Annotated in this window: 99 protein-coding genes and 1 pseudogene (1 of these 100 cut by a window edge); 46 read left to right on the forward strand and 54 right to left on the reverse strand. The window is 60.1% G+C overall.

Going from position 1 to position 115,343, the window contains the following annotated elements; all coding sequences use genetic code 11:
* The 3 genes from SGN16_RS23545 to SGN16_RS23555 form a co-directional block, all read right to left on the reverse strand.
* On the reverse strand, window positions 1–56 hold the 5' portion of the coding sequence (locus SGN16_RS23545) for an FAD-dependent oxidoreductase (protein WP_210640538.1). It extends 1,069 nt beyond the left edge of the window; only the first 56 of its 1,125 coding nucleotides appear in the window; the start codon lies at window positions 54–56; its stop codon lies off the left edge, out of view.
* 178 nt (window positions 57–234) lie between these two features.
* Window positions 235–597: a Rieske 2Fe-2S domain-containing protein gene (locus tag SGN16_RS23550; RefSeq protein ID WP_210640544.1), complete on the reverse strand. Its 363-nt coding sequence runs from the start codon at window positions 595–597 to the stop codon at window positions 235–237.
* Between the two features lie 15 nt (window positions 598–612).
* Window positions 613–1,551 carry a VOC family protein gene (locus SGN16_RS23555; RefSeq protein WP_210640546.1) on the reverse strand — a complete coding sequence of 313 codons (939 nt, stop codon included), beginning with the start codon at window positions 1,549–1,551 and terminating at the stop codon, window positions 613–615.
* A gap of 327 nt (window positions 1,552–1,878) precedes the next feature.
* On the opposite strand from SGN16_RS23555, the gene SGN16_RS23560 reads away from it, so the two are divergent.
* Entirely contained in the window at window positions 1,879–2,790 is a 912-nt protein-coding gene (locus SGN16_RS23560) for a LysR family transcriptional regulator (protein WP_335945121.1), read from the forward strand.
* A 294-nt stretch (window positions 2,791–3,084) separates the two neighbouring features.
* The gene (locus SGN16_RS23565; RefSeq protein ID WP_335945122.1) at window positions 3,085–4,164 is read left to right on the forward strand and encodes an aromatic ring-hydroxylating dioxygenase subunit alpha; all 1,080 of its coding nucleotides are present in this window, start codon (window positions 3,085–3,087) and stop codon (window positions 4,162–4,164) included.
* 160 nt (window positions 4,165–4,324) lie between these two features.
* Here SGN16_RS23565 and SGN16_RS23570 read toward each other — a convergent pair whose 3' ends face one another.
* Window positions 4,325–4,711: a nuclear transport factor 2 family protein gene (locus tag SGN16_RS23570; RefSeq protein ID WP_335945123.1), complete on the reverse strand. Its 387-nt coding sequence runs from the start codon at window positions 4,709–4,711 to the stop codon at window positions 4,325–4,327.
* Window positions 4,712–4,969: 258 nt separating this feature from the next.
* On the opposite strand from SGN16_RS23570, the gene SGN16_RS23575 reads away from it, so the two are divergent.
* Together SGN16_RS23575 and SGN16_RS23580 are read left to right on the forward strand one after the other, a co-directional pair.
* Window positions 4,970–6,319 carry an amidohydrolase family protein gene (locus SGN16_RS23575; RefSeq protein ID WP_335945124.1) on the forward strand — a complete coding sequence of 450 codons (1,350 nt, stop codon included), beginning with the start codon at window positions 4,970–4,972 and terminating at the stop codon, window positions 6,317–6,319.
* Between the two features lie 2 nt (window positions 6,320–6,321).
* Window positions 6,322–6,768 carry a heme-binding protein gene (locus tag SGN16_RS23580; protein ID WP_335945125.1) on the forward strand — a complete coding sequence of 149 codons (447 nt, stop codon included), beginning with the start codon at window positions 6,322–6,324 and terminating at the stop codon, window positions 6,766–6,768.
* Here the strand turns inward: SGN16_RS23580 and SGN16_RS23585 are convergent.
* Window positions 6,756–7,688 carry a LysR family transcriptional regulator gene (locus SGN16_RS23585; protein WP_335945126.1) on the reverse strand — a complete coding sequence of 311 codons (933 nt, stop codon included), beginning with the start codon at window positions 7,686–7,688 and terminating at the stop codon, window positions 6,756–6,758. The genes SGN16_RS23580 and SGN16_RS23585 overlap by 13 nt on opposite strands.
* 31 nt (window positions 7,689–7,719) lie before the next feature.
* Window positions 7,720–9,651 (reverse strand): methyl-accepting chemotaxis protein, encoded by a 1,932-nt coding sequence (locus SGN16_RS23590; protein ID WP_335945127.1) that lies wholly within the window; start codon window positions 9,649–9,651, stop codon window positions 7,720–7,722.
* Between the two features lie 430 nt (window positions 9,652–10,081).
* Between SGN16_RS23590 and SGN16_RS23595 the strand changes: the two genes are divergently transcribed.
* Window positions 10,082–11,239 (forward strand): prolyl oligopeptidase family serine peptidase, encoded by a 1,158-nt coding sequence (locus SGN16_RS23595; protein ID WP_335945128.1) that lies wholly within the window; start codon window positions 10,082–10,084, stop codon window positions 11,237–11,239.
* Between the two features lie 131 nt (window positions 11,240–11,370).
* Here SGN16_RS23595 and metE read toward each other — a convergent pair whose 3' ends face one another.
* Window positions 11,371–13,683 (reverse strand): 5-methyltetrahydropteroyltriglutamate--homocysteine S-methyltransferase, encoded by a 2,313-nt coding sequence (gene metE / locus SGN16_RS23600; RefSeq protein ID WP_335945129.1) that lies wholly within the window; start codon window positions 13,681–13,683, stop codon window positions 11,371–11,373.
* 107 nt (window positions 13,684–13,790) lie between these two features.
* Between metE and metR the strand changes: the two genes are divergently transcribed.
* Entirely contained in the window at window positions 13,791–14,708 is a 918-nt protein-coding gene (gene metR / locus SGN16_RS23605; protein ID WP_335945130.1) for a transcriptional regulator MetR, read from the forward strand.
* 122 nt (window positions 14,709–14,830) lie between these two features.
* Here metR and SGN16_RS23610 read toward each other — a convergent pair whose 3' ends face one another.
* The 4 genes from SGN16_RS23610 to SGN16_RS23625 form a co-directional block, all read right to left on the reverse strand.
* Window positions 14,831–15,328: a GNAT family N-acetyltransferase gene (locus tag SGN16_RS23610; RefSeq protein ID WP_335945131.1), complete on the reverse strand. Its 498-nt coding sequence runs from the start codon at window positions 15,326–15,328 to the stop codon at window positions 14,831–14,833.
* Entirely contained in the window at window positions 15,325–15,963 is a 639-nt protein-coding gene (locus SGN16_RS23615; RefSeq protein WP_210640557.1) for a LysE family translocator, read from the reverse strand. Before SGN16_RS23615 ends, SGN16_RS23610 begins: the two co-directional genes overlap by 4 nt.
* Before the next feature lie 17 nt (window positions 15,964–15,980).
* On the reverse strand, window positions 15,981–16,397 hold the full coding sequence (locus tag SGN16_RS23620) for an NUDIX domain-containing protein (RefSeq protein ID WP_210640559.1): 417 nt from the start codon (window positions 16,395–16,397) through the stop codon (window positions 15,981–15,983).
* A 202-nt stretch (window positions 16,398–16,599) separates the two neighbouring features.
* Window positions 16,600–17,964, reverse strand: coding sequence for an HD domain-containing phosphohydrolase (locus tag SGN16_RS23625; RefSeq protein WP_210640561.1), 1,365 nt, complete (start codon window positions 17,962–17,964; stop codon window positions 16,600–16,602).
* 228 nt (window positions 17,965–18,192) lie between these two features.
* Here SGN16_RS23625 and SGN16_RS23630 point away from each other — a divergent pair, with 228 nt between their 5' ends.
* From SGN16_RS23630 to SGN16_RS23655, 6 genes are all read left to right on the forward strand, one after another.
* A complete protein-coding gene (locus tag SGN16_RS23630) occupies window positions 18,193–20,484 on the forward strand; it encodes an EAL domain-containing protein (protein ID WP_210640563.1) in 2,292 nt (763 codons plus the stop codon).
* The gene (locus SGN16_RS23635) at window positions 20,481–22,355 is read left to right on the forward strand and encodes an EAL domain-containing protein (protein WP_335945132.1); all 1,875 of its coding nucleotides are present in this window, start codon (window positions 20,481–20,483) and stop codon (window positions 22,353–22,355) included. The genes SGN16_RS23630 and SGN16_RS23635 overlap by 4 nt, the downstream gene beginning before the upstream one ends.
* Before the next feature lie 43 nt (window positions 22,356–22,398).
* Window positions 22,399–23,358 carry a cytochrome c peroxidase gene (locus SGN16_RS23640; protein WP_335945133.1) on the forward strand — a complete coding sequence of 320 codons (960 nt, stop codon included), beginning with the start codon at window positions 22,399–22,401 and terminating at the stop codon, window positions 23,356–23,358.
* A complete protein-coding gene (locus tag SGN16_RS23645) occupies window positions 23,355–25,157 on the forward strand; it encodes a DAHL domain-containing protein (protein WP_335945134.1) in 1,803 nt (600 codons plus the stop codon). The genes SGN16_RS23640 and SGN16_RS23645 overlap by 4 nt, the downstream gene beginning before the upstream one ends.
* Window positions 25,154–26,560, forward strand: coding sequence for an ATP-binding protein (locus tag SGN16_RS23650; protein WP_210640572.1), 1,407 nt, complete (start codon window positions 25,154–25,156; stop codon window positions 26,558–26,560). The genes SGN16_RS23645 and SGN16_RS23650 overlap by 4 nt, the downstream gene beginning before the upstream one ends.
* Window positions 26,561–26,705: 145 nt before the next feature.
* Window positions 26,706–28,325 (forward strand): FMN-binding glutamate synthase family protein, encoded by a 1,620-nt coding sequence (locus SGN16_RS23655; RefSeq protein ID WP_210640574.1) that lies wholly within the window; start codon window positions 26,706–26,708, stop codon window positions 28,323–28,325.
* Here SGN16_RS23655 and SGN16_RS23660 read toward each other — a convergent pair.
* The 4 genes from SGN16_RS23660 to SGN16_RS23675 all read right to left on the reverse strand — a co-directional run bounded on the left by SGN16_RS23660 (window position 28,246) and on the right by SGN16_RS23675 (window position 32,847).
* Window positions 28,246–29,886 (reverse strand): glycosyltransferase family 39 protein, encoded by a 1,641-nt coding sequence (locus SGN16_RS23660; protein WP_335945135.1) that lies wholly within the window; start codon window positions 29,884–29,886, stop codon window positions 28,246–28,248. The two genes, SGN16_RS23655 and SGN16_RS23660, sit on opposite strands and share 80 nt — an antisense overlap.
* A 53-nt stretch (window positions 29,887–29,939) precedes the next feature.
* Window positions 29,940–30,887 carry a glycosyltransferase family 2 protein gene (locus SGN16_RS23665; protein ID WP_335945136.1) on the reverse strand — a complete coding sequence of 316 codons (948 nt, stop codon included), beginning with the start codon at window positions 30,885–30,887 and terminating at the stop codon, window positions 29,940–29,942.
* Complete coding sequence (locus SGN16_RS23670) at window positions 30,884–31,258, reverse strand: GtrA family protein (protein ID WP_210640578.1); 375 nt, start codon at window positions 31,256–31,258, stop codon at window positions 30,884–30,886. Before SGN16_RS23670 ends, SGN16_RS23665 begins: the two co-directional genes overlap by 4 nt.
* A 167-nt stretch (window positions 31,259–31,425) precedes the next feature.
* Window positions 31,426–32,847, reverse strand: coding sequence for an amino acid permease (locus tag SGN16_RS23675; RefSeq protein ID WP_335945137.1), 1,422 nt, complete (start codon window positions 32,845–32,847; stop codon window positions 31,426–31,428).
* A 502-nt stretch (window positions 32,848–33,349) separates the two neighbouring features.
* On the opposite strand from SGN16_RS23675, the gene SGN16_RS23680 reads away from it, so the two are divergent.
* A complete protein-coding gene (locus SGN16_RS23680; RefSeq protein WP_210640582.1) occupies window positions 33,350–36,457 on the forward strand; it encodes a transglycosylase domain-containing protein in 3,108 nt (1,035 codons plus the stop codon).
* Window positions 36,458–36,478: 21 nt separating this feature from the next.
* Here SGN16_RS23680 and SGN16_RS23685 read toward each other — a convergent pair whose 3' ends face one another.
* The 9 genes and pseudogenes from SGN16_RS23685 to SGN16_RS23725 all read right to left on the reverse strand — a co-directional run bounded on the left by SGN16_RS23685 (window position 36,479) and on the right by SGN16_RS23725 (window position 46,363).
* Window positions 36,479–36,979 carry a CS1 type fimbrial major subunit gene (locus tag SGN16_RS23685; RefSeq protein ID WP_210640584.1) on the reverse strand — a complete coding sequence of 167 codons (501 nt, stop codon included), beginning with the start codon at window positions 36,977–36,979 and terminating at the stop codon, window positions 36,479–36,481.
* A 115-nt stretch (window positions 36,980–37,094) separates the two neighbouring features.
* The gene (locus tag SGN16_RS23690) at window positions 37,095–37,592 is read right to left on the reverse strand and encodes a CS1 type fimbrial major subunit (RefSeq protein WP_210640586.1); all 498 of its coding nucleotides are present in this window, start codon (window positions 37,590–37,592) and stop codon (window positions 37,095–37,097) included.
* Between the two features lie 212 nt (window positions 37,593–37,804).
* A complete protein-coding gene (locus SGN16_RS23695; protein WP_335945138.1) occupies window positions 37,805–38,287 on the reverse strand; it encodes a CS1 type fimbrial major subunit in 483 nt (160 codons plus the stop codon).
* Between the two features lie 44 nt (window positions 38,288–38,331).
* Window positions 38,332–39,075 carry a molecular chaperone gene (locus tag SGN16_RS23700; protein ID WP_167659351.1) on the reverse strand — a complete coding sequence of 248 codons (744 nt, stop codon included), beginning with the start codon at window positions 39,073–39,075 and terminating at the stop codon, window positions 38,332–38,334.
* A 60-nt stretch (window positions 39,076–39,135) separates the two neighbouring features.
* Complete coding sequence (locus SGN16_RS23705; protein WP_335945157.1) at window positions 39,136–40,326, reverse strand: hypothetical protein; 1,191 nt, start codon at window positions 40,324–40,326, stop codon at window positions 39,136–39,138.
* Window positions 40,327–40,422: 96 nt separating this feature from the next.
* A pseudogene (locus SGN16_RS23710) lies at window positions 40,423–41,609 on the reverse strand (hypothetical protein).
* A gap of 216 nt (window positions 41,610–41,825) precedes the next feature.
* Window positions 41,826–43,067 (reverse strand): hypothetical protein, encoded by a 1,242-nt coding sequence (locus SGN16_RS23715; protein ID WP_335945139.1) that lies wholly within the window; start codon window positions 43,065–43,067, stop codon window positions 41,826–41,828.
* A gap of 149 nt (window positions 43,068–43,216) precedes the next feature.
* Window positions 43,217–45,751: a CS1-pili formation C-terminal domain-containing protein gene (locus SGN16_RS23720; RefSeq protein WP_335945140.1), complete on the reverse strand. Its 2,535-nt coding sequence runs from the start codon at window positions 45,749–45,751 to the stop codon at window positions 43,217–43,219.
* A gap of 126 nt (window positions 45,752–45,877) precedes the next feature.
* Window positions 45,878–46,363: a CS1 type fimbrial major subunit gene (locus SGN16_RS23725; RefSeq protein ID WP_210640593.1), complete on the reverse strand. Its 486-nt coding sequence runs from the start codon at window positions 46,361–46,363 to the stop codon at window positions 45,878–45,880.
* Between the two features lie 427 nt (window positions 46,364–46,790).
* Here SGN16_RS23725 and SGN16_RS23730 point away from each other — a divergent pair, with 427 nt between their 5' ends.
* The 4 genes from SGN16_RS23730 (at window position 46,791) to purT (ending at window position 50,143) form a co-directional block, all read left to right on the forward strand.
* Window positions 46,791–47,357, forward strand: coding sequence for a PadR family transcriptional regulator (locus SGN16_RS23730; RefSeq protein WP_210640595.1), 567 nt, complete (start codon window positions 46,791–46,793; stop codon window positions 47,355–47,357).
* Complete coding sequence (locus tag SGN16_RS23735; protein ID WP_335945141.1) at window positions 47,350–48,135, forward strand: siderophore-interacting protein; 786 nt, start codon at window positions 47,350–47,352, stop codon at window positions 48,133–48,135. The genes SGN16_RS23730 and SGN16_RS23735 overlap by 8 nt, the downstream gene beginning before the upstream one ends.
* Before the next feature lie 256 nt (window positions 48,136–48,391).
* A complete protein-coding gene (locus tag SGN16_RS23740; protein ID WP_210640598.1) occupies window positions 48,392–48,859 on the forward strand; it encodes a VUT family protein in 468 nt (155 codons plus the stop codon).
* A gap of 102 nt (window positions 48,860–48,961) precedes the next feature.
* The gene (gene purT / locus SGN16_RS23745) at window positions 48,962–50,143 is read left to right on the forward strand and encodes a formate-dependent phosphoribosylglycinamide formyltransferase (RefSeq protein ID WP_210640600.1); all 1,182 of its coding nucleotides are present in this window, start codon (window positions 48,962–48,964) and stop codon (window positions 50,141–50,143) included.
* A gap of 121 nt (window positions 50,144–50,264) precedes the next feature.
* Here purT and SGN16_RS23750 read toward each other — a convergent pair whose 3' ends face one another.
* Entirely contained in the window at window positions 50,265–52,679 is a 2,415-nt protein-coding gene (locus SGN16_RS23750; RefSeq protein WP_210640602.1) for a glucose/quinate/shikimate family membrane-bound PQQ-dependent dehydrogenase, read from the reverse strand.
* A 521-nt stretch (window positions 52,680–53,200) separates the two neighbouring features.
* Between SGN16_RS23750 and SGN16_RS23755 the strand changes: the two genes are divergently transcribed.
* Together SGN16_RS23755 and SGN16_RS23760 are read left to right on the forward strand one after the other, a co-directional pair.
* On the forward strand, window positions 53,201–53,431 hold the full coding sequence (locus SGN16_RS23755) for a VF530 family protein (protein WP_135847012.1): 231 nt from the start codon (window positions 53,201–53,203) through the stop codon (window positions 53,429–53,431).
* A 9-nt stretch (window positions 53,432–53,440) separates the two neighbouring features.
* Entirely contained in the window at window positions 53,441–54,085 is a 645-nt protein-coding gene (locus SGN16_RS23760) for a Pr6Pr family membrane protein (RefSeq protein WP_210640603.1), read from the forward strand.
* A 62-nt stretch (window positions 54,086–54,147) separates the two neighbouring features.
* On the opposite strand, the gene SGN16_RS23765 is transcribed toward SGN16_RS23760, so the two are convergent.
* From SGN16_RS23765 to SGN16_RS23775, 3 genes are read right to left on the reverse strand one after another with little or no spacing between them, the layout of a single operon-like run.
* Entirely contained in the window at window positions 54,148–54,357 is a 210-nt protein-coding gene (locus SGN16_RS23765; RefSeq protein ID WP_210640605.1) for a DUF1289 domain-containing protein, read from the reverse strand.
* Window positions 54,354–54,878 carry a gamma carbonic anhydrase family protein gene (locus tag SGN16_RS23770; protein ID WP_210640607.1) on the reverse strand — a complete coding sequence of 175 codons (525 nt, stop codon included), beginning with the start codon at window positions 54,876–54,878 and terminating at the stop codon, window positions 54,354–54,356. Before SGN16_RS23770 ends, SGN16_RS23765 begins: the two co-directional genes overlap by 4 nt.
* Window positions 54,879–54,894: 16 nt before the next feature.
* The gene (locus SGN16_RS23775; RefSeq protein ID WP_135847016.1) at window positions 54,895–55,494 is read right to left on the reverse strand and encodes a CoA pyrophosphatase; all 600 of its coding nucleotides are present in this window, start codon (window positions 55,492–55,494) and stop codon (window positions 54,895–54,897) included.
* Window positions 55,495–55,639: 145 nt separating this feature from the next.
* On the opposite strand from SGN16_RS23775, the gene SGN16_RS23780 reads away from it, so the two are divergent.
* From SGN16_RS23780 to SGN16_RS23790, 3 genes are all read left to right on the forward strand, one after another.
* Window positions 55,640–56,191, forward strand: coding sequence for an NUDIX hydrolase (locus tag SGN16_RS23780; protein WP_210640609.1), 552 nt, complete (start codon window positions 55,640–55,642; stop codon window positions 56,189–56,191).
* A gap of 41 nt (window positions 56,192–56,232) precedes the next feature.
* Window positions 56,233–56,739, forward strand: a complete 507-nt coding sequence (locus tag SGN16_RS23785) for a L,D-transpeptidase family protein (RefSeq protein WP_135847018.1) — start codon at window positions 56,233–56,235, stop codon at window positions 56,737–56,739.
* A gap of 482 nt (window positions 56,740–57,221) precedes the next feature.
* Window positions 57,222–58,295, forward strand: a complete 1,074-nt coding sequence (locus SGN16_RS23790) for a hypothetical protein (protein ID WP_335945142.1) — start codon at window positions 57,222–57,224, stop codon at window positions 58,293–58,295.
* 86 nt (window positions 58,296–58,381) lie between these two features.
* Here SGN16_RS23790 and SGN16_RS23795 read toward each other — a convergent pair whose 3' ends face one another.
* Together SGN16_RS23795 and purL are read right to left on the reverse strand one after the other, a co-directional pair.
* Complete coding sequence (locus SGN16_RS23795; RefSeq protein ID WP_210640620.1) at window positions 58,382–58,693, reverse strand: YqfO family protein; 312 nt, start codon at window positions 58,691–58,693, stop codon at window positions 58,382–58,384.
* A gap of 4 nt (window positions 58,694–58,697) precedes the next feature.
* The gene (gene purL / locus SGN16_RS23800) at window positions 58,698–62,594 is read right to left on the reverse strand and encodes a phosphoribosylformylglycinamidine synthase (protein ID WP_335945143.1); all 3,897 of its coding nucleotides are present in this window, start codon (window positions 62,592–62,594) and stop codon (window positions 58,698–58,700) included.
* A gap of 288 nt (window positions 62,595–62,882) precedes the next feature.
* On the opposite strand from purL, the gene mltF reads away from it, so the two are divergent.
* Complete coding sequence (mltF, locus tag SGN16_RS23805) at window positions 62,883–64,343, forward strand: membrane-bound lytic murein transglycosylase MltF (protein ID WP_210640625.1); 1,461 nt, start codon at window positions 62,883–62,885, stop codon at window positions 64,341–64,343.
* Between the two features lie 120 nt (window positions 64,344–64,463).
* Here mltF and pdxJ read toward each other — a convergent pair whose 3' ends face one another.
* The 8 genes from pdxJ to lptF all read right to left on the reverse strand — a co-directional run bounded on the left by pdxJ (window position 64,464) and on the right by lptF (window position 72,980).
* Entirely contained in the window at window positions 64,464–65,207 is a 744-nt protein-coding gene (gene pdxJ, locus SGN16_RS23810) for a pyridoxine 5'-phosphate synthase (protein ID WP_210640627.1), read from the reverse strand.
* Between the two features lie 49 nt (window positions 65,208–65,256).
* Window positions 65,257–65,946, reverse strand: coding sequence for a DNA repair protein RecO (gene recO, locus SGN16_RS23815; protein WP_335945144.1), 690 nt, complete (start codon window positions 65,944–65,946; stop codon window positions 65,257–65,259).
* Window positions 65,947–66,118: 172 nt separating this feature from the next.
* Window positions 66,119–67,021 carry a GTPase Era gene (era, locus tag SGN16_RS23820; RefSeq protein ID WP_063324534.1) on the reverse strand — a complete coding sequence of 301 codons (903 nt, stop codon included), beginning with the start codon at window positions 67,019–67,021 and terminating at the stop codon, window positions 66,119–66,121.
* The gene (gene rnc / locus SGN16_RS23825) at window positions 67,014–67,703 is read right to left on the reverse strand and encodes a ribonuclease III (protein ID WP_210640630.1); all 690 of its coding nucleotides are present in this window, start codon (window positions 67,701–67,703) and stop codon (window positions 67,014–67,016) included. Before rnc ends, era begins: the two co-directional genes overlap by 8 nt.
* A gap of 184 nt (window positions 67,704–67,887) precedes the next feature.
* The gene (lepB, locus tag SGN16_RS23830) at window positions 67,888–68,742 is read right to left on the reverse strand and encodes a signal peptidase I (RefSeq protein ID WP_210640632.1); all 855 of its coding nucleotides are present in this window, start codon (window positions 68,740–68,742) and stop codon (window positions 67,888–67,890) included.
* Between the two features lie 5 nt (window positions 68,743–68,747).
* Window positions 68,748–70,547 (reverse strand): translation elongation factor 4, encoded by a 1,800-nt coding sequence (lepA, locus tag SGN16_RS23835; protein ID WP_210640640.1) that lies wholly within the window; start codon window positions 70,545–70,547, stop codon window positions 68,748–68,750.
* Between the two features lie 257 nt (window positions 70,548–70,804).
* Window positions 70,805–71,866, reverse strand: a complete 1,062-nt coding sequence (gene lptG / locus SGN16_RS23840; protein WP_210640642.1) for an LPS export ABC transporter permease LptG — start codon at window positions 71,864–71,866, stop codon at window positions 70,805–70,807.
* Window positions 71,859–72,980, reverse strand: a complete 1,122-nt coding sequence (lptF, locus tag SGN16_RS23845) for an LPS export ABC transporter permease LptF (protein WP_335945145.1) — start codon at window positions 72,978–72,980, stop codon at window positions 71,859–71,861. Before lptF ends, lptG begins: the two co-directional genes overlap by 8 nt.
* Before the next feature lie 315 nt (window positions 72,981–73,295).
* Between lptF and SGN16_RS23850 the strand changes: the two genes are divergently transcribed.
* The 5 genes from SGN16_RS23850 (at window position 73,296) to rlmF (ending at window position 80,022) form a co-directional block, all read left to right on the forward strand.
* Entirely contained in the window at window positions 73,296–74,786 is a 1,491-nt protein-coding gene (locus SGN16_RS23850) for a leucyl aminopeptidase (RefSeq protein ID WP_210640646.1), read from the forward strand.
* A gap of 60 nt (window positions 74,787–74,846) precedes the next feature.
* On the forward strand, window positions 74,847–75,275 hold the full coding sequence (locus tag SGN16_RS23855; RefSeq protein WP_210640648.1) for a DNA polymerase III subunit chi: 429 nt from the start codon (window positions 74,847–74,849) through the stop codon (window positions 75,273–75,275).
* A gap of 7 nt (window positions 75,276–75,282) precedes the next feature.
* On the forward strand, window positions 75,283–75,648 hold the full coding sequence (locus SGN16_RS23860) for a DNA polymerase III subunit chi (protein WP_210640651.1): 366 nt from the start codon (window positions 75,283–75,285) through the stop codon (window positions 75,646–75,648).
* A gap of 237 nt (window positions 75,649–75,885) precedes the next feature.
* Complete coding sequence (locus SGN16_RS23865) at window positions 75,886–78,732, forward strand: valine--tRNA ligase (RefSeq protein WP_335945146.1); 2,847 nt, start codon at window positions 75,886–75,888, stop codon at window positions 78,730–78,732.
* Between the two features lie 264 nt (window positions 78,733–78,996).
* Window positions 78,997–80,022 carry a 23S rRNA (adenine(1618)-N(6))-methyltransferase RlmF gene (rlmF, locus tag SGN16_RS23870; protein WP_210640660.1) on the forward strand — a complete coding sequence of 342 codons (1,026 nt, stop codon included), beginning with the start codon at window positions 78,997–78,999 and terminating at the stop codon, window positions 80,020–80,022.
* Between the two features lie 86 nt (window positions 80,023–80,108).
* Here the strand turns inward: rlmF and SGN16_RS23875 are convergent, their stop codons facing one another.
* Window positions 80,109–80,390, reverse strand: a complete 282-nt coding sequence (locus SGN16_RS23875; protein WP_007905514.1) for an HU family DNA-binding protein — start codon at window positions 80,388–80,390, stop codon at window positions 80,109–80,111.
* Window positions 80,391–80,786: 396 nt separating this feature from the next.
* Between SGN16_RS23875 and yejK the strand changes: the two genes are divergently transcribed.
* The 3 genes from yejK (at window position 80,787) to SGN16_RS23890 (ending at window position 82,404) form a co-directional block, all read left to right on the forward strand.
* The gene (yejK, locus tag SGN16_RS23880) at window positions 80,787–81,791 is read left to right on the forward strand and encodes a nucleoid-associated protein YejK (RefSeq protein ID WP_014340016.1); all 1,005 of its coding nucleotides are present in this window, start codon (window positions 80,787–80,789) and stop codon (window positions 81,789–81,791) included.
* Window positions 81,791–82,147 carry a glutaredoxin family protein gene (locus SGN16_RS23885; RefSeq protein WP_335945147.1) on the forward strand — a complete coding sequence of 119 codons (357 nt, stop codon included), beginning with the start codon at window positions 81,791–81,793 and terminating at the stop codon, window positions 82,145–82,147. The genes yejK and SGN16_RS23885 overlap by 1 nt, the downstream gene beginning before the upstream one ends.
* Before the next feature lie 107 nt (window positions 82,148–82,254).
* On the forward strand, window positions 82,255–82,404 hold the full coding sequence (locus tag SGN16_RS23890; RefSeq protein ID WP_158296377.1) for a hypothetical protein: 150 nt from the start codon (window positions 82,255–82,257) through the stop codon (window positions 82,402–82,404).
* 507 nt (window positions 82,405–82,911) lie between these two features.
* Here the strand turns inward: SGN16_RS23890 and SGN16_RS23895 are convergent.
* The 5 genes from SGN16_RS23895 to SGN16_RS23915 all read right to left on the reverse strand — a co-directional run bounded on the left by SGN16_RS23895 (window position 82,912) and on the right by SGN16_RS23915 (window position 86,853).
* Window positions 82,912–83,850, reverse strand: a complete 939-nt coding sequence (locus SGN16_RS23895; protein ID WP_335945148.1) for a glutathione S-transferase family protein — start codon at window positions 83,848–83,850, stop codon at window positions 82,912–82,914.
* A gap of 79 nt (window positions 83,851–83,929) precedes the next feature.
* Entirely contained in the window at window positions 83,930–84,253 is a 324-nt protein-coding gene (locus SGN16_RS23900) for a GIY-YIG nuclease family protein (protein WP_335945149.1), read from the reverse strand.
* Window positions 84,254–84,294: 41 nt separating this feature from the next.
* Complete coding sequence (locus SGN16_RS23905) at window positions 84,295–84,765, reverse strand: nuclear transport factor 2 family protein (protein ID WP_003178340.1); 471 nt, start codon at window positions 84,763–84,765, stop codon at window positions 84,295–84,297.
* 87 nt (window positions 84,766–84,852) lie between these two features.
* A complete protein-coding gene (locus SGN16_RS23910) occupies window positions 84,853–86,157 on the reverse strand; it encodes a CynX/NimT family MFS transporter (RefSeq protein WP_335945150.1) in 1,305 nt (434 codons plus the stop codon).
* A 36-nt stretch (window positions 86,158–86,193) separates the two neighbouring features.
* Window positions 86,194–86,853 (reverse strand): FadR/GntR family transcriptional regulator, encoded by a 660-nt coding sequence (locus SGN16_RS23915; RefSeq protein ID WP_335945151.1) that lies wholly within the window; start codon window positions 86,851–86,853, stop codon window positions 86,194–86,196.
* Between the two features lie 165 nt (window positions 86,854–87,018).
* Between SGN16_RS23915 and SGN16_RS23920 the strand changes: the two genes are divergently transcribed.
* Together SGN16_RS23920 and SGN16_RS23925 are read left to right on the forward strand one after the other, a co-directional pair.
* Entirely contained in the window at window positions 87,019–87,330 is a 312-nt protein-coding gene (locus SGN16_RS23920) for a type II toxin-antitoxin system MqsR family toxin (RefSeq protein ID WP_335945152.1), read from the forward strand.
* Window positions 87,327–87,809, forward strand: coding sequence for a type II toxin-antitoxin system MqsA family antitoxin (locus SGN16_RS23925; protein ID WP_335945153.1), 483 nt, complete (start codon window positions 87,327–87,329; stop codon window positions 87,807–87,809). Before SGN16_RS23920 ends, SGN16_RS23925 begins: the two co-directional genes overlap by 4 nt.
* A gap of 64 nt (window positions 87,810–87,873) precedes the next feature.
* On the opposite strand, the gene SGN16_RS23930 is transcribed toward SGN16_RS23925, so the two are convergent.
* The 4 genes from SGN16_RS23930 to SGN16_RS23945 form a co-directional block, all read right to left on the reverse strand.
* Window positions 87,874–88,638, reverse strand: coding sequence for an amino acid ABC transporter ATP-binding protein (locus SGN16_RS23930; protein WP_003205299.1), 765 nt, complete (start codon window positions 88,636–88,638; stop codon window positions 87,874–87,876).
* Window positions 88,639–88,648: 10 nt separating this feature from the next.
* Window positions 88,649–89,746, reverse strand: a complete 1,098-nt coding sequence (locus SGN16_RS23935; protein ID WP_210640673.1) for an amino acid ABC transporter permease — start codon at window positions 89,744–89,746, stop codon at window positions 88,649–88,651.
* Between the two features lie 10 nt (window positions 89,747–89,756).
* Window positions 89,757–90,938: an amino acid ABC transporter permease gene (locus SGN16_RS23940; protein WP_339101843.1), complete on the reverse strand. Its 1,182-nt coding sequence runs from the start codon at window positions 90,936–90,938 to the stop codon at window positions 89,757–89,759.
* 65 nt (window positions 90,939–91,003) lie between these two features.
* Entirely contained in the window at window positions 91,004–92,035 is a 1,032-nt protein-coding gene (locus SGN16_RS23945; protein WP_335945558.1) for an amino acid ABC transporter substrate-binding protein, read from the reverse strand.
* Between the two features lie 472 nt (window positions 92,036–92,507).
* Here SGN16_RS23945 and SGN16_RS23950 point away from each other — a divergent pair, with 472 nt between their 5' ends.
* The 5 genes from SGN16_RS23950 to SGN16_RS23970 all read left to right on the forward strand — a co-directional run bounded on the left by SGN16_RS23950 (window position 92,508) and on the right by SGN16_RS23970 (window position 97,800).
* Entirely contained in the window at window positions 92,508–93,164 is a 657-nt protein-coding gene (locus SGN16_RS23950) for an alpha/beta fold hydrolase (protein ID WP_335945559.1), read from the forward strand.
* A gap of 98 nt (window positions 93,165–93,262) precedes the next feature.
* Complete coding sequence (gene rhlB / locus SGN16_RS23955) at window positions 93,263–94,726, forward strand: ATP-dependent RNA helicase RhlB (protein WP_210645397.1); 1,464 nt, start codon at window positions 93,263–93,265, stop codon at window positions 94,724–94,726.
* Window positions 94,727–94,853: 127 nt separating this feature from the next.
* Window positions 94,854–95,810, forward strand: a complete 957-nt coding sequence (locus SGN16_RS23960) for an ornithine cyclodeaminase family protein (RefSeq protein ID WP_335945560.1) — start codon at window positions 94,854–94,856, stop codon at window positions 95,808–95,810.
* Between the two features lie 147 nt (window positions 95,811–95,957).
* Complete coding sequence (locus SGN16_RS23965; protein WP_335945561.1) at window positions 95,958–97,085, forward strand: FAD-binding oxidoreductase; 1,128 nt, start codon at window positions 95,958–95,960, stop codon at window positions 97,083–97,085.
* A gap of 88 nt (window positions 97,086–97,173) precedes the next feature.
* Window positions 97,174–97,800 carry a PAS domain-containing protein gene (locus SGN16_RS23970; RefSeq protein WP_210640681.1) on the forward strand — a complete coding sequence of 209 codons (627 nt, stop codon included), beginning with the start codon at window positions 97,174–97,176 and terminating at the stop codon, window positions 97,798–97,800.
* Between the two features lie 127 nt (window positions 97,801–97,927).
* Here SGN16_RS23970 and SGN16_RS23975 read toward each other — a convergent pair whose 3' ends face one another.
* The 6 genes from SGN16_RS23975 to SGN16_RS24000 all read right to left on the reverse strand — a co-directional run bounded on the left by SGN16_RS23975 (window position 97,928) and on the right by SGN16_RS24000 (window position 103,253).
* Window positions 97,928–98,704 (reverse strand): ABC transporter substrate-binding protein, encoded by a 777-nt coding sequence (locus SGN16_RS23975; RefSeq protein ID WP_210640682.1) that lies wholly within the window; start codon window positions 98,702–98,704, stop codon window positions 97,928–97,930.
* Between the two features lie 268 nt (window positions 98,705–98,972).
* Window positions 98,973–99,425 (reverse strand): molybdopterin synthase catalytic subunit MoaE, encoded by a 453-nt coding sequence (moaE, locus tag SGN16_RS23980; protein ID WP_335945562.1) that lies wholly within the window; start codon window positions 99,423–99,425, stop codon window positions 98,973–98,975.
* 3 nt (window positions 99,426–99,428) lie between these two features.
* Window positions 99,429–99,671: a MoaD/ThiS family protein gene (locus SGN16_RS23985; protein WP_210640687.1), complete on the reverse strand. Its 243-nt coding sequence runs from the start codon at window positions 99,669–99,671 to the stop codon at window positions 99,429–99,431.
* Window positions 99,668–100,141 (reverse strand): cyclic pyranopterin monophosphate synthase MoaC, encoded by a 474-nt coding sequence (gene moaC / locus SGN16_RS23990; RefSeq protein WP_335945563.1) that lies wholly within the window; start codon window positions 100,139–100,141, stop codon window positions 99,668–99,670. The genes SGN16_RS23985 and moaC overlap by 4 nt, the downstream gene beginning before the upstream one ends.
* Window positions 100,142–100,401: 260 nt before the next feature.
* Window positions 100,402–101,796, reverse strand: a complete 1,395-nt coding sequence (locus SGN16_RS23995) for a PhoH family protein (RefSeq protein ID WP_210640691.1) — start codon at window positions 101,794–101,796, stop codon at window positions 100,402–100,404.
* Between the two features lie 335 nt (window positions 101,797–102,131).
* Complete coding sequence (locus SGN16_RS24000; protein ID WP_210640692.1) at window positions 102,132–103,253, reverse strand: polysaccharide deacetylase family protein; 1,122 nt, start codon at window positions 103,251–103,253, stop codon at window positions 102,132–102,134.
* A gap of 352 nt (window positions 103,254–103,605) precedes the next feature.
* Between SGN16_RS24000 and yaaA the strand changes: the two genes are divergently transcribed.
* The 8 genes from yaaA to SGN16_RS24040 all read left to right on the forward strand — a co-directional run bounded on the left by yaaA (window position 103,606) and on the right by SGN16_RS24040 (window position 115,335).
* Complete coding sequence (gene yaaA / locus SGN16_RS24005; protein ID WP_210640694.1) at window positions 103,606–104,385, forward strand: peroxide stress protein YaaA; 780 nt, start codon at window positions 103,606–103,608, stop codon at window positions 104,383–104,385.
* 812 nt (window positions 104,386–105,197) lie between these two features.
* The gene (locus SGN16_RS24010) at window positions 105,198–106,514 is read left to right on the forward strand and encodes a nucleotide sugar dehydrogenase (protein ID WP_210640696.1); all 1,317 of its coding nucleotides are present in this window, start codon (window positions 105,198–105,200) and stop codon (window positions 106,512–106,514) included.
* Between the two features lie 98 nt (window positions 106,515–106,612).
* Window positions 106,613–108,097, forward strand: a complete 1,485-nt coding sequence (gene alg8 / locus SGN16_RS24015) for a mannuronan synthase (protein WP_210645399.1) — start codon at window positions 106,613–106,615, stop codon at window positions 108,095–108,097.
* 35 nt (window positions 108,098–108,132) lie between these two features.
* A complete protein-coding gene (locus SGN16_RS24020) occupies window positions 108,133–109,302 on the forward strand; it encodes an alginate biosynthesis protein Alg44 (protein ID WP_210640698.1) in 1,170 nt (389 codons plus the stop codon).
* A 9-nt stretch (window positions 109,303–109,311) separates the two neighbouring features.
* The gene (gene algK, locus SGN16_RS24025) at window positions 109,312–110,769 is read left to right on the forward strand and encodes an alginate biosynthesis TPR repeat lipoprotein AlgK (protein WP_210640703.1); all 1,458 of its coding nucleotides are present in this window, start codon (window positions 109,312–109,314) and stop codon (window positions 110,767–110,769) included.
* 5 nt (window positions 110,770–110,774) lie between these two features.
* Window positions 110,775–112,259 carry an alginate export family protein gene (locus tag SGN16_RS24030; protein WP_281728985.1) on the forward strand — a complete coding sequence of 495 codons (1,485 nt, stop codon included), beginning with the start codon at window positions 110,775–110,777 and terminating at the stop codon, window positions 112,257–112,259.
* Window positions 112,260–112,285: 26 nt separating this feature from the next.
* Window positions 112,286–113,875 (forward strand): mannuronan 5-epimerase AlgG, encoded by a 1,590-nt coding sequence (algG, locus tag SGN16_RS24035; protein WP_210640707.1) that lies wholly within the window; start codon window positions 112,286–112,288, stop codon window positions 113,873–113,875.
* 11 nt (window positions 113,876–113,886) lie between these two features.
* Window positions 113,887–115,335: an alginate O-acetyltransferase gene (locus SGN16_RS24040; protein ID WP_210640709.1), complete on the forward strand. Its 1,449-nt coding sequence runs from the start codon at window positions 113,887–113,889 to the stop codon at window positions 115,333–115,335.
* Window positions 115,336–115,343 lie beyond the last annotated feature (8 nt).

The following is a 115,343-nucleotide window of genomic DNA, read 5'->3' on the forward strand; positions in this document are numbered from 1 at the left end:
GCGCATAGACCACCGATACCACCACCGACAATAAGCACTTTTTTCACTGAGTTCATGCTTGTCTCACTCTTATTCTTGTTATTCACGCAAGCGTTCTGCCGGAGCGATCCCAGGCTGCACCCACGGCTGTTTCTGCACGCATTCGCTACCGCGTTGTGTTCACTTTCTCGGCAAAGCAGGCGTTTGACTAATCGCATGTAGGGATACGATGTATCAGCAACCGCGATACGTTAACTAAGGTGCACACGCCTCCAATTGACCCGCCTCGAGCACCAGCCAGTCGGCCTGCGCCTGCCATTTCAAAGCACTCAGGCGTTCGCCCAGACACGGCCCGTAGACGCACAGGCCACTGTCCGGAAGGAACCGGGCACCGTGGGCGTAACAGACGATCTGGCTGCCATCGACACTGAGAAAACGATCCTTGCGGTACTCCAGGCGCACCTGCAGATGCGGGCAACTGTTGCGATAGACCCGCACCTCGCCGCCATGGCGCAGGGCAAACACGCTGTCCTGCCCTGTGTCCAGAGGATCGAATCCGCGGGCCTGCCCTTCGAGCAATTCATCCAGGCGACATAGCGCAAGGGCGTCGTGACTCATGGACGAACTCCGCACTCAGGCCTGCTTGGGCGGCGGACCGCTCGGGAACCATTTTTCCCTGGACGTGAACAGGAACAATTGCGAGTTGTCCGCCGACAACGGCGCCTGGCGCGCTTGCCAGGCGTCATCGTGCTTGTCCATGTCGGCGTCGTATTCGATGTGGCAGCCCAGCGGGCTGTTGAAGTACCAGAACCAGTTGGAGCCGAAGAGGTGACGGCCCGGGCCCCAGAAGCTGGTCCAGCCTTGCTGTTCGAAACGGCGCCCGGCCAGCAGCACTTCCGTGCCGCTGCCCATGTGAAAGGTGAAATGCTCGCAACCCTTCATGTGCGGTGGCGTCTGGATCATGAACAGGCAATGGTGGTCATCGGAACCGGCCGGACGCATGAACGGGCCAGCGCCAACGAAGGTGTCGGTGGTCATGAAGCCCAGGCGCTTGTAAAAGGCTTCGGCCTTCAGCGCATCCGGCACGAAATACACCACATGGGAAAGGGTGCGTGGCAGGGCCTGCATGTCGGGGGTGATGCCCGGTTGGTTGACCGGGCGCTGAGGGGCATGGCCCGGTGCATTGGTCAAGTCGGCTGGCGCGCTGTACGGGCGCCGCACACTGATCTGAAAACCAATGGCGAACCCCATGTCGTCAACACTGTGCACGGAGCCATCGGCACCGCGGGTCACCAGGCGATCGCGCCCCAGCTCATCGGCGATGGCCTCGAGATCCGCCCCGCTGGCCACGCCATAAATGGTTTCACGAATCGAGGGTGCAGGCCCGATGGCCGCCGGCAGACTGGCATCGTCAGCCCGGCGGATAATCACGGCAGTGCCGTCGAGGGCTTCAAAACGACCGCCCTCGCTGTCGACATCGACAGGTTGCAGGCCGTAGTCACGCAGGCAATGGGTACAGGCTTGAATGTCGTCGACGCCAAAAATCAAGGCATCAAGGCCAATGATGTTCATTGAGTTACCACTCCATTGTAATTATTCAGCGCAGGCCAGCACCCCGCTTACGAGAGCCGTGCCAGGCGAAGCGCTGCCGAGGCGGGTCTTGGAGTCGATCAAGCGTCACGGCCAACCGACTGTGGGCCGATACTGAAGGGGCGAAAACTCACTGACTAATCGCTTGTCAGGATGTGACCTATCGGCAAACGCAATACCTGGCTGCGCAGCGCCAAACGACGCGAAAAAACACAAAGACGTCGATCGACACATCTCGTCAGGGGGCTTGACTGCGCGATAGGAAGGTCGGAAGGTATTTACAAAATAAATACAAGAATCGAGACCGCCATGCGTTTTAACCACCTGGATCTCAATCTCCTGGTGGCGCTTGATGTGTTACTGGAAGAGCAGAACATCACCCGCGCCGCCGAACGCCTGCACATGACCCAATCCGCCACCAGCGGCGTACTGGGCAGGTTGCGCCTCTACTTCGAAGACGAACTGCTGGCGCAGGTCGGGCGCAAGATGCAGCCCACGCCCTATGCCCGTGAACTGGCGGCGCCAGTGCGCCAGATACTGCTGACGATCCAGTCCTCGATCACCGCCAAACCGGTGTTCGACCCCGCCACCAGCAAGCGCCATTTCCGCCTGATCACCTCGGACTACCTGATCAGCGTCCTGTTTGCCCGGGTCATCCAGAAGATCTACCTGGAGGCCCCGCACATCACCTTCGAACTGCTGGGCCCCGGCGACACCTCCACCGAGCTGCTGATGCGCGGCGAGGCCGACATGATGATCGTGCCTGAGCACTACCTCATCGAAGGCCACCCATCGCTCTTACTGTTCGAAGAAGAGCACGTTTGCGTGGTGTGGGACGGCAACACCCAAGTGGGCGACAGCATCACCCTCGATCAGTACATCGAGATGGGTCATGTCTCCGTGATTTTTGGCCGCAACCGGCAACTGAGCATCGAAGAGTGGCTGATGAGCCAGTACGGCTTCAATCGTCGCATGGAAGTGGTTACCCACGATTTCAACACCTTGCCGCAGCTGATCGTCGGCACTCAACGCATCGCCACCATGCTCCGGCGCATGGCCAGGCTGTACGCCAACTACCTGCCGCTGCGCATCCTGCAACCACCGGTGAAAATCCCGGTAATGCGAGAGTTCATGCTCTGGCACCGCACCATGGATGGGGATCCGATGCATCGTTGGCTGCGGGCGAAAATCAGTCAGATCATTAACGAACTGGAACAGTAGTCGCCTCGACGCGCGCCGAACATCCCATTTTGTTTCAAGATACCTTGCATCCCAACTTGCGATTGGCCAGCTATTTGGCTTCCCCTTTAGAGTGCACTCGGTCTCACCTGCAGGCGTACCTTTTCGCCTGCGAAACCGCCTAGAGACCCAAAAAATAATATTAAAGCCGAGCTCTTTTATCTCCCGGCCCGTACGCCCAGGATCTGCCGCAGTCATCAAGTTTTGGTTGATCACTGAGCAAGTTCTTCTTCGGTGGGCCAGCCGACAACCTATAAAAAACGATGGAGAGGCTGTATGACCACTTCGCTTGTCAATAACCCAACAGCTGACAATCAGACCATTATCAAACCCAACTACCCACGCAATTGTTGGTGGGTAGCAACCACCTCAGAAAAAGTCGGGCGCGAACCTCTGGCATTGAAAATGCTGGACATGTCGGTCGTGCTCTACCGCAAGGAGGATGGTTCGGTCGCCGCTCTTGATGATCGCTGCCCACATCGCTGGGCCCCTCTCTCATCGGGCAAGCTCGTGGGTGACGATATTCAATGCGGATACCATGGTTTTACCTTCAACCCCGAGGGGGAATGTGTACGTATTCCCTCGCAGCCCCAGATCCCGAGTCGCTGTCGCGTTCGATCCTATCCCGTGGTGGATCAGCCTCCCTTTGTCTGGGTGTGGATGGGCGATCCGGAAAAAATCGTCGAGGGCCCTCCTGTTGAAGCGCAGTGGCCGGCCGACCCGAACTATTCGTCCTGGAGCGGCGAAACCCTGGCCGAAGGCAACTACATGTTGCTGAAGGAAAACGTGCTTGACCTGACCCACTTCGGCTATGTGCATGCCACCTCCTTCAAGATCCTCGACTGGGTGGGTGCCCCCACCGTGATGGTTACAGAGGACAGGGTAAGCTTTCGCCAAGAGTTTATCGGTTGCAATCTGCCGCCAATGTTCGCCGAAGTCACAGCAATAGGCACAGAGAAAAAAGTTAATCGTTACAACTATGGCAGTTATGTTTCGCCGGCTTTAAATGTCGCCGCACTAGATATAGAAGACCACGAGGCAGAAGCAGGAAAGCGTAAAAACTTCCAGTTCAGGGTCATTCATGTAACAACCCCGGAAACCCCAACACGCTTCCGCTACATGTGGTTCGGTGGATTCGATATCCCGGACATGGACCCAGAGACTCTGCAAATGTGCAAAACCTTGACAGAAATCGGCTTTGCCGAAGACAAGGCGATCATCGAGGCCCTTCATCGCAACATCATGGAAGATCCAAGGCACTTGGATTACCCGGAAATCATCGTGCAAACGGATCAAGCCGCTATCCAGGCGCGCCGAAAACTCATGGCGCAAATTGAGAAGGAAAAAAACGGCTGACACGCTCTGAACCCTCCGCACCACCTGGTTTGGTGCGGATAATCATCTGAGCATCAAGCCTTGTATCTCCCCTCCTTCAGAACGAAAACAGCCTCCATCAAAATGCGCCGAGCATCCATCGGGGATGCTCGGCGCTTCATGGTTCATGAGGTACAGCGCTTTAGCTAGGTGAACGAGTAGCCTGGAACGAGCTGATCTGCCAGCCATGCGCACCCAGCACCCACACCTGAGTGGCAAACCCTTCACCACGAATCGGCTGATCGCCGCCTCGCTTTTGCAGCGTGTTGCACTGCGGACCGGTCATCACCGCCAAGGCATCACCGTAGAAACGCACCTGCAGCTCACCTCGCTCAATAGACAGGTACTGCACGGCGTTCTGTGCATAATCAAGGTAGTCGGCCTTGCCCTGTACCATGCCGGTGGTATGTACATACACCAGATCATCAGCAAACAGTTCGGCTACACGGGCGTGATCTTCCTCGACCAGCGCACGGCTACGCTCCTTCTCCAGCGCCAGAAGTTGATTTATTACTGGGGTATCAGTCATTTTTTTGGTTCTCGGGGATTTGACGAACACACACCTTAAACACCTGACCCACCGGCAAAAAATCGCCGATCAAGATGACAGCCATCGGCACTTGCGATACTCCCACGCGACAGTTTTTTTTGGCCCCGCGGCCCCGCCACCGTTGCTTTGCAGTCGTTATCGACAACATCAATACCCGGCTATTGATGCAATCTGCTGGTGACACCCAAGCGTGCACCCTAGCCTCGTGATTGATAACAATCACACGGCGAAAAAACCATGAGTATCCTGCATTTGCGCTGTAAGACCCTGTTCGACAGCACCAGCCTCGACACCCGCCAGCAGCAAACACTCATCATCGAAAACGGCGTGTTCGGCTATGTCGGCCCAACGTCCCTGGCTCCCGCGCCGAAACCTGGTGACTGTGTGGTGGATGCCGGCGACAACTTCGTCATGCCTGGCCTGATCGATGTGCACACACACCTGGCCTTCGGCAACGCACAGAGCGAAGAAGACATCGATATCTGGACCACCGATGAGTTCCGCGCCTTACGAGGCATGTTTTTCTCCCAGCACGTGCTCGCGGCTGGCGTCACCAGCATGATCTGCCCAGGCGACAGCGGACAGTTGAGCATCGCCGTGCGTAACGCCATTGCCGCCGGCATGTTCGAGGGCCCGCGGATCGCCGCCAGCAGCCGGGTGATTACCAACCGGCAGAGCCTCAACGACTGGTTCCCCAGCCGCGTCGGCACGCCGGAATATTTCACCGCGCGCCTGGTCACCAGCCGTAGCGAAGCACTGGCGGAAATCCGCAAGCAGGCCAAGGACGGTGTTGACCTGATCAAGATCGCCATGGACGGCACCTTCCGCCGCCCCGATGGCGGAATCATCGCGGCCTTCACCGCTGAAGAAACCTACGAGATGGTCCAAGAAGCTCATCGCCTTGGCTGCAAGGTGGCAACTCACGCCTATGGCCGCGAGGCGGTGATGTATGCGGCCAAGGCCGGAGTCGATCTAGTGTTCCACGCCTTCTATATGGACGATGCCTGCATCGAAGCACTGCTTGAGGCCGGCAGTATCCTTGCGCCGACCATGACCTTCCCGCAGAACACTGTGGACTTCTGTCAGCCCCACGACCCGGCGATTACCACCGGCTACGCCGGCTACTGTGCCCGTACCCTGGAACTAGGCTCGGCGGTGCTCAAACGCGCCAAAGCCGCAGGTATCCCGTTCGCCTGTGGCAGCGACAGCGGTTTTGCTGTCACCCCGTACGGCGAATGGCATGCTCGCGAACTGGAGCTTCTGGTCACCCGTATTGGCTTCAGCCCGGCCGAAGCGTTGCACGCCGCCACTGCTGTCGGCGCGCGCTGCATGCCTCGTGGCGAAACCCTCGGCACCCTGGAAGTGGGTAAACAGGCCGACTTCCTGCTACTGGACGGCTCGCCACTGGACGACATTCGCATCCTCCAGGATCGCTCACGCCTCAAAGCCGTGTACAAGGCTGGCCAGCCAATGCGCATGGATCGCAGCCGGTACGACCCCAAGCAAGTGTCCGACTTCAACTCGCTGAAATGGACCGACCTCTATACCCGCAACCGTGTCACCCAACTCGGTAAATGGAGCCTGTGAGTATGCAACGACTTGACCTTACCACCGCTACTCGGATCGGCAGCGCTGCCATCGCTGCCTCCACCAAACTGGGTCTTAAACCCATGGCCGTCGCCGTGCTGGACGCCGCTGGCCATCCACTTGTGGTACTGCGCGATGAACAGGCGAGTTTCCTGCGCCCACAAATCGCTACCGGCAAGGCCCGCGGTTGCCTCGGCATGGGCTTTGGTGGCCGCGAACTGGCGCGCCGCGCTCAAGCCATGCCGGCGTTCTTTAATGCGATCAATAGCCTCACCGCAGGCGAAGTGATTCCAGTGGCCGGTGGCGTACTGATCCGCAATACCGAGGGCACCTTGCTGGGCGCCATCGGTATCAGCGGCGACACTTCGGACAACGACGAACGCTGCGCCCTGCTGGCAATCAGTGCCGTCGGGCTAAGTGCCGACAACGGTGACCCTCAGCCGGACTGATCGAGCTGCGCGGCCTGTTCCTGCAACAGGCCGCGAAACCAGGCCAAAGCCGGATCCCGGGTTTGATAGGGGTGCCATTGCAATATCTGCACCGCTGCGGGAAAGACCAGCGGCGTCGGGTAAATACGCAACGCATGCCGCTTGGCGAAAATCTCGGCCTGACGACTGAACACCGTGGCAACTCGCGCGCTGCCGACAATAAATTCCGGTATCAGGGCAAAGCTTTCCAGGGCCACGCCGACCCGCCGCTCGATTCCCAGCTCGCGCAGATGCACGGCATCCATCGCCAGGTTGCGGCCATCAGCGAACTCCCGCACCACATGTTCAGCCGCGCAGTAGTCGGCCAGACTCAGGCCCTCAGCGAACTGCGCCTGCTGCGCGCAGACAATACAGCACAGTTGATCGCTCAGCAGCGGTACCTGCGGATAAGCCGGATTGAGCCGACGCTGCGGCACGATCACCACGTCGCTGCGCCGGTAATCCAGCGCCTCGCTGACCACGTCGCCTTCGCGTGGCATGGGTAGGTCACGCAGGCGCAGGCGCACACCTGGCGCGACTCGCGCCAACTCGCGGCTCACCGCAGGTAATAGCACCGTCATTAAGTAATCCGAGGCCACCAGGGTGAACAGCCGGGTGCAACTGGCCGGCTCAAAATGCACTGGCGCATCGATGATCTCGCGGGTCAGTGCCAGCGCCTCGCGCACCTTGGGCAAAAGCTCCGAGGCCAGCGCCGTGGGCTCCAAACGTCGCCCCATTTGCACCAACAACGGGTCGTTGAAATGCTCGCGCAATCGCCCAAGCGCCGAACTGGTGGCCGATTGGCCAAGATGCAGGCGCTCAGCCGCGCGACTGACGCTGCACTCGCTGAGCAATGCTTCGAAGGCCACCAGCAGGTTAAGATCGAGACGGCGGTAACGCATAAGAGGCGTGCTCCTGCTACTCACGTGAGGATCAAGTGCGGAAATGCCCGACGGCCGCCTTGAGCTCACCGCTAACCTGCTGCAAGTCGGCCGTGGAGACTTGCAGTTGCTGGCTTTCCCTGGCGCTGCCCTCGGCCACTTCACGCACCCGCGTCATACTCTGGCTGACTTGCTCGGCCACCACGCTCTGCTGTTCGGCAGCCGCGGCAATCTGCTGGTTCATCTGCTCGATGCTGGACACCGCCCGGGTGATCCGCGCCAGCGCCTGGGAAGCTTGCGCGGCAAGCACCACCGTTTCATCGCTCAACACATGGCTGCCTTGCAAACGCTCGGCGGCTTGTTGGGCGACACTGCTCAGACGAACGATCAACCCTTCGATTTCCGTGGTCGAACGCTGGGTGCGCCGTGCCAGGCCGCGCACCTCATCGGCAACCACGGCGAAACCACGACCATGTTCGCCAGCACGCGCCGCTTCGATGGCGGCGTTGAGGGCCAGCAGGTTGGTCTGCTCGGCCACCGCCTTGATGACATCGAGCACACCACCGATCGCTGCGCTCTCCACCAGCAACGAGCGCATGGCTTGCGCGCAGCCACTCATTTCCACGGCCAGATGGTCGATCTTGTCACCCGCCTGGCGCACCAGCTCATCGCCCTCACGCGCCTGCTCGTCGGCATGCGCCACCGCTGCGCTGGCCTCACCCGCATTGCGGGCCACCTCCTGCGCCGTGGCGGCCATCTGTTGCATGGCGGTGGCGGCCAGTTCGGTTTCCTGGCGTTGGTGCTCGACACCTCGGCTGTTGCTCTGGGTCACCTCGGCCAGGCTGCCGGCCATGCCGTTGAGCGAGCCAACACCACGGTCGATGCGCCCGACCAAGGCACGCAAACTGCCTAGCATGCTGCCCACTGTGCCCAACAGCTGCCCCAGTTCATCACGACGAACGCTGTCTGGTGGCGGATCACTCAGATCCCCCGCTGCCACGCGCTGGACCAACTGCACGGCCTGGCGCAGCGGCTGCACAATCAAATGGCGGATCAGCAGGCTGGCCCCGATCCCCAAGGCCAGCGCCAGAAAAGTGATCAAGCCCAATTGGCGATCGGCATTGCGATTATCGTCCAGTACCGCCTGCCTTTGCTGTTCATCAGCCAGGGCCAACAGCTTGCTCACCTGCTCGGTTTGCGCGTTCATCGCTGCACTGCTCTGCGTGCTTTGCCCACGGCTGCCGACGAACTCGACGAAGGCCTTGCGGTAGTCGCCCAGGGCCGTGCTTGCCTCCTGCAGCGACTCGCCTTGCAGCTCGCCAAGATCAAGCGCTTGCATGGCGGCCAGCAGGTCACTCATGCTCATTTCCCAGTCACTGCGGTAACGTTCCTCGCCATCGAGCGAATAATACAGTTCACTGTCACGCAGCTTGGCGAGCTTGTCGCGCAATGCAGCGGTCTGCTCGAGCAGCACCATCTGATTGCTGGTCGGGGGTGTGCCCTGCCCCAACCGGGTGTTAAGCGCATCCAGTTGATCGAGAAACAGCAGAGTGAAACTGTCACCCGCGGTCTGCGCCAGCGTCTGCATGCGCAGGCGGGCTTCGCGAGCCCGACGCAACGAATCGGCATAGCCGAGAAACTGCTCCAGATAAGTGCCGGCGGCCGTGCGCACGGTGGCGTGCGATGCGCTATTGGCCGGTTCTTCATCCAGATGCTGGCTCAGTTTCCCGATCGTCTCGCGCACCTGCTCAAGATGCTGCGGAGCAAGGTCCAGGGCGAAGGCTTTTTCGTCGATGCGGGCACGCAGGATCAATGCCTGGATCGATGACTCCTGGCGCGATTGCTCAGCACGCTGCTGCAACACACCCAAAGAACGAAAAGCAGTGGCCGCTACCCCCAGGGTAACCAGCAACACCAGGCCAAAACCCAGCGACAGCTTGGCGCCCACCGATAAATCGCCAAGCACACGGCTCAGTACAGGCATGTCCAACTCCTCCCACGGTAGTGCAAACACGTCCAGCCCTTGGCACCCAGGCTGATCGCCGGGCCGCAATTAGACTCACTCATTTGCCGATACCTTATTCTTGTTGTTATGCGCGCCCAGGGCTCCAGCCAATGGCGCGGTGTAGCGCCAACTCTAGTGAGTCGTCCCTCAACGACACCAATCGCATCCCGCGTTATGAGCAATCGCAAAGTACGATGATAGGTATCTGGATTTGCTGCTTGAGCTGTGAGTAGAAAACCCTTAGGCCAATGACACAGACGCTCTATCGCCGTTCGCAATACCACCCATCCCGACTTGCGATTGGCCAAACAATTGCCCTCCCCTTAGCCTGCTTCGAACCGCCAGGTCGGGCTGTCACCCGCTCCGGACCTGGCTGCCTGCCTTTGCTTGCACAAGGACAATAACAATCATGTTCCGCTACTTCCCGACCAACTACGTGTGGAATCTTTCCGTCGACCTCGCCATTGAAATGGGTGCCCGCATCGGCGAAATCGAAGAAATGTGCGCGCCGCTACAGGAGGCCGCCAAGCAGCCGGACGCCGCCGGCAGCAAGGCCTTCCGTGATACCTGGGCAAAAATGGCCGACAAGCTTTGCGGCTTGGCTGAAGAAGACGAAGCCAAAGGCCGAATGTTGTCAGCCGGCGAAAAATACAACCGCGCCGCGACCTATTACCTGAGCTGCGAACGCCTGCAGGCCCACGGTGCCCCTGGCCGGACGGAGCTGTACCAGCGCTTTCTTCACACCTTCCAGCGCGGTATCGAACTGGCGCAAGAAAACTGCGAGCGCGTTGAAATCCCTTACGAAGGCAAACACATTTCCGGGTTGCTGGTTCGCGCCGAAGGCGTCAGCGGCCCGGCGCCGATTCTGGTGCAGGTCAATGGACTGGACTCCACCAAAGAAATGAAATATCGCGTCGGCCTGCCCGCCTGGCTGGCCAAACGTGGCGTGTCGTCGCTGGTCATCGACCAGCCGGGCACCGGCGAAGCCCTGCGCCTGCATAACCTGACGGCGCGTTTTGACAGCGAACATTGGGCCAGTCGGGTAGTGGACTGGCTGGAAACCCGCAGCGATGTCGACGCCAAACGCATCGGCATGGAAGGCGTGTCGCTCGGCGGCTATTACTGCCCGCGCGCGGTAGCCTTCGAACCGCGCTTCGCCTGCGGGGTTGTCTGGGGGGCCAACCATGACTGGCGTGATGTACAGAAGCGGCGCATGGAAAAAGAAGGCAGCTTCCCGGTTCCGCATTACTGGTCCCATGTGGCCTGGGTATGGGGCGCCAAGGACACCGAGCAATTCATGGCCATCGCCGAGAATGTCCACCTGGACGGCATACTGGATCGCATCAAGGTGCCGTTCCTCGTCACCCATGGTGAGAAGGACTCGCAGATTCCATTGAAGTGGGCGCACCGTACCTACGAGCAGTTGGTCAACAGCCCTAAGCGCGAGCTGAAAATATTCACCGAACGCGAAGGCGGCGTCCAACATTCGAGCTTCGATAACAGTATCAATGCCGGTCATTACATCGCCGACTGGGTCGCTGAAGTGCTTGGGGGGCGGACCGCGTGATGGGTGTGTTCCAGCCCCCTAGGGTTGCGAGCCGTGGTTGAATGACGCAATGAAGCCAGGCACTCCTCTTGTGGCGAGGGGATTTATCCCCTCGCCACAGATTGGGAAATGCCTATAAGAGTATTAGGGCTTCAAGCCAGCTGGCTACGCAGTTGCCGCGCCGCCGCCACCATGTTCACCAACGCCGCTTCCGTCTCCGGCCACGCCCGGGTTTTCAGCCCGCAATCAGGGTTGATCCACAACCGCTCGGCGGGAATCCGCTTCACTGCCTTACTCATCAGCGCGACCATCTCCGCCGTGTCCGGCACCCGTGGCGAGTGGATGTCGTAGACGCCCGGGCCAATGTCGTTGGGGTAATCGAACGCCTCGAACGCCTCGAGCAGTTCCATGTCCGAACGCGAAGTTTCGATGGTGATGACGTCGGCATCCATGGCCGCGATGGCCTGGATCACGTCGTTGAATTCGCTGTAGCACATGTGGGTATGGATCTGGGTTTCGTCAGCCACTCCCGATGCACTCAAGCGGAAAGCCTCCACGGCCCAGTCCAGGTACTCCTGCCATTGCCCGCGACGCAGCGGCAAACCTTCGCGGAACGCCGCCTCGTCGATCTGCACGATCTTGATCCCGGCCTTTTCCAGGTCCAGCACTTCGTCACGCAAGGCCAGGGCCAGTTGGCGGGCCTGGATTTGACGCGAGACGTCCTCGCGCGGGAACGACCACATCAGCATGGTCACGGGACCGGTGAGCATGCCTTTCATGACCTTGTCGGTCAGGCTTTGCGCATAGCGGATCCAGTCGACGGTCATGGCGCTCGGCCGGCTGATGTCGCCGTAGATGATCGCCGGTTTCACGCAACGCGAGCCGTAGCTCTGCACCCAACCGAAACGGGTGAAGGCGTAGCCCTCCAGTTGCTCGGCGAAGTACTCCACCATGTCGTTGCGCTCGGCTTCACCGTGCACCAGTACGTCCAGGCCCAGGCGCTCCTGGATCTGCACGGCATGGCGGATCTCGGTGTGCATGGCGTCCTGATAATCATTGGCCGACAGCTTGCCCTGCTTATAGGCCTGACGCGCCAGGCGAATTGCCGGGGTCTGCGGGAAGGAGCCGATAGAGGTGGTGGGAAACGTAGGCAGTTGCAACCGGGCACGCTGCTGTTCGATGCGCTTGGCAAACGGCGAACGCCGCTGGCTGTCCTGTGGCCCGATAGCCGCCAGACGAGCCTGAACCTCGGCTTTGTGAATCCGCGGGGAGCCGGCACGACGGGTTTGCACGTCACGACTGATGGCCAGGGCCTGCTGTACGCCGGGGGCCTGCGGATCGTTGAGCGCATCGCGCAACACCGCCACTTCACCGCACTTTTGCACGGCGAAGGCCAGCCAGCTCTTGAGCTCGGGATCGAGCCGGTCTTCACGCTCCAGATCCACCGGGCTATGCAGCAATGAGCAAGACGTGCTGACCCAGAGGTTGTCGCCAAAACGTTCCTGGGCCGGTTGCAACTGCGCCAGCGCCTGTTCCAGTTCGCAGCGCCAGACGTTGCGACCATTGACCAGGCCCACCGACAGAATCTTGTAGGTCGGCAGGCGGTCCAGTACCTGGCCCAGTTGCTCCGGCGCACGCACGGCGTCAATGTGCAAACCGTCCACCGGCAGGCTCACCGCCAGGCCGAGGTTGTCTTCCAGGCCACTGAAATAAGTCGCCACCAGTTTTTTCAGCGGCGAGTACTGAAGAATGTGATAGGCCCGTTCGAACGCGCTTCTCCAGGCCAGGGGCAGGTCGAGGGTGAGGATCGGTTCGTCGATCTGCACCCACTCCACGCCTTGGGCCTTGAGGCGATTGAGGATTTCACCGTAGACCGGCAGCAGACGCTCCAGCAGCTCGAGCTTGTCGAACTCCACCCCCTTGGCCTTGCCCAGCCACAGGTAGGTCAGCGGGCCGATGATTACAGGCTTGACCTGATGTCCCAAGGCGAGGGCCTCGTCGACTTCGTCGAACAGTTGCTCCCAGCTCAGGGCGAAAGTCTGGTCGGCGGAAAACTCCGGGACCAGGTAGTGGTAGTTGGTGTCGAACCACTTGGTCAGCTCCTGGGCGTATTGCGCCTGACCGTGCTCGGCGCCGCAGCAGGCGGTCGTGGCACCACGGGCCATGGCGAACAAGGTGTCGAGGGTCGGTTTACCCTGGGTATCCAGGGTGCTGTGGAAACGCGGCGGAACGGCGCCCAGGGTCAAGGTGTGGCCGAGCACCTGGTCATACCAGGCAAAGTCGCCAACCGGCAGCAGATCGATACCAGCGTCTTTTTGCAGTTGCCAGTGCCGGGCCCGCAGCTCGCGGCCCACCGCTTGCAACGCGGCCGGCGCCAGATCGCCCTTCCAATAGGCTTCGAGGGCTTTTTTCAGTTCGCGGTCGGCGCCGATGCGGGGAAAACCGAGGGTATGGGCCAGGGCCATGGTGTGTGTCCTCCTGTAAAAGATGGCGCCATTGTCGACAGCCGAGCCTACATGAGACAAACTCAACCTTTTCGTGTTGATCACAAGTTTTCCTCATGGAGGCCGCCGTGCTTGAAATCCGCCACCTCAAGACCCTGCACGCATTGCGCGAGGCCGACAGCCTGGTGGAAGCCGCCGAACGCCTGCACCTTACCCAGTCCGCCCTCTCTCACCAGTTCAAGGAACTGGAGGAACGCCTGGGCATGCCGTTGTTCGTGCGCAAGACCAAACCCGTGCGCTTCACCAGCGCCGGCCTGCGCCTGCTGCAACTGGCCGACGCCACCCTGCCGCTGCTGCGCAGCGCCGAGCGAGACATCGGGCGGCTGGCCGGTGGCACCGCCGGGCGTTTGCACATGGCGATCGAATGCCACAGTTGCTTTCAGTGGCTGATGCCGACCATCGACCAGTTTCGCGACGCCTGGCCGGAAGTTGAACTGGACCTGGCTTCAGGCTTTGCCTTCGCCCCGCTGCCGGCCCTGGCCCGGGGTGACCTGGACCTGGTGGTCACCTCCGACCCGCTGGAACTGGCCGGCATCACCTACGTGCCGCTGTTCACCTACGAGGCGATGCTGGCCGTGGCCAACCAGCATCGCCTGGCGGGCAAGCCCTACGTCGTGCCGGAAGACCTGATCAGCGAAACCCTGATCACCTATCCGGTGGAACGGGACCGGCTGGACATCTTCACCCGCTTCCTGGAGCCGGCCGACATCGAACCGGCCCAGGTGCGCACCTCCGAACTGACGGTGATGATGATGCAACTGGTGGCCAGCGGCCGAGGTGTGTGCGGCATGCCGCACTGGGCGCTGCATGAATACAGCTCACGGGGTTATGTGAAGGCCAAGCGGCTGGGGGAGAAAGGCTTGTTTGCCACGCTGTATGCGGCGGTGCGTACCGACATGCTCGACGCGCCATACATGCGCGACTTTTTGCTGACGGCCAAGGACACGTCGTTTTCCACGTTGGACGGGGTCAGTGCCGTTCGGTGATACCGCGTTGCGCCTATCGCGAGCAAGCTCCCACAGGGGATTTGTGTTGTGAACACTATCGATGCCACCCAGCAAATCCCTATGGGAGCGAGCTTGCTCGCGATGGCGGTGTGTCGGTGGGGTTAGAGCTCGAGCCACATGTGGATCTTGTCGAGGTATTCATCGCCCACCCGTATCGCCATGGGTTCGAGGCCGTACAGTACGAAACCGCAGCGCTGGTAGAGCTTGACGGCCGGGTCGTTGCCGGCGGTGACGGTCAGTTGCACCAGGCGCAAAAAGCTGTGGCGACGGGCTTCGTCGAGGGCGGCCTGTACCAGTTGGAAGCCGAGCCCCCGATGGCAATGGGCAGCGGTGACGTACATGCCGAACAGCATCGCCTTGTGCCGGGCCTTTTCCCGAGACTCCAGGGCCAACCCGACAATGCCGACCAGCTCACTCTCGACAAACGCCCCCAACAACACGTCAAACCGGCTGGTCAGGCGCGACTCCCACCAATTGATGGGCAGCGCCGCCCGTTCGTTGAAATGGGAGGTGAAGGCCTGCGGGTGAAGCGCGTAAGCCTGGAGCATCAGCTCGCGATACGCCTGGGCATCGCCCGCCCGCAGCCGTCGAATGTTCACGCCGAACGCCGTTGCTCAAGCATCAGGCGCAACGCCAGTGCACCCAGCACAAACCCCATGAAGTAACGCTGGGCGGCCAGCCAGGTGGGGTTGTGGACAAACCACGAGGCAATGCCGGCGGCGAACAGGGCAATCAGCAGGTTGACGCTGAAACTGACGCTGATCTGGGTCAGCCCCAGAATGATGCTCTGGGTGAACAGCGAACCGTGTTCCGGGCTGATGAATTGCGGGAACACCGAGAGGTAAAACACCGCGATCTTTGGATTCAGGGCACTGGTAAGAAAACCCATGGTGATCAACTTGCGCGTCGAGTCCGCAGGCAGTTGCTGGGCCTCGAAAGGCGAACGCGCCCCGGGCTTCACGGCCTGCCAAGCCAACCAGAGCAGGTACAGCGCGCCGGCCCATTTCAACACTTCATAGGCCACCGGCACTGCCAGGAACACCGCCGTCAGCCCCACCGCCGCGGCGAACATGTGCACGAAAAATCCGGCCACCACCCCTAGCAAGGAAGTCACGCCGGCCTTGCGGCCCTGGCAGATCGAACGGGAAATCAGGTAGATCATGTTCGGGCCGGGCGTGAGCACCATCAACAACGCCGCGGCGGCAAAAACCAGCAGGTCCGGCAATGGAATCATGAGCATCAATCCTTGAGTCAGCAGGTCACGAGATGTGTGGCTCGATAAAACGGCAGGATTACCTCGCCTGTCAATGGCGCCAACACAAGATCGCTGTCGCCGGCCGGGTCGATCCAGCGCACTTCCTCGATTTCAGCAGCAGGAGACACCGGGACGTCGATACTCAGCAAAAACACTTCGGCCTGCACGGTAAAACCCGGCTCGTTGGCGGCTGGGGCGCTGAACAGGCCCAGGTAACGGGCTTGTGCCGGGTCGATCGTCAGGCCAAGTTCCTCTTCCAGCTCCCGCGCCAGGGCCTGGACCGGTTGTTCATGGGCCTCGATCTTGCCACCCGGCTGCATGAAGGCCCGAGTGCCGCGCTTGCGCACCAGCAGGGTATGACCGTCAGGCCCGATCAACAGGGCGGCGGCTATGCGGATAAGGGAAGTGGTCATGGGTGATCGAAGCCTTGGGCGGGAAAATGCCGGGGAGATTACAGGCCAGGGGGAGCGAGGGCAAAGCCTGGGGCCTATCTCAAAAGCAGCACATTCACCTGTGGGAGCGAGCTTGCTCGCGATAGCATCCTGTCAGTCAACAATGCACTAACTGGAAGACCGCCATCGCGAGCAAGCCCGCTCCCACAGGGGATTTGTGGTGTCAGCCCAAAATCGGCTTCGGCACCGCAGGGTCCGCCTCCTCGGGGATTTTGACGAACACGCTGTAGCGGGCCCCCTCCATCGCTTCGAAGGCGATGAGTTTTTCCACCAATGGACCGCTCAGGACCTTGCCGGCGTTCAGCAGCAGCATGCCGTTGTCGGCGTTGAGGTTGCGCGCCAGGACCATGCCGGCCACCAGCTCGCGGGTGTTCATGACCTGCACCGTCGGGTCGGACAAGGTCACGTCGTCCAGGTATTCGCCACAGGCCTTGATGAAGTCCTCGATCATATCCGGGTCGTACAGCTTGCCGGCGTACTTGCGGATATAGACCAAGGCCTCGTCGCTGTTCATCTGCCGTTCGAGGATCAAGCCGCGTTGCAGCTCGATGAAGTCCACCGCCAGTTTCAACAGCCGCGAACCGAACGGAATGGCCTCACCCTTGAGGTGTTCGGGGAAACCGCTACCGTCCCAGCGCTCCTGGTGATGGCGGATGATCCGCGCCGCGTCCTTCATCGGGTCCAGGGTCATCAGCAGTGACTCACTCTGCTTCGGATAGGCGCGGTACAGCTCGAGTTCAGTGTGGTGCAGCATGTCAGCGGGCGTGACCATCATGTTGTCGGTCCAGCTCAGCTTGCCAATGTTGTACAGCGCCGCGGCCATGGTCAGGTCGCGGTCGGTGGATTCATCCAAAAAATGCAGCCGGCTGTAGACCCTGATCAACTCGATGATCTGCCGGTTGGTCTGCTTGGCCTTGGGCAGGCGCAGGTTGGCGATCAAGGAAAACACTTCGGTGCTGGTCACATAACTGCGCTTGAGCTCGTCATAGGCCAGGTCGAGCATGTCGGCGGTCTGCTGCAACTCGGAGGTGCGCGAAGCCACGCGCTTTTCCAGGGTGGCGTTGAGGGTCTTGAGTTGCTGGTTCTGTTCGCGGTTCAGCGCTTCGAGACGCTGGCGCTCGCTTTCGGAATGCTGGTGGGCCAAGGCCTGCCGGAGGGCCTGGACCAGTTCCTCATCGTTCCAGGGCTTGCTGAGGTAGCGATAGAGCTGCCCCTCGTTGATGGCCTTGGTCATCATTTCCACATCGGCATAACCGGTGAGCAGGATGCGCAAGGTCGACGGATAGAGCTTGCGAATCTGCGCCAGCAACGTGGCGCCATCCATATTCGGCATGCGCGCATCGGTCATCACCAGGTCGACCGGCCGCTCCTTGAGGATTTCCAGGGCCTTGGCACCGCTGTCGGCCAGCAGGATTTCATACGGCTGGCTGCGCAGCAGCCGACGAAGGCTATTGAGAATCGATTCTTCGTCATCGACCAGCAGCACCGTGGGTTTATTGACCGGAACGTCCGGCGATTGATCTTCCATTTCTGCCCCCTCCTCTTAACCACAACCGTTCTACCGCACCCCTGAAGCACAGGCTAGTAGATAGCGTAAATTTAGACACAATTTGCCATTACTGGCCGAGCGCATCCCAATGAGACGACTATGCTGTACCCCATGAAGGGCCATGTACAGGCCAGAAGACTCATGCCACAGAAAGGGATATCAGATGTTCCCACGGTTCTATAGTCAGCATCTTCTCGGTGCACGGCCATGAGCCTGCCGATGGAGAAAGGCAATCGGCGGATCCTGATCGTCGACGACACCCCGACAATCCATGAGGATTTTCGAAAGATCCTCAGCCCCCAGGTGACCAGCGAAGACAGCCTGAGCAGCGCCGAAGAAGCCCTGTTCGGCGCGCCGGTGGCGGTTTCCGCCCAGAGTTTCGTGCTCGACTCGGCTTTCCAGGGCATGGAAGCCCTGAACAAGGTGGAGTCGGCGCTGGCCCAGGGGCAACCCTACGCCATGGCCTTCATCGACATGCGCATGCCGCCGGGCTGGGATGGCCTGGAAACCATCGAGCGGCTGTGGCGTGCCGATCCCAAGCTGCAAGTGGCCCTGTGCACCGCCTACTCGGACTATTCCTGGGAAGACATCTCCGAGCGCCTGGACCTGGGCGACCGCCTGCTGATCCTGAAAAAACCCTTCGACGCCATCGAGATCCGCCAGATGGCCAGCGCCTTGACCGTCAAATGGCAAATGACCGAAGACGCGGCGCTGAAAATGGACATGCTCGAACGGGCGGTGGAAGAACGCACCCGGGAACTGGCCGACGCCAACATCATCGTGCAGAACAGCCCGACCATTCTCTATCGCCTGCGCGGCGAGCCGCCGTTCCCATTGATGTACATCTCCCACAACATCACCAAGTTCGGCCATGTCGCATCGCAACTGATCAGCTCGCCGGACTGGGCGCAAATCCTGATCCACCCCGACGACCAGGGCAAAGTCCAGGAAGCCATGGTGCGCGTCCTGGACCGTGATACGGCGGGGGCTTCCATCGAGTTCCGCATGCGCACCGGCGATGACAACTTCCGCTGGGTGGAAAACCGTTACATACCGGTGCGCAACGAGCAGGGCCTGTTGTTGGAAGTGGAAGGCATCATTCTCGATATCACCGAGCGCAAGCTGGCCGAAGAAAAAATCGCCCTGCTGGCCCGCACCGACGGTCTGACCGGGCTGGCCAACCGCGCCACCATGGTCGAGCGCTTGCACCAGGCCTTCGCCGCCGCTCGCCGGGGGGCGGCGCGGTTTGCGATGTTTTACCTGGACCTGGACCACTTCAAACGCATCAACGATACCCTGGGCCACCCCATCGGCGACCTGTTGTTGCAGGAAGTCGCCATGCGCATCAAGGGCTGTACCCGGGAAAACGACGTGGTGGCGCGCCTGGGTGGCGACGAGTTCGCCATCCTGCAGCTGGATGTCCATGAAGCGACCCATTGCGCTGCGCTGGCGGCCAAGATCCGCGACACCCTGGTGGCGCCCTACTCCCTGGATGGTAACGACGTACGGATCTCCGTGAGCATCGGCATCGCCCTGTACACCCCACAGAGCCTGAGTGCCGATAGCCTGATGGCGCAGTCCGACATGGCCCTGTACCGCTCCAAGGAAAAGGGCCGCAACCAGTACCATTTCCACAATGAAGAAATCAATCAGGAGGTCACGGACCGCGTCGCCCTGGCCAACGACCTGCGCCAGGCCCTCGAAAATAACGAGCTGCAACTGCACTACCTGCCGGAAGTCGACCTGGGCACCGGAAAAATCCTCGGCATGGGTGTGCAGGTACGCTGGAACCACCCGCAGCGAGGTTGGTTGGAACCGGCGGCGTTCATGCCGGCGGCCGAGAAAACCGGGATCATCGTCGGTCTCGGTCATTGGGTACTGGACCAGGCCTGCCAACAGATGCGCCAGTGGCGCGACCAGGGCATGGCGCCTCCGGTGATCGCCATCGACCTGTCCCTGACCCAACTCAAGACCGGCCCGGAACTGATCTACGACGTGCTGCGCACCACCGCGCGTTGGGAACTGGCGCCGTGGGACCTGCGTTTCGACGTCACCGAAGCGACCCTCGCCCAGACCAAATGGACCCACAACGACGTGCTTCCACGCCTCTGCGAACTGGGCGTGCAGATCGCCATCGATGATTTCGGCACCGAGTATTCCTCGTTCGATTACCTCAAGACCTACCGGGTCAACCACCTCAAGCTCGCCCAGCGGTTTCTTGACAGCGCCAACGACGATCCCGAGAACGCCGTGACGTTGCGGGCGATCATCAATTTTGCCAAGGATGTGGGTATCGGCATCATCGCCGAAGGTGTCGAGACCCAGGAGCAACGCTCCACGTTGATGTCCAGCGGCGGGGCGATGCAGGCCCAGGGGCATTACTTCAGCACTGTGGTCGACAGCGGCCAGGCCGCCGAACTGCTCAAGGCCGGCACCATCGTCCCGGTAACGGACCACTGGACTCGGCCTGCGAGCCAGCTATCGGAGAGCAACCCATGAATCCCATGTCGGTACCCGCCAACCGGCGGATCCTGGTGGTGGACGATACGCCGGCGATTCACCAGGACTTTCGCAAGATCCTCAGCTCCCCTGTCAACAGCGATGATTCACTGGACGATACCGAGAGCCTGCTGTTCGGCACGCCCCAGATCAACCGGCTGCAATTTCAAATCGACTCGGCCTACCAGGGCGAAGAAGCGCTGGAACTGGTCAAGCGTGCCCAGGCCGAAGGCCAGCCTTATGCGCTGGTATTCGCCGACATGCGCATGCCCCCGGGCTGGGACGGCCTGCAAACCATCGAGCAACTGTGGAAAGCCGACCCGCGCCTGCAGATCGCCCTGTGTACGGCGTTCTCGGATTACTCCTGGGAAACCATGTCCGAGCGGATCGAGTTCGATGACCAGTTGCTGATCCTCAAGAAACCGTTCGACACCCTGGAAATACGCCAGATGGCCAGCGCCATGACCTGGAAATGGCAATTGGCCCAGGACGCGGCGAGAAAAATGCGCAGCCTGGAACGCACGATTGAAGAACGCGTCCAGGAACTGCTCAAGGTGTCCCACCTGCTGCAATACGACGTGCTCACCGAACTGCCCAACAGCATGTTGCTGGGTGATCGCCTGACCCAGGCCATGGCCCAGTGCCGCCGGCATGACCGGCAACTGGCGGTGATGTTCATCGGCCTGGACCGCTTCAAGCGGGTCAATAACGCGCTGGGGCATCCGGTGGGCGACGAAATGCTCAAGCGGGTGGCCCGGGCACTGTCAACCGTGGTGCGTGAGTCCGATTCGGTGTTTCGCTACGGTTCCGATGAATTCGTAGTGATCGTGGGGGACATCGTCGACGCGCAGCAAACCAAAGGCGTGGCCGAAAAACTCCTGGCGGCCATCAGCACGCCCCAGCCCATTGACGGCCATGACCTGAGCGTCACCGCAAGCTTGGGGATCAGCGTGTACCCGACCGACGGTTTCGATGCGGTGGCGCTGATCAAGAAAGCCGAGACAGCAATGCGTAACGTCAAGGAAAACGGCCCCAACGACTACCGTTTTTTCACCGAAGACATGAACCGCCGGGCCCGGCACCAGCAGACCATCGAATCCGGCTTGCGCCTGGCGCTGCAACGCAAGGAGTTCGTGTTGCACTACCAACCCAAGCTTGACCTGACCAGCGGCAAAGTGGTCGGCGTCGAAGCGCTGGTGCGCTGGAACCGACCCAACCACGGCCTGGTTTTCCCCTCGGATTTCATCCCGGTGGCCGAGGACAGCGGGCTGATCGTGCCGCTGAGCCAATGGGTGCTCCAGGAAGCCTGCCAGCAGGCCTGCCGTTGGCAAGCGCAGGGCATGCGAGCGCTCTACCTGTCGGTCAACATCTCGGCCATCGATTTTCGCCAGCGCGGCTTCGTCGAAGGCATCGCACGCACGCTCAAGGAAACCGGCTTCGACCCGACACAGTTAGAACTGGAGATCACCGAAAGCGTGCTGATGCAGAACATCGACACCACCGTCGCCACCCTCAAGGCCATCAAGCACCTGGGGATACGGCTGGCCATCGACGATTTCGGCACCGGCTACTCGAGCCTGAGCTACCTGCAAAAGTTTCCGGTGGACGTGCTGAAGATCGACCAATCCTTCGTTGGCGACCTGAGCATCGACAGCAACGACGCCAAACTGGTGAGCACCATCATCAGCCTGGGCAAGAGCCTGAACCTGCACATCATTGCCGAAGGCGTAGAAACCCGTGAGCAACTGGAGTTCCTGAAGATCCACCAGTGCGAGGAAGCCCAAGGGTATTACTTCAGCAAGGCAGTGGAACCGCAAGCCTTCCTTGAATGGGTGACTGAATGGGAAACACGCCAGAACCCGTTCTCATGAACATCCGAGTTTCATAAACCAAAGGTTTCAAGGAAAACATCCCATGGCATCACATGGACTGATTCTGGCTTTCGGCCTGTTCTTGGGATCAAGCGTGGCCGCCCATGCTGCGCCGCTGGACGAACCTCTCAAACCGCTGCCGCCTGTTCAATCATTGGACCCCAAGCGCGTCCAGTTGGGCCTGCGGCTGTTCAATGACCCGCGCCTGTCGGTCAACAACACCCTGTCCTGCGCCAGTTGTCATCGCCTGGACAGGGGCGGAGCCGACGACAAGCCGTTTTCCCTGGGTTTTGACGGTAAACCGGTGGAGGTCAATACGCCTACCGTGTTCAACGCCGCCCTGAATTTTCATCAGTTCTGGGATGGCCGCGTCGACACTCTGGAAGACCAGGTGCACGCCGTGGTCACCAGCCCCACGGAAATGGGCAATACCTGGGAAACGGTGGTCAAGCGCATCGCCGAGGATCCGGGTTATGCCAAGGATTTCAAGGATGCGTACCCCGACGGCGTAACCAAACTCAACATCCAGGCGTCCCTGGCCGATTACGAACGCACCCTGCTGACCCCCAACTCGCGCTTCGACCAATACCTGTTGGGCAATACCGACATCCTGACGCCCCGGGAAAAATTCGGTTACCAGCGCTTCAAGGAATACGGCTGCATCACTTGCCACCAGGGCGTGAACATCGGCGGCAATATGTTCCAGAAATTCGGCGTCATGGGCGATTACTTCAAGGACCGGGGCAACCCCACCCGGGCCGATGAGGGGCGCTTCAACATCACCGGCGATGAAGCCGATCGCCAGGTGTTCAAAGTGCCCAGCCTGCGCAACGTGGCCGTCACCGCCCCGTATTTCCATGATGCCTCCGCGCCGACCCTGGAGCACGCGGTGGAGGTCATGTTCAAGTACCAACTCGGGCGTGAACCGATGAAGAACGATACGGAGTTGATCGTCGAATTCCTCAAGACCCTGACCGGAGAGCGGGAGGGCAAGCCCCTATGACACTCCTTCGTCGCGCCGGCCTGGCATTCATCGGCCTGTTGCTGGCTTCCGTCCTGCTGTTCATGTACATCAATTCGGGTGCCCAGCAGGCGGCCTCTTACATCGAATCCCGGGACCTTATCCGCCTGCTCAAGCAACAGGATGCTATCTGGGACAACGAAGTGCTCAAGGCGCGGATTGCCCTGAGCCACAATTACGATCCCCTCGTCTCGCCGCTGCACGAGATGGCGCGCCTCTGGCAACGCCTGGACGCCATAGAGTCGGAGCCGGGTCGCCACGCGTCTTCGGCCTGGGAGACCCAGCGCGACGAATACCTCAAGGCGGTCAAGGAAAAAACCCGTCTGGTGGAACAGTTCAAGTCCCACAACGCGATATTGCGCAACTCCCTGCACTTCCTGCCCACCGCCGAGGACGACATCCAGGGCCAGTTCGCCCGGCTGCCCGACACCTACAGACTGGAGTTGCAGAACGTTGCCATCGACACCTACGACCTGTTGCTCAGCAGCATGGAGTTCGCCCAGCTCAGCACCAGCGACATAGCCGCCGAGGTCCTGCTGGGTTTGAACCAGCTGGATGTCAACAAGGAGCGCCTGCCTGAAGGGCTGCGCAACTCCGTTGAAATCCTGCGCAGGCACATCGGGGTGATCCTGCGCGAACAGCCACAGGTCAATGACTTGTTACTGGGCATCGAAGCGGTACCCCTGGCCGATAGCCTGGACACCATCACCAACCTGCTCGAAAAAGACCAGGAAAAAGCCGCCGCCAAGTACCAGCGCAACCACGTTTACCTGCTGGTGTTCGCCACGTTCCTGGTGCTGATCCTGATCTGGCTGGCGATCCGGCTGATACGCAGCTTCGCCGAGATCAAGCGGGTCAACAACGCCCTGCAAACCGCCAACGACGAACTGGAACAACGGGTCGAGGAACGCACCCGCCAGCTCAAGGACACCCAGAGCGAATTGATGGACACCGCCCGCCAGGCCGGCATGGCGGAAATCGCCACCAACGTGCTGCACAACGTGGGTAATGTGCTCAACAGTGTGAACATCTCCGCCGATCTGGTCAGCCGCAAACTGCGCACCAGCAAGTCCCTGGGGCTGGGCAAGGCAATGCAGTTGATCAACGAGCATCCCCATGACCTGGGGCACTTCCTCACCGAAGACGAGAAAGGCAAGCTGCTGCCCGGTTACCTCAACCAGTTGGTGGAGGCCATCGCGCTCGAGCAGCAAAGCCTTACCGACGAACTGGCCCAACTGAGCAAGAGCGTCGACCACATCAAGGACATCGTCTCCACCCAGCAATCCTATGCCGGCGCCAGCAGCCTGCTCGAGCCGCTGGTGGTCAGCGAATTGCTCGAAGACGCTTTGCGCATGAACTCCGGCGCCCTGACCCGCCATCATGTTACGGTGATCAAGGAATACGGTGACGTGCCGCGGATCATGGGCGACAAGCACCGCTTGCTGTTGATCCTGATCAACCTGATCAGCAACGCCAAATACGCCATGGCGGGGATTTCCAACCATGCACGGAACATGACCCTGAAGGCCGCTGTCATTGATGGCGAGACGCTGCAAATCAGCGTCAAGGACGAAGGCGAAGGCATCCCGGAGGAAAACATGACACGCATCTTCGCCCACGGTTTTACGACCCGTAAGGAAGGCCACGGTTTTGGCTTGCACAGCTGCGCATTGGCGGCCATTGAAATGAACGGCCAGCTCACGGCCCACAGTGAGGGGCCAGGCAAGGGGGCGACGTTCCAATTGCAAGTGCCCCTGAAACTCGCAGAAGGTGAACCATGAATAGCATGAGTAACCGCCGCATCCTGCTGATCGACGATACGCCCGCCATTCATGAAGATTTCCGCAAGATCCTCACGCCGGAGGATGAGGGCAACGCCGACCTGCAAGACATGGAAAGCGCACTGTTCGGCGATGCGCCGAAACCTGTCACCACAGTGTTCGAGCTCGACTCGGCCTACGGCGGCCAGGAAGGCTTGAACAAATTGCTGGAAGCGGCCGCCAAAGAGCGGCCCTATGCCCTGGCCTTTGTCGACATGCGCATGCCCGAAGGCTGGGATGGCGCCAAGACCATCGAAGAGCTCTGGAAGCGCGACCCGCTGTTGCAGGTGGTGGTCTGCACCGCGTATTCGGATTATTCCTGGGATGAACTGCTGGACCGCCTGAACGGCCATGATCGGTTGCTGATCCTGAAAAAGCCCTTCGACAACATCGAAGTCCAGCAGATGGCCAACACCCTGACCACCAAATGGGAAATGACCTCCCGCGCGCAGTTGAAAATGAACAAGCTCGAAGACCTGGTGGAACAACGGACCCTGGCGTTCAAACAGGCCAGCGAGCTGCTGCAAATGGAAATCGACGAACGCAAGATGCTGGAAAGCCAGTTGGTGCAGTCGGAAAAACTCGCCTCGCTGGGTCAACTGGCGGCCGGGGTAGCCCACGAAATCAACAATCCGATCGGCTTCATTTCTTCCAACCTGGGGGCCTTGGACGGTTACTTCAGCAAACTCCAGGAAATGCTCACGGCCTATGGCAGCGCCGAGGAGGCCATTGCGTCGCCGGAACTGGTCGTGCAATTGAGACGGCTGCGCGAACAGGTGGAGCTGGATTTCCTCGTCGAAGACATTCCCTTGCTGATCAAGGAATCCAAGGATGGCATTGGCCGGGTCGGGCAGATCGTCAAGGACCTGAAGGACTTCTCGCGCGTGGACTCCAACCAGGAATGGCAGATGGCCAATCTGCAGCAAGGCATCGATTCGACGTTGAACATCGTTGCCAACGAAATCAAATACAAGGCCGACGTGGTCAAGCAATACACGCCGCTGCCGGAAGTGGAATGCCTGCCGTCGCAGATCAACCAGGTGATCATGAACCTGATCGTCAACGCCGCCCAGGCCATCGGCCCGGAGCGCGGCACCATCACCCTGCGCAACGGTGTGGAAGGTGACACCGTGTGGATCGAAGTGGCCGACAATGGCTCGGGCATCCCGCCGGAAACCCTGCAAAAAATCTTCGACCCCTTCTTCACCACCAAACCCGTTGGCCAGGGCACGGGGCTTGGGCTGTCGTTGTCCTACGGCATCGTGAAAAAACACCATGGCGAGATAACGGTTAGCAGCGAAGTCGGCGTCGGCACCACGTTCCGCGTTGAGTTGCCGATGCGCCAAATGAAACAGGCCAGCTGAAAGGCACAAACCTGTGGCGAGGGGATTTATCCCCTCGCCACAGGTTGCCCGCCGTTTCGCCAGCAGCGCAGAATGCCACGACCCACACATCACCGTGGCGAGGGAGCCTGCTCCCCTATCCAACGCTCAAACCCAAGGAACCCGTATGAGCCTGTCTCTGTTGAGCCGTTACGCCTTCTTTGCTGGCTGTGTGATCTTCACCCTCGCCAGCCTGCCGTTTCTGCAACACGACTGGCTCTGGCCAATCACACTGGTGACCGGGCTGTTGAGTCTGCTGGGGCTGTTCGACCTGCTGCAAAGCCGTCACGCCGTGCGGCGCAACTACCCGATCCTGGGCAATATCCGCTACCTGGTCGAAGGCATCCGTCCGGAGATCCGCCAGTACCTGCTCGAATCCGACAGCGACGCCCTGCCCTTTTCCCGCGCCCAACGCTCGCTGGTGTATTCCCGGGCCAAGAACGAAAGCGCCGACAAACCGTTCGGGACCTTGATCGACGTCTACCAGACCGGCTTCGAATTCATCGGCCATTCCATGCGCCCAGCCCCTTTGAGCGACCCCAGCGGTTTCCGCGTGACGGTTGGCGGCCCGCAATGCACCCAGCCGTATTCAGCGTCGGTGTTCAACATTTCGGCGATGAGCTTCGGCTCCCTGAGCGCCAACGCGATCCGGGCGCTGAACCAGGGCGCGAAGCTGGGCAATTTCGCCCACGACACCGGTGAAGGCAGCATCAGCCCCTACCATCGCGAACATGGCGGCGACCTGACCTGGGAACTGGGCAGCGGCTATTTCGGCTGTCGTACCAGCGACGGGCGCTTCGACCCGGAACGCTTCGCCGCCCAGGCGCAGAATCCGCAGGTGCGAATGATTGAAATCAAGATGAGCCAAGGCGCCAAACCCGGCCATGGCGGGATTCTGCCCAAGCACAAAGTCACCCGGGAAATCGCCGAAACCCGCGGCATCCTCATGGGCGAGGATTGCGTTTCACCGTCACGCCACAGCGCCTTCTCCACGCCGATCGAACTGATGCAGTTCGTCCAGCAATTGCGTGAACTGTCCGGCGGCAAACCGGTGGGCTTCAAATTCTGCCTGGGCCACCCGTGGGAATTCATGGGCATCGCCAAGGCCATGCTGGAAACCGGGATCCTGCCCGACTTCATCGTGGTGGACGGCAAGGAAGGCGGCACGGGCGCGGCACCGGTGGAGTTCACCGACCACATCGGCGTGCCGCTGCGCGAAGGCCTGCTGTTCGTACACAACACCTTGGTGGGCCTGAACCTGCGAGACAAAATCAAGCTCGGCGCCAGCGGCAAGATCGTCAGCGCCTTCGACATCGCCAGCGTTCTGGCCATCGGTGCCGACTGGGCCAACGCCGCGCGCGGCTTCATGTTCGCCATCGGCTGCATCCAGTCCCAAAGCTGCCACACCAACAAATGCCCCACCGGCGTCGCCACCCAGGACACCCTGCGCCAGCGCGCCCTGGTCGTCCCGGACAAGGCCCAGCGGGTCTACAACTTTCACCGCAACACCCTCAAGGCCCTGGCCGAAATGCTCGCCGCCGCCGGCCTCGAGCATCCGTCGCAATTGCAGCCCAAGCATTTGGTGCGGCGTATGTCAGCCACTGAGATCAAGCTGTTTTCACAGTTGCATGTGTTTTTGCAGCCGGGGGAGTTACTGACCGGAGAGGTCAATGGGGCGTTTTATTCGCGGATGTGGCAGATGGCGCGGGCGGACAGTTTTGAGCCGCGGGAGGTGGTGGCTGCGTAATAGTCACTTGAGCACCAGCCTCATCTGAGGCTGGTGGCGTTTTTAGGGTGAATAGAGAAGCAGCCATTTCCCCGTCAACAAGGGTTAGAGTCTGTTCCCAATCTTGTGCTGAAAACGGCTTGGAATCAGTTTTGAAGGCGACCCACCAAACCCTGCGCCCGTGACACTTTAGTGTCTCCAGATTATTCAGATAGTCCCCCTTAAAACCTTCGTAAATTATGGCGTAGCCGTTTCGATCAGAGATCCCTTGAACGGTGTTAGAAGACAAAGGGATGTATAACTTCGGTCGTATACCCGTCTGGTTGTAATAACTGAATCCTACGTACAGGTTCAAAGACTCAAGCACGACTTGGTCATCTGGCCGAGCCGCTTGCTTGATCATAGCTGCCAGTACACCCAGCCCGGAATCCCTACGGAAACCAATTCCGCTCAACTCCTCCGTTTGTCGATACACGACCTGCAACCCCTGTATTTCCAATGCCACCGCAATTGCCATGGCTAAAGTCAGCACGCCAGGTCGTGGCGTCAATATATCCAGAACCGCAGCAATGACGAGTGGCAAGCCGACCGCTGCGAATACCAGGTAGCGAGGAACGAATATCGGAACAAATAACGCCACCAGAGCGAGAATGACAATCGGAACAAGAAAATAGCCAGTCAATAAACTGTTGAAACGATACTGGGTATTATCTTTCCAAACCAATATTACCGCGAATGAAATGACCATGAGTAAGGGCAGCGCACGCAGACCCAACGATTGCGCCCACGGTCCATTCAACATAACAAACTGCCAAAAAAGACCAAACACTGCCTGCGCTGTAACAGGCGGTATCCATTCAAGCCCCTGTCTGTCTGACAGTTGATCAATAAAGTGAGGCAGCCACGGCACGAACAACACCACTATCGCAGCGTTGGCCAGAATCCACCAACGCACAGGTAGCATGGTTTGAGAAACACCTGGACGCCCCCACCACCAATAAAACCAATGAACAAGCACACACAGCGCCGCGAAATAGTGGGTATAGAGAGCGGCCGTCATCAGCAGTACGTAAATGATCGCAAAATGCTTCCTCTCGCCCTCCTTAATCCAGCACACCAATGCCACGGTTGCCCCCATCAGCCAAAACCCGAGCAGGGTGTACATACGCGCTTCCTGGCTGTAACGAATCGAGATCGGCAACAATGCCAATAACAATGCAGCCATCCAGGTAGCCCTTCGCGTGGCAGCCAGGCTCATCAACTTTATGCTAAGCAAGACCGTGCCCACGTCTGCTATCGCACTGAGCGACCTTACGGCCAAGACCCCGTCGCCGAACCAAACCATCCAGTAGTGCAGCACGAGGTAATAGAGGGGTGGGTGAACATCTCGTGCCGTAAGCGACCAGATCTGCCAAGGCTCGTGCCGGGCAAGCAGCACGCTGAAAGCCTCGTCATACCAGATAGCGGGGACCGTGATTCCGTGAAATCGCACGACGAGTGCAAGGACGACCACTGCCGCCAAAGCCGAACGATCAGCAAACCGACCTGGAAGTTCTCCTAAGTGAACGCGAGGCACTTTCATGGATCATGGTTTCCTTGCAATAAGGGTTTGCGTTGATCACTTCGTCTTCAACTTCATGGTTTATTCCGTGTCAGCGCCCCTCCCCGGACCATTTCCTTGATGACGTACCGCGGCCGGTGCTTGGTTTCCAGATAGATCCGCCCGATGTATTCACCCAATACCCCGATGCCAATCAGTTGCACACCTCCCAGAAACAGAATCGCGGTCATCAGCGAAGGATAGCCAGGCAGATCGCTTCCGAAGAGCAACTTGTTCAGGATCAGGTAGGCGGCATACAGCAACGAAACCAACGAAATGCAACTCCCCACATAAGTCCACAACCGCAACGGCACGGTACTGAACGAAGTAATACCCTCAAGCGCCAGGTTCCACAGTTTCCAGCCATTGAATTTGCTCTTGCCGGCCGCGCGGCGGGGGCGGTCGTATTCGATGACGACGGTGTTGAAACCAGCCCACGACAACACGCCCTTCATGAACAGCTGGTATTCGGGAAGGGTCTTGATCACCTCCACCACCTTGCGGTCCATCAGGCGAAAATCCCCGACGTTCTGTTCAATGTGCGGATAGGCAATGTGATTGAGCACGCCATAGAACAACGCCGCGCCTCGGCGCTTGAGGTAACTGTCGGATGAGCGATCGCGACGCTTGGCCAATACCACTTCAGCGCCCTTCTCCCATTCGGTGATCAGCCGTGGAATGACGTCGATGGGGTCTTGCAGGTCCACATCCATGGGGATTACCACGTCGCCGCTGGCGTACTCGAGGCCGGCAAACAGGGCCGGCTCCTTGCCAAAGTTACGGGAGAAGCTGATCAACAGGACCCGGCTGTCCATCAGTGCGATATCCCGGGCGATGGATGCGGTCTGGTCGGCGCTGCCGTCGTTGATGAACACAATCTCGACGACATGGTCTTTCAATGCCGGATGCTGACGGACACCTTCGTAAAACAGGTTGATGGCCTGTTCTTCATTGAATACCGGAACGATCAACGAAACGTTCATTGGCGATGCCCGCGAAACACCACAAACCGGGACAACAGGAAACCGATCACCAGGCTCAACAGCGAGAAAGCCGCCACGGTCAGCAGGCCGTGGACATGCCAGCGATCCCCCAGAAAACCGACGATGAAACTGAGGGCGCCCATGACGCCTATGAAAAGAACATAGCCCAACGCTGAGACTTTGGCTTCGAAGGTGTAGAGCGCGTTGACATAAAAGGAGAACGAGGCAGCCACGCAAAAGGCAGCGAAATTACTCGTGGCCTGGCTAAGGCCGACAGCCACCCGCAGCACGAAAAATATCTGCCAATGGATCAGCGTATTGGCCAGTCCAACCAGTGCGTAGCTGAGAAAACCTTTCCATATCGCTTTCATACACGCTCCCGAACGGGTCGGCGCTTCAGGCGGTACTTAATCTAGGGTTCTGTCGGTACCCGGTCTACTGTAAGAACTAACAGGTGCCCCCCCTTGTGGGTTCATCGGCCGCCCCAACAAAAAGCCCCGATCATTCGACCGGGGCTCTGTTTTACATCGCGGTTAACTTACGACACGGAACGCACCGCTCCCTGCACGTGACCGGTCGGTTGCAGCTTGAAGGTATAAAACAACACCGTCAGCAGCACCAGGAACGCCGGGCCCACGTACAAGGCCACGCGAGTGTCCGGGAAGTAAGCCATCAGGCCCACCACCAGCACCAGGAACGCCAGCGCCAGGTACGAGCTGACCGGGTACAGCCACATGCGGTATTTCAGGGCCGCACGTTCCGAAGCGCTCAGGCTTTTGCGGAATTTGAGCTGGGCCAGCAGGATCATCACCCAGGTCCAGATCGCGCCGAAGGTGGCGATGGAGGTGACCCAGACGAAGACTTTTTCCGGCACCAGATAGTTGAGCAGCACGCCCAGCAGCAGCGCGGCGATGGACAGCAGCAACGCGCGGCGCGGCACGCCGTTGGCCGAGGTGGTGGCGAAACCGGCCGGGGCCTGGCCGTTCTGCGCCAGGCTGTAGAGCATCCGCCCGGTGCTGAAGATCCCGCCGTTGCAGGACGACAGCGCCGCGGTAATCACCACGAAGTTGATGATACCGGCGGCGGTCTTGATGCCCAGGCGTTCGAAGGTCATCACGAATGGACTGCCCTGGGTGCCGATCTCATTCCATGGGTAGATCGACAGGATCACGAACAACGCGCCGACGTAGAACAGCAGGATCCGCCAGAACACCGAGCCGATGGCGTTGGGGATGGTTTTCTGCGGGTTCTTCGCCTCACCGGCAGTCAGGCCGATCATCTCCACGCCCAGGTAAGCGAACATCACCATTTGCAGGGACATCAACACACCCTGCACGCCGTTGGGCATGAAGCCGCCGTGGGACCAGAGGTTGGAAATGCCCAGGGCCACGCCGTCATTGCCGAAGCCGAAGGCGATGATGCCGACGCCACCGATGACCATGGCGATGATGGTGACGATCTTGATCAGGGCGAACCAGAATTCGAATTCACCGAAGGCCTTGACCGCGATCAGGTTGATCGAGCCCATGCTGACCAGTGCGGCCAAGGCCCAGATCCAGCGGGGCACGTCGGGAAACCAGATGCCCATGTACACCGCCACCGCAGTGATCTCCGCCACGCAGGTCACCAGCCACAGGAACCAATAGTTCCAACCGGTCAGGAAGCCGGCCAGTGGGCCGAGGTAGTCCTGGGCATAACGGCTGAACGAACCGGCCACCGGGTTGTGCACGGCCATCTCACCGAGGGCGCGCATGATCACCAGGATCGCCAGGCCACCAATGATGTAGGACAGCATGATTGCCGGACCGGCCATTTCGATGGCCTTGGCCGAGCCGAGGAACAGCCCGACACCGATACAGGCGCCGAGCGCCATCAGGCGGATATGCCGCTCACCGAGTTCACGTTTGAGCGGACCACCCTGGGCGGTCTCGCCATGGGGCAGATGATTGCCTACAGGCATAGGGATAACCTCGTCTTGTTATTGGATTAGCCACCGAGTCTCCAAAGCCGCAGGTGGGTAAACCTGTCGCCTTGCCGAAACCGGTCTGCTTCGTGGACAGACCGCCCTGTAGAACAACGCCCTCAGGATCAGCGGGTCGTGCAGTATAAAAAGCCAGGGATAGAGAGTTTCACTGTAAAACCTGGTAAATCCAGGGAAAAGCTTCAACCAGGATCGATTTTTTGAGAGGTGTTGTCTGGGAACCAGGTCATTCAGAAAACGCCGCCAAGTATTGCACAGTGATGGTGCAGCGTCATGTTTCAGCATGGACCGATGGCTCTAGTGCAAGGCTTTCAGAGATCACTCCCCTGCCGCTCGCTCCCACAGCTTTGATCGTTTCCATGCTCTGCGTTCAAACAAATATCCGTGTATGGGCTTGTCCATAATTTCCCCTCCCCCCACGCCAACCACCGTCTAAGCTTCAAGCAAGTCCGATCAATCTGCGTGAATGGATCAGTCGACTATGGGCGCTTTGTGGCAAACCGATTCGAATACACCTGTGGTCCCGACTGAACGTATGGAAGAAGCGCCTTTACCCCCAAAAAAACGCCGCGCACGACATGGCTGGCGGGCGTTTTGGTTGTTGCTGTTGATTATCGTCGTGGTGGTCGGCCTGGCTGTGGCCAAGGAAATGCGCACGTCGCGATTTCAGGCCCGGGAGATCAGCAAGTACGCCGCGTCCTTGAGTTATTCGGTGCAGCCGGGGGCCAGCGATGCCATCGTCTATCCGGGTACGGGACCGTTCGACCGGCGGTTGGGCTACAGCTCGCTGGGGGAGTTCCTGCCGCGCCTGCTCAAGCGCGATTACGTGATCCAGGCCCAGGCGCGTTTTTCGCCGGCCTTGATGGATTACGTCGGAAGAGGCCTGTTCGTGCCCTATGCGGAGAAAATCCAGGCCGGGCTGACCATCACTGACTGCCGCGCCGCGCCGGTGTACCAGTTCAAGTACCCGCAGCAGCTGTATGCGAGTTTCGAAACGATCCCGCCGGTGGTGGTGCAAAGCCTGTTGTTTATCGAAAACCGCTTTCTGCTCGACCCCAAGCAACCGTTGGCCAACCCGGCGGTGGACTGGCCGCGTTTCGGCATGGCGGCGTGGTCGCAAGTGGCCAAGTTGTTGAGTTTGCCCGGTCAGTCCGCCGGCGGCAGCACACTGGCGACGCAGCTGGAAAAATACCGCCACTCCCCCGAAGGCCTCACCGTGTCGGGAGCGGAGAAAATCCGCCAGATGATTTCCGCCAGCGTGCGCGCCTATCAGGCCGGCCCGCAAACCCTCGAAGCGCGGCAGCGGGTCGTGCGTGACTACCTCAACAGCGTGCCGCTCTCCGCCGTGCCCGGGCATGGTGAGGTCCATGGCATGGCTGAGGGCCTGCGGGTCTGGTACGGCGCCGATTTCAACCGCGCCAATGAACGCTTGTTCAGCACCGCGACGGATCCCCAGAGCCTGGCGGAAAAAGGCCTGGCCCTGCGGGAAATGCTGTCGCTGATGATCGCCCAGCGCCGGCCCTCCCATTACCTGTCCAAGGGCCGCGAAGAACTGGCGCGCCTGACCGACAGCCACGTCCGGCTATTGGCGCAGAACGGCGTGATCGACGCCGCGCTGGCCGAGGCGGCCCTGGCGAGCAAGGTCAGTTATCGCGACTGGGTCCAGGACCCGACGGTGCAGCCCAACGAAACCAACAAAGGCATCAGCGCCGCCCGCAGTCGCCTCGCCACGCTGCTCAACCGCCCTTTATACGACCTCGATCGCCTGGACCTCTCGGCCACCAGCACCTTGCAAAGCGACTTGCAGGCCCAGGCCACCGAGTACCTCAAGCGCTTGGCCGACCCGGCGTTCGCCGCCGAGATCGGCCTGATGGGCGAACGTCTGTTGACCCCCACCAGCACCACCCAGGTGCGCTACAGCTTCACCCTGCTGGAGCTGACCCCGGATGGTTCGCGGGTTCGGGTGCAAACCGATAGCACCGACCAACCTTTCGATATCAACGAAGGCAGCAAACTGGAACTGGGCTCCACCGCCAAATTGCGGGTACTCACCACTTACCTGCAGATCATCGCCGAACTGCATGAACGCTATGCCCAGGAGACCCCGGCGGCGTTGAAAAAAATCGAGATCGCCGAGCCAGACCACCTCTCGCGCTGGGCTGTCGACTACCTGATTCAGAACAGCGACCGCAGCCTGCCGAAAATGCTTGAGGCCGCGCTGGATCGTACTTATTCCGCCAGCCCCGGCGAGGCGTTTTTCACCGGTGGCGGGCTGCACACCTTCCATAACTTCCGCAACGAGGACAACGGCCGGATTCCCACCCTGCGCGACGCCCTGCGCGAATCGATCAACCTGCCGTTCATCCGCCTGATGCGCGACCTGGTGCGCTACGCCACTTACGCCGGGCCCAGCAACAGCTCCGAACTGCTCAAGGACGACCAGGACCCCCGCCGCCAGGAATACCTGGCCCAGTTCGCTGACCGCGAAGGCACGTCGTTTCTGCTCAAGTTCTGGAAGAAGTACCAGAAGAAAGACACCGGCCAACGCCTTGAAACCTTTCTCGACGGCATGCGCCCCACCGCGATCCGCCTGGCCGCCGTGCACCGCTACTTCTTTCCCGGCGACAGCCAGGAAAGCTTCAACCTCTTCGTGCGCTCGCACCTCAAGTCGGTCAAGAGCACCGAAAAGATCACCGACGAACGCCTGGAACGGCTCTACCAAAGCTACGGCCCCGGTGCCTATGACCTGCCGGACCAGGGTTTTATCGCCAAGGTCCACCCGCTGGACCTGTGGTTGATGGGCTACCTGCTGAACAACCCCGACGCCAAGTTCAGCCAGATCGTCAAGGCCAGTGAGTTCGAGCGTCAGGAAGTCTACAGCTGGCTGTTCAAGAGCCGGCACAAGAGCGCTCGCGACAGTCGCATCCGCACCATGCTGGAAATCGAAGCCTTCCTGGACATCCACCAGCGCTGGCAAAAAGTCGGCTACCCGTTCGACCATCTGGTGCCGTCGCTGGCCACCGCCATCGGCAGCTCCGGCGACCGCCCTGCTGCACTGGCGGAACTGGTCGGCACCATCCTCAACGACGGCATCCGCCAACCCGCCCTGCGCGTTGACAGCCTGGACTTTGCCGTCGATACGCCCTACGAGACACGGCTGGTGAGCAACCCGGATAACGGCAAGCGAGTGATGCCGGTGGAAGTGGCCCAGGCCCTGCGCGGCGCGCTGTCCCAGGTGGTGGATGCCGGCACCGCGAAACGCGTTGCCGGCAGTTTCAAACTGGCCGACGGGACGCCGCTGGCCATGGGTGGCAAGACCGGCACCGGCGACAACCGTATCGAAGCCGTCGGTTCCGGTGGGCGGGTGATCAGCTCAAAATCGATCAACCGCACCGCCACCTTCGTGTTCTACATCGGCGACAGCCACTTCGGCACCCTCACCGCCTTTGTCCCGGGGGCTTCGGCGCAGAACTTCAAGTTCACCTCAGCCCTGCCGGTGCAAGTGCTCAAGGGCATGGCGCCGTTTCTATCGCCTTATCTGCAACCGGGGAGTCATACCCAGTGCAAGCCGTTGGTGGCACGGCAATGAGTCACGGTGTGGCGCAGTGAGTTACAGGGTTACCCGAGGGACCGCATCGAAGATCACGGTGAAATTCCCGGTGTACAAACCATTATGTCCGTCGGGATTAATCGGGTACCACGACAAGATGTGCAACTCTGCCGTCATACCTGGCGTGGACGTTGCGTCATCCACCACTTCCTGCGGCAAACTGGTCAGGAAAACGTTGTTGAACACGACTTGAAGGGGAATCGCAGTATGATGGGCAGAGTTGTACAGCGATCGTCGCCCTTCAACGTAGGCATGGACCGAACCGTCGGTGTTCTTCACATCAAAGATCTGACGCACCGAGGATAATGTGTTATTCACAGGGTTGTAGTGCATAACCTCGTTCTTACCGAACTCCGGATCCCGCGGCTGCACATGAAATTGTTTGTTCGGAATGTTCGCGGTGATATGGATGGCGGCGCGTGCATCATCAGCGGCCAATACTAATGAAGGACTCAGGGCTGCAACAGCCCAGGCCGTAACGAACACTATTTTTTTAAACATATTTGTTCTTCTAAGTAATAGACAAAAAATACCCGTGGCACTACGAGCTACAGGGCTCGATCATTCCCACGCAGAGAGAGGGAACGATCTATGAATCATGGCGTGGCAATGCGAGTTAAAGCGCTGACGACCGAGGAACTGCGTCGTAGATCACGGTGAATTGGCCGGTGTACAAGCCCGGGTAGCGATCGACCGACATTGCATTCGGACGGATGAGCATCTCGGCCTGGGTACCTGGCGTGGATGAAGCATCGTCCACAACTTCTTGAGGCGTGCCATCCAGATATACGCCGTTGAACGTAACACTCAGGGGAATGCGATCCAGGCCATTGTCCAAATAGACCCTGCCCTCTTGGATGTAGGCATGGACCGAGCCGTCGGTATTCTTCACATCAAAGGTCTGGCGTACGGAACTCAGGGAGTTATTCACCGGGTCGTAATGCATCACCTCATCCCTGCCAAAGTCCGGGTTGCGTGGCTGCACATGGAATTGCTTGTTCGGAATGTTCGCGGTGATATGGATGGCTGCGCGAGCATCATCAGCCGCCAATGCCCATGTAGGACTCAGGACTGCAACGCCCAAGGCCACAGCGGATATCATTTTTTTTAACATTTTTGACACCTCTTTTTAGTAATAAAACGAAAGACAGATTCCGTGGCGAGGGGATTTAGCGAAACGTCGCACCGCAGCAGCCCCAAAAACCCAGGCAGCGCGGTGCAACAGATAAACCTCATCGCCTGTGTTACGACTGCTTCGAAGCCGAGCGGGGATAAATCCCCTCGCCACAGGAGACTCGTTGCCCTGACGCCTTCGGGGAACCTGGCTCACGGCGCAACCGCATCGAACACCATGTGCACCGTGCCGTAGTAATCACCGGTCTTATAGCCGTCATCGGGCTTGATCGCGGCGATTTCCAGCGGCACCTGGCGGCCGGGTCTGGCGTCGAGGGCCGACACCACCTGGGTCGAGTCCAGGGTCAGTTCGACGTTGTTGAACTTCACCTTCAAATCGATACGCTCACGGCCATTGGATAAATAGGCCTCTTGCCCCAAGCGCGCACCGATGGCGCCGTTGGTGTTCTTCACCTCGTAGGTGGCCCGTAGCGGGCTGAGCTCGCTGGTGATGGTGCTGAAAGGCAAGCGTTGCTCACGCTGGACCAGCTGCGGATCGAGGGGCAGCACATAAAAATCGTTCGTCGGGATGGTCACGTGGAGTTCGAACGTTTCCCGCTCGACCGCGCCCCAGGCCGGGACCCAGGGCAACATCAGGGCGGTCAACGCAAGGGGGCATAGCAGTGTCTTGGACATATTGATTACCTGTGGCGTCTGCGACGGTTGGGCGACGGCAACCGTCAACCCTTGATCTCGACGGCTTTGCTCTTGCCGCCCTCGATCAGCGTGAAGCGATATTCACGCCCCGCCTCCTTGTCGAAGGAAAACGTGCGACCGGCCATGACATGGTGCTTGGTGGTCGGCCGGCAGTCGTTTTCTTGCTTCGCTACGCAATCCTTGAACTCATCGATCACCACGACGCTATTACCGTTGTTGCGCATCAGGTAACGATTGGCGCTGTCATCGATCACCGTCTCGAAACGGGTGTCCTTGGGCCGCACGAAAAACACCGTGCCGTAGCCCGCCAGGACCTTGACCCCGGCCGCCACGCGTTCCTTCTTGTACGCTTCGCGCTCCTCGGCACTGACGGCAAATTCATCCTCGGCTTCGGGCACCACCGGCACGAAACGCACCCGGAAGTAACGCTCCTTGTCGCGGTTGCCCATGAACAGCAACCGGGTGCCCTGCATACCGTTGGCCGGCACGATCAGCCGGGCCGGGCTGGCCATCAGGCCATCCTTGGCCGTGGCGCTGGCCTGGTCCTGCAGGGGCACTTCCTGATAGCTGCCATCCTCGTTGTAGATAATCTCGAGGATGTTGACCTTGACGAATGCCGTGGAGGTTCCCCCGTTGAACACCCGCTTCATGTAGGTACTTTTGTCACCATCGAGGTAGTCGTAGACCACCCCGACACCAATCTGCGGCCCGGCCTGGGCCACGCCGCAAAACAGATACAACCCAACCCATGCCAATAAATGTTTCATCACTTTTTCAACCTCATGCATTAAACACAACTCACCAAATATGGCTGCCGGCTGGCCCACTTAAACTTCCGAATCCCAGATCACCGTGACATTGCCGCTGTAGGATTTGCCGCCACTGCCCAGCATTTCCTCGACGCCACTGCGAGCCACCTCAAAGTGCAGGGTGCCCGCCTGACGATTGATGTAAAAACCCGGCTGAAACAACTCGGTACCACTGCCGTCACGCAGTAGCGGGCGACGGTTGACCGGTTGCCCGGCGGCATCGGTCAAGCCATCGGGCAAGCTGACGCTGATATCCACCGGTACGGCATGGCCGGAGCCAGCTTGCGACACAGCGCAGGTATTGCCGTTGGGGTACTGGCACTCAAGCTGCATCTTGAAACGCGAGGACGTGGAAAGATGGAAGCGCTGGTCCCGAAGCAACCGCGTCGGCTTGCGCCCGCTGTTCAACCACGCTTGCCAGCCCTCCTGAGGCACCAGTTCCACCCGGTTCCCGCCCGGAGGCACTTCCACCTTGAGGGCATGATCGACCAGAAGGTTGAAATTGAGCGTGAGCGCCGAATCATCCGGAACCATGACATCGCCCAGGTCTACATCCTGGCCCGGCCCGATGCTGTAGGTCAGCATCCCTGTGTAACGGCCGGCCGACATCTTCAGCGGGTTGGGGGTGCGCAGCTCGTAGGCAAAATCCATGTTGTAGTAACTCATCCTGGGGATCGGGTAATGGGCTGTTTTGGCACACACTCCTTCCGAAGGCGTCTTCCAGAAAAAGTCGTAGGTCACATCGGAGTAAAAGCCCAGGCCACTGTATCGACAGGGCGAGGGAGCCTCGTCCCAGGCAGCCCCGCCCCATAACATTCGATGAGCGACAGCGGCGTTAGGCTCGCCACCGACCAGGTTGCCCACGCCGTCAGGGAGTCGTTGTTGCGCACCGACACCCGACCAGCGCACTTCAACGATTTCGGTTTCGCCCGTTTCGGAGTGGGTGACCTGGATCGGGCGCCAATTGGCCGGCACCTTGAACATCGCACCTTGTCGGGGATCGCCATGATTGGCCTGGATAGGCTGGGTCGAATTGACGGCTATGGGCAACATGATGCTGAACATCCCCGAGGCCCTGCATTGCTCCGGATATCGCTGGCAATAACCAGTGGCCGGCGTGGTATTGAGAAATATATTCTCCCGGGGGTTCGAGGGGTTCGGCCTGAATACCGCGCTGATATCCCGAGTCAGGGCCTGGGCCACGGGCATGCAGGCAAACAACGTTGTTGAAACCACACAGATGCCAACTGTCGGTGTTCCTTTCATGGGTACAACCTCGTATTCAAATCCGTTGAATAGATCGTTTTAGACTTCCGAATCCCAGATCACCGTGACATTGCCGCTGTACGCCTTGGCGCCACTGTCGAGCATGTCTTCGACGTGGTTGCGAGCAACTTCAAAGTGCAGGGTTCCGGATCGGCGATCGACATAAAAACCCGGCTGGAACAGTTCGGTACCACTGCCGTCGCGCAGTAACCGGCGACGGTTGACCGGTTGCCCGGCGGCGTCGGTCAAGCCATCGGGCAGGCTGACGCCGACATCCACCGGCACGGCATGACCGGTGGCGGTTTCGGAAATCGCGCAGGTATTGCCGCTGACGTATTGGCATTCGAGCGCCATCTTGAAACGCGAGGACGCCGAGATATGGAAGCGTTGGTCACGGAACAGCCGAGTCGGTTTGCGCCCGCTGTTGAGCCAGGATTGCCAGCCTTCCTGGGGCTCCAGGTCGACCCGATTGCCGCCAGGGGGGACTTCGACTTTGAGGGTGTGTTGGACTTCGAGATTGAAATTGAGGGTGATCGTCGAATCGTTCGGGAGCATGACATCGCCCATGTCGAAGTCTTGTCCTGGCCCGACGGTATAACTCAACGACCCTGTGTAGTGACCGACGGACATCTTCAAGGGGTTGGGTGTGCGCAATTCGTAGGCAAAGTCCAGATAGTTGTACCTAAGTTCCGGTATCAGGAATTTGGCTTGTTTATTACAAGCGCCTGCTTGTGGCGTCGTCCAAAAAAATGTGTACCAATACGTACTGTAGTACCCAACATTAGTTGAACGGCATGGAGCAGGGGCATACACCCAACTGCCACCCCAGAGCCTGAAATGCGCCGTGACAAGGTCCACGCCCCCCCCACTAGATCAATGGGACTTTCGCTGAGGCGATATTGCGAACCTACACCAGATATTCGTATTTCAACCTCTTCACTTTCACCAGTGCTTGAGTTGATTACCGTTGCAGGACGCCAATTGGTGGGCATCCTGAACATGGCGCCCTGCCGATTTTCCGTATGATTAGCCTCGATAGGCCTGGACGAACTAAACGTAATGGGCATTCGAATACTGAACATATTCGCACTGGCGCATGGCGCCGGATACTGGGCGCAATAACCACTCACTGGAGTGGTATTGGTGAACTTGTTCTCCGAAGGCTTGGCAGGATCGGGCCGAAAAATCGCACTGATATCCTGCGTCAGTGCATTGGCCGTCGGCATGCCCGCAAACAACAAGGCAAATACCGTGGCTACTCGATATAGAGAAACACCTCGCTTGAGGATGTTTGAACGACTCATGTTCACTCCAATAAAACTGCGACAGGTAAGCCACCCAACTGTGGGAGCGAGCCCGCTCGCGATGACGGCGGCACATTCAAAATCGATACAAGCTGACCCACCGCTATCGCGAGCAGGCTCGCTCCCACAGGGGATGGCCTATACCTCGGAATCCCAGATCACCGTGACATTGCCGCTATAAGCCTTGACGCCACTGTCGAGCATCTCTTCGACCTGGCTGCGCCCTACTTCGAAGTGCAGGGTCCCTGATCGACGATCGACATAAAAACTTGGCTGGAACAGTTCGGTGCCGCTGCCATCACGCAGTAGCCGACGCTGGTTGACCGGTTGCCCAGCGGCGTCGGTCAAGCCCTCGGGCAGGCTGACGCTGACATCCACCGGCACGGCGTGGCCGGTGGCGGTTTCGGCGATCGCGCAGGTATTGCCACTGACGTATTGGCATTCGAGCGCCATCTTGAAACGCGAAGAAGCGGAGATATGGAAGCGTTGGTCACGGAACAGCCGGGTCGGTTTGCGACCGCTGTTGAGCCAGGACTGCCAACCTTCCTGGGGGACAAGTTCCACGCGGTTACCGCCGGGAGGAACATCCACCTTGAGTGTATGCTCGACGTCGAGCTTGAAATTGAATGTAATAACCGAATCACTGGGAAGCATGACATCGCCCATGTCGAAGTCCTGTCTCGGACCAACCCTATAGGTCAGCGCGCCTGTGTACTGGCCGGACGACATGTTCAAAGGATTGGGGGTACGCAGCTCATAGGTGTAATCCAAGTGGCGGTACATCATGCTGGGAATATGGTAGCGAGCCCTTTTGGCGCATATACCTTCAACCGGGGTTTTCCAGAAAAAACCGTACTTAACGGAGGTCATGGGTGAGTTTCCCCCGAATTGACATGGCGATGGAGGAGTGACCCATGTTGAGCCCCACAACATGCCATGGGCTTGTCTGTCGCTGACCCCTCCGCCTACCAACTCGACCGCGGAGCGAGGAAGCTCATACATCGAACCTATGGCGGTCACGCGCATTTGGACAACTTCGGTCTCGCCGGTACTTGCATGGGTTACTTCTGTGGTGCGCCAGTCGGTGGGCACCTTGAACATCGCACCTTGCCGGACGTCTCCATGGTTCGCCTCGATCGGGCCGGCTGAACTGAAGGTGATGGGCAATCGAATACTGAACATCGTCTGCCCGCACTGCCCCGGGTAGGTTGAACAGTAGCCACTGACCGGCGTGGTATTCAGGAATTTATTTTCCTGGGGTTTCGAGGGATCCGGTCTGAAGACCGCAGTGATATCCCGAGTCAAGGCATTGGCCACCGGTACGCAGGCAAACAACAACACCGAGGCCATACTGCGCACCGCAACCGAAAAGGGTTTCATTTATACAACCTCATACATCAAGACAAATCACGGCAAATAGGCGGTGAGAGACTCACCTGTTGGAGCAAGGCTTGCCCGCGATGCAGGCGCCCCGGTCTTCAACTGAATCGCTTTATCGTTCATCGCGAGCAAGCTTTGCTCCCACAGCTTCATGAGCGCTGTTTCGCACTGTCGGCGCCGGCCACCGTCGTATCGGCCAGGGTGTCCGGGGTGCAGCGCAAGTCGCCGATCATCAACACATCGCCTTCGCGCTCGGCGTTGTCCGGGTCAAGGCGGAACCGGCAAAACAATTCGCTGCCGTAGCGCACTTCCAGGGTGGGCGAGCTGGCATTCATTTCCATGGAGAAGAATCCGTCCGCCTCGCTGACTCCGCGACTGGCGTGGTTGATCACGTGATGGCCCCGCAGCGGCTCGCCCTGTTCGTCCACCAGGCGCCCGAGCACGGTCACGGTTTTCATCACCTGGATCTTGCGGTAGTCCACACCACCTTTATTCAGGTGATAACGGGTACGTGAGGGCTCGATATTCGCCGCCGGCGGATGCACGCCGTCGAAGTCGAAAGTCACCATGCTGTTCTTGTAAGCGGTGATGGGGATGAAGTTGCGGCCCGGGCGCAATGCCGTGCTGCCACCGGTCAAGTCGTCGGCACGCAGGGCGACATCGTCCAGGTCGGTTTCCACGTCGACGATCATCCCCGCGCCGCGCCCTTGGGGCACGCCGGTGAAGGCAGTTTTCTGACCGCCCACGGCCACGGTGCTGCTCAGGTTCAAGCCGCCGGTAAGGTTGTCGTTATAGGACGAGCGCTGGACGAAACCGTCGCCGTACAGCGAATCGGTCATGAAACTGGCGATGCCGGACAAGCCCACGCCATAGGTGTCGGCCAGCGCCGTGGCAGAGACACTTTGCAATACGTGGTCCTGCAGGTCCCGGCGATAGGTCACCGAGGCATTGTGGTCCCGATCCCCGTCCCGTGATGTGCGAGTGCCGATGCTGCCCGACCAGTACTCGCCCGGCCCGCCCAACGCAACACTGATGCTCAGGTCGACACCGCGATTGCGCCGCTCGGCGGTACTCGACGTACCGGGGCGGTCAAACACCGACACCCGCCAGTTGGCATCGCTGCCACGCAACTTGCCGCGCTGGGTCCAGCCCAGATCCAGGCCGGTGCCCTGGACGTTGCCTTCGCTGTAGGCCAACCGTCCATTGATGGAGGTCTTGTTGCTCAAGCGATGGTTGACCGACAGCGAGGAGTTGCTGGTCTGGCCGACGAACACGTTGCGTTGGCGGATGCGGGTGCCGTCCGCCAGGGTTTCATAGGTGTTGCGGGTGTCCAGCCAGCTGCGGTTGTGGCTCGCCACGATGCTGCCCTGGCCGTAGCTGTACAGGCCTTGCACGTCCATGCCGGTGCCGTACTGCTGGGTCTGATAGACGTTGGCATACAGGCTGGCGTTGCTGCCTAGCGTCCAGTCCACCGAGGTGCCCACTTGCAGTTTGTCCTGCACCTGGCGCGTGGAGGCGCCGAGGATCACCCGGGGATGCAGCAGGTAATTGAGGCCCACGCCTGCCGTGGTGAAACCCGAGGGCTGGTCTTCCCAGTTGCTCCAGAGCCTGGTTTCGCGCCCGGCGAACAGGTTGTAGCGCCAGCGATCCTCGGAATTACTCCAATTATTGGGCTTGTAGACCAGCTCCTGGCTGGTGGCGGTTGTTTGCCCGTCCTCGACCAGGCGCACTTCCACTTCATAGATACCGCCGGGCAAGGGCCGGGTGTCCAGGCTCTGCAAGCCGGCGCTGACCGCCTGGGTATTGATCAACAGACCGTTGCGATAGATCTCCACCGAAGCCTGACGGCTGGCGGTGACATAAATGGGGTAGACGCTGGGCTTGGGGTTTTCGACCACCAGGCTGTCGGAGCTGCCGTACATCACGCCGAGTGCGGTGTCCGGGTTGGCACCGAACGAACGGATCTGACGGTTCAAGCCATCGGAACTGGGAGTGAAATAACCCAGGCGGAAAAAACTCCCTTCCATCTCCCGTTGAGTGTAAAGCTCATGGACGGCGTGGTACAGCTTGTCGTCCGGGCCGCCAAGGCGCGAAAGCTGAAGGTCCAGTGACTGGCTCCAGTTGCCCAGGCTGGAACTGGCGTTGAGGCCATAACGCCCGCCCGTGTCCTGCTCCTGGCCGCCATTGATATTCAGTTGGTTGTTGAAGATCAGGCCGAGGCTGCCGCCTTCCGGCTGATCGTGGTAACGCTTGATTTCGTTGGCTCGTTCCACGTCCCTGGTCAGGATCGACACCAATGAGTTTTCCAGGCTGTAGTGCACAGCCAACAGCCCGGCCGGGCATTTGCCTTCACAGGCGCCCAGCTTTTGTCCTTGCTTGAGATGCTGTTCCCATTGCTCGCGCTCGACAGCTTTTATCGGGCTGTCCTGGGTGTCGTTGAATTCGAGCAGGGTAATACGATCATCCCGGGTCAAGACCACCATGGCTTCACCGAGATACTGTTGATTGAGTTCGACACGAACCGCCAGAGGCACATCGAAAAAGTGCGATTCAAACTCGGCCGGCAGCCCCTTGGCCTGGGCTAGCAGACTTCTGGGAGTGGTACCGGGGGCAGTCGGCGCAGCCAATGCACTCGCGCACAAAAATAGCGCGAGGGCACCCGCGATGGGTGTCATCGGAAACATCAACGGATTCTCATAATCAGCGAACGATCAGGGCGTTTCAGGTGCGGGCCGCCCGGCAGGGGAGCGCCGGACGGCCTGCGGCAATGCCCGTGGAATGAGGTGAAACTCACCGGGCATCGAACAGCATCACGGACGAGGCACGGCGTCGAAGATCACGGTCATGTCGGCGGTGTACAGGCCGTTCTGGGTATCCAGAGGCTTGGCGGCGACGATGGTCATGTCAGCCTGGGTACCTGGAGTGGACGTTGCGTCATCCACCACTTCTTGAGAGGTGGCGGTCAGGGTGACACCGTTGAACTTGGTGGTCAGGGCGATGGCATCACTGCCGTTGTACAGCGATGCCGGGCCACCTTCGATGTAGGCATGGACCGAACCGTTGGTGTTCTTCACGTCGAAGGTCTGGCGCAGCGAAGTCAAGGTGCCGCTGACAGTGTTGTAGCTCATGACCTCGTCTTTACCGAAGTTCGGGTCACGTGGCTGCACGTGGAACTGCAGGGTCGGGATGTTCGCGGTGATGTGGATGGAGGAACGTGCATCATCGAGCGCGAAGACCAACGAGGAACTCAAGGCAGCGGCGGTCAGGGAAGCAGCGGTTACGAATTGTTTGAGCATGTTGTTAACACCTGTTCTTGGCATAAAGAGAGGGTTGAAGTTGCAGCCCAACAACCGCTTGGCCTGCCCCTTCAACGCCGGGGCATGATCGGCTCTCTTTAATAAAAAATAAGCAGGCACTTTCCCACAAGCATGTAGTACATCCGGCATATAAAACAGAGAAAAAGACACTAAGTTTGATAAAAAAGAAGTTTGGATGTCAGAAACAACCCACATAACCAGGCCACACGGGACTTAATCATTACAAATCTATGCAACCCCTATTCCTGGCGACCCCGGACATAGAGCATTCGTGTAAGGTTTTTTTGCAAACCTGAAGTAAGCCCCGGTAAATAAAAATACATCTTAGTTCCAGAATATATCGAAGATACATCTTTGGATAAAGATATATCTCACTTCTATCTTATGCAGAATGGAGAACAGGCATATGACAGTTACTTATTCCCTTCCCAAACACGATGGCTTCGAAGGTCGCCCGGCAGTCCGTGAGCGTGGCAGCCGTGGACCGAGGATCTTCGCCTCCGGTGACCTGAAATTGCTGTCGCTGGCGCTGATTGCCGAACAGCCTTGCCATGGTTATGACCTGATCCGCCGGATCGAGCAGATGTTCGACGGCGCCTACAGCCCCAGCCCCGGCGTGATCTATCCGGCCCTGACCTTCCTGGAAATGAGCTCAATGGTCACCTGCGGGGTCGACGACGGAAAAAAATGCTACAGCGTGACCGACGCCGGACGTCTATCCCTTGAAGACCAGGCCGAGGCGCTGGAGGAGGTGCGGATGCGCATTGAAACCAGCAAGCGCACGTTGCGCGGGCAGGATCGCCCCCCGGAAATCCACGAAGCGGTGTATAACTTGCGACATGCGCTGCAAAAGCACCACGGCCGCTGGAGCCCGGAAGAAACCCAGCGGGTGCGCGACCTGCTCAACGACACCGCCAAAGCCATCATCGACGGCCCCGACCGTCCACCTGTTTCGGAGTCAAGCAATGACTGAAGTCGATCCAAACACCATTCACCGCGTCAACCACGAGATCAAACGCCGCCGCCTGGAAGTCTTGCGCGTGCAAGACCTGACCCCACGCATGCGCCGCATCACCGTCGGCGGGCCGGAACTGGCCGGGTTCGTCAGCCTGGGCACGGATGATCACGTGAAGCTGTTTTTCCCGCAGAACGCCGAGGAACGCGCCGCCCTGGACACCATCGACCCAAGCGCCGGCAAGGCCCAGGGCCCGATGCCGGAAATGCGCGACTACACTCCGCGCCGTTATGACCTGGACACCCTGGAGCTGGACATCGATTTCGTGCTCCACGGCGACGGCCCTGCCGCGACCTGGGCGACCCAGGCGACGCCCGGGCAATACCTCAACATCGGCGGGCCACGAGGTTCGATGATCGTGCCGGACATCTTCGACAGCTACCTGCTGATCGGCGACGAAACCGCCCTCCCCGCCATTGCCCGCCGCCTCGAAGGCCTGGCGCCCAACCGCCGGGCGCTGGTGGTGGTGGAAGTGGAAAACGGTGCCGAGCAGCAGATTCTCCAGAGCCCGGCACACGTGCAGGTGATCTGGGTGCTGCGCGAAGGTCGTCAGGACAACCTGCTGACCACCGTTCAACAACTGGAAATGCCCAGTGGCAAGCTGTACGCCTGGGTCGCCACCGAGAGCAAGGTATCGCGGCAGATTCGCAAGGTGTTGCTCGAGGAGAAGGGGTTGGATCAGGAGTTCTTGAAGGCGGTGGGGTATTGGAAGGCCGATGACAGTGAGGAAGATTGAGGGACTGGCGGTGGCTGAAGAACCCTTCATCCACTGAGCGCCCCCCCTGTGGCGAGGGAATTTATCCCCGCTGGGCTGCGAAGCAGCCCCCCCAACAGTTACCTCACTCTATCTGATCTACCGAGTTGTCTGGTTTTAGGGCTGCTTCGCAGCCCAGCAGGGATAAATTCCCTCGCCAGAGTTGAATCTCCTCACCACAGGGCAATCGCTGTCCTTTAATGTCTTGATCAAACATCTCACCAGGTACCCCACCCCCATGCTTTTCCTGCTCGCCTACATCGCCAGCGTCGTGCTGATCAACTTCGCGTTCTCCGCCGCGCCACACCTGGACATCATCTGGTCGGCCTGGGGTGGCCTGGTGTTTATCCTGCGGGACATGGTGCAGACCCGCTTCGGCCATGGCGCCATCGTGGCGATGTTGGCGGCGCTGGTGTTGTCCTACCTCACCTCGGATCCGACCATCGCCCTGGCCAGCGCCACGGCGTTCGCAGTGTCCGAGTGCATCGACTGGCTGGTGTTCACCATCACCAAGCGTCCGCTGCACGATCGGCTGTGGATAAGTTCAGCCCTGAGCATTCCCCTGGACACCTTTATCTTCTTCGGTCTGATCGACGCCCTGACGCCGCCCGTGGTGGTCACTGCCCTGGCCTCGAAGTTCGCCGGGGTCACGGTGGTCTGGCTGATCATGGCCTGGCGTTTACGCAAGCAAACCGTCGCCGGCTGAAGCCAAACCCCGTGGTTCATGTAAAATGCCGCGCTTTCTCCCTATGGGAAGCACGCCCGGCGCGCAACCCGCGATGATCCGCTCCTGTTTGAGGACCTTCAGATGACCCGTATCGGAACTCCATTGTCGCCCACCGCGACCCGCGTTTTGTTGTGTGGCAGCGGTGAGCTGGGCAAGGAAGTGGTAATCGAGCTGCAGCGCCTGGGCGTTGAAGTGATTGCCGTGGATCGCTATGCCAACGCGCCGGCCATGCAAGTGGCCCACCGCAGCCATGTGATCAATATGCTCGACGGTGCCGCCCTGCGTGCGGTGATCGAGGCCGAGAAGCCGCATTTCATCGTGCCGGAAATCGAAGCCATCGCCACCGCTACCCTGGTGGAACTGGAAGCCGAAGGCTTCACCGTGATCCCTACCGCCCGTGCCGCGCAGTTGACCATGAACCGCGAAGGCATTCGGCGCCTGGCCGCCGAAGAGCTGGGCTTGCCGACTTCGCCGTACTTCTTCGCCGACACCGTCGAAGACTACCGCAAAGCCGTCGAAACCCTGGGTTTCCCCTGCGTGGTCAAGCCTGTGATGAGTTCGTCGGGCAAAGGCCAGAGCCTGCTGCGCAGTGCCGATGACGTGCAGAAAGCCTGGGACTACGCCCAGGAAGGCGGCCGTGCCGGCAAGGGCCGGGTGATCATCGAAGGCTTCATCGATTTCGACTATGAGATCACCCTGCTCACCGTGCGCCATGTCGGCGGCACCACCTTCTGCGCGCCGGTCGGCCACCGTCAGGAAAAAGGCGACTATCAGGAGTCCTGGCAGCCACAGGCGATGAGCCCGGCGGCCCTGGCCGAATCCGAGCGCGTGGCCAAGGCGGTGACCGAGGCCCTGGGTGGTCGCGGCCTGTTTGGCGTCGAGCTGTTCATCAAGGGTGATCAGGTGTGGTTCAGCGAAGTTTCGCCGCGCCCCCACGACACCGGGCTGGTGACGTTGATTTCCCAGGACCTGTCGCAGTTCGCCCTGCACGCCCGCGCCATCCTCGGCCTGCCGATCCCGCTGATCCGCCAGTTCGGCCCATCGGCCTCGGCGGTGATCCTGGTGGAAGGCCAGTCGACCCAGACCGCCTTCGCCAACCTCGGCGCCGCCCTGAGCGAACCGGACACCGCCCTGCGCCTGTTCGGCAAACCGGAAGTCAACGGCCAGCGCCGCCTGGGCGTGGCCCTGGCCCGTGACGAATCCATCGACGCCGCCCGCGCCAAGGCGACCCGGGCGTCCCAGGCCGTCAAGATCGAGTTGTAAAACCTGGGGCGAATAAGTCCCCTCGCCACAAAGCCGGGTGCAACCTCAACCTGAGTGAAATTGGCGCAAAAAAAGGCGACACCCTCAAAGGTGTCGCCTTTTTCATGAGCGCCGGTTTTGCTTAATCCGGCAGCTTGTACGCAATCACATAATCACCCTGCTTGGTGCCCAGGGAACCATGACCACCGGCGACGACCAGCACGTATTGCTTGCCGTCCTTGCCGGTGTAGGTCATCGGCGTGGTCTGAGCGCCGGCAGGCAGGCGGCCTTCCCACAGTTGCTTGCCGTTTTTCACGTCATAGGCACGCAGGTACTGGTCGAGGGTGCCGCTGAGGAACGCCAGGCCGCTGGCGGTGGTGAAGGTGCCGCCCAGGCTCGGTACGCCCATGCTCAGCGGGATTGGTACCGGCGAGCTGTCACGCACGGTGCCGTTCTTGTGCTTCCACAGGATTTTGTTGTTGGTCAGGTCGACTGCGGCGACATAACCCCAGGCCGGAGCCTGGCAAGGCAGGCCCATGGGCGAGAGTAACGCTTCGAGGATCACGCCATACGGTGCGCCCTTGTTCGGCTGCACGCCTTCGGTTTCGCTCTTGCGCCCCGGCCCACCGGCCACTTCTGCCGCCGGTACGAGCCTGGACTTGAACGCCATGTAGCTCGGGTTGACGAAGGCGATCTGGCGCAGCGGGTCGACCGAAATGCCGCCCCAGTCGAACACGCCGAAGTTGCCCGGGTAAACGATCGAACCCTGCAACGACGGTGGGGTGAACATGCCCTCATAGCGCAGCGACTTGAAGTCGATCCGGCACAGCATCTGGTCGAACGGGGTCACGCCCCACATGTCCCGCTCCTTGAGGACCGGCGGCACCAGGTTCAGGTCAGACATCGGTTGGGTCGGCGAGGTGTGATCGCCTTCCACCGCGCCTTGTGGCACCGGGATTTCCTTGATCGGGATGATCGGCTGGCCGTTACTACGGTCAAGCACGTAGATGCTGCCTTGCTTGGTGGAAGCCAACACAGCCGGCTTCACACCGTCGGCAGTCTTCATGTCCATCAGGGTCGGTTGACCGCCGACGTCCATGTCCCACAGATCGTGGTGAGTGAACTGGAAGTACCAGCGCACCTTGCCGGTAGCGATGTCCAGGGCGGTCAGGCCGGCGGAGTATTTCTCCGATTCCGGCGTGCGATTACCACCGAACTGGTCGGGGGTCTGGTTGCCCATCGGCAGGTAGAGCATGCCGAGTTTTTCATCGACGCTGAACATGGACCACATGTTCGGCGAGTTGCGGGTGTAGGTCTGGCCTTCGGCAATCGGCGTGGTGTCGTCCGGTTTGCCGCTGTCCCAGTTCCACACCAGCTTGCCGGTGTGCACGTCGTAGGCGCGGATCACACCGCTTGGCTCATCGGTGGAAACGTTATCGGTGACGTGACCGCCGATCACTACCAGGTTTTGGGTGACTGCCGGTGGCGACGTCGAGTAGTAACCACCCGCCGTGAAACCACCGATATTGGCGGTCAGGTCGACCTGGCCTTTGTCGCCGAAGTCTTCGCACATCTTGCCGGTGTCGGCGTTGAGGGCGATCAGGCGGGTGTCGGCGGTTGGCAGGAAAATCCGCCGTGGGCACACACTGCTGGCCGGTGTGGCGCTGGCGGTGCCGGTAGGGCTCTGTTCGGCCGAGGCGTAGACGGCGTCATCGTGATAGGTCACGCCACGGCAGGTCATGTGGGCCCAACCTTTGAAGTTTTCCGCTTTTTGCGTGGAAAGCTTCGGATCGAAACGCCAGATTTCCTTGCCGGTTTCCGGCTCCAGGGCAATCACCTGGCTGTGGGGCGTGCACACGTAGAGCATGCCGTTGACCTTCAGCGGGGTGTTTTCCGCAGTGGTCTCACCCGGGTCGTTCGGCCCTGGCAGGTCGCCGGTGCGATAGGTCCAGGCCGGCACCAGTTTGCTGACGTTCTCGGGGGTGATCTGCGCCAGCGGCGAATAACGGTCGCCATGGGCGCTGCGGCCGTAGGAATTCCAGTCGCCATCGGGCATCGTCGGCGCGGTGTTGGCCATGCCCGGCACGCTGTCGCGGTCCAGTTGGCCCTTGATCTCGCCCGGGTTGGTGAACTGGCTGGCCAGTGCGGCAATACCGGCGATGACCACGGCGGCGCCCAATGCGCGGGTTCCCATGGCCGGGGCATCGGCGGTCAACAACGGGCGGCGGAACCATGGCAGCAGCATGACGATGCCCAAGGCAAACAGCAGCGCCAGGCGCGGCACCAGTTGCCACCAGTCCAGGCCCACTTCCCACAACGCCCACACGGTGCTGGCGAACAGCACCAGCGCGTACAGGCCCAGGGCTGCGCGACGGGCCATGATCAGCAGCACACCGGTCAGCGCCAGGCCGATACCGGCCAGCAGGTAATACCACGAGCCGCCAAGCGTGCTCAGCTTGACTCCCCCGGCCAACAGGGCCAGGCCCATCAATAGAAGCAGAATGCCGAGCAGGCTCGGTAGCAGACGGCTTCGACTCAAAGCACCCTCAGTGCTCATAGTGTGATTCTCCGTGACGTTTTAAGGAGTCCCGCGCAAGTAGTCACTGTAGATGACGATCTTGCGGGGGCATGGTTCAGTTGCAATAGGCAATTCGTTGCCACGATCCCTTGTGGGAGCGAACTTGCTCGCGATGGCTGTGTATCAGTTGGCTTCAATGCTGGATGTGCAATCGCTATCGCGAGCAAGCTCGCTCCCACAGAAAACCAGTTCGTCATACACTCGAAGACAGCGCTGTCTTTCAGAATCCGAACATCGGGCTTTCGTTGATATTTGACTGGGAATGAGCCGAGCGCAGAAGCTTCACCACAACAGCAGAAGCGTTTCAGCAGGCCGCGCAAGGATAATGGCCTGTTATCAATAGAGAAAGCGCTTTTGCTGACATGGATCATTTCGGTTTTGGTAACAGTGTGCCAGGCACGATCCTGGCCTTGAGACGAGCCTATGAAGGCTATGCTTCCACCACGAGGGCACCTCGGCTAAGGTGCGCGGTTTTATCCCTATTCGCGCAAAGGCCTGCCATGAACGAACCGAACAACAACCCGCTGCACGGCGTGACGCTGGAGCAGATCCTCAACGCCCTGGTGCAACACTACGAATGGTCGGGCCTGGCCGAGCGCATCGATATCCGTTGCTTCAAGAGCGACCCGAGCATCAAGTCGAGCCTGACCTTCCTGCGCAAGACGCCGTGGGCGCGGGAAAAAGTCGAGCGCCTGTACATCAAGTTGATGCGCACCAAGCGGCCAGTCTGAGCGGTGGGCATGGATCTGCGTCTTCCTCCCGCACGGCTCGTGGCGGTGGCGGCGCTGCTCGGCTGGACGGGTTTGAGCGTCCAGCTGTACCTGATTCTGTTGGGCCGATGGGAACTGGGGGCGAGCCTGCTGGGCGGGCTGGTGAACTTCTTCAGCTTCTTCACGGTATTGACCAACATCTTGGTAGCGGTGGTGTTGACCTGGGAACTGACCCCTCGCGAATCTGCGGCGCGGCGCTGGTTCCTGCAGCCTGGCGTGCGCAGCGGCATCGCCGTGAGCATCGCCCTGGTCAGTCTGGCCTATAACCTGCTGTTGCGGCACCTGTGGCAACCCGAGGGCTGGCAGTTCGTGGCCGACGAGTTGCTGCACGATGTGATGCCGCTGCTGTACCTCGCCTATTGGTGGCTGTACGTGCCCAAAGGCACCTTGCGCCTGGGCCACATCGGGCTATGGGTGATCTACCCCTTGGTGTATTTCGCCTATCTGCTGCTACGCGGGGACTTATTGGCGGCCTACCCCTACCCTTTCATCGACGTAGCGACCCTGGGTTATCCACAGGTGTTCATCAATGCCGGGGGGATATTGGTGGGGTTTATCGGGATTGCGTTGGCGGTGATGGGGGTTGATCGGTGGTTGGGCCGACGCCTCAGTTAAGCCAAATCGCTGATCCACTGTGGGAGCTCGCTCCCACAGGAGGTTGTGTTCACAAATGGACATCAGCGTCTGGCCGGCAACATCCACACCAACCCACTGCTCTTGGCCCGCTCATGACACAACGCCAAGACGCTGCGCCGCTCCTCGTTGTCCATCCGGCTCCAACGGGTGATTTCCGCCACGGTGCGCTGGCAGCCGGTACAGATGTCGTCATCGTCCAGCGCGCAGATGTTCACGCAGGGCGAAGGCACCGGGCGTTCGGGGGCATTCATTGTTCTTGCTCAGCGAGGTCGCGGGCATAGCGCTGCGCGTTGTGGACGTAGTGGGCCGCGCTGGCCTCGAGCATTTTTTTCTGGGCCTCGGTCAATTCCCGCACCACCTTGCCAGGCGAGCCCATCACCAGGGAACCGTCGGGGATCTCCTTGTTTTCGCCGATCAGCGCGTTGGCGCCGATGATGCAGTTCTTGCCGATCTTCGCCCCGTTGAGAATCACCGCGTTGATGCCAATGAGGCTGTAGTCGCCCACCGTGCAGCCGTGGAGCATGGCGTTGTGGCCGATGGTCACGCCAGTGCCGATGGTCAGCGGATAGCCCATGTCGGTGTGCATCACCGTGCCGTCCTGCACGTTGCTGTGCTTGCCGATCAGGATCAGTTCATTGTCGCCACGCAGTACGGCGTTGAACCAGACACTGGCGCCCTCTTCGAGGCGGACCTTGCCCACCAGCGTGGCGTTGGGCGCGACCCAGCTTTGTGGGTGGGTTTCGACACGGGCATCGCCCAGGCGGTATTTCATGGGAATCCTCGGGGCTTCAGGTATTGATGAAACTCTTGGGCGGTGTGTGCAGATCGATGCCAGCGTCGTACAACAGGTTCACCAGCTCGACCACCATGATCGCCGTCAGGCCCCAGATCTTGTATTCGCCAAAGCGATAGCTGGGCACGTACCAGCTGCAACCCTGGTAATCGATGCGGTGCGTGTGCTCACGGGGATCCTTGCGGAAAAACTCCAGCGGCACGCTGAACACCGCGGCGATCTCGGCATCGTTGGCCTGGTACTCGACGTAATCGGGAATCACCCCGACATAAGGCGTGACCTTGATGCCGTGCAGTGAGATCAGCGGGCTGAGGGGACCGATCACTTCCACCAGGCCGGGGGGCAGGCCGATTTCTTCCTCGGCTTCGCGCAGGGCGGTGAAAATCAGGTCCGGATCTTCCGGGTCGCGGCGCCCGCCGGGGAACGCCACTTCGCCGCCATGGGTCGAGAGACCGCTGGCGCGCAGGGTCAGGACCAGTTCCGGTTCGTCACTGCGGGTAATCGGCACCAGCACCGCCGCTTCAGGGAAACGTCGGTCGGTCTCCAGGGTTCGCGGGGTATGGTTGCTTACTCGATGCAGTAGCTCGTCCAGCATGAGACTTCTCGATTTATTCGCTACCTTGCATCATGCACCAATCGAGCAAGGCGCCCAACCCCCGCACCGCGTCGTGTCGCGAAACGACAACTTGCCGACCCCGCCCTCGCACGCCAAGATAGGCGCAGCATTCAGGAATCCAAGCATGAAATTCTGCAGCCAGTGCGGTAACCCGGTGACCCAGCGCATACCCGAAGGCGACTCGCGCCTGCGCTTTGTCTGCGACACCTGCCACACCATCCATTACCAGAACCCCAACATCGTCGCCGGTTGCGTGCCGACCTGGGGCAGCAAAGTCTTGTTGTGCCGACGTGCCATCGAGCCACGGCGCGGTTACTGGACCCTGCCGGCGGGCTTCATGGAGAACGGCGAAACGGTCGAACAGGCTGCCGTGCGCGAAACCGCCGAAGAAGCCTGCGCCCGCGTGCGAAATTTGAGCATTTATACGCTGATCGACGTACCGCACATCAGCCAAGTGCATGTATTCTTCCGCGCCGAGCTGGTAGACGAGGATTTCGCCGCCGGGCCCGAGAGCCTGGAAGTGAAACTGTTCGAAGAAGCGGAGATTCCCTGGGATGAACTGGCGTTCCGCACGGTGGGCCGCACCTTGGAATATTTCTACGCGGACCGACGAGCCGAGGATTACCCGGTGCGATCCGAATCGATCCCGCCGCTGGCTCAGCCTGCCAATACATAAAAAATCAATATAGCCGCGACACCTCTAGGGATATCGTTTCAATGCGCTGGTTGCTTGTCCTGTTCTGCTTGTCGTTCACCGCTGTGTCCCAGGCCTCTGCGTTGGGAACCTACAACGGCAAAACCATCGAAAAAGTGCTGGTGCTCAAGTCCGCCCATCAATTGCAATTGATCAACGACGGCAAGCCGCTCAAGACCTATCGCATCTCCCTGGGCAAGGGCGCCAAGAAAGGCCCCAAGCTGATCGAAGGCGACAAGCGCACTCCCGAGGGTTTCTACTGGATCGACTGGCGCAAGACCAGCGACCGTTTCTACCTGTCGATGCACATCTCCTACCCCAACATCAGCGACTCCGCCCGCGCCCGCCGTGAAGGCGTGGAACCGGGGGGCATGATCATGATCCACGGCACCCCGGATTCGGAAGAAAACCCCGAGCAGCTGTTCCACACGCTGGATTGGACCGATGGCTGCATTGCCATGCGCAATGTGGACATGCGCGAGGTTTGGAACCTGGTGCCGGATGGGACGATGATCGAGATCCGCCCGTAGCCTCACGCTTCTGTGGCGAGGGGGATTGATCGTTCCCACGCTCTGCGTGGGAATGCATCCCGTGACGCTCTGCGTCACCTTCCAGAAGCGGAACGCGGAGCGTCCCTGGCGACATTCCCACGCAGGAGCGTGGGAACGATCGATGTGTTTTTTCAGCCTTAAAAATCACATGATTGTGATTTGTTCCATGAGAGCTTGCTCCCGCTGGGCTGCGCAGCAGCCCCAAAGCAGTCATGCCTGACATACCGAGTTGTCAGGACTTGGGGCTATGTCCCTCCCACTTCTTGTTACAAGTCCCCGAAAGCGCAACGCAACCGTCCCCCCCACCTTGATCTACCCTCAGAACTGATGCGGTGGGTCGAGGCTCTGCCCAGTAGGTCGCCCCCGCAGAATTCAAAGTGAGACGTGTCACGTCGAAGCATAGGTAGTCATGACGTATGTGATTCGACAGGGCTTCACCGTTCCAGATGAGACATCAAATCATGACAACTCATAACGGTTTTACCCGGGCGACAGCTGTCGTCGCGGTAGCGTGCGCGTGTGTGTGGCAGTCGGGCTCCAACGCGTGGGGGGCCGATGAAAAACAGGAGCAGTGGTATACCGCCTGGCTTCAGGTCACGGCGGATCCAAGCGTGGATATCCACAAAACCACGCCCTCGTTGCGCTGGCGTACCGACATGGACACGCTCTACCGGGGGGATACGACGGGTCAGGGCCTCAGTGCCTTCACGAAGGGGCTGTTGCCCAAAGCCGTGGACTTCCCCGAGATCGAATGGAGGTACGACTGGTACAGCCACGGAGGCGGGATCGCTAAGTCTGTGTTTAGCAGCACAACGCGCAAAAAGAGCGTCGCCGAGCACTACGCCAGCGAGTGGTTGTACGAGTTCAAAGCCCCCCATGGAATCGACCAGGTGCAATCGGGGGGGCACTTTCCCGGCGAGGAGGAAATCAGCTTCCCGGGCGGGGTCAAGGGGCACTTCATCAAGCAGGCCTGCAAGCCAATCGATTTTGTCGATTGCGTGCAGAACCCAAACTACCGTGAACCCACCGGCCGCGAGACGATGCAGGACGTCGCCGCGATGTCCATCGACTGGCGCCGGCTGACGCCTCCAGTGGGACTGGCATGGGTAACGACCAAACAATCCCTCTGGGCAGTCGGCTCTACGACGGTCAACCCCGTGCAGGGCGCGGATGCGCTTACCCATGGGTTACGGGGCTGGAATTCTTTGCCACCGAACTTGAGATACGCGTTGGATCAGGAGAGCCACCTGGCTCATTCGATCGTTATGGCATTTCGAGACTATAGCGAAGCCAAGTTCTGGGCAACCGAGAGAGCCTCAAACGGCGGTTGGGTCTATGAAGTCAGGTCCAACGTCGTAGCGGTGGATTTGTCGGTACCTAATGCTGGTCCGCGTGAAGGCGGCTTCGCGTTCATCGGCGGTATCAAGGGAGGCCTGCTGTTGAACGCCCGTCGTTTCGCGAAAGGCGTGAGTGAACCGGTCGAGTGCATCGGCATAGAAAAGGAAGCTTGCAGGCTCGAGAACATCCATCAATAGAGTAGGTCGGGTTTTCAGCATTAATCGCGCCCAATAAAAAACCCGCTGAATCAATCAGCGGGTTTTTCATTCAAGCGCCAGAAGGATCAAAAATCCTCCAACCGCCACACCTCATACGCCGGTGTCTCGTAGGGATGGCTCTGCTTCAACGCCGCCACCACCGAACGGATCAACTCATCGGCAACGACAAGCTCCACCTTCCATTCCTCGACCTGCTCGACCTGCCCCGCCTCGCCAATGAACGGCTGGCTGCCGTCCAACGGGCGGAACTGGCCCAGGCCCAGCACTTGCCAGGCACAGTGGTCATAGTCGCCGATCCGCCCGCCACCGGCGGCGAATACGGCGCTTTTGACCACGTCCAGGTGGCTGGCCGGGACGAAGAAGCAGAGCTTGTACACCGCCTCAGTTCACCCAGACGCGGGCGTTGCGGAACATGCGCATCCATGGCGCGTCTTCGTTCCAGTCGTCCGAACGCCACGAGTTCTGCACCGCGCGGAATACCCGCTCGGGGTGCGGCATCATGATCGTGACGCGGCCGTCGCGGCTGGTCAGGCCGGTGATCCCGCGCGGCGAGCCGTTCGGGTTGGCCGGGTAGGTTTCGGTGACCTTGCCGTGGTTGTCGACGAAACGCAGCGACACGCAACCGGACAAGTCGGCTTCGAGCAGGGCTTCTTCGCTTTCGAATTCGGCATGGCCTTCGCCGTGGGCGATGGCGATCGGCATGCGCGAACCGGCCATGCCCTGCAGGAAGATCGAGTTCGACTCCTGGACCTGGACCATCGCCACGCGGGCTTCGAACTGCTCGGAACGGTTACGCACGAAGTGCGGCCAGAACTCGCTGCCCGGGATCAGCTCGTGCAGGTTGGACATCATCTGGCAACCGTTGCACACGCCGAGGGTGAAGCTGTCGGTCCGTTCGAAGAAACCCTGGAACGCATCACGGGCGCGGCTGTTGAACAGCGCCGACTTGGCCCAGCCTTCACCGGCGCCCAGCACGTCGCCGTAGGAGAAACCGCCACAGGCGACCATGCCCTTGAAGTCGTTCAGGTCGACACGGCCAGCCAGGATGTCGCTCATGTGCACGTCGATCGCGCTGAAACCGGCGCGGTCGAATGCCGCCGCCATTTCCACCTGGCCGTTGACGCCCTGCTCGCGCAGTACCGCTACTTGTGGGCGAATGCCTTTCTTGATGTAAGGCGCGGCCACATCGTGGTTGACGTCGTAGCTGAGCTTGGCGCTCAGGCCTGGGTTGTCCTCTTCCAGCAGCGCGTCGAATTCCTGCTCGGCGCAGTCGGCATTGTCGCGCAGGCGCTGGATCTGGTAGCTGGTTTCCGCCCACTGGCGCTGCAACAGGCTACGCTGGCCTTCGAAGACGGTGTCGCCGTTGAAGGTGATGTTGATGTGGGCGTTGTTGATCGGCTGACCGATCACCGAGACGCAGTCGGCCAGGCCAGCGGCGCTGAACTGAGCGAGGATGTCCGGGGTGGCGTCCTGGCGAACCTGGATCACCGCACCCAGTTCTTCGTTGAACAGGATGGCCGGGATTTCAGCGGTGGACTCTGCAACGCTGTCGAGGGTCAAGCTCAGGCCGCAATGGCCGGCGAAAGCCATTTCCACCACGGTGGTCAGCAAACCACCATCGGAACGGTCATGGTAGGCCAGCAAGTGACCGTCGGCGTTGAGGCCCTGGATGACGGCGAAGAACGCCTTCAGGTCTTCGGCATCATCGACGTCCGGCGCTTGCGAGCCGAGCTTGCCGTGCACCTGGGCCAGGATCGAGGCACCCATGCGGTTCTGGCCACGGCCCAGGTCGATCAGGATCAGGTCGGTGGTGCCCTTGTCCATGCGCAGTTGCGGGGTCAGGGTCTGGCGGATGTCTGTGACCGGGGCGAAACCGGTGACGATCAGCGACAGTGGCGAGGTCACGCTCTTGTCCACGCCTTCATCGTTCCAGCGCGTGGCCATGGACATGGAGTCCTTGCCTACCGGAATGGTGATGCCCAGCTCCGGGCACAGCTCCATGCCGACGGCCTTGACGGTGTCGTACAGACGGGCGTCTTCACCCGGGTGGCCAGCGGCGGACATCCAGTTGGCCGACAGCTTGATGTCGGAGATCTTGCCGATGCGCGAGGCCGCGATGTTGGTCAGGGTCTCGCCAATCGCCATGCGGCCCGACGCCGGAGCGTCCAGCAGTGCCAGCGGCGTGCGCTCGCCCATGGCCATCGCTTCACCGGTGTAGACGTCGAAGCTGGTGGCGGTCACGGCAACGTCGGCCACCGGCACTTGCCACGGGCCGACCATCTGGTCACGGGCCACGAGGCCGGTGATGGTGCGGTCGCCAATGGTGATCAGGAAACTTTTGCTCGCCACGGCCGGGTGGTGCAGTACGCGTTCGATGGAATCAGCAACGTCGAGCGTCGACGGGTCGAAATCATCGCCCAGCTCGGCTTCACGGACGGCCGAACGGTGCATGCGCGGGGCCTTGCCCAGCAGCACTTCCAGTGGCATGTCCACCGGGCTGTTGCCGAAGTGGCTGTCGGTGACGGTCAGTTGCGGCTCGGCGGTGGCTTCACCGACCACGGCGAACGGGCAGCGCTCGCGTTCGCAAATGGCCTGGAAGCGTTCGAAGTCAGCCGGGCCGACCGCCAGGACGTAACGTTCCTGGGATTCGTTGCTCCAGATTTCGTGCGGGGCCATGCCCGGCTCGTCGTTCGGAATGTTGCGCAGTTCGAAGCGGCCACCACGGCCACCGTCGTTGACCAGTTCCGGGAAGGCGTTGGACAGGCCGCCCGCGCCGACGTCGTGGATGAAGCTGATGGGGTTGTGTTCGCCCAACTGCCAGCAACGGTCGATGACTTCCTGGCAACGGCGTTCCATTTCCGGGTTTTCCCGCTGGACCGAGGCGAAGTCCAGGTCTGCCGAGCTGGTGCCGGTGGCCATGGAGGAAGCCGCGCCGCCGCCCAGGCCGATCAGCATGGCCGGGCCACCGAGGACGATCAGCTTGGAGCCAACCAGGATTTCGCCTTTCTGCACGTGGTCGGCGCGGATGTTGCCCATGCCGCCGGCAAGCATGATCGGCTTGTGGTAACCACGAACTTCTTCACCGCGCGGGGTGCTGATGGACTGTTCGAAGGTACGGAAGTAACCGGTCAGGGCCGGACGGCCGAATTCGTTGTTGAACGCCGCGCCCCCAAGAGGGCCTTCGATCATGATGTCCAGGGCGTTGACGATACGCTCAGGCTTGCCGTACGGTTTTTCCCACGGCTGTTCGAAGCCCGGGATCTGCAGGTTCGACACGGTGAAGCCGGTCAGGCCAGCCTTGGGCTTGGCGCCGCGACCGGTGGCGCCTTCGTCGCGGATCTCGCCACCGGAACCGGTGGACGCGCCCGGGAACGGCGCGATGGCGGTCGGGTGGTTGTGGGTCTCGACTTTCATCAGGATGTGCACCGGCTCCTGGACCGCACCGTACTGGCGGGTCTCAGGGTTCGGGTAGAAGCGACCGGCGACGTTGCCGACGATCACCGCCGCGTTGTCCTTGTAGGCCGACAGCACACCTTCGTTGTGCATCTGGTAGGTGTTCTTGATCATGCCGAACAGGCTTTTTTCCTGGCTCTGGCCGTCAATGTCCCAACTGGCGTTGAAGATCTTGTGGCGGCAGTGCTCGGAGTTGGCCTGGGCGAACATCATCAGTTCGATGTCGTGGGGGTTGCGCTTCAAGCCCTGGAAGGCGTTGACCAGATAATCGATCTCGTCTTCGGCCAGGGCCAGGCCCAGCTCGGCGTTGGCTTTTTCCAGCGCGGCGCGGCCGCCGCCCAACACGTCGATGGCGGTCAGTGGCTTGGGTTCGGCGTGGCTGAACAGGCCGGCAGCCTGCTCCAGGTTACCCAGTACGACCTGGGTCATGCGGTCATGCAAGCCGTCGGCGATCAGTTGGGCCTCAGCCTCGCTGAACTCACCGGCGACATAAAAGGCAATGCCGCGCTCCAGGCGCTGGATTTTCGCCAGGCCGCAATTGCGGGCAATGTCGCTGGCCTTGCTCGACCACGGCGAAATGGTGCCAAAACGTGGCAGCACCAGGAACAGGCGACCGGTCGGCTCCTGGACGGGAACACTGGGACCGTACTTCAGAAGGCGCGCGAGCACCTGCTGTTCGTCGCCGGTCAAACCGCCGGTGACTTCGGCGAAGTGAGCGAATTCAGCATACAAGCCACTGACAGCCGGTACCTTCTGGCTCAGTTGCTCAAGGAGTTTGCTGTGGCGAAAGGCAGAAAGGGCAGGAGCGCCGCGCAGGATCAACATCTTCGGGACAGCCTCGGGAAGGGGGTGTGCTTTGAGGCCGTGCATTCTAGCCTAAACCGCCGGCAACGGCACCCGAAACGGCACGCGCGGTGCAGGCCGAATGTCGGTCTTTGCGCCAACGGCCCTGTCGGGAGCCTATTACCCTGATCCTGGCGAGATATTTTTCAGCGGTGCAAAGCTCGTCCCACGCCGGCCCGCCTGCGTTACGGACATGTTTTGCAACGGCTAGCAGACTGGCCTTTTGCTGTCGAGATATGGCGGCAGGGGCCGTTTGCGTATACTGCGCAGATGTTTTCCCCAACGGCTTTGCGTCCGCGATACGCCAAATGGCTGATCGCTACCGGACTCTTCCTGGTGCTCGGTGGTTGTGTTGAGAAACCCAACACACTGGAGCGCGTAAAGGAGGATGGCGTGCTGCGGGTGGTTACCCGAAACAGCCCTGCCACCTACTTTGAGGATCGCAACGGTGAAACCGGCTTCGAATACGAGCTGGTGAAGCGCTTCGCCGACGATTTGGGGGTAGAGCTGAAAATCGAGGCCGCCGACAATCTCGACGACCTGTTCAACCAGATCGGCAAACCCAATGGCCCGGTGCTGGCGGCTGCCGGCCTGGTCAGCAGTGAGCAGCGCAAGAAACAGGTGCGGTTTTCCCACCCCTACCTGGAAGTGACCCCGCAAGTCATCTACCGCAACGGTCAGTCCCGCCCTACCGATGCCGCCGCCCTGGCCGGCAAGAAGATCATGGTGCTCAAGGGCAGCACCCACGCCGAACAGCTGGCGCAGTTGAAACAGCAATATCCAGGCATCGAATACGAAGAGTCCGACGCGGTTGAAGTGGTCGACTTGCTGCGCATGGTCGATGAGGGCCAGATCGACCTGACCCTGGTGGACTCCAACGAAGTGGCGATGAACCAGGTGTATTTCCCCAACGTGCGCGTGGCCTTCGACCTGGGCGACGCCCGCAGCCAGAGCTGGGCGGTGGCGCCCGGCGAAGACAACAGCCTGCTCAACGAAATCAACGCCTACCTCGACAAGGTGCAGAAGAACGGCACGCTACAGCGCTTGAAAGACCGTTATTACGGGCACGTCGATGTCCTCGGCTACATGGGCGCTACCACCTTCGCCCAGCATTTGCAGCAACGGCTGCCCAAATACGAGCAACACTTCAAGGCCTCCGCCAAGAAAGAGAAAGTCGATTGGCGCCTGTTGGCCGCGATTGGCTATCAGGAATCGCTGTGGCAACCGGCTGTGACCTCCAAGACCGGGGTGCGCGGCCTGATGATGCTGACCCAGAACACCGCCCAGGCCATGGGCGTGTCCAACCGCCTGGATCCGAAGCAGAGCATCATGGGCGGGGCCAAGTACCTGGCCTACATGAAGGATCAACTGGACGAGAGCATCGAGGAGCCGGACCGCACCTGGTTCGCCCTCGCCGCCTACAACGTGGGCAGCGGTCACTTGGACGACGCCCGTAAACTGGCAGCCAAGGAAGGGCTGAACCCGAACAAGTGGCTGGATGTGAAGAAGATCCTGCCGCGCCTGTCCCAGAAACAGTGGTACAGCAAGACCCGCTACGGCTACGCCCGGGGCGGCGAGCCGGTGCATTTCGTGGCGAACATCCGTCGCTACTACGACATCCTGACCTGGGTCACGCAGCCGCAACTCGAAGGCAACCAGGTGGCCGAGGGTAACCTGCACGTGCCGGGCGTCGACAAGAGCAAGCCGAACCAGGAAACCCCGCCACTTTAAGTCATACCCCCCCTGTGGGAGCGAGCTTGCTCGCGATGAGGGCCTGACATTCAGCATTGATGTTGACTGTCAGCCCGCTATCGCGAGCAAGCTCGCTCCCACAGGAGGTTGATGGCGGGATCAGGATTTGGCGGCAGCCAGGATCAGCGCTTTCATTTCCGATACCGCCGACTTGAACCCGACGAACAACGCATGGGCCACCAGTGCATGGCCGATGTTCAGTTCGTTGATACCCTTGATCGCCGCGACGGCTTCAACGTTGTGGTAGTGCAAGCCATGGCCGGCATTGACGATCAGGCCCTGGGCCAGGCCGAAGGCGACGCCGTCGGCTACGCGCTGCAGCTCATCAGCCACGTCCGTTGGCGTTTCGGCATCGGCGTAACGGCCGGTGTGCAGTTCGATGGCCGGGGCGCCAACACGCTTGGAGGCTGCGATCTGCCGCTCGTCGGCATCGATGAACAACGATACCTCGGCACCGATCTTCGACAGTCGCTCCACCGCCGCCATGATCCGCGCTTCCTGCCCTGCCACGTCCAGGCCGCCTTCGGTGGTCAATTCCTGGCGCGTTTCCGGCACCAGGCAAATGTGCGCCGGGCGGATGCGCTCGGCGAACGCCATCATTTCTTCGGTCACGCCCATTTCGAAGTTCATGCGGGTTTGCAGCACGTCCTTGAGCAGCAGCACATCGCGCTCCTGGATGTGGCGACGGTCTTCACGCAAATGCACGGTGATGCCGTCGGCGCCCGCCTCTTCGGCATCCAGTGCAGCCTTGACCGGATCCGGGTAGCGCGTACCGCGGGCCTGGCGCAGGGTGGCGACATGGTCGATGTTCACGCCGAGAAGAATGCGATTGCTGGTGCTCACGAAAAGACTCCTGAAGGGACAAATAGTCGGCCCACAGCATACGGGTTGATCAGGGCTTGCGAAACAGCTCGCGACTGACCAGCGGCCGGCCACCCAAATGAACCGCCAAGGCCTGGCGCATCAGGCGCTTGGCCGCCGACAAAGCGCCCGGCGCACTCCAGTCGGCCTCGGCCATGGCCAGAAGCTCAGCGCCGTTGAACAGCCCGGGCTGCAGCAGATAGACCTGCTCCAGGCCCGCATCCACCTGCAAGCGGTACAGGCCGTCGGCGGCGATGGGTTCGCCATGCAGGTCGGTGTTCAGGGCAAAGCCATAGCCGAGGTCGTCCAGCAGCCGCCATTCGAACGAGCGCAGCAGCGGTTCCAGCGCACGGCCTTCGGCCAGGGCCAACAGCGTGGCAGCGTAGTGGTCGAAGACGGCAGGATGAGGATCTTCGGCGGGCAGCAGGCGGATCAGCAATTCATTGAGGTACAAGCCACTGAACAGTGCCTCGCCGTTGAGCCACGCCGCCACGCCATTGCTTTCCATGCGCCCGACATTCTTCAGCTCGCCCCGCCCCCGGAATTCGACTTCCAGCGGCACGAACGGCCGCGCCAGCGTCCCGGCCTTGCCCCGCGCCCCGCGCAACACCGCCCGCAACCGCCCTTGCGGCGTGAGGAAGTCCACCAGGGCGCTGCTTTCACGGTAGGCGCGCGAGTGCAGGACGTAGGCGGGTTGGGCGATGGGTTGGGCGGGGGACATGGGAATCGCAGTTCTCAATGAGCGAGCACAGTTTTACAAGCAACCCCAAACCAATGTGGGAGCGAGCTTGCTCGCGATAACGGACTTTCAGTCAACATCCATGTTGAATATCAGGCCCTCATCGCGAGCAAGCTCGCTCCCACAATGGTTCTCGGTGTATCCGGTTATGCGATCAGAGGTCGCCGTAACCCAGCGAACGCAACGCCCGCTCGTCATCGGACCAGCCACCCTTCACCTTGACCCACAGGTTGAGCATGATCTTGGAGTCGAACAACAGCTCCATGTCCTTGCGCGCTTCGGTGCCGATGCGTTTGATGCGCTCGCCCTTGTCGCCGATGATGATTTTCTTCTGGCCGTCACGCTCGACGAGGATCAACGCATGGATATGCAGGGTCTTGCCCTGCTGCTTGAACTCTTCGATTTCCACGGTGATCTGGTACGGCAGCTCGGCGCCCATCTGGCGCATGATTTTTTCGCGCACCAGTTCCGCGGCGAGGAAACGGCTGCTGCGGTCGGTGATCTGGTCTTCGGGGAAGAAGTGATCGTTTTCCGGCAGGTGCTCGGCAATCACCCGCTCCAGCGCGTCGAGGTTATGCCCATGCTGGGCAGAAATCGGGATGATCTGGGCGTTCGGCAGCTGTTCCTGCAACCAGGACAGATGCGGCATCAGCTCAGCCTTGTCTTCGATGCGGTCGGTCTTGTTCAGCGCCACGATCAGCGGACCGGTGACGTACTGGACGCGCTCGAGAACCATCTGGTCTTCGTCAGTCCACTTGGTGCGATCGACCACGAAGATCACTACATCGACATCTTTCAACGCCGCCGAAGCGGTCTTGTTCATGTAGCGGTTCAAGGCCTTTTCACCGCCCTTGTGCATGCCCGGGGTGTCGACGTAGATCGCCTGCACGGCGCCTTCGGTCTTGATCCCCAGCATGTTGTGGCGAGTGGTCTGGGGCTTGCGCGAGGTGATCGCCAGCTTCTGGCCCAGGATGTGGTTCAGCAGCGTGGACTTGCCCACGTTCGGCCGGCCGACAATGGCGACATAGCCGCAGCGGGTGACGGTTGTATCAGTCATTGCCATTCTCCACGCCCAGGGCAATCAGTGCTGCGGCGGCCGCTACCTGTTCGGCAATACGACGACTCACACCCTGACCTCGGCTTTTTTCATTCAATAAGACCACTTCGCATTCGACGAAGAAGGTTCGGCAATGCGGCTCACCCTGGATGTCCACGACTTCGTAGCGCGGCAGCTCGCAACTGCGTGATTGCAGGAATTCCTGCAAACGGGTTTTCGGGTCCTTGTTGGTGTCCACCAGCGTCAGGCTGTCGATCTCGGAAGTCAGCCAGGCCAGCACGCGCTCGCGCGCCATTTCCATGCCCGAATCCAGGTAGATCGCGCCAATCAACGCTTCCAGGGCGTCAGCCAGGATCGACTCACGACGGAAACCGCCGCTCTTCAATTCACCGGAGCCCAGGCGCAGGTATTCACCCAGGTCAAAACCACGGGCCAGTACGGCCAGGGTCTCACCTTTTACCAGGCGCGCGCGCAAACGCGACAACTGGCCTTCGCGGGCCAACGGGAAACGTTCGAACAACGCCTCGCCAGCCACGAAATTGAGGATGGCATCACCGAGGAATTCCAGGCGTTCGTTGTTGCGCCCGGCAAAACTGCGGTGAGTGAGGGCCAGGACCATCAGTTCCTGGTCCTTGAAGGTGTAGCCGAGCTGACGCTCGAGACGGCTGAGAGAAACGCTCACGGTTTACCCACGCTGAGTTCGTGGCTGGATTCCACCGCCACGGCGGCAAGGCGCCGTTGGCTTGGGACAATTAACGCTGTGTTCAAAAATGACGTCCTGACTATCGTTGGCTTCATGCCTTCGGGCAGCCTTGTGCAGGCTCCAGAAATGCATTCGGCGCTGTGTTCAACAGCGCCGTGTGTGATTACTTGATCAGGCCAACCCGCGAAAAATTCGGCAGGTGACTGAGTTTGGGTTCCGGCCAGCTCATCCAGACCGCGAAGGCCTTGCCGACGATATTCCGGTCGGGGACCATGCCCAGCATGTCCTTGGGAATGTTTGGATCATCCCAGTAACGGCTGTCGTTGGAGTTGTCGCGGTTGTCGCCCATCATGAAATAGTGCCCGGCCGGCACGGTCCACGAATGGTCCGGCGTAGCACGGTAGCGGCTCATTTCCTTGCGGATCAAATGCTCGACCTCTCCGAGTTTTTCCTGGTAGAGCTCGGCACTGCCCAGTGTGCCCGGCTCGGAGCCGATCAGCTGTTCGGCCACCAGTTCACCGTTGACGAACAGACGCTTGTCGGCGGTGTAGCGGATCTTGTCGCCCGGCAGGCCGACCACACGCTTGATGTAGTTGACGTTCGGGTCGCTGGGGAAGCGGAACACCATTACATCGCCGCGTTGCGGGTCACCGACCTCGATGACTTTCTTGTCGATCACCGGCAGGCGGATCCCGTAGGAGAACTTGTTCACCAGGATGAAATCGCCCACGTCCAGGGTAGGTTTCATGGAACCGGATGGGATCTGGAACGGCTCCACCAGGAACGAGCGCAGCACCAATACGATGAACAGCACCGGAAAGAACGACTTGCCGTATTCGACCAGCAGCGGTTCCTTGTTGAGCTTTTCGATCACCACACCATCAGGCTGGCTGACGCTGCCCTGATAGGAGGCGATGGCTGCCCGGCGCCGAGGCGCCAGGAACAACAGATCAAGCAACGCCAACAGGCCGCAGACGAACACGGCGATTACCAGCAACAGCGGGAAATTTAGCGACATAGGACCTAACTATCCAACCTGAGCACCGCAAGGAAGGCTTCCTGTGGAATTTCCACGTTACCGACCTGCTTCATGCGTTTTTTACCGGCCTTCTGCTTTTCCAACAGCTTGCGCTTGCGGCTGACGTCGCCGCCGTAGCATTTGGCCAATACGTTCTTTCTGAGCGCCTTGACGGTTGTACGCGCCACAATCTGCCCGCCAATGGCGGCCTGGATTGCCACGTCGAACATCTGCCGCGGAATCAGTTCCTTCATCTTTTCGGTCAATGCACGACCTTTGTAATGCGCGTTGTCACGGTGCACGATCAATGCCAGGGCATCGACTTTCTCACCGTTGATCAGCACATCCAGCTTCACCAGATTAGCCGATTGATAACGATCGAAATGATAGTCCAGCGAAGCATAGCCGCGACTGGTGGATTTCAGGCGATCGAAGAAGTCCAGCACCACTTCGTTCATCGGCAGGTCGTAGGTCACTTGGACCTGGCTGCCAAGAAACAGCATGTCGTGCTGTACGCCGCGCTTTTCAATGCACAGGGTAATGACGTTGCCCAGGTGCTCCTGAGGCACAAGGATGTTGGCCCGCACGATCGGCTCGCGCATATCCTCGATAGCGGACAGGTCTGGCAACTTGGACGGGTTGTCGACGTAAATGGTTTCGCCGTTCTTGAGCAGCAGCTCGAAGATTACGGTCGGTGCCGTGGTAATCAGGTCCAGGTCGTACTCGCGCTCCAGGCGCTCCTGGATGATTTCCATGTGCAGCATGCCCAGGAACCCGCAACGGAAGCCGAAGCCCAGGGCGTCGGAGCTTTCCGGGGTGTATTGCAGGGACGAGTCGTTCAGCGTCAGCTTTTGCAGGGCTTCGCGGAAGTCTTCGAAATCGTCGGAGCTGACCGGGAACAGGCCGGCGTAGACCTGCGGCTGGATCCGCTTGAAACCGGGCAGCACATCGACGTCGGGAGTGGAGCTCAAGGTCAGGGTGTCACCGACCGGCGCCCCGTGGATGTCCTTGATGCCGGCGATGATGAAGCCTACTTCACCGGCCTTCAGGTCGACCGTGGCGGTGTGTTTCGGATTGAACACACCGACGCTGTCCACCAGGTGGATCTTGCCGGTGGATTTGACCAGGATCTTGTCGCCCTTCTTCACGCGGCCATGGCGCACACGAACCAGGGACACCACACCCAGGTAATTGTCGAACCAGGAGTCGATGATCAACGCTTGCAGCGGATCTTCGATGTTGCCGGTCGGCGCGGGAATGGTGTGCACCAGGCGCTCGAGCACTTCGTCCACGCCCAGGCCGGTCTTGGCGCTGCAGGTGACCGCGTCGGTGGCGTCGATGCCGATGATCTTCTCGATTTCTTCCTTCACGCGGTCCGGATCAGCCTGGGGCAGGTCGATCTTGTTCAGCACCGGCATGACTTCCAGGCCCTGCTCGATGGCCGTGTAGCAGTTGGCAACCGACTGGGCTTCGACGCCCTGGCCGGCGTCGACCACCAGCAAGGCACCTTCACAGGCCGCCAGCGACCGGCTGACTTCATAGGTGAAGTCAACGTGGCCCGGGGTATCGATGAAGTTCAGCTGATAGGTGATGCCGTCGCGGGCCTTGTAGTAGAGGGTAACGCTGTGGGCCTTGATGGTGATCCCGCGTTCACGCTCCAGATCCATGGAATCCAGGACCTGGGCTTCCATTTCACGCTCGGCCAGGCCGCCGCACATCTGGATGAAGCGATCAGCCAGCGTCGACTTGCCATGGTCAATGTGGGCGATGATGGAGAAATTGCGGATATGACTCAAATCACTCACGGATCAACACTCAAAAAGGCTGCAGGCATGGCCCGCCGAAAAATAGCCGGGAATTGTACCTGATACAGCGCGCAAGCGTCACGTTCGCCTGTCGATGAGCACTTGTGGCGAGGGGACTTATCCCCGCTGGACTGCGTAGCAGTCCCAGGATCTATCAGCCATTGCGAGGTATCAGGCAGAACGCAGGGGGCTGCTTGGCAGCCCACCGGGGATAAATCCCCTCGCCACAGAAGCTCCCCCGCCACAGGAAATTGGGGTCAACCGGCCCGACGCAGCAACCAGAGCCCTGCCAAGGCACAGACAGCAGCCGGCACCAGCACCGCAAACAGCGGCGAGAAACCGAACACCAGGCTCGATGGCCCCAGCAGATCCTGGGCAATACGGAAAGTGAAGCCCACCAGCACACCGGTAAACACGCGCTGGCCAAGGGTCACCGAACGCAGCGGGCCAAAGATGAAGGAAATCGCCATCAGCACCAGGGCAGCGGTGACCAGCGGTTGCAACACCTTGACCCAAAACGCCAGCCAGTAGCGGCCGTTGTTCAGGCCCTGGTCCGCCAGGTAGTGGATATACCCCCACAACCCCGTAATCGACAGGGACTCCGGCGCCATCACCACGGTGCTGAGCAATTGCGGGCTGATCGACACATCCCATCGCTCTTGCGGGGCGGTGACCACCTCGGTGCGCTTGTCGTGGAACAGGGTGGTGGTGACATCGCTCAGTTGCCAGTGATCGTCTGCGAACTTGGCGCGCTTGGCGAAGCTCGACGACAACATGTGCCGCTGCCCGTCAAAGCGATAACGGGTCACGCCATACAGGATGCCGTTGGGCTGGACCGAGTTGATGTGAATGAACTCATCGCCCTGGCGGTGCCACAGGCCGTGCTTGGCGCTTTGCGCATCGCCACCGCCCTGGGCCAGGGAGCGGTTGGCCTGGGCGGTATTCTCGGTGGCCGGGGCGATGTATTCGCCGATCAACACCCCCACCAGCATCAGCACCAGCATCGGCTTCATCACCGCCCAGACGATCCGACCAATGGACACGCCAGCGGCGCGCATGATGGTCAACTCGCTGTTGCTGGCCAGGCTGCCCAGGCCGATCAGGCAACCGATCAGCGCGGCCATCGGCAGCATGTCGTACAAGCGCCGCGGCGCAGTCAGCAGCACGTAGCTCGCCACGTCCGCCAGGGTATAGGTGTCGCTGACGTCGCTCATTTCATCGATGAAGGCAAACAGGGTCGCCAGGCCAAGAATGATCCCCAGCACTGCAAGGATCGCCATGAACACGCTGCTGCCGATGTAGCGGTCGAGTTTAACCACGGGCCACCTCCAGCGCGCTACGGCGACTGGCCAGCTTCAGGCGTAGCGGCTCCCAGTAGAGCAACCCCAGGCCGATGGCCAGGAAGATCGAGTGCACCCACCACAAGCCCAGGGCTGGCGGGATCTTGCCTTTCTCCAGCGCACTGCGGGCGGAAATCAGGATGGTCAGGTAGGCCATATAGAGAAGAATCGCCGGCAACAGCTTGAGGAAACGCCCCTGGCGCGGATTGACGCGCGCCAGCGGGACCGCCATGAGGGTGACGATGAACACCAGCAGCGGCAGTGACAGGCGCCATTGCAGCTCGGTGCGCGCACGGATGTCGTTGCTACCCAGCAAACTGGCGGTAGGCATGGCATCGCGGTCGGTGACTTCGTCACTGGCCTCGGGCTTGGGCAGCAGCACGCCATAGGTGTCGTACTTGATGGCTCGATAGTCGGCCTGGCCAGGCTTGCCGTCATAGCGGTAGCCGTTTTCCAGGATCAGGTAACGATTGCCGTCCGGGTTGATTTCCTGGCGGCCCTTCTCGGCCACCAGCACGGAAATGCCGCGATCCTTCTTGGTATCGGAAGACAGGTTCTTTTGCGTGATGAAGACACCGCCCAGGTCGATCCGGTCGTCCGACAGCTGCTCGGTGTAGGTGACGCGGGTACCGTCGCGCAACGCCTGGAAGCGCCCAGGCACCAGGGTGTCGAATTCGGTCATGGCGTCCTGCTGGTTGATCAGCAGTTGGAACTGGTTGGCACCCTGGGGCGACAGGCTCAGGCTCAGCCAGGCCACCACCAACGCCACCAGCGTGGCCGGGAACAGCGTGATGCGAAACAGGCGCTGCTGGCTCATGCCGGTGGCCGACAGCACGGTCATTTCGCTGTCCAGGTACAAGCGACCATAGGCCAGCAGAATGCCAAGGAACAACCCCAGCGGCAGGATCAGTTGCAGGAAGCCGGGCAGGCGAAAGCCCATGATCAGGAACAGGGAGCCCGGGTCCAGAGCGCCAGAGGCCGCCTGGGCGAGGTATTTGATGAAGCGTCCACTCATGATGATGACCAGCAGCACGGCGCTCACGGCGCTCAGGGTCAGCAGGACTTCGCGGGATAGATAACGAAAGACAATCAAACCAGACACTCCAAGGTTGTCAGGCTAAGGCGGCCAAACAAGCAAACGTATCGAGCCGGTCCGCCAACGCGAACCGCCGAAAAAAGAGCCGCATTATCCTGTGATTGGAGGCGCCTGTCACTGCGCACGCTTTAAACCGCCGCTTAAAGCCGCAAAGTAGCATTGCTAGTGGGGTTGTCAGGCTCGGGCGCCGGGGTTCAAACTGCGGCCTTTGTCGCCGGCAATACCGGCGCTTCTTTTATATAGAAGAAGCTCGCTCAGCGCGCCATTGTCTTAGGCGCCTGGCATCTTGACCATTGACTCAGGGATCCGGACATGGAACTGGTTGTAAAAAGCGTCAGCCCAGAAACGTTGAAAACCGCCACACTGGTAGTCGCCGTCGGTGAAAACCGCAAACTCGGCGTGGTCGCCACCCAGCTTGATACCCTTAGCGGCGGCGCCATCAGCGCCGTGCTCAAGCGCGGCGACCTGGCCGGCAAAGTCGGCCAGAGCCTGTTGCTGCACAACCTGCCCAACCTCAAGGCCGAACGCGTGCTGCTGGTAGGCGTGGGCAAGGATGCCGAACTGGGCGACCGTCCCTTGCGTAAAATCATCGCCGGCGTGCTGAGCACCCTCAAGGGCCTGGGTGGCGTTGATGCCGCACTGGCGCTGGACGAACTGGTGGTCAAGGGTCGTGACAGCTACGGCAAGAACCGACTGCTGGCCGAGACCCTGGTGGATGGCGAATACCAGTTCGACCAGTTCAAGAGCCAGAAAGCCGAACCCCGCGCCCTGAAAAAAATCACCCTGCTGACCATCAAGGCCGCCCAGGCCGAAGTCCAGCGCGCCGTGACCCACGCCACTGCGATTGCCAATGGCATGGCCTTCACCCGCGACCTGGGCAACCTGCCGCCAAACATCTGCCACCCGACGTTCATGGGTGAACAGGCCAAGGCCTTGGGCAAGGAATTCAAGGGCCTGAAAGTCGAAGTCTTCGACGAAAAGAAAATCAAAGACCTGGGCATGGGTTCGTTCTACTCCGTCGGCCAGGGCAGCGCCCAGCCGCCGCGCCTGATCGTCATGCAATATAACGGCGGCAAGAAATCCGAGAAGCCTTACGCGCTGGTGGGCAAGGGCATCACCTTCGACACCGGCGGCATCAGCCTCAAGCCCGGTGCCGGCATGGATGAAATGAAGTACGACATGGGCGGCGCCGCCAGCGTGTTCGGCACCCTGCGGGCCGTGCTCGAACTGCAATTGCCGATCAACCTGGTATGCATCCTGGCCTGCGCCGAGAACATGCCAAGCGGTACAGCCTCGCGTCCGGGCGACATCGTCACCACCATGAGCGGCCAGACCGTGGAAATCCTCAACACCGACGCCGAAGGCCGCCTGGTGCTGTGTGACGCCCTCACTTACTCCGAGCGCTTCAAGCCGCAAGCGGTGATCGACATCGCCACCCTGACCGGCGCCTGCGTCGTCGCCCTGGGCGCTCACACCTCGGGTTTGCTGGGCAACAACGACGAACTGATCGGCCAACTGCTCAGCGCCGGCCAGCAAGCCGACGACCGCGCCTGGCAGTTGCCACTGTTCGACGAGTACCAGGAGCAACTGGACAGCCCGTTCGCCGACATCGCCAATATCGGCGGCCCGAAAGCCGGGACCATCACCGCGGCGTGCTTCCTGTCGCGCTTCACCAAGAACCTGAACTGGGCGCACCTGGACATCGCCGGCACGGCCTGGACCAGCGGCGGCAAGGACAAGGGTGCCACCGGCCGTCCGGTGCCCCTGCTGACCCAGTACCTGCTGGACCGCGCCAAGGCCTGACACCGATGACCGCCGATGGCGTCGCCTGCCGGTGGCGCCATCGGCGACTCAGGAACCGCAATGACCAAAGTCGATTTCTACATCCTGCCCAGCGCCGATCCGTCGGCGCGGCTGGACTTCGCCTGCAAGCTCACCGAAAAGGCCTGGCGCATGGGCCATCGCATCTACCTGCATTGCAGCGATGCCGCCCAGCGCGAGGATCTGGATGCACGCCTTTGGGCCTTCAAGGGCGAAAGCTTCGTGCCCCACGGCCCGGCCGAAAGCGAGCCCGAGGGCTTGATCGTGCTGGGGCTGGGGGATGACTGCGGTCACCACCAGGACCTGCTGGTCAACCTTGACCTGAAGGTGCCGGCTTTCGCCCAGCGCTTCGCCCGCGTGGCGGAAGTGGTGGTGGAAGACCCGGCCATCCGTCAAGCCGCGCGGGAGAGTTTCCGCTTCTACCGCGAACAAGGCTATCCTCTGCAAGACCACCGTTTACAGCGACTCTGAGCCTACGATGGACACTCCAAAACCGCCGCAAAAGCCCACGCACCTGCTGGACGACCTCGAGTCGATCCGCCAACTGCTCGGCGACGACAACCTGCAACCACCGCTGTTGACCGATACGGTGGAGCACGCCCCCGTACACGACGAACAGATCCCGCTGTTGTTCGAACCGATCACCGGCCAACCCGAACCCAAGCCTGCCGCCAAGACCGAGGCCAAGGGTCCTGACGCCCTGCTGCACCTGGACAGCGAACTGCGCGCAGCCGCGCAATTGATCATGCAAGACGTCATCGACGACTTCGCCCCGCACATCGAGACCGAGATCAAGCGCCGGCTGGATGCGCGAATGGAGCGGTTGTTGAGTCAGTACGAGTAATATTCGACGCCTGATTGAATGCACTTCCTGTGGGAGCGAGCTTGCTCGCGATGGGGCCGGCACATCCAATATCGGTGCAGGCTGAACCACTGCGATCGCGAGCAAGCTCGCTCCCACAGGGCTCACAGTGCCCACACATATGCCCCACTTGCCGCTCGCTGCGTGTGGCTTGCATCTCCCCCGCCCGCTATACTTCCCGGCTTTTCCTGAATAAATGCCAATAGGGTCCCGCCGCGCATGGATAAGACCTACCAGCCGCACGCCATTGAAACTTCCTGGTACAACACCTGGGAGTCCGAGAATTATTTCGCTCCGCAAGGCGCGGGCGATTCCTACACCATCATGATTCCGCCGCCGAACGTCACCGGCAGCCTGCACATGGGTCACGGTTTCAACAACGCGATCATGGACGCCCTGATCCGTTTCCGCCGCATGCAAGGCCGTAACACCCTGTGGCAGCCGGGCACCGACCACGCCGGTATCGCCACGCAGATGCTGGTGGAACGGCGCCTCGAAGCCCAGGGCCAGAATCGTCATGACCTGGGCCGCGAGAAATTCCTCGAGAAAGTCTGGGAATGGAAAGACGAGTCCGGTGGCAACATCAGCCGCCAGATCCGTCGCCTCGGCTCGTCCGTGGACTGGAGCCGCGAGCGCTTCACCATGGACGATGGCCTTTCGGAAGCGGTGAAAGAAGCTTTCGTGCGCTTGCATGAAGACGGCCTGATCTATCGCGGCAAGCGCCTGGTCAACTGGGACACCAAGCTGCACACGGCCATTTCCGACCTTGAAGTGGAAAACCACGACGAAAAAGGCTTCCTGTGGAACCTGAAATATCCACTGGCCGATGGCGCGAAAACCGCCGAAGGCAAGGATTACCTGATCGTCGCCACCACGCGTCCGGAAACCATGCTGGGCGATGCCGCCGTAGCGGTGAACCCGAATGATGAGCGCTACAAGGCCCTGATTGGCAAGTTCGTCGAACTGCCGTTGGTTGGCCGGCGCATCCCGATCATCGGCGACGACTACTGCGACCCTGAATTCGGCACCGGCTGCGTGAAAATCACCCCGGCCCACGACTTCAACGACTACGAAGTCGGCAAGCGCCACAACCTGCCGCTGCTGAACATCTTCGACAAGAATGCCAACGTCCTGCCCGCCGCCCAGGTGTTCAACCTCGACGGCACGCTGAACGACAGCGTCGATGGCCAGATTCCGGCCGAATACGCCGGCCTGGACCGCTTCGAAGCGCGCAAGCAGATCGTCGCAGCATTCGATGCCGCCGGCCTGCTAGTCAGCGTCGACGACCACGCCCTGAAAGTCCCGAAAGGCGACCGTTCCGGTACCATCATCGAGCCGTGGTTGACCGACCAGTGGTACGTGTCCACCAAGCCGCTGGCCGAGCCGGCAATTGCCGCCGTGGAAGACGGCCGCATCCAGTTCGTGCCCAAGCAATACGAAAACATGTACTTCTCGTGGATGCGCGACATCCAGGATTGGTGCATCAGCCGTCAACTATGGTGGGGCCATCGCATCCCGGCCTGGTACGACGAGTCGGGCAAGGTCTATGTCGGCCGCGATGAAGCCGAAGTCCGCGCCAAGCACAACCTCGGCCCGGACGTGGCGCTGCAACAGGACAACGACGTTCTCGATACCTGGTTCAGTTCGGGCCTGTGGACCTTCTCCACCCTGGGCTGGCCGCAGCAGACCGAGTTCCTGAAAAAATTCCACTCCACCGACGTATTGGTCACCGGTTTCGACATCATTTTCTTCTGGGTCGCCCGGATGATCATGCTGACCATGCACCTGGTGAAAAACGAAGACGGCACACCGCAAGTCCCATTCAAGACTGTCTACGTCCACGGCCTGGTGCGCGATGGCCAGGGCCAGAAGATGTCCAAGTCCAAGGGCAACGTACTGGACCCGCTGGATATCATCGACGGCATCGACCTGGAAACCCTGGTGCAAAAACGCACCTCCGGCCTGATGCAGCCCAAACTGGCGAAGAAAATCGAGAAAGCCACCCGCGAAGAATTCGCCGAGGGCATCGCCAGCTACGGCACCGACGCCCTGCGCTTCACCTTCTGCTCGCTGGCATCCACCGGTCGTGACATCAAGTTCGACATGGGCCGCGTCGAAGGCTACCGCAACTTCTGCAACAAGATCTGGAACGCCGCGCGCTACGTGCTCGACAAAGGCGAAGACTGCGGCCAGAACGGCGAAGCCTACGAATTGACCCTGGCCGATCGCTGGATCATTTCGCAGTTGCAACGCACCGAGGCCGAAGTGACGCGCCAGCTTGATCAGTTCCGTTTCGACCTGGCCGCGCAGGCCTTGTACGAGTTCATCTGGAACCAGTATTGCGACTGGTACCTGGAACTGTCCAAGCCTGTGTTGTGGGACGAAAACGCACCGGTCGAACGCCAGCGCGGCACCCGCCGCACCCTGGTACGCGTACTGGAAGTGGCCCTGCGCCTGGCTCATCCATTCATGCCGTTCATCACCGAGGAAATATGGCAGCGCATCGCACCGCTGGCCGGCGTCCAAGGCAAGACGATCATGCTGCAACCTTGGCCGGTGGCCAACGAAACACGTATCGATCCGGCGGCCGAAGACGACATCGAATGGCTCAAGACCTTCATGCTGGGCCTGCGTAACATCCGCGCCGAGATGAACATCGGCCCGGGCAAGCCACTGACCCTGTTCCTGAAGAACGCCAGCGCCGAAGACCTGCGTCGTCTCCAAGAAAACGAGGCGCTGCTCAAGAAACTGGCGAAGCTCGAATCGGTGACCGTCCTGGCGGCTGGCGAAGAAGCGCCGTTGTCCGCTACCGCCCTGGTGGGTGAGATGGAAGTGCTGGTGCCAATGGCCGGCCTGATCGACAAGGCAGCGGAACTGGCGCGCCTGGACAAGGAAATCCTGCGTCTCAAAGGCGAAGTGCAGCGGGTCGGCGGCAAGCTGTCCAATGCCGGCTTCGTCGACAAGGCCCCGGCCGAAGTCATCGAGAAGGAACGGGCCAAACTGGCCGAGGCCGAACAGGCCTTGGGCAAGCTGGCCGAGCAGCACGCGCGGATTGCCAGCCTGTAACGGTGGCTCGCAATGAAGAAGGAGGTCCTGATGGACCTCCTTTTTTATGCCTGGCACTTTCTTACAACCAATGAGGCCCACTGTGGGAGCGAGCTTGCTCGCGATGACGGAGGGTCAGCATGCATCAATGTTGAATGTAGCCCCGCCATCGCGAGCAAGCTCGCTCCCACAGTAGATAGTGTTAAACGTTGCAGTTGGGTTCACAGGGGCCGGATGTGGGACAATACCCGCCACTTTTTGAACCCTCCCCGAATCGACCCGCCCATGACTGCCCCCCGCACACCCAAACCCGCCCGGCAAAAGCCCAAACCCGCCACCGAGGCCAAAGCCGTGGCGCCGCGGGAGAAGGCCAGCCTGCATCCGCGCAACCGCCACCAGGGCCGCTACGACTTCCCGGCGTTGATCAAGTCCACGCCTGAATTGGCCAAGTTCGTGATCATCAACCCCTATGGCAAGGAAAGCATCGATTTCGCCAGCCCCGAGGCCGTGCGGGTGTTCAACCGGGCGCTGCTCAAATCCTTCTACGGCATCGCCCATTGGGATATTCCGGCCGATTACCTGTGCCCTCCGGTGCCAGGTCGTGCAGACTACGTGCACTTTCTCGCCGACTTGCTCGCCAGCCACAACAACGGTGAAATCCCTCGCGGGGCCGCGGTGAAGGTGCTGGACATCGGCACCGGCGCCAACTGCGTCTATCCGCTGATCGGCTACAGCGACTACCGCTGGCACTTCCTGGGCTCGGAGATCGACCCGACGGCCATCGCCTCGGCCAAGGCGATTGTCCAGTCCAACGGGCTGAACAAGGTCATCCAGTTGCGCCAGCAAGCCAATCGCAAGCAGATCCTGCTGGGCTTGCTGGAGGACGCCGAGCAATTCGACCTGACCATGTGCAACCCGCCGTTCCACGCGTCCCTGGAGGAAGCCACCAAGGGCAGCCAGCGCAAGTGGCGAGCATTGGGCAAGGCCGATCCGAAACGCAAGCTGCCGGTGCTGAACTTCGGTGGCCAGGCGGCGGAGCTGTGGTGCGAGGGTGGGGAAGCGCGGTTCGTCACACAACTGATCAGCGAAAGCGCACAACTTGCCAACCAGGTGCTGTGGTTCAGCACACTGGTGTCGAAGGCGTCGAACCTGCCGGCGATCCAGGGTGCGTTGAAAAAGGCCGGCGCGCTGCACAGCCAGGTGGTGGAAATGTCCCAGGGGCAGAAGCAAAGCCGTTTCGTGGCCTGGACCTTTCAAACCGAGGCGCAACAACAAGCGTGGCGCCAGTCGCGCTGGGTCCGCAAGGGCTGAATCCCCTCACCATAGGCCACTTTATCCAAGGCAACAAAAAACCGTGCCCGGATCGCTCCGCAGCACGGTTTTTTTTTGCAGCGATCTTACTTGTTGACTGCGTCGGTCAGGCCTTTGGCCACAACCAGCTTGATCACTTTCTTGGCAGCGATTTCGATGGCAGCGCCAGTCGAAGGGTTGCGGCCAGTACGGGCAGGACGCTCGGTGACTTTCAGCTTGCCGATACCTGGCAGAGTGATTTCGCCGCCATTTTCCAGCTGATCGGCAACGATTTGGCCCAGTTGGTCCAGAGCGTTACGCGCGGTGGTTTTCGGCGCGTCGATTGCTTCAGCGATGTCAGCGATCAGTTGGTCTTTAGTAAGAGCCATGTAGTGTTCCTTCCCTATCAAATTCATATGGATTGCAGAGTGCAGTGTCAGCCATCGAGCCCGATCTTTCTGGATCAGGCACCCTCGGCAATCACCACGACGGATCGGGGTAATAGATGCCGAAAACCGGGTTTGGTTCGACCTGACAGATGCTGAATGCACGCTTAACGCAGTGACTTCGCGTAAGACCGGGCAAAACTAGCACAACGCCTCTGAAATATCCGCTTCTAGCTACCCATTTGGTCAGCTTTCTTGCGCTAAAACGGTAAAAAATTGCATATGACCTGTCGCGAGGCCCTGAAAGGGGCTTTGCTGGGTTCCAAAACCAGTGATTGCGGTACACTGGGCCTTTTTTGGGGAGCGCCCTCCTCCTCTCTTTCATCAGCCGAGAAACCCATGCCGATCCGTCATTGCATCGTCCACCTGATCGACAAAAAACCCGACGGCACGCCCGCAGTGCTCCACGCCCGTGACTCCGAACTGGCAGAGTCCACGGCCATCGAGAACATGCTCGCCGACCTTAACGAGAGCTACAACGCCAAACAAGGCAAGGCTTGGGGCTTTTTCCATGCCGAGTCCGGGGCGCATCCGTTCAGCGGCTGGCTGAAGGAGTACCTCGACGGCGGCAAGGATTTCACCGCGTTCAGTCGCGTGGCGGTGGAACACCTGCAAAAGCTGATGGAAGAGTCCAACCTGTCGGTGGGCGGTCACGTGCTGTTCGCACATTATCAACAGGGCATGACCGACTACCTGGCAATCGCCCTGCTGCACCACAGCGAAGGCGTGGCGGTGACCGATGAGCTGGACGTGACCCCATCCCGGCACCTGGACCTGGGCCAATTGCACCTGGCGGCGCGGATCAACGTGTCGGAATGGCAGAACAACAAGCAATCCAAGCAATACATCTCCTTCATCAAGGGCAAGAATGGCAAGAAGGTCTCGGAGTACTTCCGCGACTTCATCGGCTGCCAGGAAGGCGTCGACGGCCCCGGTGAGACCCGCACCCTGCTCAAGGCCTTCAGTGACTTCGTCGAAAGCGAAGACCTGCCGGAAGACGATGCCCGGGAAAAAACCAAGACCCTGGTGGATTACGCCAGCAGCCAGGCCAAGCTCGGCGAGCCGATGGGCCTGGAAGAACTGTCCGAGCTGATCGACGAGGATCGCCCGAAAGCCTTCTACGACCACATCCGCAACAAGGACTACGGGCTGTCGCCGGAGATCCCGGCGGATAAACGCACCCTCAACCAGTTCCGCCGTTTCACCGGCCGCGCCGAAGGCCTGTCCATCAGCTTCGAAGCGCACCTGCTGGGCTCCAAGATCGAGTATGACGAAGAAGCCGGTACGTTGATCATCAAGGGTCTGCCGACGTCGCTGACCGATCAGCTCAAGCGGCGTAATTGATGCTCGGTGGGGTACTGAAGAAGTTTCTGCTGGTTCTGCTGGTGGTGGTGACTTACCAGAACTGGGGCAAGATCGAGCGGGTGTTCAACCCGTCGCAGATGCTGCCTGAACAGATCCGGGCCGATGCCCGGGTCGTGCTGTATGCCACCGACTGGTGCGGCTACTGCAAGGCGACCCGACGATTCCTGGATGAGAAAGGCGTGCCGTTTCGCGAGTTCGATATCGAGAAGGATGCCGAGGCGCGTAAGGCCTACGAGGCGCTGGGCGGTCGGGGAATTCCGATCCTCGATGTGAATGGCACGTTGATTCGTGGGTATGAACCGGAGAACATTCTCAAGGCGTTGTCCGCTTTATAGTTCTGATGCATTTTCAACGGGAGCAGCACGAGCGGTTCAATCAGCCCCGCAACAACGATCTTCAACCTGCAAGATCTGATTCCTCCCAACGCGGTACACCTGGTTCTTTGCGAGCTGTCTACGACCACATCCGCAACAAGGACTACGGGTTGTTCCCGGACATCCCGGCGGATAAACGTACCCTCAACCAGTTCGGCAACGACCGACGGCATGTGGAGTTGAATCTGCGCAACCTCAAAACTACCCTGGGGCGTTAAGTACTTAGCCGCAAGAAATAAAAAATTAATAGCGAATCATCATAAAAAACTGTCGACTCTGACAGTACCCCCTCCTCAAGCTACTGCATAACTTAATATTTAGAGGAGTTTCAGCCCTCTTAATATTAAAACTCAGAGCAACCGGAGAAGAAAATGACTCTTACAGCCCCCGCTTTTACTAGCCCCGCACCAAATAGTAGAGGAAATAACCCTCCTTACGTCACTGGTAGGGGTCACCCATATAGTGCAGTAACCATTTGGGAAAGCAACACCAACGCCACTCTGGGAACCGCTATTTGCAATGTAAATGGAGATTTTGCTACCACGTTAGATCTCGCTCAAGCAAGCCACCAAAATCCTGGCGCGGTGTTAGTGATAGGTGGAATCTGCACGACTCCCACGGACTCGTCTGGTTATGCCACAGACTTAATGTTCTACCTTTGAACAATAAAAAATCCGGGGTTGCCCTTAGAAAACAAGGGCAACTCCTCGTAATCTAACCAACATTCACGTTTTCGAAAAAAATTTAAAGCCTACCCTTGGAAAGTGCACATGCACCACCCCGCCACGTTCGTCTTCGCGACGCAGAATCAATTCTTCGCTACCCGCAAACAACAACTCCCCAGCCACCGGATCGACGCCGTAGTCAGTCGCAGCGATGCTCACTTGTTGCCCCGGCGCAAACCCGTTCGGCTCTTCGAACGACTCATCCGGCAGCGCTGCCGGTGTCGCGTTGCGGGCAACGTCCAAGGCTTCTTCGGCACTCATCTGACTCGACGCGCCATGGCCGAAACCCAGCACTCGCGTGAACCACGCCGAAACAGCCGGATACGCGTCCACCAGCGGCGAAGTTACCGGGGTGCCCTTGAGGAACCACAGCGGATGAGCCATGGCGAAGTCGGCAATCGACGGATCACCCAACAGGAAATCGCCCTCCTCGCGCTGCAACTGTTGCTCCAGGCGAGCCATGATCGTCGGCCACTGGTGCTTGGCCTGATCGGCGGGCAAGCGCGTGGTCGTGCCGCCACTGAACAGCCCGGCGCGGTCGCTGATGAACGCCTTGATGGCTTCAGGCGATAGCTTGGCGAAACGCACCGCCACCGACTCAGGCTGGAACACCAGGCTCACGGCATGCTGGAACACCACCGAGTCGGCCCAGGCAGCAAAGGATGCAGCCAGCATCTCCCGGCCTTCGGGGAACAGGGCCGGCGAGGCTTTTTCCTGCTCCAACCGACGGGCGATCAGCGACGTATCGCAATAGATATCCGCGCCGATCTGCAATACCGGTGTCTTGCGATAGCCACCCGTCAGTGCCGTCAGGTCAGGCTTGGGCATCATCGGCGGGATACTCACCGAACGCCAGGACAGGCCCTTGAAGCCCAGCAACAGCCGGGCTTTTTCCGCGAAAGGAGACGTCGGGTAATGATGAAGAATCAACTCTGGCATGGGATTGGCCACTGCTGGGAGGAAGTCCCGCAGCTTAGCGCGCCATGGACGCAGCGCCCACCCTCCTGATAAAGACTTATCAGTGCGGCTGATGGAGCTGCGCGGCACTCGCCACCAGGCATTCCTTGGCGCTTTTCCTGAGCTTTTTGATCAGTCGCTCCTGGCGCAGGGCTTCGCCCTTGTCGCGACAGGCTTCGGTGTACACCAGCGCCACCGCCGGGCTCGAGAGAAAGAAGCGCGCGCCCTTGCCACTTTGATGCTTGGCGAAACGCCGCACCGGGTCATCACTGATGCCGCAATACAGCGAGCCGTTGGCGGCCCGCACCAAGTAGACGAACCAGGGCTTGCCCGGTTCGGTCGTGGCTTGCACAGGCAGATCGGAAGATGGATTGGTGGTCGTCACGACAGGTTCAACGGGCGCAAAGGAAACAAGCCGCGATCTTATCAGCGACTGGCCTGGAACGCCCGCAGCCCCTTGAGCGCCTGGGCCCTGACGGCGTTGCGCACCAGCGGCGTCCAGCCCAGCAGCAGCCCTTTGGTGCCCAACGCCTGACGGGACCAACGCCACAGGTCAAAGCTGTCATGGTGCTCGCAGATCTTGCCGTCGCGAAAAACGAACCGCGCCTGGATGTCATTGATCACGACGTTACCCGTCTGGCTGAACAGGTAGGTCGCCACCCAATGAGCTCCACCGGTACGCTCATCGCTGCGCACGTTATCGAAGGTCAGGGAGAAATCCTTGGCCCGGGTGGTGAGCATGCGCCACATGTCACCGGCATCACGTCCACGCAATTCACCAAACGCCGGGTCGCTGAACACCACATCGTCGGTGTAGCAAGCGCTCATCGCTTCGGCGTCCAGGCGCTGGAAGGCCTGGTAAAAGCGGGTGATCAAGGCGTTATGGGCATCACTCATGGACAGACTCCGAAATTCGCTTCAATAGGCCTGCACGATAATCTGCCACAGCAGGGAAGACTATCGTCATTCGCCATGAAAATGACATCAACGAAGATCGGTAACTTTTTCGCTGCTGACCCCCACGTACAACGCCCGACCTGCGCCGATGCCCGCGATGATCGCACCGAGGCCAACCAGACCGAAGATCCAGCCCAAGGCATTCCAGCCGCCGGTCACGTCGTGGACTACGCCCACCGCGAACGGCCCCAGCGACGCCAGCGTATAACCAAAGCCCTGGGCCATGCTGGAGAGGTTCGCGGCCACATGGGCGTCTCGCGAACGCAGCACGATCAGCGTCAGCGCCAAGCTGAACGTCGCGCCCTGCCCCAGGCCGAGCAGGATTGCCCAGCCCCACAAACCTTCGAGCGGCGCATAAAGACAACCGAACAGCCCCCCCAGCGCCATGAGCATGGCGATCACGATGGCCAGGCGCTGGTCCTTGCCACGCGTCGCCAGCCAGGGTGCCGCCAGAGAACTGATCAACTGCACAATGACTGAGCCGGACAGCACCAACCCGGCCTGGGTCGGGCTCAGGCCCCGGCCAATGAGGATCGACGGCAGCCAGCCAAACACGATGTAGGCCAGGGACGATTGCAACCCCATGTACAACGTCACCTGCCAGGCCAGGGGATCGCGCAGCAAGCCGCGAACCCGATACGCCACCTGATGCGCACCGTGTTTCTGCCCCACTTGCGGCAGCCAGAACAGCGCTGCCAGCAACGCCGGAACCACCCAGAAACCCAGGCCCAGGGTCCAGCTGTGGCCCAGGTGCTCGCTCAATGGCACCGTTGCCCCGGCCGCCATCGCCGCGCCCAGGCACAGCGCCATGGTATAGACACCGGTCATGGCACCGGCCTGTTTGGCGAAGTCGCGCTTGACGATGCCCGGCAGCAGCACGCCAATCACACCGATGCTCGCACCGGCCAGGATGCTGCCCGCGAACAGGCCGACCTGGTCGAATGAGCTGCGCAAAATGATCCCGCCAGCCAGCGTCAGCAAGATCCCCAGCACCACGCGCTCAGCCCCGAAGCGCCGCGCCAACACCGGCGCCAGCGGCGCGAACAGCCCCAGACAAAGCACGGGCAGCGTAGTCAGCAAACCGGCTTGGGCAGCCGACAGGCCAAGGCTTTGTGAAACCTCGCCGAGCAACGGGGCCATGCTCGACAGCGCCGGACGCAGGTTCAGCGCCACCAGGATCAACCCCAGCAGCAACAGCCAAGGCCTGCACACCAAGGGCTGGCTCCGCTGGGCCTGCTCATCATCGGCCTCGGCGTCGATCAACAGTTGTTCAAGTTCGGCGGTGCGTTTGGGCGTCGTCGAGTGGGTACGGTCAAGCAGATCGCGGGACATGGAAAACTCGAGTTCGGGGCTCAGGATTTCAAGAGCTCAGGGTTCATTGATCAACTGGCGGCACAGGGCCTTGGCCCGTTGCGGATCCTGTTGCTCGACGGCTTCAAGGATTTCGATGTGCAGGTCGAACACATGTTGATGGCGCGGGGTGATGTTGAGGCTCTGGCGCAACTGTGCGCCGATGACGCTGGAAAAGTAGCGATAGAGCTCGCTGAGCGCAGGGTTGTGCGCGGCATCCACCAGGAGGCGATGGAACACCAGGTCGCAGGCAATGTAGTGCTCCAGGTCGCCGTGGTAATGCTCACCGCTGTCTTGCAGCGCCTGGCGCAAGGCAATCAAGTCTTCATCGGTGCGTCGCAGCGCGGCCAGGCCGATGGCCTCGACTTCCAGGATATGCCGGGTTTCCCGGGCCTGCTCCAACGAACAGCGCGACAACACCTTGAGGGTATCCAGCGGATCAACCACCGCCCGCACGTAACTGCCGTCGCCCTGACGGATCTCGATCAACCCGGAAAACGCCAACACACGCATGGCTTCGCGCACGGTGTTGCGGCTGATCCCCAGCTCCGCCACCAGCTCCGGCTCGGTAGGCAGGCGCTGGCCGACAGCCCACACGCCACCGCTGATGCGCCGACGCAATTGCTCCAGGGCCTGATCGACCAGGGAGCGCTTTATTAACGGAGAGCCATCTGACATTGGATTCGCCTTTTCATCCAATCATAGGATGAATTTTCTGACATGTTAGTCAGCTTCATGTAGGACGGCAACCGCCTAGGGTCAATGGGACGGAAAAGGAGCGAAATTTTCGATTAGCCAAAATTACCCTTTAAGGGTAATTTTAAGGACAAGGCACACCGTTCCATGGAAAAGAACACACCCCATTACGCCTTGGTGGCGATACAGGCGGATGTCAGACGGCTTAAAGGGAAAGCTTTCACCAGCACCGCGAAGAACACTGCTCGAACACTTGGTTTAAACGTCTCGGACATGCAACAGGTCATCCACGGGCTTGAGCGAAAACAGTTCTACAAATCGATGACCACCTATGACGATCATCGGGTCTGGCATGACGTCTACCACGCCAATTCACACGGTCTGCAGATTTACCTGAAGGTGACGTACCGCCCCAGCGGAGGCCCACCGGTAATTTCCTTCAAGGAGAAAAGCTCATGAAACACCAGCAATGCTTCAGCTGTGGTGCCTCGGAGGGCATGTTGCATTTCGAAGGTCGCGGCGAAACCATGAGCGTCAAGGGACTGGAACGCCGGGTCGATGACTTGTCTGGCTGGGAATGTCAGATGTGCGGCGAAGTCGAGCTCGATTCAAGCTGCTCGGATCGCTACGACCACGCAGGTGATGAGCTGGTCAATGCGGCCAGGCGAATGATCGGCGAGGAGATCAAACGTGTCCGGCGCAAACTGCATCTATCGCAAAAGGAAGCGGTACTGCTGCTATCGGGCGGTGGACACAATGCGTTTTCCCGCTACGAGCGCGGCGAGGTAGTGCCGCCCAAGGCGTTGATCTTGCTGATGCGTCTGCTTGACCGTTACCCGCATTTGCTTGCAGATGCGCGGGCACTGGCCGAAGACGCGGACTTGAGAGGTTTCAAGACGACGGTGCACAGGGAGCACGAAACCCTCACGGCTTCCTGAGCAGCCGAAGCAGAAAAAATAAACCCGGACAAGTCCGGGTTCATTTCACTGGCCTAAGGCTGGATCAATGCAGGATCTGGCTCAGGAACAGCTTGGTGCGGTCATTCTGCGGGTTATCGAAGAAGTCGTTCGGCGCGGCCTGTTCGACGATTTCGCCCTTGTCCATGAAGATCACGCGGTTGGCCACGGTGCGGGCAAAGCCCATCTCGTGGGTCACGCAGAGCATGGTCATGCCGTCTTCGGCCAGGCCGATCATGGTGTCCAGAACCTCTTTCACCATTTCCGGGTCGAGTGCCGAAGTCGGCTCATCGAACAGCATGATTTTCGGCTTCATGCACAGGGCACGGGCGATGGCCACACGCTGCTGCTGACCGCCGGAAAGCTGGCCAGGGTACTTGTTCGCCTGCTCTGGAATGCGCACACGCTCCAGGTAATGCATGGCGATTTCCTCGGCCTTGCGCTTGGGCATCTTGCGCACCCACATCGGCGCCAGGGTGCAGTTCTGCAGGATGGTCAGGTGCGGGAACAGGTTGAAGTGCTGGAACACCATGCCGACTTCGCGGCGGATCGCTTCGATCTGCTTGAGGTCGTTGGTCAGTTCCACACCGTCGACCACGATGCGACCCTGCTGGTGTTCTTCCAGGCGATTGAGGCAGCGGATGGTGGTCGACTTACCGGAGCCCGACGGGCCGCACAGCACGATACGCTCGCCCTGCTTGACGTTCAGGTTGATGTCTTTCAATACGTGGAACTGGCCGTACCACTTGTTCACGCCCTGCATCTGAATAATGCCTTCAGGGCTCACAGGCTGTTTGATCGCTTCACTCATGAGTCAACTCCTAACGCTTGTGGCCAGTGTCCAGCTTGCGTTCCAAATGCATGGAATAGCGGGACATACCAAAACAGAAAATCCAGAACACCAGGGCGGCGAACACATAGCCTTCGGTGGCCATGCCCAGCCATTTCGGGTCGGCGGCAGCTTGTTTCACGCTGTTGAGCAGGTCGAACAAGCCGATGATGATCACCAGGCTCGTATCCTTGAACAACGCAATGAAGGTGTTGACGATCCCCGGGATCACCATCTTCAAGGCTTGCGGCAGAATCACCAGGCCCATGCTGCGCCAGTAGCCCAGGCCCATCGCTGCAGCCGCTTCGTACTGGCCCTTGGGAATGGCTTGCAGGCCACCCCGCACCACTTCGGCAATGTAGGCCGACTGGAACAGGATCACCCCGATCAGCGCCCGCAACAACTTGTCGAAGTTCATGCCTTCGGGCAGGAACAGCGGCAGCATCACCGAGGACATGAACAGCACCGTGATCAACGGCACGCCGCGCCAGAATTCGATGAAGGTCACGCAGACCACGCGAATCGCCGGCATGTTCGAGCGACGGCCCAACGCCAGGACGATGCCCAACGGCAGTGCGCCGACGATACCGACGGTGGCGATTACCAGGGTCAGCATCAAGCCGCCCCATTGGCTGGTCGCCACGGCGTCCAGGCCGAACACGCCGCCGTGCAGCAGGCACCAGGCGATGATCGGGTACAGCACCAGGAAGCTCAGGCCGTAGATCGCCTTGCGCGGGAAGCGCGAGATGAACAACGGCGCCACACCGATGACCGCCAGCCACACGGTCAGGTCTACACGCCAGCGCAGGTCCGCTGGGTAGTAGCCGTACATGAACTGACCGAAACGCTGCTGGATGAACACCCAGCAAGCGCCTTCCTTGGTGCAGTCGGCGCGGGTGGTACCGACCCAGTTGGCATCGAGGATCGCCCAGTGCAACAGCGGTGGAACGATCAGGTAGATCAGATAGAACGCGAACAGCGTCAGCAGCGTGTTGATCCAGCTGGAGAACATGTTGGCGCGCATCCACGCCACCACGCCGATGCTGCTGCCCGGCGGGGGCATGTCAGGTTTGAAAGTATGAGTCGTCATGCGCGTTTCCTCACCGTTCGATCAGCGCAATGCGCTTGTTGTACCAGTTCATCAGCAAGGAAATGCTGATACTGATCGCCAGGTACACGCTCATGGTGATCGCAATCACCTCGATGGCCTGGCCGGTCTGGTTCAACACCGTACCGGCAAACAGCGAAACCATTTCCGGATAACCGATACCGGCTGCCAGGGACGAGTTTTTCGCCAGGTTCAGGTATTGGCTGGTCAACGGTGGAATGATCACTCGCAGGGCCTGCGGGATGATCACCTTGCGCAGGGTCGGGCCGTTGCGCAGCCCCAGGGAACGGGCCGCCTCGGTCTGGCCATGGCTGACCGACTTGATGCCCGAACGCACGATCTCGGCGATGAACGCCGCGGTGTACACGGTCAAGGCCAGGGTCAGAGCCAGCAGTTCCGGGATCAGTACCCAGCCACCGACGAAGTTGAAGCCCTTGAGCTCCGGCATTTCCCAATGCACCGGGGCACCAAACAGCAGCGCGCACAGGGCCGGGATCACCAGGAACAGCGCCAGGCCGACCCAGAACTTATGGAACGGCTCGCCGGTCGCTTCGAAACGCTTGTTGGCCCAACGCGTCATCAGCACGATGGCAACAATGGCCAGCACCACGCTGATCACGAACGGCCAGAAGCCTTCGGCCACCAGCGCGGCAGGCATGTTCAAGCCCCGGCTGCTGACAAAGAAGGTGTCGCCGAAGTTATGGGCAGCGCGCGGTCCCGGCATGCTCAGGAATACCGCAAAGTACCAGAACAGGATTTGCAACAGCGGCGGGATGTTACGGAAGACCTCGACATAGACAGTCGCCAGCTTGGAAATGATCCAGTTCTGCGACAGCCGCGCCACACCGATGATGAACCCGAGGATGGTCGCCAGGATCACGCCGATGAAGGTCACCAACAGCGTATTGAGCAACCCGATTACGAAGACGCGGGCATAGCTGTCCGCTTCGGTGTAGTCGATCAGGTGTTGGGCAATGCCGAACCCGGCACTGCGTTCCAGGAAGCCGAAACCGGAGGTAATGCCCCGATGCTGGAGGTTGGTCTGCGTGTTATCGAACAGAAACCAGCCCAGCGAAATAACCGCCACGACCGTGACGATCTGAAATACCCACGCACGCACTCGTGGATCGCTGAGGCTGAGCCTCTGCTTAGGTGCGCCGATTGAATTTTGCATGAAGTGCCCCGCAAAGAATGGAACAGAACATCACCCGGTGGTTGGCCCACCGGGTGATAGAACCATCAGCGCACTGGTGGTGCGTATTGAATGCCGCCGGCGTTCCACAGAGCGTTCAAGCCGCGATCGATTTCCAGCGGAGTGCCCTTGCCGAGGTTGCGCTCGAACATTTCGCCGTAGTTACCGACTTGCTTGACGATCTGCACGACCCAGTCTTTCGGCAGTTTCAGGTCTTTGCCGTATTCACCGTCGGCGCCCAACATACGAGCGACGTCAGGGTTTTTGGTGGACTTGGCTTCGGCCTCGACGTTTTTCGAGGTCACACCGGCTTCTTCAGCGTTGAGCAGGGCGTAGCCAGTCCAGCGCACGATAGCCAGCCACTCGTCGTCGCCGTTACGCACGACCGGACCCAGTGGCTCCTTGGAAATGGTTTCCGGCAGGACCACGTAGTCCTTCGGCGAGGCAAGCTTGCTGCGCTGGGCGAACAGCTGGGACTTGTCGGAGGTCAGCACGTCGCAACGACCGGATTCCAGCGACTTGGCGCTTTCATCGGAGGTGTCGAAAGTGATCGGGGTGTACTTCAGGCCGTTGGCGCGGAAGTAGTCGGAAACGTTCAGCTCGGTGGTGGTACCGGCCTGGATGCAGATGGTTGCACCGTCCAGTTCCTTGGCGCTCTTGACGCCCAGCTTGTTGTTGGCCAGGAAGCCGATGCCGTCGTAGTAGGTGATGAAACCTGGAAACTTCAGGCCCATGCCAGCATCACGGGAGCTGGTCATGGTGGAGTTGCGCGAGAGCATGTCGATTTCGCCCGATTGCAGCGCGGTGAAGCGCTCCTTGGCGTTCAACTGACTGAATTTGACCTTGGTCGCATCGCCAAATACAGCAGCGGCCACGGCACGGCAGAAGTCAGCGTCGATACCGACAATCTTGCCGGTCGAATCAGGCACCGAGAAACCCGGCAAGCCATCACTCACACCGCATTGCACAAAGCCTTTCTTCTGTATGGCATCCAGGGTTGCACCCGCCTGAGCGAACCCGCTGACACCGAGCACTGCCGCTGCAGTCACGACGGCCAGGGTGGATTTCAGTAACTTCATTCAAACCTCCAGTTTTGCTCTTGTTGTGTCGGAGCTCGAGCCCTGTCGCACCCTTTTGAGGCATTGCCGACCCTTGTTGGCTTTTTTTCGGGTCAACCGACGCTTGGACCTTCGCTATGAGTCTATTAATGAGAACGTCCACAAACAGTGGTCATGCCCACTTCTCACCAATCGGCCGAACGGGCTGTAGCCCTTCACGTTCGCGAAGCCCGTAGCGGCTATTGGCGAACATCCATCACCGGATTTCTGATATCCCATGCGTCGCGTCTAGCTGATAGTGTTACCGCGCAGCGTAAGAATCATCACTCAGGGTTCCTCATAGCAAAGCCCGTACCACACCGCTGCGCTTAGCCCTTGTGAAACACGTCAAGACAAAAAGTTGTAAGTTTGCGACATCTAATTAACTGAGACACCAGTCGCGCACTGTAATCACGCACTGATTGAGCGCGGCCGCACACATTTGGAGCACACCATGACCGACCCCTTGATTCTCGAGCCCAGCGGCACCGCCGATGCCTGCGTTATCTGGCTCCACGGCCTGGGCGCCGATCGTTATGATTTCCTGCCAGTGGCCGAAATGCTGCAGCAAAGCCTGCTCACCACGCGTTTCGTTCTACCCCAGGCACCGACCCAACCAGTAACGATCAACGGTGGCTACGCCATGCCCAGTTGGTACGACATCCGCGCTCTGAGCCCGGCGCGGGCCATCGATGAACAGCAACTCGAAGCCTCGGCGCAACGGGTCATTGACTTGATCGACACCCAGCGAGCCAGCGGAATAGACGCCTCGCGGATTTTCCTCGCCGGTTTCTCCCAGGGCGGCGCGGTGGTCTATCACACCGCATTCGTGAAATGGCAGGGCCCACTGGGCGGCGTGATCGCGCTGTCTACTTATGCACCGACGTTCAGCGACGAACTGCAACTGTCGGCCAGCCAGCAACGCATTCCGGTCCTGGCGCTGCACGGTCAATACGACGAAGTGGTACTCAACCCGATGGGACGTACCGCTAAAGAATATTTAAAGCAGCATGGTGTCACCGTGATATGGCAGGAATACCCAATGGGCCACGAAGTGTTACCCGAAGAGATTCGCGACATCGGCACCTGGCTGACCGAACGGCTGCGCTAAAGGCCTGATTGCCAGGTCAACGCATTGATCATCACACTACGCCGCGCCCGTTTCTTGCATTACACTGGCCGGCGTACATTCCTTAACCAATCGATGAGATAACCGTGCTCAAAGCACTCAAGAAGATGTTCGGTAAAAGCGAGGCCGAGCAGCTCGCGCCTGGCGCAAGCGCCCCTGTCCACGGTCCAAGCCGTACCGATGCGCCACAACCGCGCCGGAGTGCCCCCGTTGCACAGGCAAATAAAGAGCCCGCCGCCCAGCCTCTTACGGCCCCTGAACCGGAAAAACCACGTCACGAAGCCCCAAAGCCACGCCGCGAACGCGCACCGAAACCGCCGGTCGTCGCCTGGAAGCTCGAGGACTTCGTCGTAGAACCCCAGGAAGGCAAAACCCGCTTCCACGATTTCAAGCTCGCCCCTGAACTGATGCACGCCATCCAGGACCTGGGCTTCCCGTACTGCACGCCCATCCAGGCCCAGGTGCTAGGCTTCACCCTCGCTGGCAAAGACGCCATCGGCCGCGCCCAGACCGGCACAGGCAAGACCGCCGCGTTCCTGATTTCCATCATCACCCAGTTGCTCCAGACCCCTCCGCCCAAAGAGCGCTACATGGGCGAGCCACGGGCACTGATCATCGCCCCGACCCGCGAACTGGTGGTGCAGATCGCCAAGGACGCCGCCGACCTGACCAAGTACACCGGCCTGAACGTGATGACGTTCGTGGGCGGCATGGACTTCGACAAACAGCTCAAGCACCTCGAAGCCCGCCATTGCGACATCCTGGTCGCCACGCCGGGCCGCTTGCTGGACTTCAACCAGCGCGGCGACGTGCACCTGGACATGGTCGAAGTAATGGTGCTGGACGAAGCCGACCGCATGCTCGACATGGGCTTCATCCCCCAGGTGCGCCAGATCATTCGCCAGACCCCACCGAAAAGCGAACGCCAGACCTTGCTGTTCTCCGCCACCTTCACCGAAGACGTGATGAACCTGGCCAAGCAATGGACCACCGACCCGTCCATCGTCGAGATCGAGGCGCTGAACGTCGCCAGCGAAAACGTCGAACAGCACATCTATGCGGTGGCCGGTGCCGACAAGTACAAACTGCTCTACAACCTGGTCAACGACAACGGTTGGGAGCGGGTGATGGTCTTCGCCAACCGCAAGGACGAAGTACGCCGCATCGAAGAACGCCTGGTACGCGATGGCGTCAACGCCGCGCAACTGTCGGGCGACGTGCCGCAGCACAAACGTATCAAGACACTGGAAGGTTTCCGCGAAGGCAAGATTCGTGTGCTGGTGGCTACTGACGTGGCCGGCCGTGGGATTCACATCGACGGGATCAGCCATGTGATCAACTTCACCCTGCCGGAAGTGCCTGATGACTATGTGCACCGGATCGGGCGCACTGGGCGTGCGGGGGCTGCGGGTGTATCGATCAGCTTCGCCGGCGAGGATGATTCCTATCAGTTGCCATCCATCGAGGCATTGCTGGGGAAAAAGATCAATTGCGAAACGCCGCCGACTCATCTGCTTCGGCCGGTTGAGCGCAAGCGCCCTTAACAGTCTCTACAGAGCACAGAAAAACGCAGCCAAAAGGCTGCGTTTTTTTTGGCCAGGGATATTGCTCGATTAAACTAAAAGTCCATAATAGACAAATTAGTTCAATCAGAACACTTCGGAGCTCCCGATGCCCAGCACGCCCTACGTGATGACCCAAGCCCAGGCCCGCGAACTGCTCGCGCAGGTCGATGTGCCGCAGATCCTGCGCAAACTGTTCCGCGACCTCGCCGCCGGGCAAGCAGTCCAGCCAGCTCAGCAGCTTGTGGAATTTCCCCAGGGCGCCGGGGACTTCATCAACTACCTGGGCGTGCTGGCTGAGGATCAGGTCTACGGGATCAAGACCTCGCCCTACATCGTGCGCGAGCAAGGCCCGCTGGTAACCGCCTGGACCTTGCTGATGTCGATGCAGACCGGCCAGCCGTTGCTGCTGTGTGATGCGGCCGAGCTGACCACCGCCCGCACCGCCGCCACCACCGCGGTCGCCGTCGATGCCCTCGCCCCACGCGAGGCCAGGCGCCTGGCGGTCATCGGTAGCGGTGCGGTGGCGCGAGCCCACGTGCAGTACGTCAAGGGCCTGCGGGACTGGCAAGACATCAACCTCTATTCGCCGAGCCTGAAGGGCAAGACGGCGCAAGCGCTCACGTTGATCACTGAGCTGGACCCACGCCTGCACATCGCCGACAGCCTTGAAGCGGCGCTGCATGACGCCGACGTGGTGATGCTCTGCACCTCGTCCGCCAAAGCGCTGCTCGACCCGCTGAGCTTGAGCAAACCGGCCCTGATCACCTCTATCAGTACCAACGCCCCACGCGCTCATGAAGTACAGCCACAGAGCCTCAATGACATGGATGTGTTCTGCGACTATCGTCAGACCACCCCAGGTTCGGCCGGTGAAATGCTGATAGCCGCTGAACAGTTCGGCTGGGACGTCTCGAAAATCGTCGGCGATTTGCCCGAACTGCTCAGCGAGCAGGTCACGCGCCCGAGCTATGAACGCCATGTGTTCTTCCGTTCCATCGGCCTGGGGCTGGAAGACGTCGCGCTGGCGAATGCGCTTTATCACCTCAATCACCAAATTGGCTGACACACCCAGTCCCCTGTGGGAGCGAGTTTGCTCGCGATAGCGGCCTTATGGTCAACATCCATATTGGATGTGCTGACCTCATCGCAAGCAGGCTCGCTCCCCCAAGTTCCTACGAACTCCCGGCACCGTGCTCGACAGGAGAGCTACATGACCTCAGCAGACTTCATCATCATCGGCGGCGGCATTGCCGGTGCTTCCACCGGCTATTGGCTGGCCCCCCATGGCCGGGTCATTGTGCTCGAGCGCGAATCCCATCCGGCCTACCACTCCACCGGGCGTTCGGCGGCGCTGTACACCGCCGCCTATGGCACCCCTCAGGTGCGGGCATTGACCCAGGCCAGTCGTGATTTTTTCGACGCCCCGCCAAGCGGCTTCTGCGAGCATCCATTGCTGACCCCACGGGGCGAAATGACGGTGGACTTCACCGGCGACCCGGCCGAACTGAACAACCAGTACCTCAGCGCCAAGGCCACGGTGCCGCAGATGCAACTGCTCAGCGCCGAAGAAGCCTGTGTGCGCTTGCCGATCCTGCGACGGGACAAGGTCCACGGTGCAATCTACGACCCCACGGCCTGCGACATCGACACCGACGCGCTGCACCAGGGCTACCTGCGCGGGATCCGGCGCAGCGGCGGCCAAGTACACACCGACAGCGAAGTGCTGGAATTGAGCCGCGACGATCAGGGATTGTGGCAGGTGAAAACCGCCAGCCAGACCTTCAGTGCGCCGGTACTGATCAACGCCGCCGGCGCCTGGGCCGACCTGGTCGCCACAATGGCCGGCGCCCGGAAGCTGGGCCTGCAACCCAAGCGGCGCGCGGCCTTTATCTTTGCCGGTCCCGAGGGCGTGGACATCCACGACTGGCCGATGCTGGTAAGCCTGGACGAATCGTTCTACATGAAGCCCGACGCAGGCATGTTTCTCGGCTCGCCGGCCAACGCCGATCCGGTTGAGCCTCATGACGTACAGCCCGAAGAGCTGGACATCGCCATGGGCATCTATCAGATCGAAGAGGCCACCACCCTGAGCATCCGCCGGCCGACCCGCACCTGGGCCGGGTTGCGCAGTTTTGTTCACGACGGCGACCTGGTGTCCGGTTTTGATCCTCTAGTACCTGGGCTGTTCTGGGTCGCGGCCCAGGGCGGCTACGGCATCCAGACCTCCCCGGCCATGGGCCAGGCCAGCGCGGCGCTGGTGCGTGGCGAGCCGCTGCCCGAGGCCCTGGCCCGTTTCGGCCTGAGCAGCGCGATGCTGTCGCCGACACGCCTGGGTTGAACCCACCCAGGTGACGCATCGTCCCGATTGCGGCACACTCCCCCGCGCCCCCGCTTCACGGGGCGCTGACGCTGCCTGGAGCCCTGTCATGAACGCCCCGCAACCCGATCCGGCACTGGATAATTTCCGCACCATCGCCGACGCCATCGCCACGCTGTTCTACCCCCACGCCGAAGTGGTGCTGCACGACCTGCGCTCGCAGAAAGTCGATTACATCGCTAACAACCTGTCCAAGCGCGAGATTGGCGATGATTCGTCCCTGGAAGACATGCTCAGCGAAGACGTCAGCGAACGTAACATCGGGCCGTACGAAAAACTGAATTGGGACGGGCAGAAGATTCGCAGCCTCAGCAGCGTACTGCGCGACGCCGACGGTCATCCGTTGGCGGTGCTATGCATCAACTTGAATATTTCACTGTTCGAGAATGCCAAGGCAGCGCTGGACCTGTTCCTGTCGCCGAACAAGTTGATCCCGCAGCCGGACTCACTGTTTCGCGATGACTGGCAGGAGCGGATCAATACCTTTCTGCATGCCTGGATGCGCGAGCGCCAATTGAGCCTGAATCTGCTGACCCGCGACCACAAACGCGAGCTGGTACTGGCACTGCACGCCGAGGGTGCGTTCAAGGGCAAGAGCGCGTCCAACTATGTGGCCAATGTGCTGAACATGGGGCGGGCGACGGTGTACAAGCATTTGAAGGAGTTGAAGGGCTGAGGTTTTTTGTTGCCTGGCCTGGCCTCATCGCGAGCAAGCTCGCTCCCACAGTGGATCTCGTTGAACACAAAAACTGTGTCCACCGCAAATCCCTTGTGGGAGCGAGCTTGCTCGCGATGGCGATCGATCAGTCGCCGTAGATATCCGACTTGAAATACTTGGCCTGGATCTTCTGATACTCCCCACTGGCCCGAATTCCATCGATGGCCTTGTTCAAGTCCGCCACCAATTCGGTATTGCCCTTACGCACCGCGATACCCGCGCCTTCACCGACGTATTTCGGGTCCTTGAGCTCCGGCCCGACAAACGCATAGCCCTTGCCACGGGGCATCGACAGAAAGTCTTCCAGCGGGATGGTGTCGGCAAAAATCGCGTCCAGGCGACCCGAGGCCAGGTCCATGTAGATTTCTTCGTTATTGCTGTAGCGCTTGACCGTCACACCCTTGGGTTCAAGAACTTCCGTGGCGTAGCGGTCAGTGGTGGTGGCGCGCTGCACGCCCACGGTCTTGCCCTTGAGGCTAGCGTACTGGTCATCGACCACCGCGCCTTCCTTCATGACCAGTCGCGACGAGGTGAAATAGTACTTGTGGGTGAAATCCACCGATTTCTTACGCTCTTCGGTGATGGTCATGGACGACAGCGCCAGGTCGATTTTCTTCACCTTGAGCGATGGAATCAGCCCGTCGAACTCACCCTCGATCCACTCGCACTTGGCCTTCATCTGCGCGCACAGGGCGTTACCGATGTCGTAGTCAAACCCCTCGATTTTCCCTTCCGAGGTCTTGGAGGCAAACGGCGGGTACGCCGCCTCGATACCGATACGCAAGGTTTTCTCCGCGGCGAACAGGCTGCTGGAGGCCAGCAGGCTCAAGGCCAGGCCGGTGATGAGGGGAAATTTGTTCATGGTCGATCTCTCGCGGGTTGTTGTTGGTTTGGCAGAGAAAGGTGGGCGTAGCTATTTTATGTACTTATAAATCCATACTGGACTTTAATGTACACGTCGTCAATCGGTAGGCTGAGGAATGTGACGGGAGGCTGATGGCCTCATCGCGAGCAAGCTCGCTCCCACAGAGGGTCTGTGTCGAACACAAATGTTGTGCACAACAAAGAACCATTGTGGGAGCGAGCTTGCTCGCGATGACGGCCTAACGACCGATGAAACTGCATGGGAATTACTGCTTCCAGCGATCCGCCGCCGCATGATCACTGTCGCGCCCTTCAACCCAGCGCGGGCCGTCGGCGGTGTTTTCCTTTTTCCAGAACGGCGCGCGGGTCTTGAGGTAGTCCATGACAAAAGCACAGGCGTCGAACGCGGCCTGACGATGGGCACTGGCGGCCGCGACGAAGACGATCGGCTCGCCAGGCTCCAGGGCACCGATGCGGTGCAGGACTTCCAGTTTAAGCAACGGCCAGCGCAGCTCGGCCTCGGCGGCGATCTTGCCCAGGGCCTTTTCGGTCATGCCTGGGTAGTGTTCCAGGAACATCCCGGACACCTCGAGGCCATCATTGAAGTCACGCACGTAGCCGACAAAACTCACCACCGCCCCCACGCCGACGTTGGCCGCGTGCATCGCGTTGACTTCGGCGCCCGGATCGAACGGATCGGCCTGCACACGAATCGCCATGGCTCAGCCTCCGGTCACGGTGGGAAAGAACGCCACTTCGTCGCCATCCACCAGCGGCTCATCGAGCTGGCACAGGTCTTCGTTACGCGCGCACATCAGGTTTTGCTCGCTCAGCACCTCGGCACCGTCACGTTGAACGAGCAGCACGCGCACATCGTCGACCGTGGCGAAATCACCCTCCACCTTTACCGAATCCACCCCAAGCGCTTCCCGGTAACGGGCAAAGAACTTCACCGTGATTTTCATCGTGCATCCGCCTGGAAGTGGCCGCTCTTGCCGCCGAGTTTTTCCAGCACCCGCACGCCCTCGATGGTCATGCCCCGATCAACGGCCTTGCACATGTCGTAGATAGTCAGCGCGGCAACACTGGCGGCAGTGAGGGCTTCCATCTCCACCCCGGTCTGCCCCGACAGCTTGCAACGGGCAACGATGCGCACCCGGTCCTCGCCCTCGGCATTGAGCTCGACCTTGACGCTGGTGAGCATCAGCGGATGACAGAGCGGAATCAGATCGCTGGTTTTTTTCGCGGCTTGAATGCCGGCAATACGCGCAACAGCGAATACATCGCCCTTGGGGTGGCCGCCGCTGACGATCATCTGCAGCGTGTCGGGCAGCATGCGCACAAAGGCTTCGGCCGTGGCTTCACGGAACGTCACGGCCTTGTCGGTCACGTCGACCATGTTGGCGCGACCTTGGGAATCGAGATGAGTCAGCACAGGGTTACTCCTGATCGGGAGCGTCGATTGTAAACCTGTGGGTCAGATTCCGGCAGGGCTGATTGTCGCACCCACGGCGGCCTGTAATTTGCTGAACACCGTAGATCCCTTTGTGGGAGCGAGCCTGCTCGCGATGGCGGTGTATCAGATAAAAATATGTGGCTGGCACACCGTCCTCGCGAGCAGGCTCGCTCCCACAGGGGCTTATGGTGACAGGGTAAAAAACCGGGCGACCTTGAGGTCGCCCGGTTTGGGTGGGGTTACAGGTGCGATTCGGCGTATTCGGCCAGGATCGAGCGCGGTACGCCCTGCAGGGTGATGTGGACCCCGTTGGGGAAATCCTTGAAGCGTTCGGTCAGGTAGGTCAGCCCGGAACTGGTCGCGGACAGGTAAGGGGTGTCGATCTGCGCCAGGTTACCCAGGCACACCACTTTGGAACCGGCACCGGCACGGGTGATGATGGTTTTCATCTGGTGCGGGGTGAGGTTCTGGCACTCGTCGATCAGAATCAGGCTCTGCTGGAAGCTGCGGCCTCGAATGTAGTTGAGGGATTTGAACTGCAACGGCACTTTGCTGAGGATGTAGTCGACGCTGCCATGGGTGCTTTCGTCATCCATGTGCAAGGCTTCGAGGTTGTCGGTGATGGCGCCCAGCCAAGGCTCCATTTTTTCCGCTTCGGTGCCGGGCAGGAAGCCGATTTCCTGATCCAGGCCTTGCACGCTGCGGGTGGCGATGATGCGCCGGTAGCGTTTGCTGACCATGGTCTGCTCGATGGCGGCGGCCAAGGCGAGGATGGTCTTGCCGGAACCGGCGGCGCCGGACAGGTTGACCAGGTGGATGTCCGGGTCGAGCAAGGCGAACAGAGCCAGGCTCTGGTAGATGTCACGCGGCTTGAGGCCCCAGGCTTCCTGATGCAACAAGGGTTCCTGGTGCAGGTCGAGAATCAGCAGCTTGTCGACGTGGATTTCCTTGATCCAGCCGACAAATCCTTGTTCGTCGATGATGAACTCGTTGATGTGTACCGCCGGCAGGTTGTCGATCAGTTGCACCTGGTGCCAGGTGCGGCCATGGTCCTGGCGGGTCTCGACCTTGCTCACACGGTCCCAGAAGGAGCCGGTCATGTTGTGGTAGCCGTTGGGCAGCAGCGAGACGTCATCAACCAGTTGGTCGGTGCTGTAGTCCTCCGCCGCAATCCCACAAGCGCGGGCCTTGAGGCGCATGTTGATGTCTTTGGTCACCAGCACCACGGCTTGATCCTTGTTGCGCGCGTGCAGGTCGATCAACTGGTTGATGATGATGTTGTCGTTCAGGTGTTCAGGCAGCACCAGGTTGGGTTCGGTGCGCTTGCTCATCAAAATCGAAAGCAGGCCCTTGGGACCACTCTTGCCACGCTGGATCGGCACGCCAAGCTCTACATCCTCAGGAGAGGCATCGCCCAGGGTCTTGTCGATCAGGCGGATCGCCTGCCGGCATTCGGCCGCAACGCTGTGGTGTCCGCTCTTGAGCTTGTCCAGCTCCTCAAGCACGGTCATCGGAATGGCAACGTGGTGTTCTTCGAAATTCAGCAGTGCGTTTGGATCGTGGATCAATACGTTGGTATCGAGTACATAGAGGATTGGCTGGTTGGAGGAAAGGCTACGTCCGTGGTCATCCATACTCGGTCACCTATGTGGGGGCCATTCGACGCAATACCGTGACAGTGCTGCGCCTCGAGGTAGCCACCGAATTCACCCGCGAGGATCAGGTGAACTGCACACAATCTGGGTCTTGGAAGACGCCACCTGTGTTGCAGGTTTCGGCGGTCTGTCTTCTTGATACTCCAAAAACGATGACAGGAAAAAGTACTTTGACGTTTTTTTGAAGTTTATTTTTCAGAGTGACGAATAACCCTTGGCGTACCACCATTGCACCGTTAAAGTCGGAAGTCCGGTCGCCATGAAAGTGCTCCGGATTTTTCCCCTCCCCCAGCATTTACAGGCCTTTGGCGATATCAGCGAAACGCGTCCTGACAATCTTCCCAACCGATCCCACTTTGCGCCGTTTGCGTGATGAGCCAGGGTATCGCCGTTTTCACCGCGTCCTGTTTGGCGTTGAAGTTGATCACCCCGTGGCGCCACAACAGCATCAGTGTCAGCGCGCGCTGAGCGCTTTGCTCGGGCTTGAGCCGATTGCTGTCCTGGGGATCGATATCCCACAGGGCTACTTGCAGGCCCTGGGTCCTGAAAAACGCCTCGGCATCGCCACGACGCTGGCCCTGGGGTGGGCGGAACAGCGGCACATAATTTTCCGGTAGCTTGCTTTTGACCAACTCGACGCTGCGCTTTATCGAGTCCTGCCAGTCCTGCCAATAACTGTGGGAACGGAATTCCCAGCCCTGCACCCCCACGCACTGGCCTGAATACAAAGTCTGGAGATCGTTGACCGAGCTATCCGCCAGCCGTGCCTGAATGTCTTTGCCCAGCACAAAGAAGGTGCCGCTCATGTTCGATTTGCGCAAGTAGTCGGTCAGCCACGGCGTATTGTCCGGCGCCACGTTGGCACCGCTGTCGAAGGTCAGCAGGAACAGCCGGTCGTTCATGCCATCGCCGTTACGCTCATAATCGCCGAAGCGTTCGATTTCGCTGCTGGTTTGCGGAAACAACGCAGCCTTGCGCAGCAATTCATCGCGGTATTGAGTGTGGAAAACCCGGCTCGGCTCGGCCCACTTGATGTAGTAGGAATTGTCATCGAGCTGGAACCTGCCCGCTTCTTCGCGCAGGGTGGCCATGTCCTCGACCAGGTAGCAGAAGGAAGCATCCTGGTCGCAGCTTTGCTGGGCGAAGTTGTAGTTGGTCAGCAAACGCTGCCAGAGCCGCGCGCGAAGAACCCCGATCGCCGCCATATTGACCGTGCGTAGCCCCAGGTACTGCTTCAGGGCGATTTCGTCCATGGCGTCGGTGTCCAGCAGGACCCGGGCGAACATCAGGATCTCGGCCCGCGACGCCACGTCGAACAAGGTCGGGCTGGTGAGTTGCTCCGGCCAGGTGTGGCGATCCAGTGTCGCGACGTCGTTGGGCGCGGCAATGGCGCCGAGGCTCAACAGCCAGGCCGATAACAGAAGAGCGATACGCAAAGGGATGTCTCCATAACGAAACCCGCGCGGCATCATAGCCGATCCAGGCAACCCCCCGCCTGCGAATGCCTCGCGGCAAAGGCGCGACTGTGGCTAGAGGGTTTGTGTGGCGCGGGAGCTTGCTCCCGCTGGGCTGCGAAGCAGCCCCAAAAGCAAGCTAGCGACCGCTTCGAGATCGAGTGGAACAAGCTCCCTCGCCACAAAAGCGCCTCGCCCTATAGCCCCATAAAGCACTCGCCGTAGGGATACAGCTCGTGCAACACCCGCCACCACCGATCACCTATCGCCCCAATAGCTGGAGTCCACCCAGACAACCCCCTAGAATCGCGGCACCTTTGAAGGAGATGATTGCATGCTGATGGTGATTTCCCCCGCCAAGACCCTCGATTACGAAACACCGCCGGCCACCGAACGCTTTACCCAACCGCAATACCTGGACCACTCCCAGGAACTGGTCGAGCAACTGCGTGAACTCTCTCCGGCACAGATCAGCGCGCTGATGCACGTCTCCGACAAGATCGGCGGCCTGAATGCCGCGCGGTTCGGCAGTTGGACGCCGGCGTTCACCCCGGACAATGCCAAACAGGCCCTGCTGGCCTTCAAGGGGGATGTGTACACCGGTCTTGATGCACAGAGCTTTGGTGAAGCCGATTTCGACTACGCGCAACAGCACCTGCGCATGCTCTCCGGCCTTTATGGCCTGCTGCGCCCGCTGGACCTGATGCAACCGTATCGCCTGGAAATGGGCACGAAGTTGGCCAACGCCCGGGGCAAGGACCTGTATGCCTTCTGGGGAACGCGCATCAGCGAATGGCTGAATGAAGCCCTGGCGGAACAAGGCGATGACGTGCTGTTGAACCTGGCCTCCAACGAGTACTTTTCGGCGGTCAAGCGCAGCGCACTGAAAGCGCGCATCATCGATACCGAGTTCAAGGACCTGAAAAACGGTCAGTACAAAATCATCAGCTTCTACGCCAAAAAAGCCCGGGGCTTGATGAGCCGGTTTGTCATTCAGGAGCGGATCAACGATCCCGCGGCGCTCAAACAATTCGATGTGCAGGGCTACCGCTTCAACGCAGAACAATCGAGCCCGGACAAGCTGATATTCCTGCGTGACCATGCCCCTGAATAAAGCATAACTATATAACCGCCCCCGCATCGGGGGCCTCGATCAAACTACAACTTGTCATCTATCTTCCCCTCCCTCTTCGCCGGTTCCATGGCGTCAACAAATCGTCCTACCCCTTCGCTAACTTTTCTTTCACTCGACACTCGTCAGTTTTTTGCGTAGTGGCACAAAAAATTTTCAACCGTAGTGGCACAAAAACATCTATCCCTCTTAACTCCCCATTAATAAAGGATGAAATGGCAAGTGCCATCATCTTGAGACCAGTGCCATCTTTGCAAATATTTCGAAAAATTTCGAAAATCGCGATGAGCGGATCGGAACTATGTGAAATTGCACGGCTCATACCACCCGTAACGATTCTCGCCGTGCGTGTAAGAGATGACTTACATAGGCCGTCGATCCAAGTAACCAAGTTGTCATGGCAATTTAGCGAAACGGTCGCCTATTTGGATCCATCTTATAAAGGACAGGAGATAACGCACCATTACTATCCCCTACAAGGCCAAGGCTGCGCCCCTATAACGTGCTCACCTGAGCACACAAGCTTCTGATTTTGTGGGCTTTTGCCAGGGATCAGAGGTGAGAGACTTTTTGCACGAGCGTTCTTGATCAACAGGGACTGGCTGCATAACAGGGCAGGTCATAACAACTAGGCCGCTTTGCGCACAACTTGAGTGCACTTATTTAGACACTCGGAACTTAGTATGCCTGCACACGGCACTGTGGCGCCTGCATTCCACACTTCCGAGTGCTCGATGACCGCTGAACACTATTAACTCCGGCCATTTAATGGCGTGAAAACAGAGGTAAATGCGATGCGCATTAGCATATTTGGTTTGGGTTACGTCGGTGCAGTATGTGCCGGTTGCCTGTCTGCACGGGGCCATGATGTAGTTGGCGTAGATGTCGCCAAAGACAAAATCGACATGATCAACGCCGGTAAATCTCCTATCGTTGAACCAGGTCTTGGCGAGCTGTTGGCACAAGGTATCGAAACAGGCCGCCTGCGCGGCACCACCAACTTCGCCGAAGCTATTCGCGATACTGACCTGTCGATGATTTGTGTCGGCACACCGAGTAAAAAGAACGGCGACCTGGAACTGAACTACATCGAAGCCGTGTGCCGCGAGATCGGTTTTGTCCTGCGCGACAAGACCACCCGTCACACCATCGTAGTTCGCAGCACCGTACTGCCGGGCACCGTGGCAAACGTGGTCATCCCGATCCTCGAAGACTGCTCCGGCAAGAAAGCCGGCGTTGATTTCGGTGTCGCGGTCAACCCTGAGTTCCTGCGCGAAAGCACCGCGATCAAAGACTACGATCAACCTCCGATGACCGTGATCGGCGAGTTCGACAAAGCCTCTGGTGACGTCCTGCAATCGCTGTACGAAGAACTCGATGCGCCGATCATCCGCAAGGACATCGCTGTCGCCGAGATGATCAAGTACACCTGCAACGTGTGGCACGCCACCAAGGTGACCTTCGCCAACGAAATCGGCAACATCGCCAAGGCAGTCGGCGTCGATGGCCGTGTGGTGATGGACGTGGTCTGCCAGGACAAGGCTTTGAACCTGTCCCAGTACTACATGCGCCCTGGCTTCGCCTTCGGCGGCTCGTGCCTGCCCAAGGACGTCCGCGCCCTGACCTACCGCGCCGGCTCTCTGGACGTGGAAGCGCCACTGCTCAACTCGCTGATGCGCAGCAACGAATCCCAAGTGCAGAACGCTTTCGACATCGTTTCCAGCCATGACAAGCGCAAGGTCGCCCTGCTGGGCCTGAGCTTCAAGGCCGGCACCGACGACCTGCGTGAAAGCCCGCTGGTAGAACTGGCGGAAATGCTGATCGGCAAGGGTTTCGAACTGAAAATCTACGACAGCAACGTCGAATACGCCCGCGTCCACGGTGCGAACAAGGATTACATCGAGTCGAAGATCCCTCACGTCTCGTCCTTGCTCAACTCCGATTTCGACGCAGTGATCGATAGCTCCGACATCATCATCCTGGGCAACCGCGATGAGAAGTTCCGAGCACTGACCGAGAACGTACCGGAAGGCAAGCAGGTCATCGACCTGGTTGGCTTCATGTCCAAGGCCACCTCCGCGAGTGGCCGGACCGAAGGCATCTGCTGGTAAGTCTGTTTGCCGGTCGGGCTCAGGCCCGACCGGCCTTTCGCCTGCCTTAACCCATCGGGCCGCCCACAAGGCCCGCCCGAGAATAGAGACGGATGCAGATTATGCACAGGCTAAAGCACGGCCTGCTTCAGGCCGCCGGTTGGCTGTTTTACTTGAGTTTATTGATGGGCATCGCCACGGCGTTGCCTGCGTCCACGTTCGACTCCGAATCCAAGGACTTTATCTTCCTGATCGGCGCCGTGGGCATTTGGCGTTACTCCATGGGAGCGACGCATTTCGTGCGCGGCATGATCTTCCTGTACATCGTCTACCCACACCTGCGCCGCAAGGTTCGCAAGCTGGGCAACGCGGCGGATCCGTCCCACGTATACCTGATGGTCACCAGCTTCCGGATCGACGCGCTCACCACCGCCCAGGTCTACAGCTCGGTGATCCGCGAAGCCATCGACTGCGGGCTGCCCACCACTGTGGTTTGCTCCATCGTGGAAATGTCCGACGAACTGTTGGTCAAGAGCCTCTGGGCCCGCATGAACCCACCAGAACGGGTCAAGCTGGACTTCGTACGCATCCCCGGCACTGGCAAGCGTGACGGCTTGGCCTTTGGTTTCCGCGCCATTTCCCGCCACTTGCCGGACGACCGTGCGGTGGTTGCCGTGATCGACGGTGACACCGTGCTCGCCGAAGGCGTGGTACGCAAGACCGTGCCGTGGTTCCAGCTGTTCGGCAACGTCGGCGGCCTGACCACCAACGAGTTCTGCGAAGTGCGCGGCGGCTACATCATGAGCGAATGGCACAAGCTGCGTTTCGCCCAGCGCCATATCAACATGTGCTCCATGGCCCTGTCCAAGCGCGTGTTGACCATGACCGGACGCATGTCGGTGTTTCGCGCCACTGTGGTGACGAACCCGGATTTCATCGCCGATGTGGAAAGCGACTCGCTGCAACACTGGCGCCTGGGCCGCTTCAAGTTTCTCACCGGTGATGACAAGTCGAGCTGGTTCAGCCTGATGCGCCTGGGCTACGACACCTTCTACGTGCCCGATGCGGCGATCAACACCGTCGAGCATCCGCCGGAAAAAAGCTTTATCAAGGCCAGTCGCAAACTGATGTTCCGCTGGTACGGCAACAACCTGCGGCAGAACTCCCGGGCCCTGGGCCTGGGCATGCGGCGTCTGGGCCTGTTTACCTCAGTGGTGCTGTTCGATCAGCGCGTGTCGATGTGGACCTCGCTGCTGGGCCTGACCGTGGCACTGATCGCCAGCTTCAAATACGGCACCGCGTTCATCCTGGTGTACCTGCTGTGGATCGGCATTACTCGGTTGATCCTGACCTTGCTGCTGTCGTGCTCCGGACACCGGATCGGCCCTGCCTACCCGGCGATTCTCTATTACAACCAGATCGTCGGCGCACTGGTGAAGATTTACGTGTTCTTCCGCCTCGATCAACAGTCCTGGACTCGCCAGCCCACCCATCTGACCCGTGATCTCGCCAGCTTTCAACGTTGGTTCAACACTTGGTCGTCTCGGACCATGACCTTCTCCGCCGGCAGCATTTTTGTCGCCGTGCTGCTGACGATGGTCTGACCGGACTTGAATGAATTAACTAGGAAATCGCCCCTATGAACACCGCCGTGAATGTCAACGTAGTGCATGAATCCGAAGCCCAGCGCCAACACGCCCGAGTGAAAATCCCGGCCAAGTTGCGTTTCTTCGGCCCCGACCGAACGCCGATGGAAGTCAAGGTCCTGGACCTGTCCGCCGGTGGCCTGTGCTTCAACGCCGGCCAGATGCCGCTCAAGGTCGGCGAGTCCTACAAGGGTCGCCTGCAGTTCGTGATCGACAACCTTGGCCTGGCCATGGACGTGGAACTGCAGATCCGCTCCTACGATCGCCAGACCGGCCGCACCGGTTGCCAGTTCCAGAACCTGGAACCTCGGGACATCTCGACACTGCGCCACATCATCACTTCGCACCTGGCCGGTGACATCGTCGGCGTCGGCGACGTGCTGGCGACCTTGCAGCGCGACAACTTCACCAAGGCGCGCAAGCAAAAGGACGAGAACGGTGGCATGAGCGCCCTCGCCCGCCTGCGGGCCGTGACCTTCAGCCTGGCGATCTTCCTCGTCGGCCTGGCAGCGTTCGGTTTCATCTTCAAGTCGGTGTACGGCATGTACTTCGTCAGCCACGCCCAAGCGGGCCTGGTGAACGTACCAGGCATGGCCATCACCATGCCGCGCGACGGCACCGTACAGAGCCTGGTCAAGGCTGACGGTGTGGCCGCCAAGGGCGCCCCATTGGCGACCTTCAGCACCAGCATGCTCGATGTGCTCAAAGGTCACCTGGACGACAACCAGCTGCAACCGGCCAAGGTCGAGGAACTGTTCGGCAAGCAAATGACCGGCACCCTGACCTCTCCGTGCGACTGCATCGTGGCTCAGCAACTGGTGTCCAACGGTCAGTACGCCAGCAAGGGCGACGTGATCTTCCAACTGGTTCCACGAGGCGCTGAAGCCAACGTCGAGGCGCGCTTCTCCTATCGCCAGTTCGGCGACGTGCGTCCAGGTACCCCGGTCAGCTTCCAGGTGGCCGGCGAAGACGCCATCCGCACCGGCAAGATCGTCAGCAGCACCAGCCTGAAAAGCGAAGACCTGTCCTCCGATATCCGTGTGCTGATCAAGCCTGACGAACCTCTGGACAGCTCCCTGTCCGGCCGTCCGGTAGAAGTCAACAGCGACCGTGGCCCGAACCTGAGCTGGCTGATCGCCAAAGCCATGGCCGTCGGTCTTTAAGTCGAGGATATGCCCGTGACCATTACAAAAATCCTGAACACGCCGCAGACCCTGTGGGAGCGAGCTCGCTCGCGAAACTCCCACACCGGGTTTGCGATGTGCGCACTGGCGCTGGCAGTCAGCCTCAGCGGCTGCGCCGGCTTGCCCGACCAGCGCCTGGCCAACGAAGCGCTCAAGCGCGGCGACACGGCGCTGGCGCAACAGAACTATCAGCAACTGGCAGACCTGGGCTATAGCGAAGCCCAGGTGGGCCTGGCCGATATCCAGGTGGACAGTCGTGATCCCGAGCAGATGAAAAAAGCCGAGGCGACTTACCGCGCCGCGGCCGATATTTCGCCACGTGCCCAGGCTCGCCTGGGTCGCCTGCTGGTGGCCAAGCCTGGTTCCACCGAAGCTGAAAAACACGAAGCCGAGGGCCTGTTGAAGAAGGCCTTCGCCAACGGTGAAAGCGGTACCCTCATCCCCCTGGCGATGCTGTACCTGCAATATCCCCACAGTTTCCCGAACGTCAATGCCCAGCAGCAGATCAGCCAATGGCGCAGCGCCGGTTACCCGGAAGCGGGCCTGGCGCAGATTCTGCTGTATCGCACCCAAGGCACTTACGACCAGCATCTGGATGAAGTGGAAAAGGTCTGCAAGGCTGCACTGGCCACCACCGACATCTGCTACGTCGAACTGGCCACGGTCTATCAGAAACGGGGTCAGCCAGACCAGCAGGCCGAGTTGCTCAAGCAGTTGCAGGCCGGCCACCGCACTGGCGTGGTATCCGCCCGGCGCGTAGACAGCGTCGCCCGGGTACTGGCCGACGCCAGCCTGGGCAAGACCGACGAGAAAACCGCCCAGTCGCTGCTCGAAGAAATCGCCCCGGCCTACCCCGCCGCCTGGGTCAGCCTGGCGCAACTGCTCTACGACTTCCCCGAGCTGGGCGACGTCGACAAGATGATGCAGTACCTGGAAAACGGTCGCGCGGCCGACCAGCCTCGTGCCGAACTGCTGTTGGGCAAGCTCTATTACGAAGGCAAGTGGGTACCGGCTGACGCCAAGGCTGCCGAGGCGCATTTCCAGAAGGCCGTCGACCGCGAAGTGGCCGCCGATTATTACCTTGGCCAGATCTATCGCCGCGGTTACCTGGGCCAGGTGTATTCGCAAAAAGCCCTGGACCACCTGCTCAAGGCCGCCCGCAACGGCCAGAACAGTGCCGACTTTGCCATTGCCCAGCTGTTCTCCCAGGGCAAGGGGACCAAGCCCAACCCGGTCAACGCCTATGTGTTCAGCCAGTTGGCCAAGGCGCAGAACACCCCGCAAGCGACTGAACTTGCCCAGACACTCGAAACACAATTACCGCCGGAACAACTTGCACAAGCCCAACGCCTGCTAAAACAAGAGCAGGCCATTCGCGGCGCCATGAGCCCCGATACGCTGGAACTGCAAGCCCTAAAAGAAGATGACGGCGAGGAACCTCTATGAAGCCTTTGAAGCTCAATCCTTTTGTTCAGGCCGGTATTGGCCTGTCGTTTGCCCTGTTGTGGTCCTGCCCCACCCTGGCGGCCCTGACCGATGACAAGAACTTTGGCCTGGAAGTGAAAATCACTGGCCAATCCGAAGACGACCGCGACCTCGGCACCCAGAGCGGTGGCGACGTCAACGGTATCGGCCTGGACCTGCGTCCTTGGGTCTACGGCGAAAGCGGCGCCTGGAGCGCCTACGCCATGGCCCAGGCCGTGACGTCTACCGACATCATCGAGACCGACACCCTGCAACAGTCCGATGACGCCACCCAACAGACTGACAGCGGCGACCGCGAAGCCAAGAAAAGCTACCTGGCGATGCGCGAATTCTGGATTGGCTACCGGGGGCTGACCCCTTACCCTGGCGAGCAGTTGAAGTTCGGTCGCCAGCGCCTGCGTAACGACGACGGCCAATGGCGCGACACCAACATCGAGGCCCTGAACTGGACCTTCGATACCACGCTATTGCGCGCCAACCTCGGCGTCGCCGAACGTTTCAGCGAATACCGCACCGATCTCAAGGAACTGTCCCCCAAGGACAAGGATCGCCTGCACGTCTACGGCGACGTGGGTTACCAATGGATGCCCGGCCAATGGGCCGGTATCCGTGCCCACCATTCCCATGACAATGGCAGCCTCGATTATCCGACCCCGGGCGAACCTACCGATACCCTGGACAAGACCCAGAACGGTGACATCTCCTGGCTGGGCCTGGAAGCCAATAGCGACGCCTACAACTGGCGCAACACGAACACCGTCAACTACTGGGCCAGCATCACCGGCATGAGCGGCGAGCGCGACACCGTCAACCCGCTCAACGCCGACGGCACGCGCCCGACAGAAGCCAAGCACAGCGATGACGTGGACGGCTGGGCCACTGACCTGGGTATCCGCCTGCGGCTCGATCCGCAATGGCAAGTCGGTGCAGCCTATGCCCGCGCCAGCGATGAGTACCAACAGAACGGCCTGCAGAGCAACCGCTCGAACTTCACCGGCACTCGCTCGCGGGTCCACCGTTTCGGCGAGGCTTTCCGCGGCGAAATGGCCAACACCCAGAGCGCCAGCCTGTTCGGCTCCTGGCAGCTGCGTGACGAATACGACGCCAGCCTTGTGTACCACAAGTTCTGGCGCGTGGACGGCAACAAGCCAGTGGGCAGCAACGGCATCAACGCCGTGGAAAACAACACCGACGACGTGACAGGCGCAATTCTGTCCACCTCGTCCCTGCCGCTGCGTGACGGTAACAAGGACTTGGGCCAGGAAGTCGATCTGGTAGTCACCAAGTACTTCAAACAAGGCCTGCTACCAGCCGCGCTGAGCCAGTCCATCGACGAGCCGTCGGCGCTGGTGCGTTTGCGTGGTGGGGTGTTCAAGCCAGGCGACGCCTACGGCAAAGAGGTCGATTCGTACATGCATCGCGCCTTTGTCGACGTGATCTGGCGCTTCTGATGCGAATGGCCATGGGAGTGCCCGATATGAACCGCTACCTCAGGAACAGCCAGGCGATGAAAGGTTCGATCAGCCTGTTGGTCGCAGCGATGCTGCTGGCCGGCTCGCCGGCGTTCGCCAACGTTGAACCGGTGGTCAAGCCGGGCAACGTGGTCAAAGGTCTGCAACAAGCCAAGACCTACACCGTCAGCACCGCACCGACCGCACCGCTGGAACTGGCCAAGCCGACCCTGCCCGACCTCTCCGGCTTCACCGCCGAAGCGGCCGAGAAGAAAATCGTGCGGACCAAGCCCGGCAAGATCAGTGTGCGCCGGATGATGCAGGAAAACGCCTTGAAGGACTTCATCGGCGGCGATAACAAGATGGCCGAGTGGGTCGTGCGTCAGCACGGCATCCCACAGGCCATCTTCCTCGACGATGGCTACATGAACCTCAAGGACTTGGCCAAGAAGGCGCCCAAGTACGTCATCGAATCTTCGCCAGGTGTCTACCTGGCGAAGATTCCGATCGTCGTCGGCCAGAAAGGCATCCTGGAAATCGACAAGCAAACCCAAGAACTGCGCCTGTCCCAGGAGGGCGGCGCGTTCCTGGTCAACGATGGCCAGATGTTCATTCGCGACACCAAGGTCACCGGCTGGCGCGAAAAGGACAATGGCCCCGCCACGTTCCGCTCGCCCAAGGAATTCCGGCCGTTCCTGCTGTCATGGGGCGGGACCGAGACCTACATCGTCAACACCAAGATGGCCAGCTTCGGCTACGCCAACAGTAAGTCGTACGGGGTGAGTATTTCCCAGTACACGCCGAACATGGCCAAGGTCCTCAAGCGCCCGGAACCGACCGGCTGGATCATCGGTTCCGAGTTCTCTGACATGTGGTACGGCTTCTACTGCTACGAGACCCGCGACTTTGTCGTCAAGAGCAACACCTACAAAGACAACATCGTCTACGGCATCGACCCCCATGACCGTTCCCATCGGCTGATCATCGCCGACAACACCGTCTACGGGACCAAGAAAAAGCACGGGATCATTATTTCCCGTGAGGTCAACGACAGCTTCATCATCAACAACAGAAGCTACGACAACAAACTCTCGGGCCTGGTGATCGACCGTAACAGCGTGAACAACCTGATCGCCTACAACGAGATCTACAAGAACCACACCGACGGCATCACGCTCTATGAGAGTGGTGACAACCTGTTGTGGGACAACAAAGTGATCAGCAACCGACGCCACGGGATCCGGATTCGTAACAGCGTGAACATCCGCCTTTACGAAAACGTGTCCATGGCCAACGGCCTGACTGGTATCTACGGCCACATCAAGGACCTGTCCGACACCGACCGGAACATCAAGCTCGACCCGTTCGACGCTCAAGTCTCGCTGATCGTGGTCGGCGGCGAATTGGCTGCCAACGGCAGCGGCCCGCTGTCCATCGACTCGCCCCTGAGCGTCGAACTGTACCGCGTGTCCATGCTCGCGCCGACCAAATCCAGCGGCATCAGCTTCACGGGAATCCTCGGCGATCGCCAAGATGAAATTCTCGACCTGCTGGTGCGCCAGCAGAAAGCCGTGCTGATCGACCCTGTCGAACGCCAGACCGAATTGCGGGACTGAGGATGACCTTTATGAACCCACAGATGATCAAACTTCTGGGCCTGTCCGCCCTGACTGCCGGCATTCTCGCCGCTACCAGCGGCGCGCGCGCCGACGAAATCAAGGCGCCGACCTTCACCGCCGAACCGTGCTGCAACCTGTGCCCTGCGGCCCATGATGCGAAGAACTACACCACGCGCTACCAGCAGAACTTCACTACGCTGGTGCAAGCCCAGGGCGACTGGCTGTTCCGGACCCAGGAAGACCTGCGTACCGAATTCAATACCACCCCGGCCGGCTACAAGCGCATGCAGCAGTTGCACGATGCGTTCAAGGAAAAAGGCATCGAGCTGGTACTCGTCTACCAGCCGACCCGTGGCCTGGTGAACCGCAACAAGCTCAACCCACAGGAAAAGGCCGCTTTCGACTACGAAAAGGCCCTGGGCAACTACAAGTCCATGCTCGGTCGTTTCGCCCAGATGGGTTATGTGGTGCCGGACCTGTCACCGCTGACCAACGAAAACCTGCCCGAGACCCTGCCGGCCCACGATTTCTATTTCCGTGGTGACCAGCACTGGACGCCGTACGGCGCCCAACGCACCGCCAAGATCGTCGCCGAGAAGGTCAAGCAGATCCCGGCCTTCGCCGACATCCCCAAGCGTGAGTTCGAGACCAAGAAGTCCGGCCGCATGGGCAAGACCGGCACCCTGCACAACATGGCCGGGCAACTGTGCGGTACCAGCTACGCGATCCAGTACATGGACCAGTTCACCACCGAGCCCAAAGGCGAGGCTGGCGACGGCGACCTGTTCGGCGATTCCGGCAACCCGCAGATCACTCTCGTGGGCACCAGCCACAGCGGCAAGAACTACAACTTCGCTGGGTTCCTGGAAGAAGCCATCGGCGCCGACATCCTCAACGTTGCCTTCCCTGGCGGTGGTCTGGAAGGCGCGATGATCCAGTACCTGGGCAGTGAGGAATTCCAGAAGAATCCACCGAAGATCCTGATCTGGGAATTCTCGCCGCTGTATCGCCTGGACCAGGAAACCATCTATCGCCAGATGATGGCGCTGCTGGACAACAACGGTTGCGAAGGCAAGCCGGCACAAATGAGCAGCAAGACTGCCCTCAAGCCTGGCAAGAACGAATTGATGGTCAATAGCAAGAATATGGACCTGCGTAACGGCAGTCACCAGATCGACATCCGCTTCGCCGATACGTCGGTGAAAACCTTGCAAGCCACCCTCTGGTACATGAATGGGCGCCACGAGGATATCAAGATCGAGAAACCGGATACCTCCGACACCGACGGACGTTTCGCCTTCCAATTGCGCACCGACGAGGACTGGGCTTCGCAGAACCTGCTGGCTATCGAAGTCCAGGGGCCTGAAGCCGGTAAGGAGCCACTGCAAGTCGAGGCGAAAGTCTGCAAACGCAACGTATCTCCGCAAGCCGAACAAACGGCTCAAATCGGACAATGAGGTCTCGT

The sequence above is a fragment of the Pseudomonas sp. G166 genome, from assembly GCF_037027455.2.
GTDB lineage: Bacteria > Pseudomonadota > Gammaproteobacteria > Pseudomonadales > Pseudomonadaceae > Aquipseudomonas.

Bases quoted from the DNA above. Each gene is read 5' to 3' on its own strand.
- SGN16_RS23550 (WP_210640544.1), bottom strand. From the start codon at position 597: ATGAGTCACGACGCCCTTGCGCTATGTCGCCTGGATGAATTGCTCGAA.
- SGN16_RS23555 (WP_210640546.1), bottom strand. From the start codon at position 1,551: ATGAACATCATTGGCCTTGATGCCTTGATTTTTGGCGTCGACGACATT.
- SGN16_RS23560 (WP_335945121.1), top strand. From the start codon at position 1,879: ATGCGTTTTAACCACCTGGATCTCAATCTCCTGGTGGCGCTTGATGTG.
- SGN16_RS23565 (WP_335945122.1), top strand. From the start codon at position 3,085: ATGACCACTTCGCTTGTCAATAACCCAACAGCTGACAATCAGACCATT.
- SGN16_RS23570 (WP_335945123.1), bottom strand. From the start codon at position 4,711: ATGACTGATACCCCAGTAATAAATCAACTTCTGGCGCTGGAGAAGGAG.
- SGN16_RS23575 (WP_335945124.1), top strand. From the start codon at position 4,970: ATGAGTATCCTGCATTTGCGCTGTAAGACCCTGTTCGACAGCACCAGC.
- SGN16_RS23580 (WP_335945125.1), top strand. From the start codon at position 6,322: ATGCAACGACTTGACCTTACCACCGCTACTCGGATCGGCAGCGCTGCC.
- SGN16_RS23585 (WP_335945126.1), bottom strand. From the start codon at position 7,688: ATGCGTTACCGCCGTCTCGATCTTAACCTGCTGGTGGCCTTCGAAGCA.
- SGN16_RS23590 (WP_335945127.1), bottom strand. From the start codon at position 9,651: ATGCCTGTACTGAGCCGTGTGCTTGGCGATTTATCGGTGGGCGCCAAG.
- SGN16_RS23595 (WP_335945128.1), top strand. From the start codon at position 10,082: ATGTTCCGCTACTTCCCGACCAACTACGTGTGGAATCTTTCCGTCGAC.
- metE (WP_335945129.1), bottom strand. From the start codon at position 13,683: ATGGCCCTGGCCCATACCCTCGGTTTTCCCCGCATCGGCGCCGACCGC.
- SGN16_RS23615 (WP_210640557.1), bottom strand. From the start codon at position 15,963: ATGATTCCATTGCCGGACCTGCTGGTTTTTGCCGCCGCGGCGTTGTTG.
- SGN16_RS23620 (WP_210640559.1), bottom strand. From the start codon at position 16,397: ATGACCACTTCCCTTATCCGCATAGCCGCCGCCCTGTTGATCGGGCCT.
- SGN16_RS23625 (WP_210640561.1), bottom strand. From the start codon at position 17,964: ATGGAAGATCAATCGCCGGACGTTCCGGTCAATAAACCCACGGTGCTG.
- SGN16_RS23630 (WP_210640563.1), top strand. From the start codon at position 18,193: ATGAGCCTGCCGATGGAGAAAGGCAATCGGCGGATCCTGATCGTCGAC.
- SGN16_RS23635 (WP_335945132.1), top strand. From the start codon at position 20,481: ATGAATCCCATGTCGGTACCCGCCAACCGGCGGATCCTGGTGGTGGAC.
- SGN16_RS23640 (WP_335945133.1), top strand. From the start codon at position 22,399: ATGGCATCACATGGACTGATTCTGGCTTTCGGCCTGTTCTTGGGATCA.
- SGN16_RS23645 (WP_335945134.1), top strand. From the start codon at position 23,355: ATGACACTCCTTCGTCGCGCCGGCCTGGCATTCATCGGCCTGTTGCTG.
- SGN16_RS23650 (WP_210640572.1), top strand. From the start codon at position 25,154: ATGAATAGCATGAGTAACCGCCGCATCCTGCTGATCGACGATACGCCC.
- SGN16_RS23655 (WP_210640574.1), top strand. From the start codon at position 26,706: ATGAGCCTGTCTCTGTTGAGCCGTTACGCCTTCTTTGCTGGCTGTGTG.
- SGN16_RS23660 (WP_335945135.1), bottom strand. From the start codon at position 29,886: ATGAAAGTGCCTCGCGTTCACTTAGGAGAACTTCCAGGTCGGTTTGCT.
- SGN16_RS23665 (WP_335945136.1), bottom strand. From the start codon at position 30,887: ATGAACGTTTCGTTGATCGTTCCGGTATTCAATGAAGAACAGGCCATC.
- SGN16_RS23670 (WP_210640578.1), bottom strand. From the start codon at position 31,258: ATGAAAGCGATATGGAAAGGTTTTCTCAGCTACGCACTGGTTGGACTG.
- SGN16_RS23675 (WP_335945137.1), bottom strand. From the start codon at position 32,847: ATGCCTGTAGGCAATCATCTGCCCCATGGCGAGACCGCCCAGGGTGGT.
- SGN16_RS23680 (WP_210640582.1), top strand. From the start codon at position 33,350: ATGGGCGCTTTGTGGCAAACCGATTCGAATACACCTGTGGTCCCGACT.
- SGN16_RS23685 (WP_210640584.1), bottom strand. From the start codon at position 36,979: ATGTTTAAAAAAATAGTGTTCGTTACGGCCTGGGCTGTTGCAGCCCTG.
- SGN16_RS23690 (WP_210640586.1), bottom strand. From the start codon at position 37,592: ATGTTAAAAAAAATGATATCCGCTGTGGCCTTGGGCGTTGCAGTCCTG.
- SGN16_RS23695 (WP_335945138.1), bottom strand. From the start codon at position 38,287: ATGTCCAAGACACTGCTATGCCCCCTTGCGTTGACCGCCCTGATGTTG.
- SGN16_RS23700 (WP_167659351.1), bottom strand. From the start codon at position 39,075: ATGAAACATTTATTGGCATGGGTTGGGTTGTATCTGTTTTGCGGCGTG.
- SGN16_RS23705 (WP_335945157.1), bottom strand. From the start codon at position 40,326: ATGCCCGTGGCCCAGGCCCTGACTCGGGATATCAGCGCGGTATTCAGG.
- SGN16_RS23715 (WP_335945139.1), bottom strand. From the start codon at position 43,067: ATGAAACCCTTTTCGGTTGCGGTGCGCAGTATGGCCTCGGTGTTGTTG.
- SGN16_RS23720 (WP_335945140.1), bottom strand. From the start codon at position 45,751: ATGTTTCCGATGACACCCATCGCGGGTGCCCTCGCGCTATTTTTGTGC.
- SGN16_RS23725 (WP_210640593.1), bottom strand. From the start codon at position 46,363: ATGCTCAAACAATTCGTAACCGCTGCTTCCCTGACCGCCGCTGCCTTG.
- SGN16_RS23730 (WP_210640595.1), top strand. From the start codon at position 46,791: ATGACAGTTACTTATTCCCTTCCCAAACACGATGGCTTCGAAGGTCGC.
- SGN16_RS23735 (WP_335945141.1), top strand. From the start codon at position 47,350: ATGACTGAAGTCGATCCAAACACCATTCACCGCGTCAACCACGAGATC.
- SGN16_RS23740 (WP_210640598.1), top strand. From the start codon at position 48,392: ATGCTTTTCCTGCTCGCCTACATCGCCAGCGTCGTGCTGATCAACTTC.
- purT (WP_210640600.1), top strand. From the start codon at position 48,962: ATGACCCGTATCGGAACTCCATTGTCGCCCACCGCGACCCGCGTTTTG.
- SGN16_RS23750 (WP_210640602.1), bottom strand. From the start codon at position 52,679: ATGAGCACTGAGGGTGCTTTGAGTCGAAGCCGTCTGCTACCGAGCCTG.
- SGN16_RS23755 (WP_135847012.1), top strand. From the start codon at position 53,201: ATGAACGAACCGAACAACAACCCGCTGCACGGCGTGACGCTGGAGCAG.
- SGN16_RS23760 (WP_210640603.1), top strand. From the start codon at position 53,441: ATGGATCTGCGTCTTCCTCCCGCACGGCTCGTGGCGGTGGCGGCGCTG.
- SGN16_RS23765 (WP_210640605.1), bottom strand. From the start codon at position 54,357: ATGAATGCCCCCGAACGCCCGGTGCCTTCGCCCTGCGTGAACATCTGC.
- SGN16_RS23770 (WP_210640607.1), bottom strand. From the start codon at position 54,878: ATGAAATACCGCCTGGGCGATGCCCGTGTCGAAACCCACCCACAAAGC.
- SGN16_RS23775 (WP_135847016.1), bottom strand. From the start codon at position 55,494: ATGCTGGACGAGCTACTGCATCGAGTAAGCAACCATACCCCGCGAACC.
- SGN16_RS23780 (WP_210640609.1), top strand. From the start codon at position 55,640: ATGAAATTCTGCAGCCAGTGCGGTAACCCGGTGACCCAGCGCATACCC.
- SGN16_RS23785 (WP_135847018.1), top strand. From the start codon at position 56,233: ATGCGCTGGTTGCTTGTCCTGTTCTGCTTGTCGTTCACCGCTGTGTCC.
- SGN16_RS23790 (WP_335945142.1), top strand. From the start codon at position 57,222: ATGACAACTCATAACGGTTTTACCCGGGCGACAGCTGTCGTCGCGGTA.
- purL (WP_335945143.1), bottom strand. From the start codon at position 62,594: ATGTTGATCCTGCGCGGCGCTCCTGCCCTTTCTGCCTTTCGCCACAGC.
- mltF (WP_210640625.1), top strand. From the start codon at position 62,883: ATGTTTTCCCCAACGGCTTTGCGTCCGCGATACGCCAAATGGCTGATC.
- recO (WP_335945144.1), bottom strand. From the start codon at position 65,946: ATGTCCCCCGCCCAACCCATCGCCCAACCCGCCTACGTCCTGCACTCG.
- era (WP_063324534.1), bottom strand. From the start codon at position 67,021: ATGACTGATACAACCGTCACCCGCTGCGGCTATGTCGCCATTGTCGGC.
- lepB (WP_210640632.1), bottom strand. From the start codon at position 68,742: ATGTCGCTAAATTTCCCGCTGTTGCTGGTAATCGCCGTGTTCGTCTGC.
- SGN16_RS23850 (WP_210640646.1), top strand. From the start codon at position 73,296: ATGGAACTGGTTGTAAAAAGCGTCAGCCCAGAAACGTTGAAAACCGCC.
- SGN16_RS23855 (WP_210640648.1), top strand. From the start codon at position 74,847: ATGACCAAAGTCGATTTCTACATCCTGCCCAGCGCCGATCCGTCGGCG.
- SGN16_RS23860 (WP_210640651.1), top strand. From the start codon at position 75,283: ATGGACACTCCAAAACCGCCGCAAAAGCCCACGCACCTGCTGGACGAC.
- SGN16_RS23865 (WP_335945146.1), top strand. From the start codon at position 75,886: ATGGATAAGACCTACCAGCCGCACGCCATTGAAACTTCCTGGTACAAC.
- rlmF (WP_210640660.1), top strand. From the start codon at position 78,997: ATGACTGCCCCCCGCACACCCAAACCCGCCCGGCAAAAGCCCAAACCC.
- SGN16_RS23875 (WP_007905514.1), bottom strand. From the start codon at position 80,390: ATGGCTCTTACTAAAGACCAACTGATCGCTGACATCGCTGAAGCAATC.
- yejK (WP_014340016.1), top strand. From the start codon at position 80,787: ATGCCGATCCGTCATTGCATCGTCCACCTGATCGACAAAAAACCCGAC.
- SGN16_RS23885 (WP_335945147.1), top strand. From the start codon at position 81,791: ATGCTCGGTGGGGTACTGAAGAAGTTTCTGCTGGTTCTGCTGGTGGTG.
- SGN16_RS23895 (WP_335945148.1), bottom strand. From the start codon at position 83,850: ATGCCAGAGTTGATTCTTCATCATTACCCGACGTCTCCTTTCGCGGAA.
- SGN16_RS23905 (WP_003178340.1), bottom strand. From the start codon at position 84,765: ATGAGTGATGCCCATAACGCCTTGATCACCCGCTTTTACCAGGCCTTC.
- SGN16_RS23910 (WP_335945150.1), bottom strand. From the start codon at position 86,157: ATGTCCCGCGATCTGCTTGACCGTACCCACTCGACGACGCCCAAACGC.
- SGN16_RS23915 (WP_335945151.1), bottom strand. From the start codon at position 86,853: ATGTCAGATGGCTCTCCGTTAATAAAGCGCTCCCTGGTCGATCAGGCC.
- SGN16_RS23920 (WP_335945152.1), top strand. From the start codon at position 87,019: ATGGAAAAGAACACACCCCATTACGCCTTGGTGGCGATACAGGCGGAT.
- SGN16_RS23925 (WP_335945153.1), top strand. From the start codon at position 87,327: ATGAAACACCAGCAATGCTTCAGCTGTGGTGCCTCGGAGGGCATGTTG.
- SGN16_RS23930 (WP_003205299.1), bottom strand. From the start codon at position 88,638: ATGAGTGAAGCGATCAAACAGCCTGTGAGCCCTGAAGGCATTATTCAG.
- SGN16_RS23935 (WP_210640673.1), bottom strand. From the start codon at position 89,746: ATGACGACTCATACTTTCAAACCTGACATGCCCCCGCCGGGCAGCAGC.
- SGN16_RS23940 (WP_339101843.1), bottom strand. From the start codon at position 90,938: ATGCAAAATTCAATCGGCGCACCTAAGCAGAGGCTCAGCCTCAGCGAT.
- SGN16_RS23945 (WP_335945558.1), bottom strand. From the start codon at position 92,035: ATGAAGTTACTGAAATCCACCCTGGCCGTCGTGACTGCAGCGGCAGTG.
- SGN16_RS23950 (WP_335945559.1), top strand. From the start codon at position 92,508: ATGACCGACCCCTTGATTCTCGAGCCCAGCGGCACCGCCGATGCCTGC.
- SGN16_RS23960 (WP_335945560.1), top strand. From the start codon at position 94,854: ATGCCCAGCACGCCCTACGTGATGACCCAAGCCCAGGCCCGCGAACTG.
- SGN16_RS23965 (WP_335945561.1), top strand. From the start codon at position 95,958: ATGACCTCAGCAGACTTCATCATCATCGGCGGCGGCATTGCCGGTGCT.
- SGN16_RS23970 (WP_210640681.1), top strand. From the start codon at position 97,174: ATGAACGCCCCGCAACCCGATCCGGCACTGGATAATTTCCGCACCATC.
- SGN16_RS23975 (WP_210640682.1), bottom strand. From the start codon at position 98,704: ATGAACAAATTTCCCCTCATCACCGGCCTGGCCTTGAGCCTGCTGGCC.
- moaE (WP_335945562.1), bottom strand. From the start codon at position 99,425: ATGGCGATTCGTGTGCAGGCCGATCCGTTCGATCCGGGCGCCGAAGTC.
- SGN16_RS23985 (WP_210640687.1), bottom strand. From the start codon at position 99,671: ATGAAAATCACGGTGAAGTTCTTTGCCCGTTACCGGGAAGCGCTTGGG.
- SGN16_RS23995 (WP_210640691.1), bottom strand. From the start codon at position 101,796: ATGGATGACCACGGACGTAGCCTTTCCTCCAACCAGCCAATCCTCTAT.
- yaaA (WP_210640694.1), top strand. From the start codon at position 103,606: ATGCTGATGGTGATTTCCCCCGCCAAGACCCTCGATTACGAAACACCG.
- SGN16_RS24010 (WP_210640696.1), top strand. From the start codon at position 105,198: ATGCGCATTAGCATATTTGGTTTGGGTTACGTCGGTGCAGTATGTGCC.
- SGN16_RS24020 (WP_210640698.1), top strand. From the start codon at position 108,133: ATGAACACCGCCGTGAATGTCAACGTAGTGCATGAATCCGAAGCCCAG.
- algK (WP_210640703.1), top strand. From the start codon at position 109,312: ATGCCCGTGACCATTACAAAAATCCTGAACACGCCGCAGACCCTGTGG.
- algG (WP_210640707.1), top strand. From the start codon at position 112,286: ATGAACCGCTACCTCAGGAACAGCCAGGCGATGAAAGGTTCGATCAGC.
- SGN16_RS24040 (WP_210640709.1), top strand. From the start codon at position 113,887: ATGAACCCACAGATGATCAAACTTCTGGGCCTGTCCGCCCTGACTGCC.